Origin of the sequence: Xanthomonas sp. WCS2018Noco2-27, from assembly GCF_031843525.1 — a bacterium.
Classification (GTDB): Bacteria; Pseudomonadota; Gammaproteobacteria; order Xanthomonadales; family Xanthomonadaceae; genus Xanthomonas.
Genome location: NZ_JAVTIK010000004.1, coordinates 173,015 through 288,357 on the forward strand (window position 1 = coordinate 173,015; position 115,343 = coordinate 288,357).

The 115,343-nt window shown below is 64.8% G+C and carries 83 protein-coding genes, 1 tRNA gene and 7 other RNA genes (2 of these 91 running past the window's edge); 54 read left to right on the forward strand and 37 right to left on the reverse strand.

All coding sequences use genetic code 11. The features are described from left to right. Both RQH86_RS09820 and RQH86_RS09825 read left to right on the forward strand, forming a co-directional pair. A protein-coding gene (locus RQH86_RS09820; RefSeq protein ID WP_311239619.1) for a DUF6792 domain-containing protein crosses the window boundary here: on the forward strand, positions 1 to 158 show its 3' portion. The gene continues 1,153 nt to the left of window position 1, outside the view; only the last 158 of its 1,311 coding nucleotides appear in the window; the start codon falls outside the window, past its left edge; its stop codon occupies positions 156 to 158. A gap of 29 nt (positions 159 to 187) precedes the next feature. Next, positions 188 to 757 (forward strand): relaxation protein, encoded by a 570-nt coding sequence (locus RQH86_RS09825; protein ID WP_311239620.1) that lies wholly within the window; start codon positions 188 to 190, stop codon positions 755 to 757. A 249-nt stretch (positions 758 to 1,006) separates the two neighbouring features. Here RQH86_RS09825 and ybaL read toward each other — a convergent pair whose 3' ends face one another. Next, positions 1,007 to 2,701, reverse strand: a complete 1,695-nt coding sequence (gene ybaL, locus RQH86_RS09830; RefSeq protein WP_311239621.1) for a YbaL family putative K(+) efflux transporter — start codon at positions 2,699 to 2,701, stop codon at positions 1,007 to 1,009. A gap of 783 nt (positions 2,702 to 3,484) precedes the next feature. On the opposite strand from ybaL, the gene RQH86_RS09835 reads away from it, so the two are divergent. Continuing rightward, positions 3,485 to 4,678 (forward strand): cytochrome P450, encoded by a 1,194-nt coding sequence (locus RQH86_RS09835; protein ID WP_311239622.1) that lies wholly within the window; start codon positions 3,485 to 3,487, stop codon positions 4,676 to 4,678. A 166-nt stretch (positions 4,679 to 4,844) separates the two neighbouring features. On the opposite strand, the gene RQH86_RS09840 is transcribed toward RQH86_RS09835, so the two are convergent. From RQH86_RS09840 to RQH86_RS09855, 4 genes are all read right to left on the reverse strand, one after another. After that, a complete protein-coding gene (locus RQH86_RS09840) occupies positions 4,845 to 7,244 on the reverse strand; it encodes a TonB-dependent receptor (RefSeq protein ID WP_055849028.1) in 2,400 nt (799 codons plus the stop codon). A gap of 325 nt (positions 7,245 to 7,569) precedes the next feature. After that, entirely contained in the window at positions 7,570 to 9,957 is a 2,388-nt protein-coding gene (locus tag RQH86_RS09845; protein WP_115528687.1) for a TonB-dependent receptor, read from the reverse strand. Between the two features lie 275 nt (positions 9,958 to 10,232). Beyond that, a complete protein-coding gene (locus tag RQH86_RS09850; protein WP_311240538.1) occupies positions 10,233 to 10,658 on the reverse strand; it encodes a VOC family protein in 426 nt (141 codons plus the stop codon). Between the two features lie 365 nt (positions 10,659 to 11,023). Next, entirely contained in the window at positions 11,024 to 13,402 is a 2,379-nt protein-coding gene (locus tag RQH86_RS09855; protein ID WP_311240539.1) for a TonB-dependent receptor, read from the reverse strand. A gap of 181 nt (positions 13,403 to 13,583) precedes the next feature. Between RQH86_RS09855 and RQH86_RS09860 the strand changes: the two genes are divergently transcribed. Then, on the forward strand, positions 13,584 to 15,443 hold the full coding sequence (locus RQH86_RS09860) for an ABC-F family ATP-binding cassette domain-containing protein (RefSeq protein WP_311240540.1): 1,860 nt from the start codon (positions 13,584 to 13,586) through the stop codon (positions 15,441 to 15,443). Between the two features lie 51 nt (positions 15,444 to 15,494). Then, positions 15,495 to 15,992, forward strand: coding sequence for a YcxB family protein (locus RQH86_RS09865; protein WP_311240541.1), 498 nt, complete (start codon positions 15,495 to 15,497; stop codon positions 15,990 to 15,992). Between the two features lie 18 nt (positions 15,993 to 16,010). On the opposite strand, the gene ampR is transcribed toward RQH86_RS09865, so the two are convergent. Further along, positions 16,011 to 16,886: a LysR family transcriptional regulator AmpR gene (gene ampR, locus RQH86_RS09870; RefSeq protein ID WP_311240542.1), complete on the reverse strand. Its 876-nt coding sequence runs from the start codon at positions 16,884 to 16,886 to the stop codon at positions 16,011 to 16,013. A 100-nt stretch (positions 16,887 to 16,986) separates the two neighbouring features. Between ampR and bla the strand changes: the two genes are divergently transcribed. Continuing rightward, positions 16,987 to 17,898 carry a class A beta-lactamase gene (gene bla / locus RQH86_RS09875; protein ID WP_311240543.1) on the forward strand — a complete coding sequence of 304 codons (912 nt, stop codon included), beginning with the start codon at positions 16,987 to 16,989 and terminating at the stop codon, positions 17,896 to 17,898. Between the two features lie 143 nt (positions 17,899 to 18,041). Further along, on the forward strand, positions 18,042 to 18,989 hold the full coding sequence (locus RQH86_RS09880; RefSeq protein WP_311240545.1) for an alpha/beta hydrolase: 948 nt from the start codon (positions 18,042 to 18,044) through the stop codon (positions 18,987 to 18,989). Positions 18,990 to 19,081: 92 nt separating this feature from the next. Here the strand turns inward: RQH86_RS09880 and RQH86_RS09885 are convergent, their stop codons facing one another. From RQH86_RS09885 to RQH86_RS09900, 4 genes are all read right to left on the reverse strand, one after another. Further along, positions 19,082 to 21,229, reverse strand: a complete 2,148-nt coding sequence (locus tag RQH86_RS09885; protein WP_311240546.1) for a phospholipase C, phosphocholine-specific — start codon at positions 21,227 to 21,229, stop codon at positions 19,082 to 19,084. Between the two features lie 360 nt (positions 21,230 to 21,589). Continuing rightward, positions 21,590 to 24,001, reverse strand: a complete 2,412-nt coding sequence (locus RQH86_RS09890; protein WP_311240547.1) for a TonB-dependent receptor — start codon at positions 23,999 to 24,001, stop codon at positions 21,590 to 21,592. A gap of 761 nt (positions 24,002 to 24,762) precedes the next feature. Continuing rightward, the gene (locus RQH86_RS09895) at positions 24,763 to 26,007 is read right to left on the reverse strand and encodes an MFS transporter (protein WP_055849059.1); all 1,245 of its coding nucleotides are present in this window, start codon (positions 26,005 to 26,007) and stop codon (positions 24,763 to 24,765) included. Positions 26,008 to 26,198: 191 nt separating this feature from the next. Beyond that, a non-coding RNA gene (locus tag RQH86_RS09900) (sX9 sRNA) lies at positions 26,199 to 26,274 on the reverse strand. Positions 26,275 to 26,808: 534 nt separating this feature from the next. Between RQH86_RS09900 and RQH86_RS09905 the strand changes: the two genes are divergently transcribed. The 3 genes from RQH86_RS09905 to RQH86_RS09915 all read left to right on the forward strand — a co-directional run bounded on the left by RQH86_RS09905 (position 26,809) and on the right by RQH86_RS09915 (position 27,915). Then, positions 26,809 to 27,126 (forward strand): zinc ribbon domain-containing protein, encoded by a 318-nt coding sequence (locus tag RQH86_RS09905; protein ID WP_055849062.1) that lies wholly within the window; start codon positions 26,809 to 26,811, stop codon positions 27,124 to 27,126. Between the two features lie 8 nt (positions 27,127 to 27,134). Beyond that, on the forward strand, positions 27,135 to 27,767 hold the full coding sequence (locus RQH86_RS09910) for a hypothetical protein (RefSeq protein WP_311240213.1): 633 nt from the start codon (positions 27,135 to 27,137) through the stop codon (positions 27,765 to 27,767). A gap of 73 nt (positions 27,768 to 27,840) precedes the next feature. Continuing rightward, positions 27,841 to 27,915, forward strand: a non-coding RNA gene (locus RQH86_RS09915) — sX9 sRNA. A 212-nt stretch (positions 27,916 to 28,127) separates the two neighbouring features. On the opposite strand, the gene RQH86_RS09920 is transcribed toward RQH86_RS09915, so the two are convergent. Then, positions 28,128 to 28,907, reverse strand: a complete 780-nt coding sequence (locus RQH86_RS09920) for a DUF3011 domain-containing protein (RefSeq protein WP_311240212.1) — start codon at positions 28,905 to 28,907, stop codon at positions 28,128 to 28,130. Between the two features lie 156 nt (positions 28,908 to 29,063). On the opposite strand from RQH86_RS09920, the gene aspS reads away from it, so the two are divergent. The 22 genes from aspS (at position 29,064) to RQH86_RS10030 (ending at position 50,412) form a co-directional block, all read left to right on the forward strand. Beyond that, the gene (gene aspS, locus RQH86_RS09925) at positions 29,064 to 30,815 is read left to right on the forward strand and encodes an aspartate--tRNA ligase (RefSeq protein WP_311240211.1); all 1,752 of its coding nucleotides are present in this window, start codon (positions 29,064 to 29,066) and stop codon (positions 30,813 to 30,815) included. 427 nt (positions 30,816 to 31,242) lie between these two features. Beyond that, positions 31,243 to 31,770, forward strand: coding sequence for a GNAT family N-acetyltransferase (locus RQH86_RS09930; RefSeq protein WP_311240210.1), 528 nt, complete (start codon positions 31,243 to 31,245; stop codon positions 31,768 to 31,770). Positions 31,771 to 31,833: 63 nt separating this feature from the next. Then, positions 31,834 to 31,909: non-coding RNA, sX9 sRNA (locus RQH86_RS09935), on the forward strand. Positions 31,910 to 32,093: 184 nt separating this feature from the next. Then, positions 32,094 to 32,771: an alpha/beta hydrolase gene (locus RQH86_RS09940; RefSeq protein WP_311240209.1), complete on the forward strand. Its 678-nt coding sequence runs from the start codon at positions 32,094 to 32,096 to the stop codon at positions 32,769 to 32,771. An 89-nt stretch (positions 32,772 to 32,860) separates the two neighbouring features. Continuing rightward, positions 32,861 to 33,589, forward strand: coding sequence for a YebC/PmpR family DNA-binding transcriptional regulator (locus RQH86_RS09945; protein WP_311240208.1), 729 nt, complete (start codon positions 32,861 to 32,863; stop codon positions 33,587 to 33,589). 129 nt (positions 33,590 to 33,718) lie between these two features. After that, on the forward strand, positions 33,719 to 34,243 hold the full coding sequence (ruvC, locus tag RQH86_RS09950) for a crossover junction endodeoxyribonuclease RuvC (RefSeq protein WP_311240207.1): 525 nt from the start codon (positions 33,719 to 33,721) through the stop codon (positions 34,241 to 34,243). 157 nt (positions 34,244 to 34,400) lie between these two features. Then, positions 34,401 to 34,985 (forward strand): Holliday junction branch migration protein RuvA, encoded by a 585-nt coding sequence (gene ruvA, locus RQH86_RS09955; RefSeq protein WP_055849084.1) that lies wholly within the window; start codon positions 34,401 to 34,403, stop codon positions 34,983 to 34,985. A 54-nt stretch (positions 34,986 to 35,039) separates the two neighbouring features. Continuing rightward, positions 35,040 to 36,947: a potassium transporter Kup gene (locus RQH86_RS09960; RefSeq protein WP_055849087.1), complete on the forward strand. Its 1,908-nt coding sequence runs from the start codon at positions 35,040 to 35,042 to the stop codon at positions 36,945 to 36,947. A gap of 2 nt (positions 36,948 to 36,949) precedes the next feature. After that, entirely contained in the window at positions 36,950 to 38,071 is a 1,122-nt protein-coding gene (locus RQH86_RS09965) for an SMI1/KNR4 family protein (protein ID WP_311240206.1), read from the forward strand. A gap of 39 nt (positions 38,072 to 38,110) precedes the next feature. After that, positions 38,111 to 39,151 carry a Holliday junction branch migration DNA helicase RuvB gene (gene ruvB / locus RQH86_RS09970; protein WP_104616847.1) on the forward strand — a complete coding sequence of 347 codons (1,041 nt, stop codon included), beginning with the start codon at positions 38,111 to 38,113 and terminating at the stop codon, positions 39,149 to 39,151. 52 nt (positions 39,152 to 39,203) lie between these two features. Beyond that, complete coding sequence (gene ybgC, locus RQH86_RS09975) at positions 39,204 to 39,662, forward strand: tol-pal system-associated acyl-CoA thioesterase (protein ID WP_115513622.1); 459 nt, start codon at positions 39,204 to 39,206, stop codon at positions 39,660 to 39,662. 11 nt (positions 39,663 to 39,673) lie between these two features. Next, entirely contained in the window at positions 39,674 to 40,453 is a 780-nt protein-coding gene (gene tolQ / locus RQH86_RS09980; RefSeq protein WP_005996093.1) for a protein TolQ, read from the forward strand. Positions 40,454 to 40,631: 178 nt separating this feature from the next. Continuing rightward, positions 40,632 to 41,081, forward strand: a complete 450-nt coding sequence (gene tolR, locus RQH86_RS09985) for a protein TolR (RefSeq protein WP_005996094.1) — start codon at positions 40,632 to 40,634, stop codon at positions 41,079 to 41,081. Further along, positions 41,071 to 42,108, forward strand: a complete 1,038-nt coding sequence (tolA, locus tag RQH86_RS09990; RefSeq protein WP_115513620.1) for a cell envelope integrity protein TolA — start codon at positions 41,071 to 41,073, stop codon at positions 42,106 to 42,108. Before tolR ends, tolA begins: the two co-directional genes overlap by 11 nt. A gap of 268 nt (positions 42,109 to 42,376) precedes the next feature. Beyond that, positions 42,377 to 43,696, forward strand: coding sequence for a Tol-Pal system beta propeller repeat protein TolB (tolB, locus tag RQH86_RS09995; protein ID WP_311240205.1), 1,320 nt, complete (start codon positions 42,377 to 42,379; stop codon positions 43,694 to 43,696). Between the two features lie 57 nt (positions 43,697 to 43,753). Further along, positions 43,754 to 44,272, forward strand: a complete 519-nt coding sequence (gene pal, locus RQH86_RS10000) for a peptidoglycan-associated lipoprotein Pal (RefSeq protein WP_039423449.1) — start codon at positions 43,754 to 43,756, stop codon at positions 44,270 to 44,272. A 6-nt stretch (positions 44,273 to 44,278) separates the two neighbouring features. Beyond that, positions 44,279 to 45,097, forward strand: coding sequence for a tol-pal system protein YbgF (gene ybgF, locus RQH86_RS10005; protein ID WP_311240204.1), 819 nt, complete (start codon positions 44,279 to 44,281; stop codon positions 45,095 to 45,097). A gap of 42 nt (positions 45,098 to 45,139) precedes the next feature. Next, positions 45,140 to 45,823, forward strand: a complete 684-nt coding sequence (gene queE, locus RQH86_RS10010; RefSeq protein WP_311240203.1) for a 7-carboxy-7-deazaguanine synthase QueE — start codon at positions 45,140 to 45,142, stop codon at positions 45,821 to 45,823. Between the two features lie 629 nt (positions 45,824 to 46,452). Further along, positions 46,453 to 47,127: a 7-cyano-7-deazaguanine synthase QueC gene (queC, locus tag RQH86_RS10015; protein WP_311240202.1), complete on the forward strand. Its 675-nt coding sequence runs from the start codon at positions 46,453 to 46,455 to the stop codon at positions 47,125 to 47,127. Between the two features lie 47 nt (positions 47,128 to 47,174). Then, a tRNA-Lys gene (locus RQH86_RS10020) sits at positions 47,175 to 47,250 on the forward strand. A 759-nt stretch (positions 47,251 to 48,009) separates the two neighbouring features. Then, positions 48,010 to 48,867: a GAF domain-containing protein gene (locus tag RQH86_RS10025; protein ID WP_115528668.1), complete on the forward strand. Its 858-nt coding sequence runs from the start codon at positions 48,010 to 48,012 to the stop codon at positions 48,865 to 48,867. A gap of 36 nt (positions 48,868 to 48,903) precedes the next feature. Further along, on the forward strand, positions 48,904 to 50,412 hold the full coding sequence (locus RQH86_RS10030; RefSeq protein ID WP_115528667.1) for a sensor domain-containing diguanylate cyclase: 1,509 nt from the start codon (positions 48,904 to 48,906) through the stop codon (positions 50,410 to 50,412). A 483-nt stretch (positions 50,413 to 50,895) separates the two neighbouring features. On the opposite strand, the gene RQH86_RS10035 is transcribed toward RQH86_RS10030, so the two are convergent. Then, a complete protein-coding gene (locus RQH86_RS10035; protein ID WP_238692167.1) occupies positions 50,896 to 51,207 on the reverse strand; it encodes a hypothetical protein in 312 nt (103 codons plus the stop codon). 448 nt (positions 51,208 to 51,655) lie between these two features. Between RQH86_RS10035 and RQH86_RS10040 the strand changes: the two genes are divergently transcribed. Continuing rightward, entirely contained in the window at positions 51,656 to 52,663 is a 1,008-nt protein-coding gene (locus RQH86_RS10040) for an HWE histidine kinase domain-containing protein (RefSeq protein WP_311240201.1), read from the forward strand. Continuing rightward, positions 52,660 to 53,010 (forward strand): response regulator, encoded by a 351-nt coding sequence (locus tag RQH86_RS10045; RefSeq protein WP_311240200.1) that lies wholly within the window; start codon positions 52,660 to 52,662, stop codon positions 53,008 to 53,010. The genes RQH86_RS10040 and RQH86_RS10045 overlap by 4 nt, the downstream gene beginning before the upstream one ends. Before the next feature lie 72 nt (positions 53,011 to 53,082). Here RQH86_RS10045 and RQH86_RS10050 read toward each other — a convergent pair whose 3' ends face one another. The 3 genes from RQH86_RS10050 to RQH86_RS10060 form a co-directional block, all read right to left on the reverse strand. Next, positions 53,083 to 54,339, reverse strand: coding sequence for a lipase family protein (locus tag RQH86_RS10050; protein WP_311240199.1), 1,257 nt, complete (start codon positions 54,337 to 54,339; stop codon positions 53,083 to 53,085). A 665-nt stretch (positions 54,340 to 55,004) separates the two neighbouring features. Further along, positions 55,005 to 57,173 carry a methyl-accepting chemotaxis protein gene (locus RQH86_RS10055; RefSeq protein WP_311240198.1) on the reverse strand — a complete coding sequence of 723 codons (2,169 nt, stop codon included), beginning with the start codon at positions 57,171 to 57,173 and terminating at the stop codon, positions 55,005 to 55,007. Positions 57,174 to 57,797: 624 nt separating this feature from the next. Then, positions 57,798 to 58,004, reverse strand: a complete 207-nt coding sequence (locus RQH86_RS10060; protein ID WP_311240197.1) for a hypothetical protein — start codon at positions 58,002 to 58,004, stop codon at positions 57,798 to 57,800. Positions 58,005 to 58,227: 223 nt separating this feature from the next. On the opposite strand from RQH86_RS10060, the gene RQH86_RS10065 reads away from it, so the two are divergent. After that, positions 58,228 to 58,938 (forward strand): rRNA pseudouridine synthase, encoded by a 711-nt coding sequence (locus tag RQH86_RS10065; RefSeq protein ID WP_055849133.1) that lies wholly within the window; start codon positions 58,228 to 58,230, stop codon positions 58,936 to 58,938. 1,218 nt (positions 58,939 to 60,156) lie between these two features. Here the strand turns inward: RQH86_RS10065 and RQH86_RS10070 are convergent. From RQH86_RS10070 to RQH86_RS10090, 5 genes are all read right to left on the reverse strand, one after another. Beyond that, positions 60,157 to 60,915, reverse strand: coding sequence for a hypothetical protein (locus RQH86_RS10070; RefSeq protein ID WP_311260635.1), 759 nt, complete (start codon positions 60,913 to 60,915; stop codon positions 60,157 to 60,159). Positions 60,916 to 61,072: 157 nt separating this feature from the next. Beyond that, positions 61,073 to 61,477 (reverse strand): response regulator, encoded by a 405-nt coding sequence (locus RQH86_RS10075; RefSeq protein ID WP_115554369.1) that lies wholly within the window; start codon positions 61,475 to 61,477, stop codon positions 61,073 to 61,075. 78 nt (positions 61,478 to 61,555) lie between these two features. Further along, entirely contained in the window at positions 61,556 to 62,038 is a 483-nt protein-coding gene (locus RQH86_RS10080) for a hypothetical protein (protein ID WP_055849139.1), read from the reverse strand. Between the two features lie 137 nt (positions 62,039 to 62,175). Beyond that, on the reverse strand, positions 62,176 to 63,972 hold the full coding sequence (recQ, locus tag RQH86_RS10085) for a DNA helicase RecQ (RefSeq protein ID WP_055849142.1): 1,797 nt from the start codon (positions 63,970 to 63,972) through the stop codon (positions 62,176 to 62,178). A 325-nt stretch (positions 63,973 to 64,297) separates the two neighbouring features. Further along, positions 64,298 to 64,846 (reverse strand): Dps family protein, encoded by a 549-nt coding sequence (locus RQH86_RS10090; protein WP_055849144.1) that lies wholly within the window; start codon positions 64,844 to 64,846, stop codon positions 64,298 to 64,300. A gap of 105 nt (positions 64,847 to 64,951) precedes the next feature. On the opposite strand from RQH86_RS10090, the gene hrpA reads away from it, so the two are divergent. Then, on the forward strand, positions 64,952 to 69,064 hold the full coding sequence (gene hrpA / locus RQH86_RS10095) for an ATP-dependent RNA helicase HrpA (protein WP_311240131.1): 4,113 nt from the start codon (positions 64,952 to 64,954) through the stop codon (positions 69,062 to 69,064). A 298-nt stretch (positions 69,065 to 69,362) separates the two neighbouring features. Here the strand turns inward: hrpA and RQH86_RS10100 are convergent, their stop codons facing one another. Beyond that, positions 69,363 to 71,999, reverse strand: coding sequence for a TonB-dependent receptor (locus RQH86_RS10100; protein WP_311240130.1), 2,637 nt, complete (start codon positions 71,997 to 71,999; stop codon positions 69,363 to 69,365). A gap of 126 nt (positions 72,000 to 72,125) precedes the next feature. Here RQH86_RS10100 and RQH86_RS10105 point away from each other — a divergent pair. Then, positions 72,126 to 72,202, forward strand: a non-coding RNA gene (locus RQH86_RS10105) — sX9 sRNA. 43 nt (positions 72,203 to 72,245) lie between these two features. On the opposite strand, the gene RQH86_RS10110 is transcribed toward RQH86_RS10105, so the two are convergent. The 9 genes from RQH86_RS10110 to pqqA all read right to left on the reverse strand — a co-directional run bounded on the left by RQH86_RS10110 (position 72,246) and on the right by pqqA (position 79,503). Further along, entirely contained in the window at positions 72,246 to 73,280 is a 1,035-nt protein-coding gene (locus RQH86_RS10110; RefSeq protein WP_311240129.1) for a glucokinase family protein, read from the reverse strand. A 463-nt stretch (positions 73,281 to 73,743) separates the two neighbouring features. After that, positions 73,744 to 75,234, reverse strand: coding sequence for a PhoPQ-activated protein PqaA family protein (locus RQH86_RS10115; protein WP_311240128.1), 1,491 nt, complete (start codon positions 75,232 to 75,234; stop codon positions 73,744 to 73,746). Between the two features lie 346 nt (positions 75,235 to 75,580). Next, a non-coding RNA gene (locus tag RQH86_RS10120) (sX9 sRNA) lies at positions 75,581 to 75,656 on the reverse strand. 61 nt (positions 75,657 to 75,717) lie between these two features. Then, positions 75,718 to 76,230 (reverse strand): hypothetical protein, encoded by a 513-nt coding sequence (locus RQH86_RS10125; protein WP_055849156.1) that lies wholly within the window; start codon positions 76,228 to 76,230, stop codon positions 75,718 to 75,720. 63 nt (positions 76,231 to 76,293) lie between these two features. Then, positions 76,294 to 77,421, reverse strand: a complete 1,128-nt coding sequence (gene pqqE / locus RQH86_RS10130) for a pyrroloquinoline quinone biosynthesis protein PqqE (protein WP_311240127.1) — start codon at positions 77,419 to 77,421, stop codon at positions 76,294 to 76,296. Then, the gene (pqqD, locus tag RQH86_RS10135; protein WP_311240126.1) at positions 77,418 to 77,696 is read right to left on the reverse strand and encodes a pyrroloquinoline quinone biosynthesis peptide chaperone PqqD; all 279 of its coding nucleotides are present in this window, start codon (positions 77,694 to 77,696) and stop codon (positions 77,418 to 77,420) included. The genes pqqE and pqqD overlap by 4 nt, the downstream gene beginning before the upstream one ends. After that, on the reverse strand, positions 77,693 to 78,445 hold the full coding sequence (pqqC, locus tag RQH86_RS10140) for a pyrroloquinoline-quinone synthase PqqC (protein ID WP_311240125.1): 753 nt from the start codon (positions 78,443 to 78,445) through the stop codon (positions 77,693 to 77,695). The genes pqqD and pqqC overlap by 4 nt, the downstream gene beginning before the upstream one ends. Beyond that, the gene (gene pqqB / locus RQH86_RS10145) at positions 78,442 to 79,341 is read right to left on the reverse strand and encodes a pyrroloquinoline quinone biosynthesis protein PqqB (RefSeq protein ID WP_311240124.1); all 900 of its coding nucleotides are present in this window, start codon (positions 79,339 to 79,341) and stop codon (positions 78,442 to 78,444) included. The genes pqqC and pqqB overlap by 4 nt, the downstream gene beginning before the upstream one ends. A gap of 81 nt (positions 79,342 to 79,422) precedes the next feature. Further along, on the reverse strand, positions 79,423 to 79,503 hold the full coding sequence (pqqA, locus tag RQH86_RS10150) for a pyrroloquinoline quinone precursor peptide PqqA (protein WP_002812057.1): 81 nt from the start codon (positions 79,501 to 79,503) through the stop codon (positions 79,423 to 79,425). 304 nt (positions 79,504 to 79,807) lie between these two features. Between pqqA and RQH86_RS10155 the strand changes: the two genes are divergently transcribed. Both RQH86_RS10155 and RQH86_RS10160 read left to right on the forward strand, forming a co-directional pair. After that, on the forward strand, positions 79,808 to 81,979 hold the full coding sequence (locus tag RQH86_RS10155; RefSeq protein WP_311240123.1) for a bifunctional (p)ppGpp synthetase/guanosine-3',5'-bis(diphosphate) 3'-pyrophosphohydrolase: 2,172 nt from the start codon (positions 79,808 to 79,810) through the stop codon (positions 81,977 to 81,979). Between the two features lie 365 nt (positions 81,980 to 82,344). Next, positions 82,345 to 83,877, forward strand: a complete 1,533-nt coding sequence (locus RQH86_RS10160; protein ID WP_311240122.1) for a hypothetical protein — start codon at positions 82,345 to 82,347, stop codon at positions 83,875 to 83,877. 213 nt (positions 83,878 to 84,090) lie between these two features. Here RQH86_RS10160 and RQH86_RS10165 read toward each other — a convergent pair. Then, a non-coding RNA gene (locus RQH86_RS10165) (sX9 sRNA) lies at positions 84,091 to 84,167 on the reverse strand. Positions 84,168 to 84,461: 294 nt separating this feature from the next. Then, complete coding sequence (locus RQH86_RS10170; RefSeq protein ID WP_311260636.1) at positions 84,462 to 86,567, reverse strand: glycosyltransferase; 2,106 nt, start codon at positions 86,565 to 86,567, stop codon at positions 84,462 to 84,464. 237 nt (positions 86,568 to 86,804) lie between these two features. Here RQH86_RS10170 and mrcB point away from each other — a divergent pair, with 237 nt between their 5' ends. The 5 genes from mrcB to RQH86_RS10195 all read left to right on the forward strand — a co-directional run bounded on the left by mrcB (position 86,805) and on the right by RQH86_RS10195 (position 94,069). After that, positions 86,805 to 89,249 (forward strand): penicillin-binding protein 1B, encoded by a 2,445-nt coding sequence (gene mrcB / locus RQH86_RS10175; RefSeq protein WP_311240120.1) that lies wholly within the window; start codon positions 86,805 to 86,807, stop codon positions 89,247 to 89,249. 13 nt (positions 89,250 to 89,262) lie between these two features. Then, positions 89,263 to 89,787: a hypothetical protein gene (locus RQH86_RS10180; RefSeq protein WP_055849184.1), complete on the forward strand. Its 525-nt coding sequence runs from the start codon at positions 89,263 to 89,265 to the stop codon at positions 89,785 to 89,787. 606 nt (positions 89,788 to 90,393) lie between these two features. Further along, a complete protein-coding gene (locus tag RQH86_RS10185) occupies positions 90,394 to 92,403 on the forward strand; it encodes an ATP-dependent DNA helicase (protein WP_055849187.1) in 2,010 nt (669 codons plus the stop codon). Between the two features lie 32 nt (positions 92,404 to 92,435). After that, entirely contained in the window at positions 92,436 to 93,155 is a 720-nt protein-coding gene (gene tsaB / locus RQH86_RS10190) for a tRNA (adenosine(37)-N6)-threonylcarbamoyltransferase complex dimerization subunit type 1 TsaB (RefSeq protein ID WP_311240119.1), read from the forward strand. Then, positions 93,152 to 94,069, forward strand: coding sequence for an ADP-ribosylglycohydrolase family protein (locus RQH86_RS10195; protein ID WP_311240118.1), 918 nt, complete (start codon positions 93,152 to 93,154; stop codon positions 94,067 to 94,069). The genes tsaB and RQH86_RS10195 overlap by 4 nt, the downstream gene beginning before the upstream one ends. A 221-nt stretch (positions 94,070 to 94,290) precedes the next feature. On the opposite strand, the gene RQH86_RS10200 is transcribed toward RQH86_RS10195, so the two are convergent. Together RQH86_RS10200 and gshB are read right to left on the reverse strand one after the other, a co-directional pair. After that, positions 94,291 to 95,166, reverse strand: coding sequence for an energy transducer TonB (locus tag RQH86_RS10200; protein ID WP_311240117.1), 876 nt, complete (start codon positions 95,164 to 95,166; stop codon positions 94,291 to 94,293). Further along, a complete protein-coding gene (gshB, locus tag RQH86_RS10205; protein ID WP_055849199.1) occupies positions 95,163 to 96,113 on the reverse strand; it encodes a glutathione synthase in 951 nt (316 codons plus the stop codon). The genes RQH86_RS10200 and gshB overlap by 4 nt, the downstream gene beginning before the upstream one ends. Before the next feature lie 237 nt (positions 96,114 to 96,350). On the opposite strand from gshB, the gene pilG reads away from it, so the two are divergent. The 9 genes from pilG to RQH86_RS10250 all read left to right on the forward strand — a co-directional run bounded on the left by pilG (position 96,351) and on the right by RQH86_RS10250 (position 109,684). Beyond that, positions 96,351 to 96,752, forward strand: a complete 402-nt coding sequence (gene pilG / locus RQH86_RS10210; protein WP_005913706.1) for a twitching motility response regulator PilG — start codon at positions 96,351 to 96,353, stop codon at positions 96,750 to 96,752. Between the two features lie 17 nt (positions 96,753 to 96,769). Then, positions 96,770 to 97,132 carry a response regulator gene (locus RQH86_RS10215; RefSeq protein WP_006450735.1) on the forward strand — a complete coding sequence of 121 codons (363 nt, stop codon included), beginning with the start codon at positions 96,770 to 96,772 and terminating at the stop codon, positions 97,130 to 97,132. Beyond that, positions 97,132 to 97,662: a chemotaxis protein CheW gene (locus RQH86_RS10220; protein ID WP_046962985.1), complete on the forward strand. Its 531-nt coding sequence runs from the start codon at positions 97,132 to 97,134 to the stop codon at positions 97,660 to 97,662. The genes RQH86_RS10215 and RQH86_RS10220 overlap by 1 nt, the downstream gene beginning before the upstream one ends. A 39-nt stretch (positions 97,663 to 97,701) precedes the next feature. Beyond that, the gene (locus RQH86_RS10225; RefSeq protein ID WP_055849207.1) at positions 97,702 to 99,738 is read left to right on the forward strand and encodes a methyl-accepting chemotaxis protein; all 2,037 of its coding nucleotides are present in this window, start codon (positions 97,702 to 97,704) and stop codon (positions 99,736 to 99,738) included. 113 nt (positions 99,739 to 99,851) lie between these two features. Continuing rightward, the gene (locus tag RQH86_RS10230) at positions 99,852 to 106,946 is read left to right on the forward strand and encodes an Hpt domain-containing protein (protein WP_311238654.1); all 7,095 of its coding nucleotides are present in this window, start codon (positions 99,852 to 99,854) and stop codon (positions 106,944 to 106,946) included. Positions 106,947 to 106,953: 7 nt separating this feature from the next. Next, positions 106,954 to 108,141 (forward strand): chemotaxis protein CheB, encoded by a 1,188-nt coding sequence (locus RQH86_RS10235; protein WP_311238709.1) that lies wholly within the window; start codon positions 106,954 to 106,956, stop codon positions 108,139 to 108,141. Positions 108,142 to 108,175: 34 nt separating this feature from the next. After that, positions 108,176 to 108,655 carry a chemotaxis protein CheW gene (locus tag RQH86_RS10240; RefSeq protein ID WP_055849215.1) on the forward strand — a complete coding sequence of 160 codons (480 nt, stop codon included), beginning with the start codon at positions 108,176 to 108,178 and terminating at the stop codon, positions 108,653 to 108,655. A gap of 300 nt (positions 108,656 to 108,955) precedes the next feature. Continuing rightward, positions 108,956 to 109,528, forward strand: coding sequence for a GNAT family N-acetyltransferase (locus tag RQH86_RS10245; RefSeq protein ID WP_311238655.1), 573 nt, complete (start codon positions 108,956 to 108,958; stop codon positions 109,526 to 109,528). Positions 109,529 to 109,608: 80 nt separating this feature from the next. Continuing rightward, positions 109,609 to 109,684, forward strand: a non-coding RNA gene (locus RQH86_RS10250) — sX9 sRNA. 4 nt (positions 109,685 to 109,688) lie between these two features. On the opposite strand, the gene RQH86_RS10255 is transcribed toward RQH86_RS10250, so the two are convergent. The 3 genes from RQH86_RS10255 to RQH86_RS10265 are packed head-to-tail and all read right to left on the reverse strand — an operon-like array spanning position 109,689 to position 113,901. Beyond that, entirely contained in the window at positions 109,689 to 111,494 is a 1,806-nt protein-coding gene (locus RQH86_RS10255) for a hypothetical protein (protein ID WP_311238656.1), read from the reverse strand. Then, positions 111,491 to 112,063 (reverse strand): sigma-70 family RNA polymerase sigma factor, encoded by a 573-nt coding sequence (locus tag RQH86_RS10260; protein WP_311238710.1) that lies wholly within the window; start codon positions 112,061 to 112,063, stop codon positions 111,491 to 111,493. Before RQH86_RS10260 ends, RQH86_RS10255 begins: the two co-directional genes overlap by 4 nt. A 29-nt stretch (positions 112,064 to 112,092) precedes the next feature. Then, positions 112,093 to 113,901 (reverse strand): von Willebrand factor type A domain-containing protein, encoded by a 1,809-nt coding sequence (locus RQH86_RS10265; RefSeq protein ID WP_311238657.1) that lies wholly within the window; start codon positions 113,899 to 113,901, stop codon positions 112,093 to 112,095. 629 nt (positions 113,902 to 114,530) lie between these two features. On the opposite strand from RQH86_RS10265, the gene RQH86_RS10270 reads away from it, so the two are divergent. Beyond that, positions 114,531 to 115,343: the 5' portion of a N(4)-(beta-N-acetylglucosaminyl)-L-asparaginase gene (locus RQH86_RS10270; RefSeq protein WP_311238658.1), read on the forward strand. Its footprint extends 252 nt past the window's final position; only the first 813 of its 1,065 coding nucleotides appear in the window; it begins with the start codon at positions 114,531 to 114,533; the stop codon falls past the right edge of the window.

Genomic DNA, 115,343 nt, shown 5'->3' on the forward strand with positions numbered 1-115,343 from the left:
TGGCCAGCGAGCCGCCAGGCCGTGCGCTACGCGCCGAAGCCGTCGAGGCGGTGAACCAGCACGAACAGCAGGCCGCGCAGCAAGCGATGCAGGCGCAGCGGCAGCAGGCAGAGACACAACAGCAGGAAACGATGCGCGTCGGCGCGCGCAGCCTGTAGTCGTCATCAGGAGAAAGGCAGGACGCACGATGAACGCACAAGATCCGCTTGCGCTGGTTAGCAAGGCAGCCTCGCTCATGGAGCAGTTCGAGCGCCGATGCATCGAATTGGAACAGCAGCAGAACCGCCTCGCGCAACAGCTGGAGCAAGTTGCACAGTCGCTGCCTGGCGTGATGACCCGTTCGACGGAACAGACGCTGCAGCGTGTGCCCGATACATTGATTCGGAGCATGCAGCAAGGAATGGAGCAACCCGTCGCCGGTTTCGAGAAGCGGCTGCAGCAGGCTGGTAACTTGATCGGCGAAGGCGCGCACTCCTTGTCCGATCAACTTAAGCGCATCGAGCGCGGGCAGCGCGTGTTGTTGTGGAAGGGTGCGGCCGTCGTTATCGGGAGTCTGCTGCTCTTACTGGCTGGTGGCGCATGGTTGCTGACCCAGTATCGCGATGAGATTCGTGACAATCAGTTGCGTGCCGAATTACTGCGCGCCTACAACGCCGCCGATGTCACCCTATGTGAGGGCAGGCTCTGCGCCAATGTAGAGACAAAGGGCGCAACCTATGGCGACCGACGACAATATCGGCCAGTGAGGCCACGCTGATATTCTGCGTCACTCACCAGTTCACCGGCCGCACCGCTCATCCTGCAAATTCGGCGGATGCAGCGAGCGCAGGTCTGTCAGACATCTACTCCTGCAGTGGGCCGGCGCAGCGGCTGGAGTTTCGGTCGGGGTAGTTGCCGCAGGAATCTAGCGCCCGGTGCGCATCGCACCGGTGGTACTGCGGCGCGATGTCTACGTTTGCCCAATGGCTTTATCTGCAGTGTCGTCGGCTTCGCCGCCAGGCGGCGATTACGACGCCGGCACGTTCAACGCACGGTACGGTGGCGTGGACATCACCATTTCGGCCAGCGAGTAGGCCAGTTCGCGTTCGGCCAGCACTGCGCCGTCGGCGCCGTGTTCGAGCAGATGCTTGACCTCGGCATCGCTATGCGCGCGCGCCAGCAAGGTCAACGACGGGTTGATCGCGCGCAGCTTGGCCAGCGCTTCGCCGGCTTCCAGCGGTTGCGGGATCGCCAGAATCGCGATTTTTGCGTTCTCCGGGCGCGCTTCGGCCAGGACCCGGTCTGCTGCTGCGCTGCCACGGATGCCGGGGATACCGGCCGCATGCGCCTTGGCCACATGGTCGCCGTTGTCGTCGATCACCAGTACCGGCACGCCACGGCTGCGCAGCAGCTGCGCCAGCGCGCTGCCCACGCGGCCATAGCCGATGACAATGGCATGCCCGTCGGCCGGCAATGGCGGGCCGGGCGGCAGTTCCGGCTCTACCGTGGCTGGTGCGTCCTGTGCCTGTTTGGCCTGCCAACGGTCCAGCCACGAGAATAGGAACGGGTTGGCCACGATCGACAACAACGCGCCGGCCAGGATCAGATCGCGCCCGGTCTCCGGCAGGATCGCCAGTTGCACGCCGAGCCCGGCCAGGATGAAAGAAAACTCGCCGATCTGCGCCAGGCTGGTGGAAATGGTCAGTGCTGTGCCGGTGGGATGGCCGAACGCGCGCACGATCACAAACGCCGCCAGCGACTTGCCCACGGTGATGGTCAGGAAGGTAGCCAGCACCTGCCACGGGTGCGCGATCAGAATCATCGGGTCGAACAACATGCCTACCGACACGAAGAACAGCACCGCAAACGCGTCGCGTAACGGCAGCGAGTCGCTGGCGGCCTTATGGCTGAGCTCGGATTCCTTGAGCAGCATGCCGGCGAAGAACGCGCCCAGCGCAAACGACACGCCGAACAACGTGGCCGACACGAACGCCACTCCCAGCGCGATACCGAGCACGGCCAGAGTAAACAGCTCGCGCGAGCCGGTCGCAGCCACTTTTTCCAGCGACCACGGAATCACCCGCCGGCCGATCACCAGCATCGCGGCGACAAACGCCACCATCTTGAGCAAGGTCAGTCCGAGCGCGGCCAGCAGCGAGCTGGACGCGCCGTCGTGCGCAGCTGGCGTACCGGTCCCGAGCGCATCCGCCAGCGCCGGCAACAACACCAGGGCCAGCACCATCACCAGGTCTTCGACGATCAGCCAGCCCACCGCGATGCGGCCGCGCTGGGTGTCCAGCAGGCGGCGTTCTTCCAGCGCGCGCAACAGCACCACGGTACTGGCCACCGACAGCGCCAGGCCGAACACCAGGCCATGAATCAACGGCCAGCCCATGCTCCAGGCCAGCGCCCAGCCGAGCAGCGTGGCCACCACGATCTGCGCCAGCGCACCGGGCACCGCGATCCACTTCACTTCCATCAGGTCTTCGAGCGAGAAGTGCAGGCCCACCCCGAACATCAGCAACATCACACCCAGCTCGGACAGCTGGTTGGCCATGGTCTGATCGGCCACGAATCCCGGTGTAAACGGCCCAACGCAGACGCCAGCCAACAAGTAGCCGACCAGCGGCGAGAGCTTCATCTTCTGCGCGAGCGTGCCCAGGATGAAGGCGACCGCGAGGCCGACGGCGATGATGTCGATGAGGCTGGTGTCGTGGTGCATTCCAATCCGTTGTGAGAGTGTCCGAAGTGATGAAACGGCGTGACCAGCCAAACGAACTGCGCCGGGCAGCGCCTGCGGGCATCGCGAATGAAGTGCTGGAATCCGGCGCGGGGGACCAGAGCCGCAGAGCGGTCCGGTTGGCCGGACGCTCATAGTACACAGCGCATGATTAACGCGATGCGACACGTAGCGCATGCGGCCGCGAGGGGCGATCCGTTGGTGACGGTGATGCGGGTCGCTCGAACCGATGCCAGCACTGCCAACCGACGGACCGCTGCGGCCGCGGCGTCGCCGGACAGCACATCAATCGATAGCACATTCATCGACACCGGCCACCATCGACAGCGCACTGCGACTGTGCCGCAGCGCTGAATAGCGTCGTGACGACGCGCCGCGTAACCATGGCCGATTGCACGTCCCCAGGTGACCGGCACAGGCAGTGGTTTGCGTGTGCACGCCATCGCTGGCCCTCGGCTGCAACAGGCGCGATTGATCGCTACGCGGCTACGCGCGTGCCTCGCAATGCGCAACGCGTGCGACGTTGCGCATGCAACGCGGCAATCGTGGAGACGGTCGCGCGCTGTCATCGATGCGCACGCGCGATGAGGCAACGGCGCCGCCGCACAGGGTTTGAAGTTTGACGACACGGCTTCGCGCCTGTGTCAGGCAGATGCGCAACGACGGCTGACAATCCAGGCGTCGCTTCGCGCAAGCGGTCTGCACTCCCTCCCCATGCCACGCCTCAATCGCTTCCCCCGCGATCAGGCTTCACGAGCCCAGGTCATGCATCTCAGCGACTTCGCAACAGAACAGTTTCGTCAGGACCCGTATCCGACCTATGCACGCCTGCGCGCCGAAGGGCCGCTGGTGGGGGTGGCAGAACGCCGCCTGATGACCGGCCACTACGCGGTGGTCGACAGCCTGCTCAGCGACCGACGCGTCGGCCGCGATTATCTGCAGAGTATCCGTCTGCGCTATGGCGAGGCCGCCGTTGAGATGCCGCTGTTTCAGGGCATGAGCCGCATGTTCTTGATGGTCAATCCACCGGTGCACACGCGTCTGCGCGGGCTGATGACCCAGGCATTCAATGCGCGGCAGATGGAGTCGATGCGTCAGGTGGCCAGCGATACCGCTGCGGCGTTGATTGCCGGCTTTCGCGCACAGGGCCAGTGCGATGTGTTGCGCGACTTCGCGTTTCCGCTGCCCATCAGCATCATCTGCCGCATGCTCGACATCGATCCTGCCGACGCCATCACGGTCGGGCAGGCCACCAGCGCACTGGCCAAGGTGTTCGACCCGTTGATGACGCCCAAAGAGCTGGAAGCCACCAGCGCGGCGTATCTGCAGTTGGAAAGCTACTTTCATGCGGTGATCGAAGCGCGTCGAAGCAGCGATGGCGACGATCTGATCTCACGCTTCATTCGTGCAGAGGATCAGGGTCACCGGCTGAGCAGCGACGAGATCGTCTCCAATGTGATCCTGCTATTTTTCGCCGGCCACGAAACCACGTCCAACATGATCTGCAATGCACTGGTCGCCCTGCATCGGCATCCCGAGCAGTTGGCGCTGCTGCAGCAGAACCCGGCCTTGCTGCCCAATGCTGTACTCGAATGCCTGCGTTACGACAGCTCGGTACAGATGGCCACGCGCACGGTATTGCAGGACTTCGAGATCGCTGGGAGCGCGTTGCGCGAAGGTGAGATGGTGTATCTGATGCTGGGCGCGGCCAATCACGACCCGGTGCAATTCAGCGACCCGCAGGTGCTGGATATCCGCCGACAGCAAGGGCGTGCGCTGTCGTTCGGCGGCGGTATTCACCACTGCCTGGGCAACCGGCTGGCCTTGATCGAAATGGAGGCAGCGCTTGCTGCACTGCTGGAGCAGTTGCCGGCGTTGCGCCTGGAGCAACCTGAGACGCTGACATGGAATGACCGCGCCAATCTGCGCGGCGTGGATGCCTTGCCGGCGTCGTGGTGAGGCAACGCGTGCTGCCTTGCACGAGCCACGCGTTGGGAACTGGCACACGCGTGGATGCGATGACAGCGACAGGCATCGCCAAGCGATCGGCGATGCCTGTGCCACGCCCGCGCTGATCGCGGTCTGCGATCAGCGCGGGCGCTAAACAGCCAATACACGTCCCCAATCAGAACCGATAGGTGACCCGGCCATACCAGTAGCGGCCGTTGAAGCCGAACGGCGACAGCGACGAATACTGCAGGCCGCCGGCACGGTCGTCGTAGGCGGTGGTGAGCTGCGCCTTGGTCGGGTACTGGTTGGTGATGTTGTCCGCACCCACGGTGAAGGTGAACGCGTCCCAGGTCTGGCTGGCGGCCAGATTCAGCAGCCAGCGCGCGTCATAGGTCTGGTCCTGGCTGCCATCGGCCGGGTCGCTGATGCGCTTGATCGATCCGTAGCGGGTAGCGTTGAAGTTCAGCGCGAATCCGCCGATCGACCAGTCCGCGGCGGCCATGTACTTGGTGCGCGGCGTGGCATCGGTGAGCAGGCCCTGGCTGGCGCGGCCGAAGTTGGGGTTGGACAGCTCCAGGATGGTGGTCTTGTTGTAGTTGGCGCTGGCGCTGAGATTGAGCTTGCCGTAGTTGCCCAGATCGGCGAGGTAGCTGTTGATCCAGTCCACACCGCGGGTGCGGCTGGTGGCGCCGTTGACGAAGAACTGCACCGCCGCCACCTGGCCGATCGGCTGCGCAAGCTGCAGCTGATCCGAATACAGGATCTGGTCCCAGATGCGGATCTGGTAGACGTCCAGGCTGGAGGTGAAGTTGGCGGTGGGCTGCCACACGCCGCCCAGGCCGTAGTTGGTGGATTTTTCCGGGCTCAGCGGGCGGGCGCCCAAAGCGACAGCCACCGGGTCGGAGGTGCGATAGGTACCGACCTGCACCAGCTCGCCGTTCTGGATCAGCGTGACCACCGAAGCGTAGTTCTGTTGCGCCAGCGACGGGGCGCGGAAGCCGTTGGAGATGGTGCCGCGCAACGAGAACGTATCGCTGAAGGCGTAGCGCGCCGACAGCTTGCCCGAGCGCGTGGAGCCGGCGTCGCTGTAGTTTTCGAAGCGCCCGGCAATGCCGCCGGAGAGCTTGTCGGTGATGTCCGCTTCCAGGTTGGCGTAGACCGCATTGCTATGACGACCGAAGCGGCCGGCTACCGAGGGCTCCAGACCGGAGAACACCTGCGCGCCACCGGGGTAGGGCGCGCCGGTGTCGGGATTGATGGTGTTGGGATCGAAGAAGTACGAAGCCGGCGAGCCAGCGGTGATCTCATAGCGGTCCTGACGGTGCTCGGCACCGAAGGCCACATTGACCGGATACGCCAGGCCCCAGTCGAAGGACTTGTTGACGTCGACATTGACCGTGCCCTGCTCGGTTTCGAAGCCGCCGGAGTTGAAGTTGGTCGGCGAGGCGCCGGTGGTGTAGTACAGATTGGTGTTGATGCTGTTGAGGATGTTGAAGGTCATGTCGTTCTTGCCGTAGGTGGCCGACACGTCCCAATTCCATTCGTTCTCGGTGCTGCCCTTCAGGCCCAACACGGCCGAGCGGTCGTTGGTGGGGTTGTAGATCTGCGGCAGAAAGCCGTTGGGATAGATCGCCTGCACATTACGCGCGGTGTTGTCGGCGGCGCGGTAATAGCCGTTGGAAGTGACTTCGCGACGGCTCATGCTCAGATGGCCGTACAGCTCCACATTGGGCGAGAACTCATAACCGAATGCGGCCAGGCCCTGATAGAAGTTGGACGCCGGGTCGCCATGGCGTTGATACGGCACACCGCCAGGATTGGGCGTCCCCGGCACGGTTGTGGCGCGGTTGGTGTTTTCGCCGCGATTGGTGCTCATGGTGTTCTGGTAGTTCCACGACAGCCGCACCCAGCCCGGCGCGGTGTCGCCGCCGCTGCCGCCGAAGGCCAGGCCCACCGAACCGTCGATGCCGTTCTGCTCGCCATCGCCCTTGTCCATGATGCCGCCGTTGACCGAGATGCTGTTGCTGCCCGCAGCGGCGCCGTGTTTGAGCACGATGTTGACCACGCCGGCGATGGCATCGGAGCCGTATTGCGCCGATGCGCCATCGCGCAGCACTTCGATCCGCGCAATCGCCGACATCGGCAGCGAGTTCAGATCGGCCGGCGCCGAGCCGCGACCGACATACGGGTTGTAGTTGATCAGCGAAGAGGTGTGATAACGCTTGCCATCGACCAGCACCAGCACCGCATCCGGCGACAGCCCGCGCAGGGTGGCCGGGCGCGAGGCGTCATTGCCATCGGAGATCGCCGGGCGCGGGAAGTTCAGCGACGGCAGCAGTTTGCCCAGCGCCGTGGCGATGTCGGTGGCGCCGGTGGCCTGCAGCGATTGCTCGGTGATGATGTCGATGGGCGATTCGGATTCGGCCACGGTGCGGTCGCTGACGCGGGTACCGGTGACGATCAGAGTGTCCAGGGTTTTCTGCGGCGGGGTCGATTGCGACTGCGCACTGGCAGCGAACGAACAGACGGTGAGTGCGACTGAAATCGCCAGCGAGAGTGCGTTGGAGGTGTGCATGGGAATCAAGGCTCAAAGGGGATGAAGGACGCAGCGGTGAAGTGCGTGTAACCGGGAGAAAACAACTGCGTGGGGTGATCGGGCATGCACGCTGGGTCTTTGCAGATGCAAAGCGGCAGGCGCGGCAATACCGGCGATCTGCAACGCGCCATGCAGTGCGTTGTGCATCCTTGCGGGGCGTCCTTGCGAAAGCGGCGAAACGAAGATTCGATTGCCCGCACTCCCCGTTGCGAGAGTGCGGGCGCAAGACCGCTGCAGTCGGCAACGCGCTGTACTGCGCTGCCGTGCAAGGGAAGCATCGGTCGCTAGCGACCGACGCCTGCGATTACCACTTGTAGTTCACGTTGGCGTACACCAACGCACCGTTGAAACCGAACGGCGAGGCGCTGCTGTAGGGCAGGTAGGTGCGCGTGCCTAGCCCGGCTTCCTGGCGGTCGGGATACTCGTTGAGCACGTTGTCGCCACCGACGGTGAAGTTCCAGGCGCCCAGCTTGTAGGAGGCGGCCAGATCCAGCGTCCACTTGGCCGCGTAGGTCTGATCGCTGCCGGCGTTGGTGCCGAAGGTGCTGAACTCGCCCCAGCGCGTGGCAGTACCGGTGAACGACCAGTTGCCTGGCGCCCAGGTGCCGCCCAGGAAGAACTTGTCGCGCGGCGTGCCTTCGGTGATACGGCCCAGTTCCGCGCGGCCGATGCGCACCGCATTCGGGTCGATCGCCACCAGCGCTGCCGGGTTGTCGGCGATCTTCTCTACTTCGGTCTTGTTGTAGTTGTAGCCGCTGGTCAGCTCTGCGCTGCCGCCATCCAGGTTCCAACGGTAGGTGCCGACCGCATCCACGCCCTGGGTCTTGGTGTCCACCGCGTTGGTGAAATAGCGCCCGCCACCGATGCCCGGGAAGCCATTGGCCTGCAGATAGTTACGCGCGGCGATGGAGGTCAGGTTCTCCGATAGCACGACGCGGTCATCGATATCGATGCGGTACGCATCGACGGTGATGTACAGGTTTTCGACCGGTTGCAACACCACGCCCAGGCCGTAGTTCTTGGATTCCTCGGCCTTCAGCGGTTCGGCGCCGAGCGCGATGGCGGCCGGGTTGTCGGTGCGGAAGGTGCCGATCTCGAACGGAATCGCCGTCACCGAGCCGTTGGGCTGGGCCACGTTGAGAAACTGCGTGGCGATCGACTGGAAATTCTGCTGCTGCAGCGACGGCGCACGGAAGCCGGTGGAGGCAGTAGCACGCAGCGCCACCTTGTCGGTAAACGCATAGCGCAGCGACAGCTTGCCGGTAGCGGTGTCGCCGAAGTCGCTGTACTTCTCGTAGCGCCCGGCCAGGCCGGCCGAGAATTTCTCGGTCAGATCCGCTTCCAGATCCACATACGCCGAATGGCTGTTGCGGTTGTAGTAACCGGCATCGGAGAGTTTGAAGCCCGGAAACACCTGCGCGCCAGGAATCAACGCGCCGTTTGCAGACGGAATACCGCCGTTGGCCGACGAAGCCGCATCGCCAGGCGACTGGTTGAACTTCTCGCCGCGCCATTCCGCACCGAAGGCCAGCGTGACCGGGTAGGCCAGACCCCAATCGAGGGTCTTGGTGAAGTCGGCGTTGAGCACGTTCTGGGTGACTTCCAACGTACCGGCATGGAAGTCGGTCGGGCTGGTCACGCCCAGGCTGTTGTTCAAGCTGTTGCGCACATCGAAGGTGAGATTGTTCTGGCCGTAGTTGTAGCTCAGATCGATGTTCAAGCCGCCTTCGGTGGAGGTCTTCAAGCCGCCGACCCACGACACGTCCTTGCTGACGTTGTAGATCTGCGGCAGGAAGCCGTCCGGATAGATTTCCGGGCGATTGCGGTTGTCGCCGGCAAAACGGAAATAACCGTTGGACAGCACTTCGCGCCGGCTGACCATGCCGAACGAGTAGAAGGTGAGGTAATCGGTGGGGCTGTATTGGCCATTGAACGAGATGGCGCCCTGGTCGATTTCCGGGTCGCCGTAGCGCTGCTCCACGCGGCCGCCGAACGGCAGCGCGCGGTTGGTCTGATCCGAATGCCCGGCCTGTGCGGCCAGATGCACCTTGCCGGTGCCGGCGAAGCTGAAACCGGCGTCGCCGGACAGCTGATACTGCTCGCCGTCGCCAGCGCTGTACTTGCCGTAGCGGCCATTGACGCTGCCGCCTTCACCGCTGCCCTTGAGCACGATGTTGATCACGCCGGCAATCGCATCGGAGCCGTATTGCGCCGACGCACCGTCGCGCAGCACTTCGATGCGCTCCACCGCAGCGATCGGGATGGTGTTGAGATCGGCCGGCGACGAGCCACGGCCCTGGGTGTCGTTGAGATTGATCAGCGCAGTGCTGTGATGGCGCTTGCCGTTGACCAGCACCAGCACCTGATCGGGCGACAGGCCGCGCAGCTGTGCCGGGCGCACCGCATCCGAGCCATCGGAGATGGCGGGCCGGGGGAAATTGAGCGAGGGGATCGCGCGTGACAGCGCGGTAGCCAACTCGGTGGTACCGGTCGATTCCAGGGCCTGTGGCGAGATGATGTCGATCGGCGATGCCGATTCGGCCACGGTGCGGTCGGCCACGCGCGTGCCGGTCACGATCAGCGTGTCGAGGGTTTTCTGGGTGGGAGCTTGCGACTGCGCAACTGCGGTTGAAGCGGAAAACGACAAGGCAACAACGACAGCGACTGCGAGTGGACTGGACTTGCAATTCATGCGGTAACAACTCCGAGTGGGGAACGGATGCAGCGCAGTGGGCCCCCTCCCAAGCCGCGTCCGTTGCGGCAGCTGCGGTACGTTCTCAACCATTAACCACGCGTAACCACATGTCAAATTTTGGTTACGTTCCGCATGCAACTGTCATCGAACGTATGCTTATGCCAACGTTGTCATCGTGCACCAAAGTGAGGCGTCGATTGCATTTCCCTACGCTGGGCAACGGATTGCGTTGCCCCATTTTGGGCATCGATACCAGTTATGAAACTTGTGCATCAAAACGTGATCTGCACCGCATCGGCACTGCGTTGCGCAGGACCGTGGAAGACCGCCTCGATGTTGTTGCCATCCGGGTCGAGCACAAACGCCGCGTAATAACTCGGATGATAAGGGCGCAAACCCGGCGCGCCGTTGTCGCGCCCACCGTTGGCCAGCGCGGCGTCATGGAAGGCCTGCACCATCGCAACGTCGCGCGCCTGGAAGGCCAGATGATGGCGACCGGTCAACACGCCTTGCGCCACCGTGTCGCGGTTGGAAACGAATAGTTCGTCGGCCCAGAAGTAGCCATCGCCGTCGCCGCCGATGGGAATGCCCAGGACCTCGAGTACGGCCTGGTAGAAGTGGCGGCTTGCCGGCAGGTCGTGCACCACCAGATGCAGGTGATCGATCAAGCGGCCGCGACAAAGCTGCGATGCTTCCATTGGCGTGCTCCGGCAATGACAGGAGCACCGGTCTTAGCACGCACCGGGCGTACGCATCGTCATCGAGGTGCGTGAGCTGTGTGGACGCATGGCAGCCAGCCAGCGCACCGCAGCTTGATGGCAAGCCTGTGGTGCGCGTGCTGTGCACATGCCATGCAGCGCAGAGCGGCATTCGGCGAGCGGTTGCGCCTGCTTGTGCATCTGTCACAAGCGCATAACCGCATAACCGCATAACCGCAAAAACGCACACGCCCCGGGCTGGCCGGGGCGTGTGGTCAAACATCGATGTCGGTACTGCAGCGCTGCACAACATCAGCGTGCAGCCGCGTTCCATCGCCAGCCGTCGCTAGCGGCGTTGGCCGTGTTTACCACCGGTAGTTGATCCGCCCGTAGACATAGGCACCGTTGAAGCCGAACGGCGACAGATTGCTGTACGCAAACTGCCCGCTGGTGGAGTTGGCGAAGTTGTTCTCGTCCGGATACTCATCCAGCAGGTTGTCTGCGCCCAGCGTGAGCGTCCAGCGATCGACCTTGTAGCTGGCCGAGGCATCCACCACCCACTTGGCACCGAAGGTCTGGTCGTTGATCGCCGCCGCCGGGCGCGTGCTGTATTCGCCGTAGCGGGTGGCGCCCAGCGCCAGCGTCCAGTGCTCGGAATTCCAGCTGCCGTTGACCAGGAACTTGTCGCGCGGGAAGCCTTCTTCGATGCGCCCACGCTCGGTGCGGTCGATGCGCTCCAGGCTCAGCCCATTGGCCGACAACGCCGCCGGGTTGGCCGCCACATTGCGCACGTCCGTTTCGGAGTAGTTGTAACCGGCGGTCAGGTCCACGCTGCTGGCGGCCAGCTGCCAGCGGTAGCTGCCGACAACGTCCACACCACGGGTGCGCGTATCCACCGCGTTGGTGAAGTAGCGCCCACCGTTGATGCCGAAGATGCCCTGCGCTTCCAGCAGGCTGCGCACGCCGGCACCGGTGAGGTTGGACGACAGCACGATGCGGTCGTCCACGTCGATCTGGTAGGCATCGATGGTGAGGTAGAGCGCATCGGTTGGCTGCAACACCAGTCCCAGGCTGTAGGACAGCGAGGTTTCTGCATCCAGCGGTTCTGCACCGAAGGCGCGCGCGACATTGCTGTCGGCCGGAAAGGTGCGGATTTCGAACGGATTGGGGTTGCCGGCCAGGAAGGTGGTGCTGGTGGACTGGAAATACTGCTGCGCCAGCGACGGTGCGCGGAAGCCCGAGGCCACCGTGCCGCGCAACGCGATCTTGTCGGTGAACGCATAGCGCCCCGACAACTTGCCCGAGGCCTGGCTGCCGAAGTCGTCATAGTCTTCGTAGCGGCCGGCCAGCCCGGCGGAGAACTTGTCGGTGAAGTCGGCTTCCAGGTCGGCGTACAGCGCATAGCTGTTGCGCGAATACTGGCCCGACACGCTGGGGGCGAATCCGCCGAAGCCCTGCGCGCCACCAGCCAAGGTGCCGTTCTGCAGATACGAACCCACTTCGCCCGGCGACTGGTTCCACTTTTCGTTGCGGTATTCGGCGCCGAAGGCCACTGTCACCGGATACGCCAGGCCCCAGTCGAAACCGCGCTTGACGTCCAGGTTGACGATGTTCTGCGTGGTCTCCAACGCGCCGTCGTAGAACGACGTCGGCGAGGTCGGCCCCAGGCTCACGTTGAGCGTGTTGCGGGTGTGGAAATCGATGCGGTTGTAGCCGTAGTTGTAGCTGGCGTCCCAGTCCCACCCGCTGGCGGTGGAGCCGCGGACGCCGGCCACCAGCGAGCGGTCCTTGGCGTAGCTCTGGATCTCCGGCAAAAAGCCTTGCGGGTAGATCGACAGGATGTTCTGGCTGCTGCCCGGCGCGCGGAAGAACGCGAACGAGGTGATATCGCGGTTGCTGGCGGTGGCGAACGCGTAGCCGGTGATGCTGTCGCTGAACTGGTATTCGGTATTGAGCGAGGCGGCCTGCGCATTGACGTCGGGGTCGCCGATCTTGAATGCCTTCTGGCCCACGGCCGGCTGCGACACGCTGGGCGCGCCGGCATAGGCGCGGGCGCGGTCGGTGGGGTCCTGCTGATTGAGCTGGGCGGCCACATGCAGCCAGCCGCGGTCGCCGCCGTAGGCCACGCCGGTGTCGCCGGACAGCTCGTAGTTGTTGCCGTCGCCGGCCGAATACTGGCCGAACCCGGCCTGCAGGCTACCGCCCTTTTCCGCGCCCTTGAGCACGATGTTGACCACGCCGGCGATGGCATCGGAGCCGTACTGCGCCGACGCGCCGTCGCGCAGCACTTCCACCCGCGCGATCGCCGCCACCGGGATGGTGTTCAGATCCACCGCCGCCGCGCCGCGGCCGATGGTGCCGTTGAGATTGAGCAGCGACGAGGTATGGCGGCGCTTGCCATTGACCAGCACCAGCACCTGGTCGGGCGACAGACCGCGCAGCTGGGCCGGGCGGATCGCGCTGGTGCCGTCGCTCAGCGCCGGGCGCGGGAAGTTCAGCGACGGCAGCGCGCGCGCCAGCGCGGTGGCCAGTTCCGGGGTGCCGGTGGCCTGCAGTGACTCGGCGCTGATGATGTCGATCGGCGATTGCGACTCGGCCACGGTGCGGTCGGCCACGCGGGTGCCGGTGACGATCACCGTATCCAGGGTATTGGCGGTGGCCGGCGCGGCGTCCTGCGCCAGGGCGGGAGAAGCAAGCAGTGCAGCGACCACGGCGGTCGCAAGCAAGGACAGGGGGTGGTTCATGACAACTCCGAAAACGGCAGCCCAAGCGGGGCCAACTAGACTGGGCGGGTGGCGATCACGGCCGTGCGAAGCGCGCGTGTCGTTCAACCTGAAGGCGCTAATTATTCGTTAACGCTAGAATGGCGTCGCAGGAATGCTGCTCATCTGCTCATTCCTTTTCGTTCTATCGGACTGTCCATCAATGATTTCCCTGCGCAACTTCTCCATGCGACGCGGCGAGCGTCTGCTGTTGTCCAACGTCGACCTGACCATGCATGCCGGCTACCGCGTCGGCGTAGTGGGGCGGAACGGTACTGGTAAGTCGAGCCTGTTCGCCGCGGTGAAGGGCGAGCTGGAGGCCGACAAGGGCGATGTGGATCTGCCCGGCAAGGTGCGCACCGCCAGCGTCTCGCAGGAAACCCCGTCGTTGCCGGACCCGGCGCTGTCGTTCGTACTTGGCGGCGATATCGAGGTATCCGCGGTGCTGCAGGAAGAAGCGGCAGCCACCGCCCGCGAAGACTGGGAGGCGGTCGCCAATGCGCACCAGAAGATGGCCGAACTCGGCGCTTACGATGCCGAAGCGCGTGCCGGCAAGCTGCTGCACGGCCTGGGCTTCCCGGCCGACACGCACCACCGCGCGGTGTCGTCGTTCTCCGGCGGCTGGCGGGTGCGGTTGAACCTGGCGCGCGCGTTGATGATGCCCAGCGACCTGCTGCTGCTGGACGAGCCAACCAACCACTTGGACATGGACGCGGTGCTGTGGCTGGAGCAATGGCTGCTCAAGTACCCGGGCACCTTGCTGTTGATCAGCCATGACCGCGAGTTTCTGGACAACGTGGCCACCCACACGCTGCATCTGCATGGCGGCACCGCCAAGCTGTACGTCGGCGGCTACACCGATTTCGAGCGCCAGCGCATCGAACACCTGCGCCAGCAGCAGATCGCGCACGACAAGGAACAGACCGAGCGCGCGCATTTGCAGAGCTTCATCGACCGCTTCAAGGCGCAGGCCAGCAAGGCGACGCAGGCGCAGAGCCGCATGAAGCGCCTGGCCAAGATGGCCGGCACCGAGGCGGTGCGCGCCGAGCGCGAATTCCGAATCCAGTTCGCGCAGCCCAATCGGCTGCCGTTTTCGCTGATTCGGTTGAACCATATCGAAGCCGGCTACGGCGCCGATTCGGTGATTCTGCACGACGTCGGATTCGGCCTGGAGGCCGGCGACCGCATCGGTCTGCTCGGTCCCAACGGTGCGGGCAAGTCCACGCTGGTCAAGACCCTGGTCGGCGAGCTGGCGCCGCTGGCGGGCGAGCGCAACGCGCATCCGGACCTGCGCATCGGCTACTTCGCCCAGCACACGGTGGAGTCGCTGCACGAAGGTCAGTCGCCGATGGATCACTTCCGCGATCTGTCGCCGGATGGTTCCAATCAGGCGTTCCGCGATTTCCTGGGTAAATGGAATTTCGCCGGCGACCGCGCGTTCGAAGTAGTGGATGGCTTCTCCGGTGGCGAGCGTGCGCGTCTGGCATTGGCCTTGATCGCCTGGCAACAGCCCAACGTGCTGCTGCTCGACGAACCCACCAACCATTTGGACCTGGAAATGCGCGAGGCCCTGGCCGAGGCGCTGAGCGACTTCGAAGGCGCCATCGTGATGGTCTCGCACGACCGCCATCTGATCGGCCTGGTCTGCGACAGTTTCTGGCGGGTGGCCGATGGCGTGGTCGAGCCGTTCGATGGCGATCTGGACGAATACGCCGCCTGGCTGCGCAGCCGCCCGGCCGCGCAAGGCACCAAGCAGAAGATGGCCGAAGTGGCACCGACCCCGCCGCCGCCGACCAAGCCACTGCCGCCGAAAAAAGCCGTCAACCCGCACAAGCTGGCCAGTGCCGAAAAGCGCGTGGGCGAGCTGGAAGCGCTGCTGGCGGAGCTCGACCGCGAACTGGCCAACCCGCGTAACTACGCCGACACCGACAAGATGGCGGTGCTGGGCCGCGACCGTGAGGCGACGGCGCAGCAGCTGGCCGCAGCGGAAGCGGCGTGGATGGAGTTGATCGAGGGCGCGTGACGCGCAGGCGTTACGATGCGCGTCGGGCCAAGCACTAAGGAAGGAGCGAACATGATCAGCGCCACCATCAGTCTGGAAGACCACCTGGCCGCACAGCGCCTGCATGCGCGGCAGACGGGCAAGCTGTTGATCGTGATCCTGGTGGTCCTGCTGCTGATCGGGGCGGGTTTGCTGCAACTGATCGGGGTCAGCGAAATCATCGGGTCGGTGCTGCTCGGCGGCGGTGGCGGCGGCTTGATCGGCCTGGCCGTGTTGCACGCGTGGGGCTTGCCGCGAAAGATCAAACGCCTGCACGCCCAGCAGGCCTCGCTGCGGTATGCCTACACGTTTGCGTGGGACGAGACCGGGCTGGAGATCACCTGGGTGGACGGGCGGCTGCGCCGGCCCTGGTCCGATTACATCCGCTACCGCGAGAACGAGCGCGTGCTGCTGCTGTATCACAACGACCGCTTGTTCGAGCTGTTCGCCCCGCACTGGTTCGCCGACCAGGCGCACTACGAGGCATTTCGCCGCGTGGCGGTGCAGGGGATCGAGGCGGCGCGCCGCTGAGCGGCACCTTGAGCTCGCTTAACCGGAGCGCTGTTGCTCTGCCATCAGCCAATCGCGCAATCGCGCATCGGCATCGCTCTCCGGGCGCGAGCGCAGCCGGGTGAGCCAGTAGCGCCCGGCGTCGATCTGGATCGGGAATGGGCATACCAGGCGCCCCGCGTCGAGATCCTGGCGAAACATCGGCAACGGCAGCAACGCCACGCCGCTCCCGGCCGCCGCCGCGCTGGCCAGGGTCAACGACGAATCGAACATCGCCCCGCGTGCAGGGACATCGGCCACGCCCGCCGCGCGGAACCACTGCGGCCATTCGTCCAGACGATACGAGCGCAATAACGGCAGCTGCGCCAGATCGGCCGGCGTGCGCAAGCAACGCGCCATGCTGGGCGCACAGACTGGCGCAAACGGTGCCTCCATCAGCGCCTGCGCGATCTGGCCCTGCCAGTCGCCGTCGCCGAAACGGATTGCCAGATCCAGTCCTTCGCCGGCCAGATCGACCCGGTTGTTGTGGGTGGACAGGCGCAATTCGATATCCGGATGCGCGGCATGAAACGCCGGCAATCGCGGCAGCAGCCAGCCGGTGGCGAAGGTGCCCACCACGCCCACGCTGAGCACTTCGCGATAGCGCCCATCGGCAAAGCGCTCCAGGGTGGCGGCGATGCGGTCGAAGGCCTCGCCGAGCACCGGTGCCAGCGCCGCACCTTCGTCGGTGAGCGCCACGCCGCGTGGCAGGCGGTGAAACAGGCTGGTGCCCAGCTGCTGTTCCAATGCCTTGATCTGGTGGCTGAGCGCGGCCTGGCTCACGCACAACTCGCCGGCTGCGCGGGTCAGGTTCTGATGGCGTGCGGCCGCCTCGAAGGCGCGCAGAGCATTGAGTGGAAGGCGAGGGCGGGGCATGCGCAGAGATTAGTTCAATTCATGCCAGGGATCGAAACATCGCAATAGTCCGGTGGCCGGCATACGTCGATACTGCGGGCTCTCCCGAGGAGGCTGGCCCATGTTGAACCGTCGACAATTCTTGTGCGCAACCGGCGCGAGCGTGCTGTTAGCAGCGTCCAGGCCCAGTCAGGCGGTCAGTCTGGTGGCGACCCCGGTCGCTGAGTTGCGGGACGAATGGGCCCGGATCGAACGCCGCAGTGGCGGCCGCCTGGGCATCGGCCTGCTCGACAGCGCCACCGGAAAACGCATCGGCCAGCGGGAGGACGGGCGCTTCCCAATGTGCAGTACCTTCAAATTTGTATTGGCTGCGGCGGTGCTGCAGCGGGTGGACAAGGGGGAACTGACGCTGGCGCAGCGGGTGAAGATCCGCGCCTCCGACATGCTTTCGCATGCGCCGGTCACCGAGCGCCATGTCGGCGGGTCGCTGAGCGTGGGCGAGCTGTGCCGGGCCACCATGATCTACAGCGACAACCCGGCCGCCAATCTACTGTTTCCGCTGATTGGCGAGCCGGCCGGGCTGACTGCGTTTTTGCGTGGCATCGGCGATGCGCACACCCGCAGCGACCGCCACGAGCCGGAAATGAACCGCTATGCCGAAGGCGACCCGCGTGACACCACCACGCCTGCGGCAATGGCCGCCACGCTGCGCACGCTGCTGCTCGGCGATGCGCTGCAGCCTGCCTCGCGCAAGCAGCTGACCGACTGGATGATCGACAACCGCACCGGCGACGATTGCCTGCGTGCAGGGCTCACGCGCGACTGGAAGATCGGCGACAAGACCGGCAGCAACGGCACCGACACCCGCAACGACATCGCGATCCTGTGGCCGCCAAAGGGCAGGGCGCCGCTGTTGCTGACGACGTATTTGAACGCCGCCAAGGTCGACGACGCTGGGCGCGATGCGGCGTTGAAGGCGGTCGCAGCCGCCGTCGCGGACGCTGTCACTGCGGTGGACCTGTTCGCGCGATGACGGCCGGCGTGGCGGTGCTCGCCATCGGATCGCAACGCCCCCGCGTTTACCGGCTTTATTTCGCGTGTCAGTCCGCAATGTTCTTCCTATTCCGCTTCCACTCTTGAGGTTCGACGGTGCAAACAAAGTTGAGTCATTGGTGTATGGCAGTTGCGCTTCTACTTGTTCATGGGTCTGTGCCGGCACGTGCCTGGCAACCGGCGCCTGGCCAGATAGAGATACCGCTCTGGCCGCAGGCGGTGCCTGATGCCTTGCGCAATCCAAAGCCCGAAACGGTGGGCACCGGTGAAGGGCGATTTCCGTGGACCAAGGTGAGCGATGTCAGCCGCCCAACGATGACGGTGTATCTGCCAAAAAATCGCAACACCGGTGCGGCGGTGCTGGTGTTCCCCGGTGGTGGCTATCAAGTCCTGGCCATGGATCTGGAAGGGACGGAGATCTGTGATTGGCTGACCGGGCGCGGCATTACCTGTGTGCTGTTGAAATACCGCGTACCCAACTCGGGGCCGACCTGGGTCAACGGCGGCCGCTACTATCCGAAGGTGCAGACCGCGCTGCAGGACGCGCAGCGCACGCTGGGACTGGTGCGCCTGCATGCGGTGGAGTGGCGGATCGATCCGCACAAGGTCGGGGTGATCGGGTTTTCCGCCGGCGGGCATCTGGTCGCCGCGGCCAGCACGCATTTCGCAAAGCGCACCTATCAGCCGGTGGACGCGGCGGATGCGGAAAGTTGCCGTCCCGATTTTGCCATCGCGGTCTATCCGGGCCATCTGTGGGCGCACGAAGATGAGGATCATGCCAAGCGCGATCCAACCCACCTACAGCTGCGTCCAGACATCACCGTGAGCGCCGATACCCCGCCGACCTTTCTGCTGCAGGCCGAGGACGACCAGGTGGATGGGGTGACGCAGTCGCTGGCCTACTACGTTGCGCTGAAGCAGGCCGGCGTGCCGACGGAAATGCATCTCTACGCGCAGGGCGGGCATGCCTTCGGTCTGCGCGCCAAGGGGCTGCCGATCGCGCACTGGCCAAGTCTGGTGGAGACGTGGCTGGGGACTATCGGCGTGTTGGCCCCGGCCGCAGGGCACTGACCGCCGCTGCGCTGCTTGCACGGAGTGACCTTCGCTCGCGATCTCGCACTGCGCGCAGCCTTCGCACGGCGCACGGCGCAAGGCCGCACGGCTCAGCCCAGTGGGCCGATCACGATAGGCCTGTCCTGCTGCAGCCGCGCCGGCCCACCCATCGCCGGGTCGCTGACGCTGTCTGCGCCGGTTTCGATGCGACCGGCCAAGCGTTGGCTTGCGCCGTCGTGTTCGATCCACAGGTCGTACCAACCGCCGCTGGCTGCCGCCTTCCAGCTGCGTTGCCAGGTCTGGCCGCCCGCAAGCTGCAGCTGCTCGCGCGGTTGCGCCTGCGCATACGCGGCCGGTTGCAGCGCGATCTGGATCGGCGTGGTGCCGGTGTTGTGCAACGACAACGACAGCGCCGCCGGGTCGTCCGCTGCCTGGGTGATGTCGGCTACCAGCAATGCAGCGCTCAGGTCGCCGCGATAGTGGCGATGGAATCCGTTGGGGCCAATCAGCCACAGATCGTAGCGGCCATCGTAGGTGGTCCAGTCGCCGTCCAGCATGGCACCGTTGCCCACCGTGTAGCGGCGCGGGATCGCCGCCAGGTCGTAGCGGTCGTAGACATGCAGCACCGCCGCCGCGCCGTTGTTGCGCAGGCGTAGCTGCACCTCGCCGCGCGCTTGCGCATGCGCCAGTTGCACGCTCGGGCGATACGGCACGGCGCGCGAACGGCGCACGCCAAACGGTTGCTCGGGCGCTTGCAACGTGGCCGGCAGCGGCGGCAACGTGTGCTCGCGCAAGGCTGCTGCGCGCGCTGCCGCATCGCCCACATCGGGTAGCGATGCGACGAATGGGCGTGCATCGGCGTTGCGGAAATCGAACGCATTGGTCAGGTCGCCACACACCGCACGCCGCCATGGCGTGATCTCCGACGCCTGTACGCCAAATCGTCGTTCCAGCAGGCGCAGCACCGAGGTGTGGTCGTATACCTGCGAATCCACCCAGCCACCGCGACTCCACGGCGAAATCACATACAGCGGCACGCGCGGACCAAGCCCGTAGGGGCGGCCGTGCAGTGCGGGCAGATCCACTTTCTGCTCACCGGGTGCAGGCTGGCGATGGTAGTCGTCGTCGGTGGCGACGCTGGAAGCGCCGGCAAACCCGCCGGTTGCGCGCGGGTCCGGCGATGGCGGTGCCGGCGGAGGCATGTGATCGAAAAATCCATCGTTCTCATCGAACATCAGCAGCAATGCAGTGCGGCTCCACACCGCCGGATTGGCGGTGAGCGCATCCAGCACGCGTGCGGTGTAGGCCGCGCCTTGCGCCGGGCTGGACGGGTCCGGATGTTCGCTGCCGGCCGCATCGGCAATGACAAAACTCACCGACGGCAGCCGACCGGCCATCACGTCCGCGCGCAGCTGCTCCACGCCCCGCGTGCTGATGCCACGCGCACGCAGCTGCGCATCGTGACCGGGCGCGTTGCTGTAAGCCTGCCGAAACGCCTCGAACCCGGCCAGCGGGTTGTCGGTGAAGTTGTCGGCCATGTCCTGATAGATCTGCCAGCTCACACCCGCGCGCTGCAGCTGTTCCACATAGGTGGTCCATCGATACGGCTCGGCAAACCCGCCCAGCTCCGGAAAGTTGTCGTGCGAGTTACCGATCACCGGCCCGCCATGGCGCCCGTGCGGATCGTTGCCGCCTGTCCACAGGAACACGCGATTGGAATTGGTGCCGGTCTGGATTGAGGCGTGGTAGGCATCGCAAATGGTGAACGCATCGGCGAGCGCGTATTGGAAGGGAATATCCGCCCGGCCGTAGTAGCCCAGCGCATGATTGTGTTTGGCTACCGCCCACTGCCCAAGCCGGCCGTGGTCCCAGGCCTGTTGTGCATCCGGCCAGCTATGCGGCGTGCCCTTGACGCGCATGAAGCCGAATTGCGCTGCGGTATCCAATGCAAACGGCGTGAGCCATTGCATGGCGTCTTCGCTGGGCTGCAGCCACACCGTGCGCGAGGGCGCGCCGGGCAGCGGTGGGGCCGGGATCGGAAAGCGATCGCCGAACCCGCGCACGCCGGGCAGCGCACCGAAGTAATGATCGAACGCGCGGTTTTCCTGCATCAGGATCACCACGTGCTGCAGGTCGTCCAGTGTGCCGCTGCGGCGGTCCGGCGCGATGGCGGCGGCACGCGCGATGGTGGGCAACAGTGCGGCCGCACCGCTGGTCAGGCCGGCTTGCAGCAAACGGCGGCGGGGCAGGTCGATCATCGTGTCACCTCTGAGTGGCTGAACCCGTCCGAGTCCCTTCCCCCGCCTGCGGGGGAAGGTGCCCGAAGGGCGGATGGGGGCGCTGTGCTCTCACCCCAGCCCTCTCCCGCAAAGCGGGAGAGGAAGACAGTCCCGGCGTGCACGTCAGCATGGCAGGTGGCCGTTACAGATCCAGCGTCAGCGTCAGCCCCAGCGTGCGCGGCGCGGTTGAGTGGCTGAACCCGTTCGAGTCCCTTCCCCCGCCTGCGGGGGAAGGTGCCCGAAGGGCGGATGGGGGAGCTGTGCTCTCATCCCAGCCCTCTCCCGCAAAGCGGGAGAGGAAAACAGTCCCGGCGTGCACGTCAGCATGGCAGGTGGCCGTTACAGATCCAGCGTCAGCGTCAGCCCCAACGTGCGCGGCGCGGCGATGAAGGCGCTATCGCTGCCGTCCACGCCTTCCAGATAGCGCTTGTCGGTGAGGTTACTGACATTGAGCGCCAGTTGCAGGCCCTTGAGTTGCGCCGACAGCTGCGACAGCTCCACGCCCAGATTCGCATTGAAGGTGGTCACCCCATCGAGCGCGGCGCGGTTGGATGCATCCAGATAGCGCTTGCCCAGATACCGACCGGACACGCCGAAGCGCCATGCTTCCCCACGCCAATCAGCCGAGACCACCAAGGTGTTGCGCGGCTGGCCGATCACCTGCGCGCCGGGTGTGATATCCAGGGCGGTGTCGCGCGCGGCATCGCCGCTGCCCAGGTAATCGGCCTTGTTGTAGGTGTAGGCGCCATTGAGGCGCCAGCCGTTGTCCCAGCCGTAGCCCAGCGCCGCTTCCACGCCGCGCGCATGCACGCCGCCGAAGTTTTCATACACGCCGTCGGTCTCGCCCAGATAGTCGATGCCGCTGACGAAGTTGGCAGGCACATACACGATGCGATTGTCGAAGCGGATGTCGTACAAGGTCACGCTGCCGGTCAACGGCCAGCGGCTGATGCGCAGGCCAAGCTCGATATTGTCGGCAGTTTCCGGTTGCACGCGGCTCAGTGCGACCGGGTCGGTTTCGCCCAGCACGCCGGACGGAATCGCGGCAAAATTCTGCGAATACCCGGCGAAGGCTTCCAGCCCCTGCACCGGCGTGGTCCAGGTCAGGCCCGCCGAGAGCAGCGGGTCGGAGTGCGCATCCGACTCCACATGCTGCGCATCGCCGATGCGGCGGTCGCGGGTCTGGTCCAGAAAGAACTGCTTCACACCCACGCGCCAGGCGAAAGCGCCGTAACGCATCACATCTTCGACGTAATACATCTGCTCGTCGGTCTGGTAGTTGTCCTTGAACTGCACCCAGTACGGCTGATGGTCGAAGCTGATGTTGGTGCCGACGTTGAGCAGGCGATGCCAGTCGCGGGTGACGCTGCGGTCGTAACGTTCCAGCCACGCGCCGGCACGCACCGTGTTGTCGATCGGGCCCAGGTCGTGGCGCCATTCCACATCGGCCATCGCACCGGCGCGGTGATTGTCGTAATGGCTGTGGCGATACGACTGCACCGGCACCGAACCTGCCGGATAGCAGGCCGGATTGGATTCGGCCGGCACCGCCGCACTGCCGGCGCAACCGGCCAGCAGCGTTGCCGCCGCACCGCCTGGGGTCAGGTAATACAGCTTGCCCAGGTCGCTGCCGGCATACACGGTGTTGCCGCCGCGCGCCTCCGATTCCGGCGCGCCGGCACCATCGTTGGTGACGTCCACCAGATACGGCGGAATCCAGTCGCCGCGGCCTTGCATGCGATGAGCGTAGCCCGTGAGCGTGGCCTTGAACCCATTGCCGCCATCGAAGGCGCCGCGCAGATAACCGAAGGTGTTCTTGCGCAGCGCGCGCGAGCCGGAGCGGTAGTTCTGATCCAGATACGGAATGCCGGTGAGCGTGCCGGTCAACAAATCGTGTTCCGGGTCGCGCGCGAACTGCTCAGGCGTCACGCTGGTGTATTCGGATTCGTCGGCATCGTCGTAGGACGCGTAGCCGCTGAGCGTCCACTTGTTCAACGCGCTGACGAACTTGCCGGCCAGGTGGTCGCGGCTCGTGTGGCCGCTGCCGTCGATCCAGTCGTCGTTGCGCGCCGACGAACCGCTGATCCAGGCACGCGTGTTGCCGCCGAGCAGGCCGGTGTCGTAGCGCGCGTAATACTTGCGCGCCTGGTTGTCGCCAATGCTACCGATCACGCGCACACGCTGTTCCTCGAGCGGCTCGCCGGTGAGGTAATTCAGTGTGCCGCCCAGCGCTTCGTTCGAGCGCGATGCGATATCGGCGGTGCCCTGGCTCACTTCCACCGTTTCCAGGTCCGGCATGTCGATGAAGCGGTTGGCCTTGGAGCCGCCGCCATACGCCGAGCCACCGTTGGGCACGCCGTCGACGGTGGTGCCGATCTGCTGCGTGTCGCGGTTGCTGACAAAGCCACGCATGCTGATCTGCGTGCCCCAATCGGACGAGCCGAATGCATCGGCTTCGGTCACCACCACGCCGGGGAGTTCGTTGAGCGCGTCGTTTACGCTGCCCAGCACGAACTGGCGGTCGAGCATTTCCTTGCTCACGGTGGTCTTGGAATACGTCATTGCCTGCCCGACCACCTGTACCTGATCGAGCGTGGACACCTGCTCGCCGCTGGCAAGCACTTCTGAACTCGGCGCTGCCGGCGTGGCGCCATCCGGTGCCTGCTGCGCGTAAGCGGGCAGGGTGAATGGAACCAGCAGCAGGGCAAGCGTGGCCGGATGTCGCACGCGCGGGCAGGTGATCGAATCCATTGCAATCCAACGAGCGGGGGAGGTGGCCGCAGACTGCCGTGCTTGCATTGCGTGATGATGACCGCGCTACAGATGGGCTGCGATCACTGGGTGGATGTGCGCAGCTTCTTTGCCTCTAGGCCGCGTGTGATTCAGCGCTATTTGCAGTGCGTAAGCAGCGTGGTCGATTGGTCGATTGGTCGATTGGTCGGGGGGCGGTGTCTTCACCTCGCGCGATTCAACGCTGTTGGGGGGGGGCGCAAGTTGCTTGGTCGCTTGGTCGAGGGTGCGATGTCCTCACCGCTTGCGGGACACGCTGTGAATCCATCCATGGACGCTCCGTGGCGGCATCCATGCCGCCACAGGGTCCCGCAAGCGGTGAGGACACCGCGCCAGAAAGTGTGTGGGTTGTTTTGTTGAAAACCTACAAACCGACCATCTTGGATGGTCCTTGCCCGCCCACCATCGCGGGACCTTTGGCGGCATGGATGCCGCCAAAGAGCTTACATGGACGTACTTGCAGCGTGTCCTGCGATGGTGGGCGGGCAAGGGCCCTGCAGCAAAGCGCAGATCCACGCGCTGCACTCGACGCATTCAAAGCGTCCAGCCGCACCACAACGCGTGCTCCAAGTCTTGAAGCGGCTGAAAAAACGTCGCGAGCAACCGGCAGGGCGTGTGGGCATCTCACGCAGACCAGATCTGTGCGAAAGATACATGCCGCTGCGAGCTGTATCCCGCGTATCGCACCAGCGTCGGTAGCTTACGACCGAGACATCGCGTTCTCAGCGCTTCTTGGCGTTTGGCGCTGCTTCGATCTGTTGGGTTTCCGGCATCAATTCCAGTGCCGATGGCGTGGTGCGCAGCATCGGCCGGAACGCGATGGGATGCGTGCGACGACGCGCAAACCGCAGCAAGCGCGACAGCGTGAAACCGGCCAGCGCCAACAACATCACTGCGAAATAGACCGGGAGCGCCGCAGGGCCGAACTTCTGCATCGCCCCGCCCGCCAGCGCCGGGCCGATGGCCGCGCCCACGCCATGCACCAGCAACAGACTGCTGCAGCCCGATAGCAGGTCTTCGCGCGGCAGGTAATCGAGCATGTGCGCCACCGCAAACGGGTACAGCGAAAACGCCAGCCCGCCGTACACGAAAAACAGCATAAACAAGACGGTGGTCTGCGACTGCACCATCGGCACTGCGGCAGCGATAGCGATGGCGGCGGCCAGGACGCTCACCGTAACCAGGCCGATGCGTCGGTCGTGCCCGTCGCTGATGCGCCCGATCGGCCATTGCAGCACGGCACCGCCCACGATTGCGGTGAGCATGAACATTGCCACGCCATCGGCATCCAGTCCGATGCGGTTGGCATACACCGGAAGCAAGCCCCAGAACGCACCCATCGCCAAGCCCGACAACCCGGCGCCGACGGTGGCGACCGGCGCCAGCGCATACAGCGTTTTCAGGCGCAGGCGCGACACCTGCGGCACCTCCGGCGGAATCAAGCGCGTGGTGACGACCGGCATCACCGCCGCGCAGATCAGGATGGCGGTCAGCGTGAACATGGCCGGTGCTCGCGCGTCGCCGGCGGTCAGCAGAATCTGGCCCAGCGCCAGCGCCGACAGATTGATCGCCATGTATACCGAGAAAACCCGGCTGCGTCGGCGTGCATCCGGCTCGGCGTTGAGCCAGCTTTCGATCACCGTGTACAAGCCCACCAGGGCAGCGCCGGTGACCAGGCGCAACACACCCCAACCCCACGGATCCAGCCAGATCGGATGCAACAACACGGCAATGGCCGCCAGCGATGCGTAGAACGCGAATGCGCGGATATGCCCGATGCGTCGAATCAGCGGCGGGGCGAAAAACGTGCCTAGAAAAAAGCCGGCGAAATAACCAGACATGATCAGGCCCAGCGCACGCGCATCGAACCCGGCCTGACCGCCGCGCACGGCGAGCAACGTACCGAGCAGCCCGCTGCCGGTCAGCAGCAGGGCAACGCCCAGCAACAGGGCGGTCAGCCGCAACATGGATGCGGCCCTCGTGGGGGAAAAGGCGCGTCGATCACGCGATCGAGTGTAGCAGCCACGCTGCTGCGACTCGATCGATGTGGCTCGCATACGCGATCAGGTGGCGATGGCTGAGCGGCTCGCTGCCGATAGAGTGGGGTTGCGCTATCACCATGTGTGGGCGGAGACGCATGCCGGCGTGCATTTAGAGCGGCCAACAAGACGTGGCGAGCAGTCGTCAGGTGGTTGTGAACGGCACGCAGGAACCGGTGTGTACGAGTGGTAGATGAGAATTCCGCGGACAGGCCGCGCCCGCCTGGCGGTGAGCGAAGGAGTTTTGTTAGCTACTCTGAGGCCAGGTCCGCGCTGGTGAAGGAGAGCCGCCGGAAGTGCCGGATCAAAATGGCATGGCTAAGCCGCGCTCTATAGACGAGGAGAGCCTTTCAGGCCGTAACTGACGAGCTGGCCGAAAGCGTCTTCGTTGACGCAGCGAATCCGCTACTCGTCTCGATGTCGCCGTCAACCGCCAACCGCCAACAGCCAGAAGCCAACCGCCAACAGCCAACCGCCAACAGCCAACAGCCAACAGCCAACAGCCAACAGCCAACAGCCAACAGCCAGCAGCCTCAAGCGTCCAGCCTGCGAGACGCCCCAGCGTGCCAAGAGGCCCGACGCACCGCACGTGCATCCGCAATGCGTCGGTCACTGCCCAGCACTCTCCCGCCAGCCCGGCCATGCGCCAGCGCGCGATTCGATCATTGCGCCGACATGCCCGCATCCGTCTAGAATCGGCGCCCTTGCATCGTCTTCAGCGAATTTGTCATGCCCATCTACGCGTTCCAGTGCACCACCTGCGGCCACTCGTTCGACCGCCTGCAGAAGATGGCCGACCCCGATCCGCAGACCTGCCCGTCTTGCGCTGCGGCCACCATCAAGCGCCAGGTCACCGCGCCGTCGTTCCGCTTATCCGGCAGCGGCTGGTACGAGACCGATTTCAAGTCGGCTGGCGAAAAGAAGAAGAACCTTACCGAGAGCAGCAGCGCAGGCGGCGGCGATGCCAAGCCGGCGGCGGCCAGCGACAGCAAGCCCGCAGCCGCACCGGCCGCGCCCGCCGCAAAGCCGGCATCCGGCGCGGCGTGATGGTCGACATGCGCGGCAGCGTCGTCAGCACGATGTCGCGCTTGGCGCCGTGGCTGCTGGCCATCGCGATCAGCGGCTGCGCCAGCGCCGCACCGCCGCCCAGCACCGCCGTCGTGCCAGCCGACCGCTTTCTCTCCGCGCTTGCGGCGCACTGCGGGCAGGCGTTTGCCGGTCGTGTCCTGGTCGACACGCCCGCATCGACAACGCCGAGTCCGTTCGCTGGCAAGGCGCTGGTGATGCATGTGCGCGGTTGCGCCGACCCGCGCCGCGAGCTGCGGGTGCCGTTCCATGTGGGTGACGACCACTCGCGCACCTGGGTGCTGACCCGCACGCAGGCCGGTTTACGCCTCAAACACGATCATCGGCATGCTGATGGCAGTGCGGATGCATTGACTCAGTACGGCGGTGACAGCCGTGGCGCGGGCAGTGCCACGCGTCAGGAATTCCCGGTGGATGCCGAATCGATTGCCTTGTTCAAGCGATTGGGTGCCACCGCCTCGTTGCAGAACACCTGGGCGATGGAGGTCCAGCCCGGCCGCAGCGTGGTGTACGAGCTGAGTCGCCCGGGCGGGCGGTTGTTTCGGGTGGAGTTCGATCTCACCCGGCCGGTGCCCTTGCCTCCGGCGCCGTGGGGAAGTTGAGAGCCGGCCAACAGCGGCTGACAAAACGACGGCGCTGACCGCTATGCGGGCGCGGCCGGTGCCCGGCATCCTCCTTGCCACGCGCAGACTCTGGCTCCTGTAAGCCGTCCAGGCACACCTGACAACTGCGCGCTACGTTTGGTCGGCCGATTGCAAGAGTTGATAGCGACGCTTGGTTGCGCGTGACTGAGCCGCCCGGCCGGCAGCAAATAGGTCCTCGGTCCTGTCACCGCCAACCTGTCGCTCAGATAGCGCGGCCGCTCACCTTGTTGCAAAACCACAAAGCGCCAACGCAAACAGGCCGGCTCATCACGAACCGGCCTGTTGCGACAAACACAAAAGACGCCAAGCCCGGAAACCTCAGCGCGCGTCGAACCGCGCGCGGCAGCCATCGTTGACCCAGACCGCCGAGCGGCGCGGGTCGAAGCCCCAGGTGCGGCCTTCTTCGCAACGGGTGTTCGACAACTGGCGGGTCAGCACCGGGCGACCGGCGCGCACGTCCCAGTCGCAGCTGCGCAGGCGACGGTCGTCGCTGCTGCAGGTCACCGAGTAGTCGCCACGCGGGCGATCGTCACGGCCGCCATAGCCGTCATCGCGATCCCAGCCGCCACCGCCACGGGCCTGCGCAAAGTCGGCGCGGCAGCCGTCATCCACCCAGATCCGGCCGTTTTCCTGGTGCCAGTTACGGCCCTCCACGCAGGGCGTGCCGGAGAGCTGACGCACGATCGTCGCGCGCCGCCAGCCGGTGTTGCAGATCGCCTGGCGCTGGTCGCGGCTTTCGCAACGCACGGTGCCGGCGGCTGCATTGCCGGGGCGGTCGTCGCTGCCATTCCAGCCACCACCGCCCCAGCCACCGCGGGCCTCGACGAAGCGGCCGCGGCAGCCGTTGTCCACCCAGACGCGGCCGCGGTCGCTGCCCCAGTTGCGGCCTTCGATGCAGCGGGTGCCGGAGATGTTTTCCACCAGCGCGGCGCGCCCACGGAACGGGGTGTCGCACTCGCGGCGGCGGTTATCGTTGCTGGAGCAGGTGATGCTGGGGCCATTGAAGCCGCGGTCCTGCGCGGCGGCGGGGCGGCTGACCAGGGTGCCGGCGAGGGCGACAAGACTGAAGCCGGAGATCAGCAGGGCGGTGCGCAGCATCGTGACGTCCTTGGTACGGGAGGGGCGTGGCGCCTATTCAGCCGGGCGCTGACTTAAGCGCCGGTGACCGTCGCCGCATTTGCTCCTGCCGCCCGCCGGCCCCAGAATATCCGGCTTTCCGGCGCTGCCTGCGTCGGGTTTTCAGCGGAGCTTTCGATGCGTACCCACTTCTGCGGCCTGGTCGACGAGACCATGATCGGCCAAACCGTCACTCTCGCCGGCTGGACCGACGTGGCCCGCAACCTGGGCGGCGTGTGCTTTATCGACCTGCGCGACCACGAAGGCATCGTGCAGGTGACGGTGGAACCGGAGAACGCCGAGGTGTTCCCGGTGGCCGCCAGCCTGGGCTACGAAGACGTGTTGCAGGTCGAAGGCGTGGTGCGTGCGCGGCATGCGGTCAACGACAAGTTGCGCAGCGGCAAGGTCGAAGTGATCGCCACCCGCATCACCATCCTCAACAAGGCGGCGCCGCTACCGTTCCATGCGCACGAAAATCCGGGCGAAGAAACCCGCCTGAAGTACCGCTATCTCGATCTGCGCCGTCCGGAAATGCAGCGCATGCAGCGCACCCGCATCAAGCTGGTGCAGGCGCTGCGCCGTCATCTGGACGCGCGCGATTTCCTGGATATCGAAACCCCGATCCTGACCAAGGCCACCCCGGAAGGCGCACGCGACTTCCTGGTGCCGGCGCGCATGCATCCGGGCGAGTTCTACGCCTTGCCGCAGAGCCCGCAGCTGTTCAAGCAGATTTTGATGGTGGCCGGCTTCGACCGTTACTACCAGATCGCGCGCTGCTTCCGCGACGAAGCGCTGCGCGCCGATCGCCAGCTGGAATTCACCCAGCTCGATATGGAATTCGCTTTCGTGCGCGAGCGCGACGTGCAGGATTTCGTCGAAGACATGATCCGCGCCATCTTCAAGGAAGTGGTGGACGTCGAGTTGGCCGCGCAGTTCCCGCGCATGACCTGGGCCGAGGCGATGCGTCGCTATGGCTCGGACAAGCCGGACCTGCGTATCGCGCTGGAACTGATCGATGTGGCCGAGCTGGTCAAATCCAGCGAATTCCCGGTGTTCACCGCCGCCGCCAACGATGCCGACGGCCGCGTGGCCGCGCTGCGTATTCCCGGTGGCGCAGCGCTGTCGCGCAAGCAGATCGACGAATATGCCGCGCATGCCGCCAAATACGGCGCCAAGGGGCTGGCCTACATCAAGCTGTCGGAAACTGGCGAAGTCAGCTCGCCCATCGCCAAGTTCTTTTCCGAAGAAGCGTTCGCCGCGCTGCTCAAGCACGTGGGTGCAAGCAACGGCGATATCGTGTTCTTCGGTGCCGGCGGCTACAACAAGGTGTCCGATTTCATGGGCGCGCTGCGCCTGAAAGCCGGCAAGGACTTCAAGCTGGTCGCCGATACCTGGGCGCCGCTGTGGGTCACCGATTTCCCAATGTTCGAGTGGGACGACGAAGCACAGCGGTACGTCGCCCTGCATCATCCCTTCACCGCATCGGCGGTGGACGATATCGCCGACCTGCGCGCCAACGCCCGCACTGCGGTGTCGCGCAGTTACGACATGGTGCTCAACGGCAATGAAATCGGCGGCGGCTCGATCCGTATCCACCGCCCGGACATGCAGAGCGCGGTGTTCGAATTGCTCGGCATCGGCGCGGAAGAAGCGCGCGCCAAGTTCGGCTTCCTGCTGGATGCGTTGAACTACGGCGCCCCGCCGCACGGCGGCATCGCCTTCGGTATCGACCGCATCGCCGCGCTGATGGCCGGCACCGAATCGATCCGCGACGTGATCCCGTTCCCCAAGACCACCGGCGCGCAGGATCTGATGACCGACGCCCCATCGCCGATCGCCGCCGAGCAGCTGGCCGAAGTGCACGTGCAGGTGCGCCCCAAGCAGGCCTGACCTGCGCGAGCAGATGGCCGCGCTATGCGTGGTCATCTGTACAAGTCGCCCAGCGCAGCCAGCGCTGCGCACTTTGGCGGAACCGTCAGCGCCAAGGCCGGAGGCTGTGCATGTATCACGGCCCTCCAATCGCCGCCGATCGACCGGCGGCGGTGCGCCTGCAGGCCCGTTTCAAACCGGCCCGATTTGCGCTAGTACATGGCCGCGACTCGCACGTCGTGGTTATCTTTCCGACGCGCTGCGGTGCGCAGCCAGCGTCGCGCGCTTTGCCAAAACCATCAGCGCCCATACCGAATCCTGCGCACGGGTAATCCACGCACCGCAGATGCTTGCCCGATTCCCGATTCCCGATTCCCCCAATCCCCAACTTGCAGAACCGCCGCCGCATGCGAGAAGCTGCCACGTCCACCCGGCACGAGAGGCCCGCATGACCCGCATCCGCCGCGCCACGCCGGACGATGCCGAAGCGCTGTCGCTTCTGGCTGCGCAGACGTTTACCGAAACCTTCGGACATCTGTATCCGGAAGAAGACCTGCGCGGTTTTCTGGAAGAGACCTATGCGGTGGAGCGTGCGCGCATCGTGCTGGCCCATCCGGACTACGCGATCTGGTTGCTGGAGCTGGACAACCTGCTGGTCGGCCACGCCGCCGCCGGCCCATGCGGCTTGCCGCACGACGAGGTGCGCCCCGGCGACAGGGAACTCAAGCGCCTGTATCTATTGAAGGACTACCAGAGCAGCGGCTGGGGCAGCCGGTTGTTCGAAACCGCCTTGGAATGGCTCGAACGCGACGGCCCACACACCTTGTGGATCGGTGTGTGGTCGGAGAATTTCGGTGCGCAGCGCTTCTACGCCCGCTACGGTTTCGAAAAAATCGGCGAATACGATTTCCCGGTGGGCAAGATCGTCGACCGCGAGTTCATCCTGCGCCGCAAGCCGGTGCTGGTGGCGGACTAAGCGCGACGACCAAACGACTGCACGCGCATCGGACCAGCGCGGCCGGTACCGCGCGGAATCGGCATGTGTCGCTCGTACACGCCGTCTCCCGTGCGCCGTGCACACCCGCCTGTCAGCCGCTCGCTACGGTGTATTCGCCGCTCCAAGCCAGGCCTGCCTAACCGTGGCAGCGCGGCAAGCCATTCTGTCCTGCCCAGGCGCGGCTGCGCTTGCCGCAAGATCGGCGCAGCAAACCTGCGATCGCAATCGCGCAGTCGGTGCTGCAGACCCCATGCGCGTCAGACATCGCCTGATGCTCACCTTCCCTTACGGTAACCACGTCCTTGTCCAACGCATCGTCGGCCATCCCTGTCATCCCTCGGCGCAGTCCGCGCAAGCACGTGGCCACCGCCACCGCCGATGTGCTGCTGGTGCACGGCATCTGGAATACCGCGCACTGGCTGTTGCCGCTTGCGCGCCGGATGCGCGCCGATGGGCTGGCGCCTGCGTTGTTCGGCTATGCCAGCGTGCTCGGCGGGCCGACCCAGGCGGTGCCGCGCTTGATCGAACGCCTGCGCACCAGTCGCGCGCAATTGCTGGTCTGCCACAGCCTGGGTGGGCTGATGGCCCTGCAGGCCTTGTGCGATGCCCCCGACCTACCGGTGCGCCGCGTGGTCTGCCTGGGCTCGCCCCTGTGTGGCAGTGCCGCTGCGCGCGGGCTGGCCCGGCGCGGGGGCGTCTGGGCGATGGGGCGCAGCGCCGCCCTGCTGCAGCAAGGGTTTGCGCGCTGGGACGGGCCGGTCGAGATCGGCCAGGTCGCCGGGTGCGTGCCGCGCGGGGTCGGCCGCTGGCTGGCGCCGCTGGCCGAGGGCTCGGACGGTACCGTGGCGCTGTCCGAAACCCGTCTGCCCGGGCTGCGCGACCACTGCGTGGTGCACGCCAGCCACAGCGGGCTGTTGCGCTCGCCCGAGGCCGCCCGGCAGGCGCTGGCCTTCCTGCGCAGCGGCCGCTTTTCGTCTTGAACATCCGCTGGCGGATGTCGCGGCCCCGGTGAGTGCAAGCAATCAGGTAAAATCCGCGCCCTGTCATCCAAGCCAGTCTGGAATCACCCATGGGTAGAGGCCCCTCGATCGAAGGCCGCAAGAACGCCTCCGACGCCAAACGCGGCAAGATGTTCACCAAGATCATCCGCGAGATCAGCGTCGCTGCGCGCGCCGGCGGCGGCGATGTGTCCAACAATCCGCGCCTGCGCACCGCCATGGACAAGGGCCTGTCGGCGAACATGTCCAAGGACGTGATCGAACGCGCCATCAAGAAGTCCACCGGCGAGTTGGAAGGCGTGGAATACGAAGAAGTGCGCTATGAGGGCTACGCGCCCGGCGGCGTGGCGGTGATCGTGGACTGCCTGACCGACAACCGCGTGCGCACCGTGGCCGACGTGCGCCATGCCTTCAGCAAATGCGGCGGCAACATGGGCACCGATGGCTCGGTGGCCTTCATGTTCAAGCGCTTGGGCGTGCTCAGTTTTGCCGCCGGCATCGATGAAGACACCCTCACCGACGCGGCGATCGAAGCCGGCGCCGACGACGTGGTGGTGTACCCGGAAGACGGCGCCATCGACGTGCTGACCGCCCCGGATGCCTTCGCCCAGGTCAAGGACGCCCTGGCCGTGGCCGGCCTGGAACCGGCCCACGCCGAAGTCACCTTCCGCGCCGAAAACGACATCGCTGTCGACGGCGACACCGCGCTGCAGGTCCGCAAGCTGCTCGACTTGCTCGAAGACCTGGACGACGTTCAGGACGTGTATTCGAACGTCGATCAATCGAGTTTCGGCGCGTAGGCGCCGGGAATTGAGAATGGAGAATCGGGAATCGAAACGACTGCATCCTGCGGTGCTCGGCGACGTCGAGCACGCCAGTAGGCCGCTTTACCCATTCCCGATTCCCGACTCCGGATTCCCGGCCCCTCGATGACCCGCATCCTGGGCATCGATCCTGGCTCCCAGCGCACCGGGGTCGGCATCATCGACATCGACGAGGGCGGTCGCAGCCGGCATGTGCATCACGCGCCGCTGGTGCTGCTGGGAGAGGGCGACTTTGCGCAGCGGCTCAAGCGCCTGCTGCACGGGTTGGGCGAGTTGATCGAGACCTACCGGCCGGATGAAGTGGCGATCGAAAAGGTCTTCATGGGCAAAAGTGCCGATTCGGCGCTCAAGCTCGGCCATGCACGTGGCGCGGCGATCTGCGCGGTCGTCATGCGCGATCTGCCGGTGCACGAGTACGCTGCCACTGAAATCAAGCTCGCGCTAGTTGGCAAGGGCGGCGCGGACAAGGTGCAGGTGCAGCACATGGTCGGCATCATGCTCAACCTGAAAGGCAAGCTGCAGGCCGACGCCGCCGATGCACTGGCGGTTGCCATCACCCACGCCCACGTCCGCGCCACCGCGCAGCGTCTGGGCGTCAATACCCAACAGGCCTGGAGCCGGAAGAAATGAGAGCAGGGATTTGGGAGTCGGGATTGGGGATTCGCAAAGGCGGGTCCGCGCGTGCTGTGCCGATGCGGCGGTGCGCGGCCGTGGTTAACGGCAGCGAGGGATCCAGCCAATCCCAAATCCCCAATGCCCAATCCCGGCACCGCAGCGGCGGTGCCGCGTGATCGGCCGTCTGCGCGGAATCCTGGCCTACAAGCAGCCGCCGTGGCTGGTGATCGACGTGGGCGGGGTGGGGTACGAGCTGGAGGCGCCGATGAGCACCTTCTACGATCTGCCCGATGTCGGTCGCGACGTCATCCTGTTCACCCATTACGCGCAAAAGGAAGACAGCGTCGCGCTGTACGGCTTCCTGCGCGAGGGAGAGCGGCGGCTGTTCCGCGACGTGCAAAAAGTCACCGGGATCGGCGCCAAGATCGCGCTGGCGGTGCTCTCCGGCGTCAGCGTGGACGAGTTTGCCCGCCTGGTCACCGGCGGCGACATCACCGCGCTGACGCGCATTCCGGGCATCGGCAAGAAGACCGCCGAGCGCATGGTGGTCGAGCTGCGCGACCGCGCCGCCGACTTCAGCAGCGGCGCGCCGATCACCGGCCAGTTGGGTCCGGATGCGGTGTCCGAAGCCACGGTCGCCTTGCAGCAACTGGGTTACAAGCCGGCCGAGGCTGCACGCATGGCACGCGAGGCCGGGGCAGAAGGCGACGAAGTCGCCACGGTCATTCGCAAGGCACTCCAGGCCGCGCTGCGTTAAGCGAGCTCGGCCTTTCTCATTCTTCACGCCCTTCAGCGATAACCTGCCCACTCAATGTCACAGACCTCCACTCCCGCAGCTGGCCACGGCCACGCGCCTGCCAACAGCCATATGGCCTTGGTCGTCGGCGCCATCGGCGTCGTCTTCGGCGATATCGGCACCAGTCCGCTGTACACCCTCAAGGAGGCGTTTTCGCCGCACTACGGGTTGACCAGCGATCACGACACCGTGCTGGGCGTGCTGTCACTGGCGTTCTGGGCGCTGATGATCACCGTCACGCTCAAGTACGTCACCATCATCATGCGTGCCGACAACGAGGGCGAGGGCGGCATCATGGCGCTGATGGCGCTGACCCAGCGCACCCTCAAACAGGGCTCGCGCTCGGCGTACGTGGTCGGCATCCTCGGGATCTTCGGCGCCTCGCTGTTCTTCGGCGACGGCGTGATCACGCCGGCCATCTCGGTGATGGGCGCGGTGGAAGGCCTGGAAATCGCCGCGCCCAGCCTGCATCCCTTCATCGTGCCGATCACCGTGGTGGTGCTGCTGATCGTGTTCATGGTGCAGCGCTTCGGCACCGAAACGGTCGGCAAGGTGTTCGGCCCGATCACCTGTCTGTGGTTTCTGTCGCTGGGCGCGATCGGCATCTGGAACATCGTCGATGCGCCGGAAGTGATGAAAGCCTTCAATCCGTGGTGGGCGATTCGCTTCTTCATGGAGCACGGCTGGCACGGGGTGTTCATCCTCGGCGCGGTGGTGCTGGCGGTGACCGGCGGTGAAGCGCTGTATGCGGACATGGGCCACTTCGGCGCGCGCCCGATCCGGCATGGCTGGTACTTCTTCGTACTGCCGATGCTGCTGCTCAATTACCTGGGCCAGGGCGCACTGGTGCTCAATCACCCTGCCGCACTGAAAAACCCGTTCTTCGAAGCGGTGCCCAGCTGGGCGCTGTACCCGATGATCATCCTGGCCACGCTGGCAGCGGTGATCGCCTCGCAGGCGGTGATCACCGGTGCGTATTCGGTGGCCCGCCAGGCCATGCAGCTGGGCTACATCCCGCGCATGCAGATCAAGCACACCTCGCGCACCACCATCGGCCAGATCTACGTGCCCGGCATCAACTGGCTGTTGATGGTGATGGTGATCGCGCTGGTGCTGATCTTCCGCAGCTCCACCAATCTGGCCGTGGCGTACGGCATCTCGGTCTCGATGACGATGCTGATCGACACCTTGCTGCTGGCCCTGGTGGCGCGGTCGTTGTGGCCGCGCTGGCGCAACTGGGTGCTGCCGCTGTGCGTGGTGTTCTTCATCATCGAGCTGGCGTTTGTCATCGCCAACGGCGCCAAGCTGCTGCAGGGCGCGTGGTTCCCGCTGGCGCTGGGCATCGTGGTGTTTACCTTGATGCGCACCTGGCGCCGTGGTCGCGCGTTGCTGCGCGAAGAGATCCGCAAGGACGGCATCCGCATCGACAGCTTCCTGCCGGGCCTGATGCTGGCCCCGCCGGCGCGCGTGCCGGGCATGGCGGTGTTCTTGACCGCCGACCCGATGGTCGTGCCGCATGCGCTGATGCACAACCTCAAGCACAACAAGGTGCTGCACGAACGCAACATCTTCCTCAACGTCGACACCTTGCCGATCCCGTATGCGCCGGTAGATAAGCGCCTGCAGATCGAATCGATCGGCGACGAGTTCTACCGCGTCTACGTGCGCTTCGGCTTCATGGAAACGCCCGACGTGCCGCTGGCGCTGATGCGCTCCTGCGACCAGGGCGGCATCCATTTCGACCCGATGGACACCACCTTTTTCGCCAGCCGCGAAACCATCGTGGCCAGCGCCAACCGCGGCATGCCGATCTGGCGCGACAAGCTGTTCGCGTTGATGCATCGCAATGCTGCCCCGGCCACCGGCTTCTTCCGTATTCCCGGTAACCGCCTGGTCGAGTTGGGCGCGCAAGTGGAGATCTGAGCGTGGCTGGTCTGCAGTGGATGGTCTACGGCCGCTCGCCTAGCCTGGACACCTTCTGGGACGAAGCGCTGAATCTCGGGCGTGCACCAGCGAGCGAGGCTGCCATCGCCGCCGCGCAAGCGCGGCTCGAGGTGCATCTGCCGACGTGGCTACGCACGTTGTATGCGCGCTATGACGGCGGCGCGGTGCAGATGGCGCGTGGTCAGTCGCTCGATGAGCCGGACAACTGGCTCACCGCCGAATGGCTGATCCCGCGTGCACGCCTGCTTGGCAGCGCGGAGCTGTTTTCCTTCGCGCAGGTACGTGCCCGCGAGGACTACCGCGACGACGCATTTGCCGGTCTGGCCGCCGGTGGCGACGATCGCCGCCTGATCGTCCTCGCCGCCGACCACCGCTCACCCAGCCGGGCCTTGTGCCTGGATTATTCCGTGCCCGGCGCCGAGCCCACCCTGGTTTATGTCGATGCCGGCGGGAACCGTCGGTTGATCGTATTCGAGAACGTGGACGCTCTGCTGTCGCAGCTGGTCGATGTCGTGTACTGGTCGCCTGCATTGCAGGCCAAGCACGATGAGAACGAGCTGGTGCACTGGCAGCCTCAGCCACCGGCATTGCGCACCTTCTGGAGCGGCCCCGGGCATTGGAACGACACCGCAGCGGCCGCAGATGCCGGTGCGCTGGCCGCTGCCGAAGCGCGGCTGGGCGTGCGCTTGCCGGCGTTGTTCAAGCGGCTGTATAGCGTCCAGGACGGCGGCGACACGGTCTGGTGCTGGGTGCCGCGCACGCGCTTTGCTTCCGCGCATTCCGTGGATTGGGAATGCGTGCTGGTGGATCGGTATCTATCGCCGCTTGCGCAGATCGGCAGCCTGCTGGACCTGGCCGCGGCCTTCGAAGACCCGGACGACTTCAGTGCGGCGGCGTGCCTGCATGCCGGCCTGGACCAGGTGCTGGTGCTGTCGTGCCACAACATCGATTGCCTGCTGTGCCTGGACTATCGCGCGCGCGGCCCGCAGGGCGAGCCGGAAGTCGTCTATTTCGAGAAATGGGAGGGGCTGGTCCCAACCTGGCGCGCGCCCAGCTTCGATGCGTTCTTCAGCGCGCTGCGGCAGGCCGATCTTGATTTCTAGAGGCTGCGCCGCCCGCGCGCGGCATGCGAAGATGGCGGGATGACCGAACAGCGCATCATCGCCAGCAGCGCCACCCGCGAAGACGATGCCGCCGATGCGAGCATCCGCCCCAAACGCCTGGCCGATTACCTCGGCCAGCAGCCGGTGCGCGAGCAGATGGACATCTACATCCAGGCCGCCAAGGCGCGCGGCGAGGCGATGGATCATGTGCTGATCTTCGGCCCGCCCGGCCTGGGCAAGACCACGCTCAGTCACGTCATTGCCAATGAGCTGGGCGTCAACCTGCGCTCCACCTCCGGGCCGGTGATCGAAAAGGCCGGCGATCTGGCCGCGCTGCTGACCAACCTGCAGCCGCACGACGTGTTGTTCATCGACGAAATCCATCGGCTGTCGCCCGTGGTGGAAGAAGTGCTGTACCCGGCGATGGAAGATTTCCAGATCGACATCATGATCGGCGACGGCCCGGCCGCACGCTCGATCAAGATCGATCTGCCGCCGTTCACGCTGATTGGCGCCACCACCCGCGCCGGCCTGCTGACCGCGCCGTTGCGCGACCGCTTCGGCATCGTGCAGCGGCTGGAGTTCTATTCGCCGGCAGAGCTCACCCGCATCGTGATCCGCTCGGCCGCGATTCTGGGCATCGACTGCACGCCCGACGGCGCCGCCGAAATCGCGCGTCGCGCACGTGGCACCCCGCGTATCGCCAACCGGCTGCTGCGCCGCGTGCGTGATTTCGCCCAGGTCAAGGCCGCCGGTCATATCGATCTGCCGGTGGCGCAGGCCGCCATGCAGATGCTCAAGGTCGACCCGGAAGGCTTCGACGAGCTGGATCGCCGCATGTTGCGCACCATCGTCGAACATTTCGACGGCGGCCCGGTGGGCGTGGAATCCTTGGCCGCCTCGTTGTCGGAAGAGCGCGGCACGCTGGAAGACGTGATCGAGCCCTACCTGATCCAGCAGGGTTTTCTGATCCGCACCGCGCGCGGCCGCATGGTCACCACCAAGGCCTATCTGCACCTGGGCCTGAAGCCGCCGCGCGACCGCGCACCCGCCATCGGCGAGCCGGGAGACCTGTTCTGATGACGCTTCGCTTGTCGCTTGCTCAGGCCGTCTCGACCAACAATCCGTCCCCATGACCACCGATTCCCGATTCCCGTCTCCCGATTCCCCGCCTGTATTCAGTTGGCCGACACGCGTCTACTGGGAAGATACCGACGCCGGCGGAGTGGTCTACCACGCGCGCTACGTTGCTTTCATGGAGCGCGCGCGCACCGAGTGGATGCGCGCGGTCGGTTACGGGCAGGATCTGATGCGCCAGGAGCACGGTCTGGTGTTTGCGGTCCGCTCGATGCAACTGGATTTCCTCAAGCCGGCCCGGCTCGACGATGCGCTGTCTGTGTCGGCGGTATTGCTGAAATGCAAACGGGCCAGCCTGCTGTTTGCGCAGTCGGTCCGTCGCGAAGGCGAGGTGCTGTTGACTGCCGAGGTGCGCATCGCCGCACTCGGCACCAGCGACTTCCGCCCGCGCGGCATGGACGATGCGCTGTATGACGTGTTGAAAGCTTTAGAAACCCCAGAATCAGATTACTGAGGAACGAACGGATGTCGATTGCATTGCTCCTGGCCCTGCAGGACACGGTAGTGGAAGCACTACCGCAGGAAGTCACCGCGGCCGCGGCGCAAACCGCCACGGCGGCGCATAACAGCAGCATCAACTATGTTGATCTGATCCTGCGCGCCAGCATCCCGGTGAAGATCATCGTGCTGTTGCTGTTGATCGGCTCGTTCATCAGTTGGGTGATCATTTTCCGCAAGGCGCGTGCGTTCAAGCAGGCCAACCGCGAGGCGGACGAGTTCGAAAACCGCTTCTGGTCCGGTGCCGATCTTGCCAAGCTCTACGCTTCGGCAACCGACCGCAACCGCACCGTCGGTGGTCTGGAATCGATGTTCGAAAGCGGGTTCCGCGAATTTTCGCGGCTGCGCGATCGCCGCCGCCTGGATGCGCGCGTGCAGCTCGAAGGCGCACAGCGTGCCATGCGGACCGCCTTCACCCGTGAGGTCGATCAACTGGAGCGCAACCTCGAACTGCTGGCCAACATCGGCTCCACCGCGCCGTACGTCGGCCTGGTCGGTACCGTGTTCGGCATCATGGTGACCATGCACGACATGGTCAGCAGCGGCGAGCAGGCCGGTATCGCGGCCGTGGCACCGGGTATTTCCGAAGCCTTGTTCGCCACCGCCATCGGCCTGTTCGTGGCGATCCCGGCGGTGTGGGCCTACAACCGCTTCACCACCCGCGTGGAACGGCTGTCGGTGCGCTACGAAACCTTCGCCGACGAGTTCAGCTCCATCCTGCAGCGCCAGGCTGGCGCTGACGAGTAATGCGCCTCTCTCGCAAGCTCTCTGGCCTGTGCGCGCGCGTTGCAGGAACCTGCACCGCGCGGCGGCTGGATACGTCCAGCGCCAATGCGCACGCACTGGTCTGCAGCACCTGGACAGGCGAGCCACTGGCGACAGATCGCACACGTCTGTGCGAGGGATTAATTAGGAACGTTTCGCGATGATTTCCGGTATTTCCCGCCGTAAGAAGCGCAAGCTCAAATCCGACATCAACGTCGTGCCATACATCGACGTGATGCTGGTGCTGCTGATCATCTTCATGGTGACCGCGCCGCTGTTGACCCTGAGCACCGACGTCAGCCTGCCGAGCTCGCGCGCCAAGGCGCTGGAAAGCAAGCAGGACCCGATCGTGGTAGTGGTTGCCGCCGATGGACAACTGGCATTGCAGCTGCCCAAGGGCAAGCCGCAGGCCATGGACGTCAATGCGCTGCAGGCGCAGCTGGCCGCCATCGTGGCGCAGGACAAGGATGCACGCGTGGTGGTGGCTGGCGATCGCGCCGCGCCGTATCAAAAGATCATGGACGCCATCGACGTGCTCAAGCAGGCCAAGGTCGAGAAAGTCGGCCTGATCTCCGACTCCGGCGGCACTGCAGGCAGCGATGCACGCTGACGCACTCCCCACCCAGGGCGCGCGCGAGGATGGCTGGCTGCGACCGGTCATGCTGGCCTTGGTCGTGCATATTCTGGTCGCGCTGGTGTTCATCGCCGGCTGGCTGTGGTCGCCCGAACGCTCGGTCGAACCGGCTGCGGGCGACCCCAGCATGGAAGCCTCGCTGGATGTCTCCGCCGCCGAGGCACGCGTCGCGCGTCAGGCGCTGAAGGCCACGCCGGTGGAAGCACCCCCGCCGCCGGCGCCATTGCCCGAGCCCGCGCCGGAAGAAAGTGTGCCGCCGCCGCAGCCGATCCCGGAGCTGCGCCCGCAGGATGCGCCTACGCAGCAGCAGGCACAGGCGCAGGAACGCGTTGCCCAGCCGGACAAGGTCGACCAGGACAAGGTCGATGCGTTGGCCATTTCAGAAGAGAAGGCCAAGCAGGAACAGGAAGCCAAGCGCCGCCAGGAGCAGATCGACCTGACCGAGCGCAAGCGTCAGGACGAGGCTGAGCAGAAACTGCGCCTGGCCAAGCAGCAGGAAGAGGCCGACGCCAAGAAGAAGCAGGCCGCTGCCGAGCAGGCTGCCGATGCCGAGCGCCAGAAGAAGATCGCCGACATCCGCCGCCAGCGTGAGCAGGCCACCAAGGAGGCTACGCTGGCCGAGCAGAAGCTGCGCCAGGTTGCGGCTGCGCGCGCGCAGCAGGCCTCTGCCGCGGCAGCGACCAGTGCGCAGCCAACTGCAGGGCAGGGCGGCACCAGTACCGACCTGTCGGCCAAGTACGCCGCTGCAATCCAGCAGAAGGTGCTTGCCCAGTGGGTGCGCCCGCCATCGGTGCCGCCGGGGCAGAAGTGCACCATCAACATCCGTCAGTTGCCCGGTGGCAGCGTGATGGAGGCCAAGGTCGCGCCGGGTTGCCCGTACGACGAGGCCGGCCAGCGCTCGATCGAGGCTGCCGTGTTGAGCGCACAGCCGCTGCCGTATCGCGGGTTCGAGTCGGTGTTCCAGCGCAATTTGACCTTCGTATTCACCGCGCAGGATCAGTAATCGTTGGGTGGATCGCGGTGCGGCAGCTTGCGAGCGCTGCACCGGGGGACGAGGCGCCGGGTGACAACCGGGTCAATGCGTTGTCGTCTTAATGTCTTGCCGGCGTCGATTGCGGCCTGGTAGCGCCCGACCAGAATCAGGCCTGACGAAGTTGCTTCGCCGCTCGACCGCTCGCTCCATTTTCACGTTGTCTCGTTCATGATTGCGAGTATGTTCACTCGCTGATTGGTATCCCTTGCACACTTTTCCTGCCCGATCCGAGCCGTCCATGAAAAAACCGCTGCGTTGGCTAGCTGCCTTGACCGCCCTGTTGTTGCCGCTGAGCGCACTCGCGCAACAGCAAGGGCTCACCATCGACATCGTGGGCGGTAGCGCCTCAGCGACGCCGATCACTGTCATCCCCATGCCCTACCAGGGCTCCGGCACCGCACCGCAGACCGATGTGTCTGCCGTCGTCGGCGCCGACCTGGATCGTTCCGGCCAGTTCCGCACGTTGCCGGTAGCGCAGATCGTCGAAAAGCCGACCCGCGGCACCGAGGTGCAGTTCCAGACCTGGCGCACCCTCAAGCAGAACTACATCGTCGTCGGTCGCGTGATGGATGCGGGCGAGGGCGCGTATCGCGTCGAGTACGAACTGTTCGACGTAGCCAAGGGCGAGCGCATGCTCGGCTTGGCGATGACCGCGCGTGCCAATGCGATGCGTGATGTGTCGCACCAGATGGCCGATGCGATCTACGAAAAAATCACCGGCGTGCGCGGCGCGTTCTGGACCCGTATCGCCTACGTGACCGCCAGCGGCAAGGGTGGCGCCATGCGCTACGCGCTGATGGTGGCCGATTCGGATGGCTACAACCCGCAGACCATCGTGCGCTCGGCCGAGCCGCTGCTGTCGCCGAACTGGAGCCCGGATGGCAAGAAGTTGGCCTACGTGAGCTTCGAGCGTGGCAATTCCTCGATCTACCTGCAGGACATCGCCACCGGCGCACGTGAGCTGGTCTCCAGCTTCCGCGGCATCAATGGTGCACCGTCGTTCTCGCCGGACGGCCGTCGCCTGGCGCTGGCGCTGTCGCGCAGCGGCAACCCGGAGATCTACGTGATGGATCTGGGCAGCAAGCAGCTGACCCAGCTGACCAACCACTTCGGCATCGATACCGAGCCGACCTGGGCGCCGGATGGCAGCAGCATCTATTTCACCTCCGATCGCGGCGGCCGTCCGCAGATCTACCAGGTGGCTGCCAGCGGCGGCAGCGCCAATCGCGTGACCTTCCAGGGCAATTACAACGCGACCGCCAGCGTGTCGTTCGACGGCAAGAAGATTGCCGTGGCGCAGGGCAGTGGCAACAGCTACCGCATCGCCATGATGGATCGCAGCCTGGGTTCGCCCAGCTGGAGCACGCTCTCGCCGGGTTCGCTGGACGAATCGCCGAGCTTTGCGCCCAACGCCAGCATGGTGTTGTACGCCGCACGTGAGGGTGGCCGGGGCGTGCTTTACGCCGTATCCGCCGACGCTCGGGTTCGCCAGCGTCTGGTTCTGGCCGATGGTGATGTGAGAGAACCCGCTTGGGGGCCTTACCGAACCGCGCATTAATGTTAATATTTCGCTGCGTTAAACCACTCATTGGCCCAGAGCCTCCATAGGTATCCCATGAACAAGTCCACCCGCGTCTTGCTTGTCTCCCTGTTGTCCGTTGCCGTGCTGGCTGGTTGCTCGAAGAAGGTGAAGGAAACTCCGCCTCCTGCAACCGACACCACCGCCGGTTCCTCCGTTCCCACCGGCCCGGCCACCTCTGGCCTGTACGGCCCGGGCGACCTGGATACCGATGCTTGCCTGCGCCAGCGCGTTGTCTACTTCGATCTGGATCAGGACTCCCTGAAGCCGGAATTCCAGGCCATCATGGCGTGCCACGCCAAGTACCTGCGCGACCGTCCGTCCTCGCGCATCACCCTGCAGGGCAATGCTGACGAGCGCGGTTCGCGCGAGTACAACATGGGCCTTGGCGAGCGCCGCGGCAACGCAGTGTCGTCGTCGCTGCAGGCTGCCGGTGGTTCGGCCAGCCAGCTGACCGTCGTCAGCTACGGTGAAGAGCGTCCGGTCTGCACCGAAACCAGCGAAAGCTGCTGGTCGCAGAACCGTCGCGTCGAAATCGTGTACACGGCTCAGTAAGAAACGATGCGCTTTCGAGTGACATCTCTGTTCGTCGCGGCGGCCCTTGTGGTCGCCGCGCCGGCATACGCCCAGCGAGCCAGTCTCGCTGATCGTGTGGCGGTGCTTGAGCAGCAGCAGGCCAATAGTCAGGCCAACAACGATCTTCTCAACCAGTTGCAGCAGGCGCGTTCGGACCTGCAGGGCTTGCGAGCGACCGTTGAACAGCTGCAGCACGACAACGAGCAACTCAAGCAACAGTCCAAGGACCAGTATCTGGACCTGGACGGACGTCTGAACCGGTTGGAAGGTGCAGGTGGCGCAACGCCTCCGCTGCCTTCTGCCACCGGCAGCGTCACCCCAGCCCCGGCTCCGGCCGCGCGGCCTGCAGCGGCGGCCACTTCCGAGAAGCCGCCGTCCGTTCATGGCGACGCAGGCACCCTGGCTGTCAGTAACGATGAGCGCACTGCCTACAACGTCGCGTTCGATGCATTGAAGAACGGCAAATACGACGACGCGTCGCAGCTGTTCCTGAGCTTTCTCGAGCTGTATCCCAATGGTGTCTACACCCCCAATGCGCTGTATTGGCTGGGTGAGAGTTATTACGCCACCCGCAATTTCCAGCTTGCCGAGGCGCAGTTCCGCGATCTCGTCAGCCGCTATCCCACGCATGACAAGGCCGCTGGCGGTCTGTTGAAGCTCGGCCTGTCGCAGTACGGCGAAGGCAAGAACAACGAAGCCCAGCAGACCTTGCAGCAGGTCGTCTCGCAGTACCAGGGCTCGGACGCAGCACGTGTCGCCCAGGAACGCCTGCAGTCCATCCGTCTTGGCCAGCAACTGCGCTGAGCCCGCGTGTCGTCGCCTGTTGGCGCGGCGCATACTTTGCCCATGAACGCCGCCGCCGTCCCCAGCGAGATCGTCCAGTCGCCGTTGCCGCGATTGAAGATCACCGAAATCTTCCTGTCCCTGCAAGGCGAAGCGGAAGCGGCTGGCTGGCCGACCGTGTTCGTGCGCCTGACCGGCTGCCCGTTACGGTGCAACTACTGCGATACCGCCTACGCCTTCCACGGCGGCCAGTGGCATGACATCGACGCGATCGTGGCCGAGGTCGCCAGTCATGGTGTGCGGCATGTCTGCGTGACCGGCGGTGAGCCGCTGGCGCAAAAGCGCTGCCTGGTACTGCTGCAGAAGCTCTGCGATGCCGGTTTCGATGTGTCGCTGGAAACCTCCGGTGCACTGGAGGTTTCCGAGGTCGATGCCCGCGTCTCGCGTGTGGTCGACATCAAGACGCCTGCCTCGGGCGAAGAGCCGCGCAATCGCTGGGACAACCTGGCATTGCTGACCGCACGCGACCAGATCAAGTTCGTGATCTGCAGCCGCGCCGATTACGAATGGTCGCGCGAGATCGTGGCGACGCATGCGCTCGACCGCCGTTGCACGGTGTGGTTTTCACCCAGCAAAAGCGAAGTCACGCCGCGCCAGCTCGCCGACTGGATCGTGGCCGATCGCCTGCCGGTCCGCTTCCAGATGCAGCTGCACAAAATTCTCTGGGACGACGAGCCGGGCCGCTAAGAGCGGCTAGTAAAACGACTGCGCGCACCGCCAGGCGGGCGCGGCCGGCGGTCGGCGCGGCATCGACCACGCTTCCATGCCTGTTCTGAGTGCGTCGCCCACACCCAGCTGAGACGACTGCTCGCTACGTTTTGTCCGCCCTCCTGAGCACGCCGGTTGCGTTGCAGGCGCGTTAGCGCAGATATGGCCGGAAGGAGGCTGTCTCCACAGCGGCGGCAACGCCCGACGTTTGCCGTGCTCGCGCGGCACCAACCAGCTTGTGTGCCTTCAGAAGCAATGGCGAGGTGGTGCTTTGAGTCGTATCGGTAGCTGACAGTGGTCCTCACAGACGCCCTGCAATCTGCCTGGAAAACGGCATGCCGGATGGACGCGCGCGCATGGTCGTCGTGACGGATGGCGCTGGTCGATCAACGCGATGGCGCTGGAAGTAGGCGAGGCGCGATTGGTCATCGCCAGCGGCGCGCTGTTGATGCACTAGCGCCCGCATTCTGACCTCGGCTACCAAGCAGTCTCCAGCGCCTGCGCCATGTCGTCTCGGCGGATGCGTGTGCCGAACAGGCCGCTCGCCATCGCGGCCCGGCGCCGACCCTGCTAGCCTTTGCGTCTTCCGTTGTCGATGTCGTTCTGAAATGAAAAAAGCTGTCGTTCTGTTGTCCGGAGGCATGGACTCCGCCGCTGTCATTGCGCTCGTGCAGGAGCAGGGCTTTGCCGTGTACGCGCTGAGCGTGCGCTACGGTCAACGTCACACCTCCGAACTGGATGCGGCCGTCCGCGTTGCCGCGGCGCAGGGCGTCGTCGCGCACAAGGTGGTCGACGTGGATCTGCGCAGCATCGGCGGCTCTGCGCTCACCGACGACATCGAGGTGCCGGACGCCGGCGGCGACGGTATCCCGGTCACCTACGTGCCCGCGCGCAACACGATCATGCTGTCGCTGGCGCTCGGCTGGGCCGAGGTGGTCGGCGCCAAAGACCTGTTCTGCGGCGTCAATGCGGTGGACTACTCCGGTTATCCGGACTGCCGCCCCGAATTCGTGCGCGCCTTCGAAGTGCTGGCCAACCTGGCCACCAAGGCCGGCGTGGAAGGCGCCGGCTTGCGCGTCCACGCACCGCTGCAGTTCCTCAGCAAGGCCGACATCGTGCGCGAAGGCGTACGCCTGGGCGTGGACTTCGGCCTCACTGTGTCCTGCTACCGCGCCGACCCCGACGGACGCGCCTGCGGCCACTGCGACGCCTGCCGGCTGCGCGCCGCCGGCTTTGCCGACGCCGGCGTTCAGGACCCCACGCATTACGCGATTTCGTCTTGACGCCTGTGTAGGGTAGAATGCGCACCCCGACGCAAAGTCGGGTCAGTGGGCCGTTAGCTCAGTCGGTAGAGCAGAAGACTTTTAATCTTTTGGTCGATGGTTCGAATCCATCACGGCCCACCACTTAATTCAGCAGGTCAGATGGCGCCGACGGCGCCTTTTTTTGTGCGGCCGGGAAATTGCCGGCGCCTTGATCTATTGCGACTCAATGCAGATGTCCGATGGGCGCGGCGTGCTGGACTATCTGCAGTGCCGGCACAACGCACCGTGCCGATCACTGACCAACTCTAGGCGAACGGTGGTCTCATGGCCGCCGCTACGGCAAAGCCTTCGCCGCGGCACAAGTGGGTTTGGGAGCGCGCGCTCAATTACATGCCGATGTCATTGGCGACAAGCGTGAGCAAAGCTCGCACTTCAAGTGGATGCACCTGTGATTGTCCAAGTGCGTACGCTTGTTGAGGGACGGAGTGCCGGTTCCGTTGTTCACCGAAAGTCAGATCGTTGCCACGCTGAAGCGGGTGGAGTGCTGCCGCAAGGTTAAAGATCCTGCCGCAATGCCAGAGCAGTCGATGTGGCAAGCCATGCAATCAGCCAAGCAGAGCCTTCACGTAGCACGATGTCTCGGCAATCACGAGATGGCCCTACACGGGCGGGGCCTGGGCGAGGGAAGCTCTCCAGCGCTTTGAGAAAAGCGTAACCGCTGTTGGAGCGACCAGAAGAGCTGTTGAGGCCGCTAGCGATATCGAGTGCAGGGGCGGTCTGTTCTTGGCGCCCCAGAAGCAAAACCGGCCGAGCTAGCGCTGGTTCGCCTTGAGAAGCGAGCACGGACGGTAAAATTTGGAAGCGGGGGTATGATGGAGCAGCCTTCTTCGGTGTTTGACTATGCTTATTGCACCGTACCCCCAAAACGAACAAGCGCGGCTTCGCTTCCTTCGTCAACTCGATATATTAGATACCCCGGCCGAAAGCGCGCTTGACGAAATTACCAGCGAGCTGGCGCAGGGTCTGGATGTCGCTATTGCGTTGATTTCTCTTGTTGACGGAGATCGACAGTGGTTCAAATCTAAAGTAGGTCTTGATGCTTGCCAGACTTTACGGGATGTCTCGTTCTGTGCTCATGCCCTGGATGCTGAAGAGCCGCTTGTTGTCAGTGATGCTTTGATGGATGAAAGATTTGCCGGCAATCCTCTCGTGCTAGGTCCGCCTTATATCCGTTTTTATGCAGGTGTTCCGTTACGTGGCGATAACGGTTTGACTATTGGAACCCTGTGCGCCATTGATGCCAAGCCCAAAGAAATCAACGCCGAGGAAATTAAGTTGCTTAGGCAGCTGGCCTTGAAGGTGAGTGGACTTATATTCAGTCGTTTAAATGATGGCGCGCTGCTAGCGCGATCAAAGCAAAAAGGGTTTGAAATATCGCCGGTAGCGATGGCCGTCTTTGATGGTGGCGGAAGAGTGACTGCTGCTAATTCGGCCTTTTGCAGATTGTTGGAAAAGCCTGCGAATACACTGGAATCTTGCAATGCAAGCGCACTTTGGTCAAATGACTCTGGTGATTTTTTGAGTTTGCAACACTGTGCTGGCAGTGGGGCCGCATTTCCAGTGCGTGTGCTCAGCGAGGAGAATGTCACTGGTCGTCGAGCCTGGCTTCGCGTCGTCGAGGATGAAGATTATTCAGCGAGCTTCGTAGCGCTCCTATTCGTCGAAGAGGATATCAGTCAGTGGGGTGGATATGAATAATAGCGTCTCGGGAATCTGCTGTGGAATAAGGCCGTGATGGCATCCATCAAGCAGCAACGGCTGATTATTAGGTCTGTTCCCTATTTTGCTGTGGCAATGATTGTTTTGCTGCTTGGTACTAACGCGTATCAAGCTTGGATCGGGTATGACTATGCTTTAAAAAAAGCACGGGAGACTACGGAGAATCTCTCTCACTCGATTGCGCAGCACGCAGAAGATGCGATTAAAGGTGCTGAGATACTTTCTCTTGGGGTAGTGGAGCGCATTGAAGGGGACGGCCTTGAGAATATTGACAAAAACCGGTTGCAACAACTCTTCCGGCGTCAGTTGAGTGGTTTGCCCGAGTTGCACGGTATCTTTGTTTATGATGAAAACGGAAAATGGGTCGTTACTGATAAGGATGTTATTCCCGCATCAGCTAATAATTCAGATAGGGAATACTTTATTTATCACAAAGAGCACGCGGATGAGGCGATACATGTTGGGGATGTGATCACCAGCCGTTCTACCGGAGAACTCATCATCCCGGTATCGAGAAGAATAAATAAGCGGGATGGGAGCTTCGGTGGGGTTTTTCTCGTCACCCTGCGTGTGAAATATTTCAGTGATTTTTACGCGCAATTTCAATTGGAAGAGCAAGGTGTCGTGGTCCTCTCCTCCAGCGCGGGAAAGATCATGGTGCGCCAACCGTTTGACCCTGCCAATATAGGAAAAAGTATTGCACAAGGGGATATCTTTAGGATGTATTTGCCGCACTCTCCGAGTGGAGTGGCAATGGTTGTGTCAATTACAGATAAAGTTGAGCGGATGTATGGCTATGAACGCCTCGGACGCTATCCGTTAGTGGTCCTGGCGGGTAAATCGAAGCAGGCAATCTTGGCGGCTTGGTACGCAAGCCTCTACAGATCGCTGCTTATGTTGTGCTTGATATTATTTATTCCAGCGCTTTTTGTGGTTCTTATTTCGCGCCAAGTACGGCAGACACTGCGAATTGAGGATGAACTACGTCTGGCTTATGCCGCTGTTGAAGCCATCGCAATGCAAGATAGTTTGACCGGTCTAGCGAATAGGAGGCAACTGGATGCGGTTCTGCCCGCAGAGATTGGCCGTGCGCGACGCACCGCATTGCCACTCGGGGTCATTATGGTGGACATAGATCAGTTCAAGCTTTACAACGATCGCTATGGGCACCCAGCAGGCGATCTTTGCATTAAAGCGGTGGCCAACGTCCTCAAAAATCAGACGCGCCGCGCTGGAAATCTTGCAGCTCGCTATGGTGGCGAGGAGCTGACGGTGCTCCTACCGTCCAGCGATTGGGCTGCTCTGAAGATGACAGCTGAGCGAATGGTGCAGCGTGTTGCTGAACTTTCCATCGAACATCTCGATAGTCCGTATGGGCATTTAACAATAAGCGTAGGCGCATGTCTTTTCGATTCCTATAACGAAGAAGTGAGCGCGGACGAATTGTTGAGACAAGCCGACGAAGCGCTTTACGCGGCAAAGCAGGCAGGCCGCAACTGTGTCCGCCTGGCTCAAAGACTCTGACCATGAGAGTCGCATGCATGCATGCGTCAAGGAATTCGAATAGCCATGTGGCCAAGCAAGTAGGTTCACGCCAAAGCCTATGCAACGGCATTACATCGGGCACGCCGTTCGCGCTGATGGCATAGGGGTGCCGCACAGACGTCTGGAAACGTGAGGGTAATGCCTTGCGAAGCGAGGGCGCCGGGTCAATCCTCCGGGAAACTTGCGGTTATAAGTTACAGATAGATCTGCGAAACAACGCTTTCTTCTAATCTTTTTGGTCGATGGTTCGAATCCATCGTGGCCCACCATCTAGATCAAGGCTTCATGCCAACCCCACGCTCCGCAATCCGGGATCTGCTCCGCAATTATCGTGCTGCGCGCATCCGCATCGCGTTGCAGTTACGCTTGGGTTTCTCAGTCGCCACGATGTTCGTTCTCACCTGGCGATTGCGCCTGAAGCAGGCCGACTCTTAAATCAGCACTGCTCGCCGGCCGCGGCGATCAGCCCCTGCAGATCCATTTGCCGGTGACCTTGAAGGTCTTTGCGTTGATCGCACGCGTATTGACCTGGCCGAGTTGCACCGAGGTGGTCTGCGGAAACGTGTCGCGGCATTGCGCGGCGCTGTCCGCCCATTGCTGATTGAACACCTCGGTCCTGCTCGGCCCGGTGTGGGTGAACGATGTCATCTGCTCGGTGCGGGAGACGACATGCAGCGATGTTGCGGCGGCAGTCGTGGCCACGCTGGAGCAGAGGATGATTGCGAACGCCAGCATCGAGGTGTGACGGGAGTTTTTGCGCGAGAACGAAGACATGGTCTGGCCGATTCGAGTGATGGAAGGGTGGGGATGTTGGTCACTTTCGGCGGGAGGCTACGGTGCACATAAGACGCCCCGGTGACCGTGGGTTTGCGAATCGAATGGGTTATTCCGGGGTTCATCGCCCGACGGCGATCGCAGCGCAAGCCGCCGCGCCCGGGCGTCCAGGTGCTGATCCGTCAGACCTTTCAACTACCTGGATGGCAGGGCGAAGGTGGCGTGGAGGTCGCGCCAAACCTCAGTGCGGGCAACCTCTGGCACAGCGGCGCCGGCGCATGCATTGGTCGGGGCCGCTTCGCAGCAGTTGGCGTGTCTGTCTGATTCGCCGGGCATAAGGCGCGCGGCAGGTATGCATTTCTAGGCGGTCAAGATCCCGGTGCCGGCATGATCGAGCGTTCACGGCAATCGTTCTATTGTGCGACCCAACTTCAGGACCATGACGGGAATGGCCGAGTATCAGGAAGACGCCGCAAAGTCGCGTATTTACGAGGCTTTGCTACAGGCCACGCCGGACCTTCTATACGTGTTCGACACCCAGCATCGCTTCGTCTACGCCAACCATGCGCTATTGACGATGTGGGGCATGCGCTGGGAAGACGCGTGCGGCAAGACGTGCCTGGAGCTGGGCTATGAGCCGTGGCATGCCGCGATGCATGACGAGGAGATCGAGCGCGTTATTGCCACGCGTCAGCCGATTCGGGGCGAGGTGCCGTTTCCGCATGCGGTCAAGGGATTGCGGGTCTACGATTACATCTTTACGCCGGTGTTCGGGCCGGATGGCAACGTCGAGGCAATCGCCGGCGCCACGCGCGACATTACCGAGCACAAACAGCACGAGCAGCATCTGCAGTTGTTGATCAACGAGCTCAACCATCGGGTCAAGAATTCGTTGGTGATGGTGCAGTCGTTGGCGCGTCAGTCGTTCAACAATGCCGATAGCCTTGCCGATGCGCAGGAAAAAATCGATGCGCGCTTGCTCGCGCTGTCGCGTGCGCACGACACGCTGACCCGGGAGAACTGGGTCAGTGCAGATATTCTGGAGCTGACCCGCGATGCGGCGGCGCTGCACGCACCGCGCGACAGTGAGCGCTTTACGCTGCTGGGCGATTCCTGCCGTCTCGATCCGCGGCGCGCGTTGGCGCTCTCGATGGCGCTACATGAGCTGTGCACCAATGCTCTCAAATATGGCGCGCTGTCGTCGGCCGAGGGGGCTGTGCAAATTGCGTGGAAACGCCACACCCAAGACGGCCAAGAGATGCTTGAGCTGATCTGGCAGGAGTCCGGTGGCCCCGCTGTGCAACCGCCCACGCGCAAGGGCTTTGGGTCGCGTATGTTGGAACGCGGTTTGAAGCACGACCTCAAGGGCGATGTAGAGCTTTCGTTCGAGCCGACGGGCGTGCGTTTTTGCGTTTCCATTCCGCTGCCGATCGAGCTCGCCGAGGTGCGTCCGTGACCATGCGTGTATTGTTGGTCGAGGACGAATCGCTGGTCGCCATGCTGCTGGAAGATTGTCTGTCCGAGCTGGGGTACGAAATCGCTGCGACGGTAGGCGATGTCGATACCGCGCTTGCGGTGGTACAGCAGGGCAACCTGGATCTGGCCGTGCTCGACGTCAACCTGGGTGGAAGGTTGTCCTTTCCGATCGCCGAAGAACTCGATGCGCGCGGAGTGCCTTACATCTTCGTCACCGGATATGCGAAAAGCGGAATTCCGGAGAAGTTCCGCCATCGGCATGGGTTGCAAAAACCCTTTCAGTTTCGCGACCTGAAGGATGCGCTGGCGCAGCTGCGGCCTGAGTAAAGAATTATGATCGACCATCCCGCAGCTGCCTGCGGGATGGTGGCAAGGCGCAGGCGCGCGTATTTGCAACGGTCAGCGGCTGTGGTCCAGCAATTGCTGACGCACGGCCACGATGCAGCTTTCCTCGACTGCCAGATGCACGAAGGCGCTGTTGTCTTCTCGCTTGCCGGTGCCCAGATCGAGCGTTGTCACCTGGTTGCTGCCATTGCGCTTGAACGTGTCGATCGCCCTGGTGGCGTTCTTGAACGGCACGCTCGCATCGTTGGATGAGCCGCACAGCAAGGTGCGGGTGCGCGGGCGCCAGTCGAGCAGGTCGTTGCGTTGCAAGTCTTGCCGCAATGGGTTGAACGGATTGCTTGCGACGTCCTGAAGAAAAGCCGCTGTGAAGTAGTCCTTGATCTTGCCGACCGGCGGCAACGTGGTGACCAGATCGCCCACGCTGTGCGTGCCGGGGAAAAACGCTTCCACCTGTGCGGCCCAGGGGTCTTGATACGTTTGCGAGGGCGCCAGATAGACGTTGTGGTAAGTGCGCTGCATGGAGGTGATTGCGTAGCTCAAAAAGACCAAGGCAAAGGTGCTTTCGGCCACGGTGTTACGCCCGGTCAGATCGTCCAATACCGATTCGCTTAGCGCATAAGGTCCGGAGATCCCCGAGCTGGCCGCGAGGTTGAATTCCTGCGACAGGTGCGCCTCGATCTCGCGTTGTGTTGCCAGTGCGGCGTGGGCGCCGGCCGAGTTGCCGGAGAGCATCACCTTGCCCGACAGCGGCGTGTTCAAGCGGCGCAGGACGCTGCGCGCGGCGCGCATCGCATCGACCATGGCGCTGGCTTGCGAGGCGCTGTGCATGTAGGGGTGATATGGGTAATTCGATTTGCCAAGGCCGAGATAATCGGTGGCGACGACGACGTAGCCCTGGCTGGCAAGTCTGGTGACCAACGGGTCGTTCCCGCGCGCGTCGCGGATGTCCTTGGCCTGTTCCGTACTACGCAACGTTTGGGTGCCTTCGCCCCATGCCAGCAGGGGATAGGGGCCTTGGCACTGTGGCCCGCCCGGCACCAGCAGCGCGGCCGACGCGGTGGCCGGTTCGCCTTCGACGCCGATGGTGGCATAGGTGAATTCCGCTACGCGAACGTTGCAGCTGGGCTGCTCATGCGATGGGTCGTCGCGCAGCATGTTCGCAATGGCATCGCGGGTGTAGCTGGTCAAAACCTTGCTCGACAAGACCGTGCCACGGGACGGATGGGTGCCGAAGGGGGACGCCTGCGAAGCGCCGGCGGTGGCCAGCAGGGCGATGCCCAATGCCGTGCCGATGTTGACTCGAAATTCCATGTAAAGACCTCGCTACATGACGCCCTGGGCAAGCGGCAGGGGGATGACGGTCGGGGCCGTCGGAATGAGCATGGGTGGGAACGTCGCGCGCGCAGCACTGCCAGCCGGTCGTCGGGCAGGGTGTGCAGCCATCGGCGGAGCGCGCCGGAGCCTGCAATCCAGCGGCTTCTGCTGCACGGCATTCGTCCCAGTCATGCGTGTTAGGTAATACCTATCTGTAATGCAATGACTGTTCACAGTGATAGGAAATAAATAACCACTTCTCGAAGGTCAAATGATGAAGTAATGATGATGGGTCACATCTGTACCGCAGACGCACCAGAGTGCGAAATGTTGAAGTCATAAGCGAAGCGCGATACGACGTGCAGGTGACGCACGCTGGGGTGAGGGCGATGCCATGTGTCGCCAGCGGGAGTAGGCGTTGCGTCGACGGTTGCCGCACTGCGAAGTTGTTAGGCAGTGCCTATCGCGCGCGTGCTTGGTCGAGCAGATGCGCCATAGCGAAGGTTCGCTCGCGCTCGCGCATTCGTGTCACGCGCAAGCGCTTGCCGATGGCGTGATGCGTGAATAGCCAAAGCAAAAGAGCGCCAGGCGGCGCTCTTTTGCTGACATGTTGCACGCGGCGGTGCTGGAGATATCGCGGTGAACTTGCCGCCGTGGATCGATCAGGCGTTGGCGACTTTGTGGAGCAGCCGTGCGACCGGAGCGGCCGTGCGCATGTTGGTGTCTTGCGCCTGTCGTGCATCGATTCTGAAGATGGCCACCGCATCGGTGAGCTGCGCTGCCTGCTCTTCCATCGAGCGTGCGGCGGCGGTGGCTTCTTCCACCAGCGCTGCATTTTGTTGCGTGGTTTCGTCCATGTGGGTGATGGTCTGGTTGACCTGTTCGATGCCGGCCGATTGCTCCTGCGATGCGGCGGAGATCTCGCCCATGATGTCGGTGACGCGTTGCACACTCGCGACCACTTCGCTCATGGTCTTGCCGGCGCTGTGGACCAGCGCCGAACCATCGGCCACGCGCTGCACCGAGTCGTCGATGAGATCCTTGATCTGCTTGGCCGCACCGGAGGAACGTTGTGCGAGCGTCCGCACTTCGGAGGCGACCACGGCGAAACCACGGCCTTGTTCGCCTGCACGTGCGGCTTCCACCGCTGCGTTCAGCGCGAGGATGTTGGTCTGGAACGCGATGCCATCGATGACGCTGATGATGTCGGCGATCTTCTTGGACGACGCTTCGATACCGCTCATGGTGTCGACGACCTTGCCCACAACTTCGCCACCTTGCGAGGCAACGCGGGCGGCACCGATCGCCAGCTGATTGGCCTGGCGTGCACCCTCGGCATTCTGTTTGACGGTGGACGTCAGTTCTTCCATCGACGCTGCGGTCTCTTCGAGATTGGCCGCTTGTTGCTCGGTGCGTTGCGACAGATCCTGGTTGCCGGCCGCGATCTCGCTGGCAGCCGCGTTGATCGAGACGGCCGACTGCTGGATGTTGCCGACGATCTGCGCCAACTGACTGGCGGTGGCATTGGCGTCGTCGCGCATTTGCGCAAACACGCCACGGAAGTCGCCGCTCATGCGCGCGGTGAGATCCCCGGCAGCGATCGATTGCAGCAACGACGACAACGACTGCAGATTGCCGTCGGCGGTGGACATCAGATGATTGAGGCTTTCGACCATGATGCGGAAGTCGAATTGAAAGCGCTCGACATCGCCGCGCGCGCTGAAGTCGCCGTTGGCGGCCGACTGCGCCAGATGCTTGATCTCGTGATTCATCGCCGAGAGGTTGAGCTTGACCTGCGACATGGTGTCGCTGAACACCGCTTTTTCACCGGGCAACGGCTGCATGTCTTCGGATAGTTCGCCAACGGCATAGCGGCCCATGATGCGTGCCAGATCGGTCTGTACGGCAACGTGCGAGGCCACCAGCAGATTGGTGTCATTGGCCATGCGGCCGTAGTCGCCGGGGAATGCCGAAGCATCGATGCGGAAGCTGATCGTGCCGGCGTCGTGATGCCTGGCCATATCGGTCTGTGCAGCGATCAAATTGCGCACCTGCAGTTGCATCTTGTCCATGGCCTGCAACAGACGGCCGGTTTCGTCGGTGGCGGTGGTGTGGACGTCGTTGTGCAGGTTGCCGGCGGCGATGGCTTCGGCGGTGCGTGTGGCCTGGCTCAATGGTGTGGTCAGGCTACGCGTGATCAACCACGCCAGCAAGGTGCTGATCACCAATGCCGCGATGCCGCCACTTGCCAGGATGACCTTGCCGCGATGCATGGATTGCACGGCCGCGGCATATGCTTCCTTGCTGAGGCGCCGCTCCAACGCGGCGTTGTCGCGAATGGCGGCCTGCTGCTCATTCATCGCAGTGGCGGCCGCACCTTGCAACAAGCCCAGAGCCTCCTGGTTCTGGTCGTGGATGCCGTAGTCGAGAATCTGGTTGTTGAACTTGACCGAGATGTCGCGTTTTTCCTGCACCAGCTTGAGCGCAGCCTTTTCTACGTCGCTGCTGGGCATGGCCGCCAGTGCAGCGTGAGATTCCTTGTAACGCGCGCGATTGTTTTGGACCATCTCCATCGCGCGGCGGTTGGCTGCATCGCCCGACACCATCACGATGTCGCGCAAGCCGATCGCCACGTTGGTATTGGCGTCGAGCATGTCGCTCGAGAGGCGAATCCGCTCCATGTTGTTGTTGACGATGGTATCCAGCTCGTAACGGGCGTTGGACATGGTGATCAGTCCGGTTGCTACAAGCAGACCCGACAAGAGAATCAAAATGCCGAAGGCCATCCCCAAGCGACGGCCGACATTGAGGCGTTGCAAATAATCGTTCATAACCGCATCCAGTTAGCGCAGCTGAAGGGCCCAGTGGATGCGGGGTGCATCCACTCAAGCCTCTTGCCCAGCTAGCGGCTGGAGAGGGGCGTGCTTAAGCCTTCCGTTCTGTAATAGTTACAGCGGATTCATTGCGCGGAAGAGATTCCCCGACAGCTGTCCATCGGCGCCTGACATCTTGATGGCGTCAGAGGCATGGAGCGCAGCTAACGCTGCTTTTGCGTGCACGTTAAATAGATGTTGCCGATGCTGGAAATAACGCACGCAATACGCACGTCGTCGCAGCGTATGTGCAGGAATCCGCATCGATCACTGATCGCGCGCGCCATTTGTTAGTCGCGCTTGTAACGTCTGGCTGGATCGATGCGTGTCACCTGCAGAACGCTCGTTATGCCGTGCGTGACACGCTGGTACGCGCGTCGGACTACCTGCAATAGACCTTGCGCAGATTCGCTGGAGCGACAGCGAGAGATGCGCTCAACCTGCGTCGATCGATGTTGCGCCAGTGCCCCCCAGTGCAGGGCACTACGTGCGAGCGTGAAGCAGTGTCGGCAGCGTGCACTGCATCTGGTGACGAGGCGGACCTCAGCAGCCGAGCACGCGCGCCGCGCTACCAACCCTGCATCAGCCTTCCAGCGCAGCCAGCACGTCGGCGTGCAACTGTCGTGCATCGGACTCGCTGTTGAAACGCGCGAAGACCTCTTCGCCAGAGATCATGCCGGCCCGGACCGAGTGGCAGTAAGAGCCGAAGCTTTCGCCGGCGTTGAACGGATCGCTGATGACGGAGATATGGGTAACGCGGACCCGGGTAGTGCCGAACTTGATGAACATCTGCGAGCTCCTGTGTGAGCGCTGAGTTTCCCACTTTGTGCTGCTGGGCAGAAGCATGCACGGATGAAAGTGAGTCGGTGAGGTGACCCCAGGCAGTGCCACAGCGTCCTTGCGGTTTTTGTGGGGTGGCCCGTCTGTGGAGCGGGTGACTGGAAAGGCGCTCGCCTCACGCATTCGGCGACCCAGCACGTACACTGCCGTGCCCTGATGCTGAGCTTGCCCGATGTCCGATCCCATTCGTCTCGATAAATGCGTTGCCGCGCAGTTCGGCTGCTCGCGTGGCGAGGCGCAGCAGTACATCGAGGGTGGCTGGGTCAGCGTGGATGGGGTCGTTGTCGAAGAACCGCAGGCCCTGGCAACCGCCGTGCAGGTGACGCTTGCACCGGATGCAGTGCTTGAACCTGCCGAGCCTGCCACCTTGCTCTTGCACAAGCCGGCAGGCATGACCGCCGACGCTGCGCTGGCGCTGGCTAACCCGGCAAGCCGGAGCGAGCTGGACAACGCCGAGTTGCGCGTGCTCAAGCGGCATTTTCTGCGCCTCAGCGCGCCGCTGCCGCTGGAAGACGACGCCAGCGGCTTGCTGGTGTTGAGCCAGGACGGCCGCGTACTGCGCAGGCTGACGGCCGACGCCAGCTCGATCGAACAGGAATTTTTGGTGGAAGTGCGCGGCGAGCTACGCCCGTATGGCATGGCGCGTCTCGCGCACGGTCTGGTGTATCAGCAGCGCAGCTTGCCGCCGTGCAAGGTGAGTTGGCAGAACGAAGAGCGGCTGCGCTTTGCGATCAAGCATGTGCAGCCCGGCCAACTGCGTTACATGTGCGGCGAGGTGGGGCTGGACGTGGTGAGCATCCGCCGGCTGCGCGTAGGCCGCGTGTCGCTGGGCAAGCTGGCCATCGGCCAGTGGCGCTATCTGCCGTCGGGCGAACGTTTCTAAGAGACGTGTTGACCAGTGCGCGTACGGTGTCTGCACATAGCGCACTTGACTACAGTGGCCGCATCGACGTGGCTATGCGCTTCGGCAAACGCGGATTGCTGTAAGGCAACCAAGCGTCTTTGCTTCGGCCTCCGCGATGTCGACATCTGAAATCATGAGGCGTGTACCAAGCACGCGCCGACTCACGTCGGCTGACGCCCGATCGGCCGCATCGCACGGAGCGATGCGCACCGCGCAATGACGTCGCAGGCTGACGCTTGGTTCGCTTACTTCTTGTTGCGCCTTTTCTTGGCGCGGGTCACCAGCCAGAACACCACGGCGATGATCCCGATGACCAAGATGGCGAATGCCGGTGTCAGAAACGCGTTGTCGCCCATGAAAATCTCCTGAAAGTCATTGCAGCGAAGCGCTGCACTGACGTTAGCCTAGCGAGCGGTCTGCGTGATCGCGTGAAATGCGCACGCATGCATGCATCGACGCAAGTACGTAGCAAGCACGCATGCATCGACGCACACTTACTTCGCTCGAAGGCCAGGAGCACTGTCGTGCGGCTAGGAGTGCATTGCTGCAGTGGAGGCGCTTGCTCTGCGGCGTTTGGTGCAACTAGCACGGAGGCCGCGCGCGCAGTCAGAGCCATCGCAGGTCAACCAACTTCAGACAGACGTGTCAGCAACTGCGGTACTGCGGCCAGCAGCCAGCGATATTCGCACCGTGCGACGCAGGCGCGAGCAGGATGCGTACTGCACCAATGAGATCGGCCAGCAGACGAGATCGATTGGATCAGCCAGCAGACCAGCGATGGTCGCCACGTGTGCCGACTGCTGCAATGATGCGTTCGCATCGCTGGACGCGCTTCGCTACATCCAGTGAAGTGCAGGTTTCCATCAGCAGACGCAACTGTTGGCACACGGAAACACCGAGCGCAGGCACACAGATGAAAAGCCGACGGGGCGCGCTCATCGCGTCGCAACGTTCTGACGAACGCGTTGGCCGATGCAAGACAGCACTGCGCCACGGCAGGTCTGCATCAGCAATGTCCCGGCAGGGGCGTGCTCAACGCCCCGCGAGTTGAGCGGCCCAACAGGCCTCGCGTCCGGTGGTTGCAGTTTAAATGAGACGTGCATCACGTAAATCGGGGGCGCGCCTACAGGCTGTCGGGGCGTTCCCGACAACCATGCTGGTGCGACTGCGCTCGCAGCGGAGCGCAGTCGCCGGAGATCACTGAAAGGCGGGCGTGCAGCGGAAGCCGGCGCAATCGATCTGCACCGTGCTGCCACTCTGGCAGGTCGCAGTGAAGCGGGTGGGGCCAGCGGCCTGCACCGGGCCGCAGTTCAAACCGCTGCTGATGCTTTGGGCGCGTGCCATGGACGATTCGCTCGACATCGCCGGGCCTGCAGGCGTCGTCGAAGCCGCAGCGACGCCGGGCGATGCCGCAACGCGGGCAGGCGCGACGGTGGGGGCATCGCTTGCCAGCGGCGTTGTCACCGCTTCGTTGTGCGTGCGGCCGCTTGCCGCCACCACACCGCCTTGCGCGGTCTCGCCTTGCAGTGGCTGCCCACGTTCCTCGCGACGGCGGTCGAAGCTCAGCGTCTGCCCGAACACCAGCTGGATCCAGCTGGGGTACGTGTAGCCGGTGCCCTTGTTGTGGTCGACGATGGCGCCGATCGCGCCGCCGATCAGGATGTTGCCCCAGATGCCCATGTTGGCACGCGAGATGGAGCGGCCCGCTGCATCGCGCTGACCGGGCAGCACGCAGGTGACCTCCAGATCGTGCGCGGACCGGCGCACCTGTGCGGTCTGGCCGGACTTCAGGGTGACGCGCCCTTTGTCGTTGCCGATGGCGCAGTCGGCGCCGGTAATGGTTTGGCCGTCTGCGGTCTTGGTATCGACGCGTATCGGCTGGGTCGCGTCGTTCATCACCGTTGCGCAACCACTCAACGCAGCCATGGCAATGGCTGCGGTCACTAGCTGTCTCATGTTGTCCCCTGGCGTAAAGCACAGCGGCGCCAGGCGGGCATTGCACCGCGGCCTTGGCACAGCTATGTCGTGATCAATCCCCGTTGCCGCCGCATCGCGCGACGGCTGGCATTTCATACCGGGATTGTGGGCCGCCGTCCAGCTGCGGCCGTCGGCGTTACACGCCGGGGGTGGCGAGCACGCGGCGTTTCGCCATCACGCTGCGGATCGCGGTGAGCAGTTGTTCGGGGGTGTAGGGCTTTTCCAGGAAGGCCACGCCGTCAGGCAGGATCTCTTCCACGTACTCGACCGCCAGACCGGAGGTCAGCAGCACGGGCAGGTTGTATGGCGCATACGCGGTCTTCAACGCAAGATCCACGCCGGTCAGGCCGCCGGGGAAATGGATATCGGAAAACAACACATCGACGCGCGGGTCGCTTTCGATCAGGGTCAGGGCTTCTTCGACCGATCCGGCGCTGCGGCAGGTAAAGCCGTAACTTTCCAGGACAAGGCAGCTGAGTTGTCGGGTGCCGTCGCCGTCTTCAACGACGAATACAACTGGCCGTTCCTTGTTCTGTGACATGAGCACGTCTCGTAAGGCAAGCCACATTTTCAGCGATGCGGCAGTGAACCCCCCGTCAACGCAGACGGAGCCGTATGGTTACCAGCCGAACGGGCCGGGGCCATAACCGCCGGGTGCGTAGCGTGGGCCGAACACCGGGCCTTCGCCGCGGCCGACGCTGATGCTGACGCCGATCTGATGCGCCTTGCCGTCGTCGTCGTAATAGGTCTTGCAGGAGTTCAAATTGACCGCCTGCCAGTTGCTGTTGCCGCCGCGGTTGGAATAGCCCATGCCGGTCTCGACCGCACCATGCAGCTTGCCCTGGCATTGCTCGGCGCGTTCGGCCGCGATCGATGCGGCGCTGGGGCGTGCCAGCGCCGGGCGGGGGCCGCTCTTGTCGCCGTAAAACGTGCCGGGCGGGTCGGTGCTGTACTCCGGGTCGGAGCGGTATTGCAGCGGTGCCTGGGGGACGCTCAGGTCCAGCGAGCGGGCGGTGGCCGGTTCGGCGCTGACATCGCCGGTCTGGGCGAGCGCGCCACCGGCGGCAAATAGAGTGGCCAGGAGAAGCAGGCTGCGTTTCATCGGTTGGACTCTATAGGAATGACTGGCAGCGCGTGCCAGCTCGCCTTGTGAAACTAGCAACGGCTGATTGAATGCGCGCTGTCGATTCGGCCGATTGTTGTGTCGAGACAGGCATGGCGCTGACACACGCTGTTGCATCAGCCTTGCTCGCGCACGATCTCGATCAGCTGCGCACCATAGCGGGCCAGTTTGCCGCCACCGATGCCGCCGACCCGCGATAACGCATCGATGCTGGTGGGCCGTTGCTCGGCGATGTTACGCAGCGTGCTGTCGTGGAAGATCACGAAGGCCGGCACGTTCTGTTCCTTGGCCAGTTCTGCGCGCAAACCGCGCAGCGCGTTGAACAACACCAGATCCTGGGGCTGCACCGGCAAGCCGGTGCGCTGCGCACCGCGATCCCGTCCGGCGGCCGGATTCTCGCGGCGCATCATCACCTGGCGCTCGCCCTTGAGCACCTGGCGGCTGGCGTCGGTCAGGCGCAGGCCGCCGTGGCCTTCGCTGTCGACTTCCAGCAGGCTGGCGGCCACCAGCTGGCGGAACACGCCGCGCCAGGTGCGCTCGTCCAGGTCGCGGCCGATGCCGTAGGTGCTCAGTTGATCGTGGCCAAGCTGTTTGATGCGCTCGTTCTCGCTGCCGCGCAGGATGTCGAGCAGGTGACCGACACCGAAGCGCTGCCCGCTGCGGTACACGCAGCTCAGCGCTTTCTGCGAGGCCACCGTGGCATCCCACGCCGCTGCCGGGGTCAGGCAGTTGTCGCAGTTGCCGCAGGGTTTGGGATAGGTCTCGCCGAAACCGGCCAGCAGTACCTGGCGGCGGCACTGCATGGATTCGCAGTAGCCAAGGAGGTGATCGAGCTTGGCGCGTTCCAGACGCTTGCGCTCCTCGGCCGCTTCGCCCTGTTCGATCATCTGCTTGAGCAGCACCACATCGCCCAGGCCGTAGCAGAGCCAGGCTTCGGCCGGGTCGCCATCGCGGCCGGCGCGGCCGGTTTCCTGGTAGTAGCCCTCCAGCGATTTGGGCAGGTCCACATGCGCCACGAAGCGCACGTCCGGCTTGTCGATCCCCATGCCAAAAGCAATCGTGGCGGTCATGATGATGCCGTCCTCGCGCAGGAAACGGCGCTGATTCTGCGCACGCACTTCGGCGGGCAGGCCGGCGTGATAGGGCAGGGCGTTGAAGCCTTGCGCGCACAGCTGCTGGGCGGTTTCTTCGACCTTGCGCCGCGACATCGCATAGACGATGCCGGCCGAGCCGCGATGGCGGGTGAGGAACTCCTGCAGCTGTTTGCGCGCGTTGTCCTTCTGCACCACGGTGTAGCGGATGTTGGGGCGGTCGAAGGAGCTGACGAAGTGGCGTGCGTCCACCAGATCCAGACGCTCGGCGATCTCGCGCTGGGTGGGCGGGTCGGCGGTGGCGGTCAAGGCCATGCGCGGGATGTGCGGCCAGCGCTCGTGCAGCACGGTGAGCTGGCGATATTCGGGGCGGAAGTCGTGGCCCCATTGCGACACGCAATGCGCTTCGTCGATGGCGAACAACGCGATGCGGCTGCGTTCCAGCAACGACAGGAAGCGCTGGGTCAACAGGCGCTCCGGTGCGACGTAGAGCAGATCCAGATCGCCTGACAGCAGGGCGCGTTCGACCCGTTGCGCGTTTTCCGCATCCAGCGTGGAATTGAGGAATTCGGCGCGCACGCCCAGCTGGCGCAGGGCTTCGACCTGGTCCTGCATCAGCGCGATCAATGGCGACACCACAATGCCGATGCCGTCGCGCAACAGCGCTGGCACCTGATAGCACAGCGACTTGCCGCCACCGGTGGGCATCAGTACCAGGGCGTCGTTGCCGGCAGCGACGTGTTCGACAATGGCTTGTTGCGGGCCGCGGAAGTCGTCGTAACCGAAGACGCGGCTGAGCAGTTCGTGGGCGGGGGAAGACATCCGCCTAGGATACCGTGCGGGTCAAGCCCTGGTCGGTGTCATGCCGGCAGTGTTGCGTACTGGCTGGTCGGGGAACGCCGCGAGGTGAGGGCGGTTGATCAGCGGTGTGTGAGGTCTTGTGAGGTTGAGCTGGATGAAGCTTCGCACCGTACCCTCACCCCAACCCCTCTCCCGGAGGGAGAGGGGCTCAACAACTGACAGCACAAAGCACCCCCTGAGTCAGGGGGCGCGTCGAAGGCGCTGGGTGCGGCAGGCAGTGAGCAGGCGCCCAAGGCTTCGGCGCAGCGAAACCTTGGGCAAACCCGCAGGGGCCCAGCCCAAGGGGTTACTGCAGCAGCGAGCGCAGCATCCAGGCGTACTTTTCGTGGGTCTGCAGACGCTGGGTCAGCAGGTCCACGGTCGGGTCGTCTCCGGCGTCGTCGGCGGTGCCCAGTACCTTGCGCGCGGTGCGGCAGAGCGCTTCGTTGCCGCTGACCAGCTGGCGCACCATCTCCCGCCAGTCGGCGCTGTCGCTCAGGCCCGGCTCTTCCGGAATCGAGGTCAATGCGACGAACTCGCTGTAGGAGCCCGGCGCGTTATAGCCCAGGGCGCGGATGCGCTCGGCCACTTCGTCCAGCGCGGCCCACTGCTCGGTGTATTGGGTTTCGAACATGGTGTGCAGCGAGTTGAACATCGACCCGGTGACGTTCCAATGGAAGTTGTGGGTCTTCAGATACAACGTGAAGGCGTCAGCCATGTAGCGGGCCAGGCCGTCGGAGATCTTCTTGCGATCGCCGTCCTTGATCCCGATATCGATATGCGGCGCCGACGCGGCAGCGACCGGCAGGGCATCGTTGATGACGACGGGCTTGTTGGCGTTCTTTTTCTTGGACATGGGATGGCCCTTCTGAGGAAGTGGATGTCTGATGGAACAGATATGGCGTCACAATAGACAGGCTAAAGGATCAAACGTCATTCAATCTTTCACATTTTTCCATCAATGAGCGCTATCGACACCGACCTTGCCACGCTGCTGCGTGAGCGCCGCCACGCCGTGGATGGCGCAATGAGCCGAGACCGGGGCCGCCTGCTTGGCCTATGGTCGCGCTGGCAGGGCAAACCCGGCAACCCGCAGCTGCGCGACGCGTTCGAGCAGGCGCTGGCGGCGTCGCTGACGCAGCGGCGGGCGCGTGCCGAGCAGCAGCCGGCAATCACGCTCGACACGCAACTGCCGATCGCACGCGAAGCCGAGCACATCATCGGATTGATCCGCGACCACCAGGTGGTGGTCATCGCTGGCGAAACCGGCTCCGGCAAGACCACCCAGCTGCCCAAGCTGTGTCTGGCCGCCGGGCGCGGTGCCGCAGGCATGATCGGCTGCACCCAGCCGCGCCGGATCGCCGCGCGTGCGGTGGCCGCGCGGGTGGCCGACGAGCTGAAGACGCCGTTGGGCACCGTGGTGGGCTTCCAGGTGCGCTTCACCGACCGGGTGAGCGAGCAGTCGCGCATCAAGTTCATGACCGACGGCATCCTGCTGGCGGAGATCGCCAGCGACCGCTGGTTGTCGGCCTACGACACCATCATCGTGGACGAGGCGCACGAGCGCAGCCTCAACATCGACTTCCTGCTCGGCTACCTCAAGCAGCTGCTGAAAAAACGCCCTGATCTCAAGTTGATCGTGACCTCGGCGACCATCGATACCGAGCGCTTTGCACAGCATTTCGACAATGCGCCGGTGATCAATGTGGAAGGGCGGACCTTTCCGGTCGAAGTGCGCTATCGCCCGCTCGAAGGCGAAAGCGGCGGCGACGATGCGCAGGATGCCGGCCGCGACGGCGAGCGCAGCGTCAACGATGCGATCGTGGCGGCAATTGACGAGATCACCCGCATCGATCCACGTGGCGATGTGCTGATGTTCCTGCCGGGCGAGCGCGAGATCCGCGATGCGCATCATTCGCTGGAAAGGCGCAAATACCGCGAGACCGAAGTGGTGCCGCTATATGCGCGGCTGTCGGCGGCCGACCAGGACCGCGTGTTCAATCCAGGTCCGCGCCGGCGTCTGGTGCTGGCCACCAACGTGGCCGAAACCTCGTTGACGGTGCCACGCATCCGCTATGTGGTGGATCCGGGCTTTGCGCGCGTCAAGCGCTACAGCCCGCGGCAGAAGCTGGACCGCCTGCATATCGAGCCGATCTCGCAGGCCAGCGCCAATCAGCGCATGGGCCGTTGCGGGCGGATCGCCGAAGGCATTTGCTACCGGCTGTATGCCGAAGCGGACTTTGCCGCGCGGCCGGCGTTTACCGATCCGGAAATCCGGCGCGCGTCGTTGTCGGGCGTGATTCTGCGCATGCTGCAACTGGGGCTGGGGCGGATCGAAGACTTTCCGTTTCTGGAAGCGCCCGACGAGCGCGCGGTGGCCGATGGGTGGCAGCAGCTGCTGGAGCTGGGGGCGATCGACGCCGAGCGCCGTCTGACCGCCATCGGTCGGCAGATGGCGCGCCTGCCGGTGGACGTCAAGCTGGCGCGCATGCTGGTGGCCGCGCAGCAGCACGGCTGCCTGCGCGAGATGATCATCATCGCCGCGTTCCTGGGCATCCAGGACCCGCGCGAACGCCCGCCGGAAGCGCGCGAGGCGGCCGACAACGCGCATGCATTGTTTGCCGATGCGCGCTCGGAATTCGTCGGCATCCTGCGCCTGTGGGACGCGTACCGTCAGGTGCACGAAGACCTCACACAGTCCAAGTTGCGCGATTGGTGCAACCGGCATTTTCTGGGCTTTTTGCGCATGCGCGAGTGGCGCGAGCTGCATCGGCAGTTGCGCCTGTTGTGCGAAGAACTCGGCTGGAGCGAAGAGCCGGCCAACGTGATGCTGGTGCCGTTGCTGGCGGGCGCCAGCGCGCCAGCGCGCGAGGATGGACATAACGCCAACCGGCCGACGCGTGGGCAGCTGCATCGCGCTGCGCGTCTTGCGCGCGAAGGCAAACCCGATCCGACTGCGCCACCAACGCAATCCGCTGCGACGGCGTCGAACAAACAGGCTGAGGCCGCTGAAGGCTCGGCGCGTGCGAGCGAGCGCGAACGCGCTGCCGCGTACCAATCGCTGCACCGCGCGCTGCTGGCGGGCCTGCCCACGCAGATCGGCCATCGCACCGAAAAGGGCGACTTTCTGGCGGCGCGGCAACGCCGGTTCGTGCCGTTCCCGGGTTCCGCACTGGCGCGCAAGCCACCGCCGTGGATTCTTGCGGCCACCTTGCTGGACACGCAAAAAGTGTGGGGCATGACCAACGCCGCGATCGAGCCGGATTGGGCCATCGCCGAGTTGCCGCACCTGCTGGCACGCAAGCATTTCGACCCGCATTGGTCGCGCGCACAAGGGCAGGTGGTGGCCTCGGAGCAGATCAGCCTGTTCGGGCTGGTGCTGGCGCCGAAGAAGCCGGTGCATTTCGGCAAGATCGACCCGGCGGCCGCGCACGATCTGTTCGTGCGGCAAGCCCTGGTGACCGGCGAAATCAACACGCGCGCTGCGTTTGTGGCTGACAACCTCAAGGTGCTGGAGCAGGCGCGCGAGGAAGAAGCCAAGCTGCGCCGTGCCGGTATCGTGGCCGACGAAGGCTGGCAGGCGCGCTGGTATCTGGACCGCATTCCGGCCGAGCTGCATTCGGCCAGCGGCCTGGATGCATGGTGGAAAACCTTGCCGCCAGACAAGCGCCGCGGCCTGCACTGGACCTTGAACGATCTGCTGCCTGGCGAAGGCAGCGAAGCCGATCGTTTCCCGAAGTATTTCCCACTCGGCGATGCGCGGCTGCCGTTGCAGTACCGCTTCGAGCCGGGTGCGATCGATGACGGCGTCACCCTGGACGTGCCGCTGCACCTGCTCAATGCGCTGGACCCGGCGCGCCTGTCATGGCTGGCGCCTGGCTTTGTCGCCGACAAGGCATCGGCGCTGATCCGCAGCCTGCCCAAGGTGCAGCGGCGCAATTTTGTGCCAGCGCCGGATTTCGGGCGTGCGTTCTACGAGGCCTACAGCCTGCCGTCGGCCGACGATATCCGTGGCGAGCTGGCGCGCTTTCTGTCCAAGGCCACCGGTGTGCAGGTCGCGGCGCTGGATTTCGAAGAAGAATCGCTGGACACGCATCTGCTGATGAACCTGCGTCTGCGCGACGACGATGGCAAGGTGCTGGCCGAATCGCGCGATCTGGACGGGCTGCGTGCGCGCTTCGGCGAACGCGCTGGGCAGGCGTTTGCTGCGCGTGCCGGGCGCGCGTTGGCTGCGGAAGGATTGCGCGATTTCCCCGCCACGCCGATTCCCGAACAGGTCGCCGGCGAGGCCGGTGTGCCGGCGTACCCGGCCCTGGTGGATCAGGGCGACGATGCTGCCTTGCGTATCTTTGCCGATCGCAACGACGCCGCGCAGGCGCATCCACACGGCGTGCGTCGCCTGCTGGAAATCGCGTTGGCCGACAAGATCAAACACGCGCGCAAACAGTTGCCGGTCTCGCCCAAAACCGGTCTGCTGTACGCAGCGATCGAATCGCAAGAGCGCCTGCGTGGCGATCTGGTCGATGCCGCGCTCAATGCGGTGCTGGCCGATGGGCTGGGCGCGATCCGCGACCCGGGTGCGTTTGCACAACGCCGCGACGACGCGATCAAGCGCCTGTTCGGCGAAGCGATGGAACGGCTCAAATTGGCCGAGAGCATCCTGGGCGCCGTGGCCGAGCTCAAACCGCTGCTGGAAGCGCCATTGATGGGCTGGGCACGCGGCAATCTGGACGATATGGAGCAGCAGTTGCGCGCGCTGGTGCATGCCGGCTTTCTGCGCGACACACCGGCCGAGGCGCTGGCCAGTTATCCGCGCTATCTCAAGGCGATGATCCTGCGGACCGAGCGTGCCAAGCGCGACCCGGCGCGCGATCAGTCGCGCATGCTCGAGCTCAAGCCGTTTGTGGATGCGTTGGGCGATGCGGCTGCGCGTGGCTTGCAGCAACGTGCCGACTGGCAGGCGCTGCGCTGGGATCTGGAAGAGTTGCGAGTGTCGGTGTTCGCGCAGGAGCTCGGCGCCAGATCCGGCGTGTCGGCGAAGAAATTGTCGCAGCGGGTGGCGGCGTTGCGCTGATGAGTTGTCGGCGGATTGCGTACGGCTGCTTGCAGTCCGCTGCAGCGTGATCCGTTCGCGCTTACCTGGCGAGTGATGGGCCAGGTGTTTGGCCGCCGCAATGGCATGTCGGTCGCGTGCCTTGCCATGCGTGACGTGACGTGACGTGTAGATCATGTTGCGTGGACTAGCCATGCGTGGCGTCCGCCACGTATGGCCAAGCGGTACTAGTCGATGCAGGTTTCCAACGCACCCCGCGCGTGCGGCCACATGGCAGTGGCCGCACCCACGAAGACGCCAGCGTCAGAACGTCACAGCCTCAGAACTTCACGTGCAAGCTCGCCATATAGCGTCGCCCGCTTTTGTAGCGGCCAGCCAGATGGTCCTTGTCGCCGAGATACTGCAGATACTCTTCATCCAGCAGGTTCTGCCCATCGATCTGCAGCGACCAGTTCGGGCTGAATGCATAGCCGATGCTGGCGCCGAGTTCGGCGTAGTCGTCCACGCTGGCCGGTGCCGCACCGGCCACATAGCCGCCGGCGAGATAGCTGTCGCGCCAGTTGTAGGTCAGTCGCGCGTTGAGCGGGCCTTTCTCAAAGTACGGGCTGAAGGCCACGCTGTTGCGTGACTGGTACGGCAGCGCATCGCCGGTGTTGTTTTCGCCGTTGGCGTAGGTGTAGTTGGCGGTCAGGCCAAAGCCGCTGTCGCCAAAGGGTTGCTGGAACGAGAGGTTGAAGCCCTTGACCTTGCCGTCGCCGGCATTGCGCGGCCGCTGCACGCTGTAGTCGCAGTAGCCGTCGGCGGTACAGCCGTTGCTGCCGAGTAATTGCGCCCAGCTCTGCGGTGCGGTATCGCGCAGCGCGTTGTATTGACGTTCCACGCTGGCACTGGTGTCGATGTAGTTGTCGATCTTTTTGTAGAACACCGACCACGCCACCACCGATTGCTGTGCGAAGTAATACTCGGCCGATAAATTGAAATTCCACGATTCATATGGCGACAGCTCGGCGTTGCCGCCGCTGCCGGTCAGCGTGGTGTCGTTGAGGAAGGTGTTGTTGACCATCTGGTTGTAAGGCGCCCAGGCGATCACCTTGGCAGCGGCAAAGCGGAACACCCAGTCCTCGCTGGCGTCGTAGGACACGGTCAGCGACGGCAGCAGAAAGTCCTCTTTGCGGGTGCGCGTCTGCCACAGGCTGTCGGCGTTGGCCAGCGACGGTGTGCCGCTATAGACAAAGCCGCTGCCCTCGGTCTTGGAGTCCACATAGCGCACGCCCAGATTGCCGCGCAGACCGCCAGCGGAGAAATTCAACTGCGCGTAGGCGGCGTTATTGGTCTGCTCCAGCGCCCAGCTGTTGTTGAGATAACTTGCCGGATCCGGCGCGTTGTAATCGACCGGGCTGTTGCGGATCCAGTTCAGCACATTGTTGCGCCCGGCCTGCACGTGCTGGCCGTGGTCGGGATAGAAATCCTGCAGGTCGGTCAGACCGATCGTGCCAACATCGGCCAATGTGCCAGGGGTCACTCCGCCGTAGACGTTGAGCTCGAAACGTTCCTCATGTTTGCCATGACGCACGCCCAGCAGCAGCTGGTTGAACACGCCATCGAACTGCACATCCAGATCCAGTTGGCCGTAAGTGTCCTTGCTCTCGGTGGAGAAGATGCCGTTGTTGCCGAACCAGCCGCCGGCCGAGCCCCAATTGGCCGGGTCGCGTGCGCGCGCAGGGTCGTCGAACTGGATGCCACGGCGCGTGTCCCAACGGAAGCCGCCGTTGTAGAACGGCTCGATGAAGTATTGCGACAGATCCTTGTTTTCGGATTTGCTTTGTCCCACCTGTCCCTTCACACCCCAGCCATCGCCGCGGAACGCGCCGCGCAGATCCAGGCCTTTGGTGGTGACTTCCGATTCGCGCACGTTGTTGTCGTAGATCACCGTGCCGCCAAGTGGATCGGCATTGGCGCTGGAATGACCGCTGGTCACCACGCCGTTGCGCACATCGCCGAGCTGGTCCACCGCGGCCACCGTGCCGGCATTCCAGGTCAAAAAGCTGTACATCGACTGGTTGTAGTTGTCGAACTTCTCGTTGATGTACACGCCGCTCAGATTGAATTCCAACGCGTCGCTGGGCTTGAGTTGCAGGTTGACCACTGCGCTGTCGCGCTCGCGGTCCTGCTGAAACCACGCAGCGTTGATCGAGTTGGGTACGTCTGCATCGGCCGGAACCGTGCCTGCGGCGTTGGCGAAGGTGCTGGCAGGCGCATAGCCAAATACTTCCATGCCGCGGCGGTCCACGCGTTCTTCATAGTGCTGCGCGGACACGGCAATGCCGAAGGTTTCTGCGGGATTTTTCCAGCTATAGAGCAGGGCCGCATTGGGATTGCCCTTGCTGGCCTGGTCGCTGTAGCTGTAGCCGATGGAGCCGGCGATCTCGTTGGCTTTCAGATCCAGCGGTTGGCGCGTGTGCATCAGCACCGTGCCGCCGAGGCTGCCTTCGGTCAGCCGCGCTTCGGAAGACTTGAGGATCTCCACGCGGCCCAGGATCTGCGGCGCCAGCAAGGTGTAATCGAATCCGCGGCTGGGCTGCTCGCCGTACAACCAGATCGCCTGCGCCACCGGGTGGCCATCCAGGAACGACAGATTCAAGCTGGGGTCGGTGCCGTCGATGCTGACGCGCTCGCCCTGGCCGAAGCGTCGGTCCAAGGTGACGCCGGGAATCTGCGACAGCGCTTCGGCCACATTGGTGCTGGGAAACTTGCCGATGTCCTCGGCAGTGATCGCTTCGGAAATGCCGGTGTTGTTACGCTTGGTATCCAGCGATTTTTCCAGGCTGGCACGGATGCCGACCACCTGGACGGCGTCCAGCTCGGTGGCTTGCTGGCCAGGGCTGTCCTGGGCTTGCGCGGTGACCGCCAACGACAACGCAATCGCACTGCACAGCAGGGTGGTGCTGTATTTCATGATGTCTCTCCTCATCACGCACAGGGATGGATGGCGGGCCGTGGCTCGCCGGATGCGGGGGCTGAAAGTAGCTAGCAAAACTACTGTGCAGCCGCCAGGCGGGCGCGGCCGGTGCTCGGAATCCTCATGTACCCCTCGTACACGCCGGTTCTGAGCGCGCCGTCCACACCCACCTGACGACTGCTCGCTACGTTTTGTTAGCCACTTTTAGTAACCGCACGTTCGGGAAAACGCGCGGTGAAACGCTTACGACACGTCAGCGTGGTGTTGCAGATACCAATTGGCGGCACCGAGCACGCCCAGCTGCCCGTGCTCGACCAGCTTGACCGGGATGCGTTCGAGCACCGCGCGCATGTTGCCCTTGTCGAGAAAGCGCGCGCCGAACGTGCTGGACGCCAGAAAGTGTCCGATCGTCGGCAGGATGCCGCCGGCCAGATAGATGCCGCCGGCAGCGCCGTAGGCCAATGCCATGTCGCCGACGGCGTGGCCGAGCAGGGCGCAGAACACGTGCAGGGTTTCGTGCGCCAGTGCGTCGTCTTCATGCAATGCCGCATGCGTGATTGCCGCAGGCTGCTGATGACGTTGCGGCGAACCGTGCAGCGCACACACCGCGGCATACAGCCGCAACAGTCCAGGGCCGGACAACACGTGCTCGAGCGGCAGATAGTGTTGGTCGCGCAGCAGGATGCGCAGCAACTGCTGTTCGTGCGCGTGCGTGCTGGCCAATGCGACCTGGCCTGCTTCGGTCGCCAGCACGATGGGGCGCGGCTTGGCATCGATCCACACCGCCGCGCCCAATCCGGTACCGGGGCCGACCACCAGCATTGGCCCGGCGCTGCGTGCATGCCGCGGCGTGGGGCCGCTCAGTTGCAGCACCGCACGCGCTTCCATCTGCGGCGCCGCATAGGCGACCGCTTCGAAGTCGTTGACCAGATGCACGTTGCGCAGTTCCAACGCGGCGCGCAGGCGGTTGGGCGAGATGCTCCATGGCAGGTTGTTGCTGATGAAGCTGCCGTCGTCCAGCGCAACGCCAGCGCTGGCGATCACGACTGTCTCGACACGGCTCACCTGCGGCAGGAAGTCGGCCAGGATGGCGTCCAGGCTGGCGTAGTCGCCGCAGCGATAGGTGCGGTAGTGGGCAAGCGCAATCGCTGCGCCCTCTGCCTGCAGCACGTGGCCAAGACGCACATGCGTGCCGCCGACATCGGCCGCGATAAAGCCGGTGGCCGCAGGAGCAGCAGGCGTGGCAGAAGCGTGAGCAGAACGCGAAGTCGCAGCCACATGCAGTCCTTAGTCCGTCTGATCAGCCGATGCCATCAGCGCGTAGCGGCCTGTTTAGAAGTTGGTGACAACGATGTCAATGGTCCAGTCGGGTTGGATCGATCTTGTTGGCAGGCTCAAGTGCAAAAACCGTGCTTTGGACCGGTTCTATGCGGACTTCATTGCGCAAAGTGGACAAGACGGTGCAGTCGGTACGTTTGCAGTTGGCGCGGTGACGGTGTGCAGGCGTGCTCAGCTGGTTCGCATGCATGCGGTGGCCGTGAGGTGCGAGTCCACCGACCACCTGTCTTATTTGGGGGTGCTACACGACATCGCGAACTACTGTCTGGTGAAGCCGAAGCCATTGGCATGCCCAACGTCACGCAGCATCACTGCCGTTTGCGGATCAAGGTTGGCTATGGACGATGCTGAACGGCGCGCCGCGCGATGCGTTGCCCGCGCTCCCTGCAACAGCAATCACCGTTCAACCCGCAGCAGCGCGACTCGCAATGCCGGGCAACGTGCTGCACGCGGCATTGTCGGTGGGCGGTGCTGTAGAGGGATATTGCTGCTTGCCAAGCACATAGGTCTGGCTGGTGGCGACGAATCCGTCTGCATAGGTGGCTTCGACGAAATAGGCGCTCCAACCGGCATCTGGAATCTGCACCGGCACCGAGACGGTGTTGCCGCGTGCAAGCGCAATCGGGGTGGCGTGGTAGCGGATGCCGCAGGCATAGCGGAAGTCGCGCGCCTGCGGATTGGTGGCCGCCCACAGCCGCACTTGCGTCGGTCGTTCCGACGAGCGGAAGCGAATGTGCGGTGCGTCGCCTGCGCGCAACGTGTCGCTCACATTGGGGAGCGAGCGCTGCTGCTGCAGCCGCGCAAGAAACGGCACCAAGCTATCGACGATCGATGTGCGGATGCCGTTGTGCGCGCTGTTGGGCACCATGCGCAAGGCCTTGCTGCCAGGCAGCGCGTCATAGAAAAACTGCGTGTTGTCTGGCAGAAAAAAATCATCGCCGCTGGCGTTGACGATGTACTTGGGCACCCTCAAGCGCTTGCGATAGGGCGTGTGCAGATAACTCAGCGGGTCCTGCAGTTGCACCAGTTGCGCGAACGCCGGGGTCTGCAATTGCGCGGTGATTCCCTGCTTCGCATAGGCGTTGAATGCAATCGGCCAGTTGCCGCCGTATGCCCGATACATGTGGTCCAGCACGGCCGGCATGTTGAGGATGTCGATCACGAACGGCACCACAGCGTCCACGCGTGGGTCGGCGATGGTGGCGTGCCAGCTGGCCCAGCCGCGCTTGGAGGCACCGGCAAGAATGAAGCGATGGATCTGCAGCGGTGCCAACTCGCGCTCGGCCAGACTCATGGTGCGCGCGATCGCCGCGGCCATCGGTACATGCAGCGGCATGGTCTTGCGCTGCTGTGGCGATTGCAGAAACAGCGACCAACTGTAGGCGACGCTGTCGTCCTCGCGGCGCGGGGCGGCATCGCCCTGATACTGCAGCGCCTGATTGGGGATGTCGCTCAGCGCGATGACCACGGTGCGGCTGCGTTGCGCCAGCGCCGCCAGCGCTTCCGGCGGCAACTCGCTGGCCGGCTGCGCCGCACTGCCGGCGACCGGGTGACGCGTGCCATTGGTGGAGATCAATAACGCGCGCGTCGGCAGCGCATCGGCGGGCACATACATCGCCACGTCATGCTGCCAGGTGGCCGGGGTGACGAGCCCTTCAGGCGACCACGTCTGCGAGGTCAACAGGTAGTCGCGCCGCTCGACACCGGCGATGCGGCTGGTGGCCCCTCGCGTGTAGACCAGCGGCTGCTGTTCTACTGCATCGCGATAGCAGATCAGGGCCTGATCAAACCCGACCTGGGGCGCGGTGGCGCAGCGTTCGGTAGCAGTGGACGCCAGTGCTGGCCCTGCGATCAAGGCCAGCAATGCAATCCCGCAGCGTGTCATCAGGCGCATCGGCATTCTCCGTCAGCGGCGCTGGGGGGCAGCGCGATCAAGGGCCCGGCCCGCGCCAGATGCGCAGATCAAGCCTGTTGTCGGTGGCCAGTCTGGCACGTAGGACGCATCCATCCTTTGCAGTGCCCACACCAGATGCCGGCGAAAACGAAGTCAAGCTTGTCGGCGAACAGAGGCCGCTGCATTGATTTACCAGCTTCTCGCAGAAGCGCGCTTACAAGCGATCGGACAGTGCCGGCCAGTCTTCATCGCACATCCGCGCGCGCCGACGAGGGCGGCTGCGTTTCTCTGCTTCTGCAGCACCTTTCCGCCATCCGCACTGCTTGTACGGGCTAACCCTTGCAAGGGCTAAAAAACGCGGCGAGCGGTCGTCAGGGATGCATTGACGGCGTACTCAGCACCGAAGCGTACGACTGGCCCATGCCGCACCGAGCACCGGCTACGCCCGCCTGACGGCGAGCGCAGTCGTTTTGTTGGCCGCGCTTACTTGATCCGCCGCACCTTGGCCGGGGTGTTGTACCCCTCGATCTGCAGATACCACACGCCGACCAGGCCGGGCTTGATCTTGACCTTGGGAGCCTCCTTGCGCACGCCGGAGAGGCTGGCCACATCGGTCTGTTCCCATTCCTGACCATTGGCCAGCGTATAGACACGGCCTTTGGAGAAGCCCTTGAACTCGCCGACGATGTTGCTCTCGATCGGCTCCTTGCTGCCGAAGTCGAAGAAACCACGGTTCTTGACGATGATTTCCTGGCGGCCGGCTTCCTTGGCCTGTTCGACCACGACGGCGGCTTCCTTGGCGACCTTGCCCTGCAGCCAGTCGTTGAGCGCGGCCAGTTCGCTGGCATCGAGCTTGTCCAGGCCAGCAGCCTTGAACTGTTCGGCGCTCATCTGCGACTGCAGATCGCCGTGGACTGCGCGCTGCGCCAGGGCCGGGGTGGCGGTCAATGCAAGAGACAGGCAGACCAGCAGGGGAATGCGGCGCACGAGCGACATGGAAGCCATCCGACAGGGAAGAGGTGGCTAGTGTAGACGCTGTGCCGTGCCAGCCGACGCCGGTCAGTCCACGCGGTCGGCAGTGGCCGATGGTGCCTGCGCGGAGCGGGCGGGGCGGCGATAGATGAATTCCGGCGCCGACGCAGCCGCCTCGGTGTCGGCAATCGCGCGCACCTGCGCATGGTCGGGCGAGCGTTCGCAGACCGGGTCCAGCGTGGCGGCATCGCCGCTGAGCGCCAGCGCCTGGCAGCGGCAACCGCCCCAATCGATCTCGCGTTTAGGACACTCCTGGCAGACCTCGGGCATCCAGGCGGTACCGCGAAACCGCACGAACGCCTCGCCGTTGTTCCAGATATCGGCCAGCGAGCGCTCGCGCAGGTTGTCGAAGCGCATGCCGTCGATGGTTTCGGCCGCGTGGCAGGGCAGCACGTCGCCGCGCGGAGAAATATTGACGAAGCGCTGGCCCCAGCCCCCCATGCAGGGCTTTGGCAGGCGCGCGTAGTAGTCGGGGGTGACGAAGTCGATCGCCAGACGGTCGCCGAGCTCGCGCCGCGCGGTTTCCACTGCGGTAATGGTGTCCATCAGCTGCTCGCGGCTGGGCATCAGCGCAGCACGATTGCGCAGGCCCCAGCCGTAGTACTGGGTGTGCGCCACTTCGATGCGCTCGGCCTGCCATTCCAGCGCCAGCGCAATCATGCCGGGCACGCGGTCGGCGTTGTGCCGGTGCAGCACTGCGTTGAGCGTGAGCGGCAGGCCGCGTGCACGCACAGCGGCGGCAAAATCGCGCTTTTTCGACAGGCTATTGCGATACCCGGCGATGCGGTCGGCGCCGGCCGGGTCGACGTCTTGCACGCTCAGCTGCACATGCTCCAGTCCGGCGGCTTGCAGTTGGTCCAGCATCGGTTCGCCGCCGGCCACGCCGGAGGTGATCAGGTTGCTGTACAGCCCGAGCTCACGCGCATGCGCCACCAGCTCGGGCAGATCCTTGCGCAACATCGGTTCGCCGCCGGAAAAATGCGCCTGCAGCACCCCCATGTCGGCGGCCTGCTGCAGCAGCGAGCGCCAGCCGGCGGTATCCATTTCTTCGCGTAGTGCCGCCAGTGCAATCGGGTTGGAGCAATACGGGCATGCCAACGGGCAGCGATGGGTTAGCTCCAGCAGGACCGACAGCGGTGGCGGTGCAGTGTTCATAGCCGCAACAGGCGTTTCTGATGCAGGGTGGTGGTGAGTTCGATCACATCCACTTCGATCTCGGCGGCGTCGGCATCGAACTCTGCGGCCAATTCCTGCGCAATTTGCGCCAACGAGCGCGCGCCATCGAAGCGCTGCGCCACCACCTGGGCGATCTCGTCGAGTTCGACCACGCGTTCGGGCGCAAGCAGCACCCACTGGTCGCGTGTGCGGTCGTGCTGCAGACGCACGCCTGCGCGCAGTGCCGGCTGACTCTCGCGGTTAATGTCGCTCACGCAGCGGCCCGGCGGGCGTCGCGGTCGGGCACGAACGCGTCCGGCCATACGATGCCTGGCGTGACATACGCCACGTGCAAGGCATCCAGCTGCGCCCACAACACCGAACATTTGAAATGCAGCGCGGCCTTGACCAGCTGCTGTTTCTCGACCGTATCGGCGTGCTGCTTGACGTAATCGAGCGCGAAATCCGAATCGCGCGGTGCCTCGGTCAGGCGATGCTCGAAGTACGCCAGCGCCTCGGACGAGACGAAGTCGTAGTGCTTGAGCATGCCGGCCACGCGCTGGCCGATGATGTTGGGCGCGAACAGTTCGGTGAGCGAGGAGGCAATCGCTTCGAGCAGGCTTTTTTCGCGGACGAAGTGCAGATAGGCCTGCACCGCAAACCGCGTGCCGGGCAGCAAGGCGCGACCGGATTCGACCAGGCCGCGATCCAGGCCCAGCGCGTCGGTCAGATGCAGCCAACGTGCGATGCCGCCATCGGTGGCGCTATTGCCGTCGTGGTCGAGGATGCGCTGGCGCCAGATTCGCCGCAGCGCCGGGTCTTCCATGCGCGCCAGGATTGCCGCATCTTTCAGCGGAATGCAGCGCTGGTATTCGAAGCGATTCAGCGCCCAGGCCTGCACCTGGCCGCGATCGAGCTTGCCATGGTGCAGCAGCGCATGAAACGGGTGCTGGTCGTGATACAGGCGTGCGCCGATAGCGCGCAGGTCCGCTTCCAGTTGGTCGGGAGTGAGCAGGGCGGTCACAGCGTGATCTCCAGGCCGTCGTGGGCAACGTCCCAGCCGCTGGCACGCGCACTGGCGTATTCCGGCGAGTGGATGTCGAGCACGGGATTGGTGGTGTTGAGATGGATGAAAATCTTGCGCGCTACATTTAACGGGGCGAACGCAGCGATGGTGCCGTCGGCGCCATCGATACTCATGTGGCCCATGCGCTGGCCGGTCTTCTGGCTGATGCCAAGTTGCACCATCTCGTCGTCTCGCCACAGTGTGCCGTCGAAAAAGACCAATTCGGCTCCTTGCAGGAGCGCACGCAGTGCATCGGTCATCGCCGCGCAGCCGGGGATGTAGTGCACGCGGTGCTGGCCATCGTCGATGGTGAGCCCGAGGGTTTCTTCGTTGGAGCCGGCCAGATCGCCGCCGCTGCGCGATTCCATGAACAGCGGCACCTTGCCTGGCACCGAGAATGGCGTCAGCTGCAGGCCGAGCAGCGACACCGGCGTGTCCAGCGCAAATGGCTGGCGCGTCACGTATTTTGGATTCACCGCGTCGAAGATGGGGTTTTGCGCCAGCAGGTCCAGCACGCGACTGCTGGCATGCAGCGAGAAGGCCTGGCTTTCGCGCATCGACAACAATCCGGCGATATGGTCGATCTCGCCGCTGGTCAGCAGCACCGCTTCGATCGGCGAATGGCGCAGGCCGTGCTGCGGCCATAGCGCAGGTGTAGCAAGAATCTGCTGACGGAAATCGGGGGACGCATTGATCAGAACCCAACGCTCGCCGTCGGCACTGACCGCGATGCTGGCTTGGGTACGACGTTGGGCACCGTCTGCTTGTTGCCAGGCCCGCTGACTTGCGGGTGTATGGCAATTCCACTGCGGGTGCCCACCGCCGGCCGCCGATCCCAAAACGATGATGCGCATGGAAACTGTTACCTACTCTGCCGGCAGTTGCCGGTCATGCATCAAAAGGAAGGGCGGCTGGTGCGATTGAGACGTGCCGGATCAAAACTCGCCAGAGACGTAGCAGTTGATTTCGGCGCCACAGTTGACTTCACGAACGACAGGCTTCTTCCAGGTCTTCATCGGCTACCTCGCAGTGGGTGGAAAAACGCCGTCGCGGCGTAATGCAGCGATGACGTGAGCCGAGCATAGGCAGCCGATTTATTCCAATTGTAAAGAGCTTGTAAAAAGCCGGCATTGCGTCGCAATTGGCACGCCGCGCGAGCGCCTATCCATCGCAGAGCGGTTGCGAATCAAGACCTTGGCGGGTGAACCGACCATAAGCGCAAACATGCCGCCGGCCGGCATTTGCGCCGAAATTGCGCGTTGTAGAGAAGGTGACGCGCACGTTACCGTAGCTGTCAGACCCCAGTGATCGCCGGCCGCCGTGTCCACCGTTGTGACCAGTTCCTCATTCGAACGCCTGCATGCCTTGCTGCAGCGCCCGGCCGTTGCGTCGATCGCACCGGCATTACGCGATGCATTGGCGCAGGCCTGGCAGGAGGCGCCGCCCGCGCAGGCAGACAGCGTGCCGTGGGCGCTGCTGGCCGACACGTTAGACGTGCTGGCGTCGCTGGCAGCCGACGAGGCCACGCTGATTGCGGCCTTGCTGTTCGATCTGCCGGCATTACGCGGTGCGGTGGCCGGCTTGCCCTGGCAACCGGCGGAGCGGCGCGTGGTCGTGGAAGGATTGCTGGATGGCCTGGATGCGGCCGATCAGGTCTGGGCGCTGCATGCCGGACGCGAGGCCGGGCGCAACAGCGAGGGCTTGCGGCGCCTGCTGTTGTCCATCATCCACGACCTGCGCGTGGTGCCAATCCTGCTGGCGCGGCAGCTGACGCGCATGCGCGTGGGCGACCGCCTCAGCGAGGAGCAGCGCCGCGCGCTGGCCCAGCTCACCCGCGACATCCATGCGCCGCTGGCCAACCGTCTGGGCATCTGGCAGGTGAAGTGGGAGCTGGAAGACCTGGCCTTCCGGCACCTGGAACCTGATACCTATCGCCGCATCGCGCGCGAAGTGGACGAAACCCGGGTGGCGCGCGAGCGTTACATCGAGGCGGTCAAGCGCACCTTGTCGAGCGCATTGGCAGAGCAGGGCCTGCGCGCAGAGGTGAGTGGGCGGCCGAAGCACATCTACAGCATCTGGCGGAAGATGCAGAAAAAGCGGCTGTCGTTCGACCAGCTCTACGACGTGCGCGCGGTGCGCGTCATGGTCGACGACGTAGCGGCCTGCTACGCGGCGTTGGGCGCGGTGCATTCGCTGTGGGCACCGGTGCCCAGCGAGTTCGACGATTACATCGCCCGGCCCAAGGCCAACGACTACCGTTCGCTGCATACCGCGGTGGTCGGGCCGGAAGGGCGCACGATCGAGATCCAGATCCGCACCCACGAGATGCATGCCCAGGCCGAGCTCGGCGTGGCCGCGCACTGGAAGTACAAGGAAGGCGGCAAGGGCGCCGAAAAGGCGTTCGACCGCAAGATCCTGTGGATGCGCCAGTTGCTGGAACAGGTGCAGGAAGGCGACCACGGCGAGTTGGCCGGTGCGCTGGATGCCGAGCTGATCGAAGACCGCGTGTATGCGCTGACGCCCAAGGGCGAGGTCATCGATCTGCCGCAAGGCGCCACCCCGCTGGATTTTGCGTACCACGTGCACACCATGGTGGGGCACCGCTGCCGCGGCGCGCGGGTCAACGACCGCATCGTGCCGCTGACCTATCGGCTGCGCAGCGGCGACCGCGTGGAGATCATGACCGCCAAGGAAGCCGACCCGCGTCGCGACTGGCTGCTGGCGTCCAACGGCTTTCTGGCCAGCGGGCGTTCGCGCGACAAGGTGCGCGCCTGGTTCCACAAGCTCGACCGCGCGCGCAATGTGCAGGCGGGCAAGGAGTTGCTCGATCGCGAGCTCAAGCGTCTGGGTCTGCAGCATGCCGATCTAAGCGTGGCGACGCGCAAGTTCCATGCTGAAAATGTCGACGATTTGTATATCCAGGTGGCGCTGGGCGATACCGGGCCAAACCAGGTCAGCCGTGCGCTGCTGGAAGCCGAGCGCGCGGCCTCGCAACCTGCGGTGCCGGCGCCACCGCGACCGACTGCGCGCCGCGAGAGCTTGGGGAAATCCAAATTCACCGTGCAGGGCGTGGGGAATCTGCTGGTGCAACTGGCGCGGTGCTGCCAACCGGTGGCCGGCGAACCGATTGCCGGGTATCTCACCCGCGGCCGCGGCATTACCGTGCACCGCACCGACTGCGCGGCATTGGCACGGCTGGCGGCTGCCCACCCGCAACGCGTGTTGCCGGTGGAATGGGGCAAGGCCGGCAGCGGGTACGAAGTGGATGTGCAGGTACGCGCGGTGGACCGCCGCTGGCTGCTCAAGGACATCACCAACCTGATCGCGCAGGAAGATGCCCACGTGCTGGAAATCAACAGCGACAACGTGCGCGACACCGGCAGGGCGCAGTTGCGGTTGCGGCTCAAGGTGAGCGACTACGACCAGCTGTCCGCGCTGCTTGGCAAACTGGATGCCTTGCCCGGCGTGAACGAGGTGCGGCGACTGGGCTGAGCGCGATCGAGCGGCGTTGCGTGTTCCTGGCGAATGCTGCTGGTGGTTGAGGTGGCGCAGATCATCTTGGGGTGGCGCAGAGCATCGGCTGACTCTCGGTGTGCTGCGCTTCGGGAGTCGCTTGCGCGGTCGCTGTGCTGCGGCACCCATGTGTCAGCCACCCCAGGCGTCGTGCAACTGCCTTGACGATGCATCGATGCACTAGAGCAGTCCGGACAGCGCACCCGCACCCGCAGCGCTTGCCTTGACCAATCCCGAATCCGAATCCGCTAATCCCGCCCCTACACCGTCTTCGCAACACGGCCAGCTACCATACGCACGTGAACGCGCCCCCGTCAGGTCGCGCCAAGGATGGACGCTACCGTATGTTCCCGCTGCCGCGCTGGGTCAGGTCGCCGCGCCTGTGGGCGCCGTTGCGCAGCCGTGCGCTGTGGCGCGTGGTGCTGGCGCTGGCCGCCTGTCTGCTGTTGAGCGTCATCGCGCTGCGCAAGCCGCTGGGCGATGTGCTGTGGCCGGATACCCGGATCCAGCAACTGCTGCAACGTGGCGATGTTGCGCTGTCGCGCGGCAAGCTCAGTGCCGCCGACGGCAGCGGTGCGCGCGAGCTGTTCACCGCGGCGCTTGCGCTGGACAACGATCGTAGCGAGGCGCGGGTCGGGTTGGCCCGGACCGGCGTGGCTGCCGTGGTGCAGGCGCGCGCCGCCATCGCGGCCGGCGATGCGGACGCCGCGCAGCGCACGCTGGCACTGGCAACTGCACTGGAGGTGCCGCAGGCACAGGTGGCGCCGGTTGCGCTGCGGCTGCGTCAACTGCAGGCGCGCCGCGCCGGGCTGGATGCCTTGCTGGCGCAGGCCGTTGCCGCTCAGCAGCAAGGTCGCCTGGATGGCACGCCCGACAGCGCGCTGCCGCTGTATCAGCGCATTTTGACCCTGGCGCCCGACCGCACCGACGCACTGGAAGGGCGCGAAGATGCCTTGACCGATCTCTTGGCGCAGGCGCATCACGCGCTGGCGCGCGACGCACTCGGCGAGGCGGCGCGCCTGCTGGCAGCGGCCAAACGTTACGACGCCGGGCATGCCGATGTGCCGTCGACCGAAGGGCATTATCACCGTGTGCTGGACCAGCGCCGGCAACGTGCCGAGGCATTGCTGCGCCGCGGTCGATTGGCCCCCGCTGCACGCGATTTCAACGCCGTGCTGGCGGCCGAGCCGGCCGATGTCGGCGCGCAGCGCGGGCTGGAACGGGTGGCCAGCGAATACGCCGCGCAGGCAGGCCGGCAGGCCGCAGATTTTCAGTTCGACGCGGCGATGCAGTCGCTGCAACAGGCGCAGTCGCTGCAACAGGCGCAGTCGCTGGTGCCGGGCGCCGCATCCATCGCCCAGGCCGAGCAGGCTATTGCCCGCGCACGCGACGCCCAGCGCAGCCCGGAAACCGGGTTGTCGCGTGGCGTGCGCGAGCGCCGTTTGCGCCTGCTGTTGCAACGCGTCGCCGATGCCGAAGCGCGGCAGCAATGGATGACGCCGCCCGGCGCCAGCGCCTACGACGCGGTGCGCGCGGCGCAAGCGCTGGCACCGCGCGATCCACGCGTGCTGCAGGCCGCCGCACGCGTGGTGCCGGCCAGCCAGCGTTGTTTCGAAGACGAGCTGCGCAATAACCGTCTGCGTGCGGCACGCGGCTGCCTGGATGCCTGGCAGGCGCTGACGCCGAATGGCGATGCGCTGCCCGGCGCGCGTCGACGCTTGGCCCAGCGCTGGGTCGCGGTCGGCAGCGAGCGCCTGGGCCAGGAGGATGCAGTGTTCGCGCGCCGTGCCCAGGACGAAGCCCATCAACTAGATCCCGGCTTGCCGGAGCTGGCCGAATTCACCCGCCGGGTCAGAGCGGTGGCAGAGCAGCGCTGAGGCGTGCGCTGTTTTTGTCGGCGTTTGGCCTGTACATGCCGGTAGTGGATGGTGATCAGACCGGAGACATCCAGGAGCGCTTCGACGTCATCTTCGCCGCAGGCACTGACCGACCAGCTTGGGTGCATCAGGCGATTGCTCAGGGCGAGATAACCATGGCGGCTGGCCGCACCCGCAGCACTGCCCCTGTCGCGCAGAAGATGACCGCAGAGCGGCTAGCAAGACGTAGTGCGCGGTTGGCGGGTGGGTGTGGACGGCGCGCTCAGAACCGGAGCGTACGCGTGGTACATGAGTATTCCGAGTACCGGACGCGCTCGCCTGGTGCAGCAAAGTAGTTTTGTTAGTTGCTCGCAGTCCGTACCGGTTGCTGCTCCCTTCTCCCATCGGGAGAAGGTGCCCAAACGGCGGATGAGGGGACGAGCGAAGCGTCGCAATCCATGTGCGCGTTCGTCGTCGCGGTGAGCGAACTCTGCGAAGTCCCGCGTCCTGCGCGCCAAGACATCCATGCAGCCCGCAATGATCTGCGTGGTACGACGACAACTACTCGATCCGCAACGCACCCGTGAGTCACCAGGGGCGCCACCTCAGTCCGCGATAAACAGCTCGCGGACCGTCGCGCGCGCTGCGTCCAGCGAGAAGTGCTCGGCCACGTTGCGCAGCCCGTTGTCGGCCAGCTTCTGCCATAGCGCTGCATCCTGATACAGCCGCACGATGGCGCTGGCAAAGGCATCGGCTTGGTCAGCCACGCAGACATCGACGCCATCGCGCAGATGCATGCCTTCCACCGCGCAAGTGGTGCCGACCACCGGTTGACCATGCGCCATGCTCAGATTGATCTTGCCTTTGACGCCGGCGCCGAAGCGCAGCGGGGCGACTGCGATGCGGACGCTGTCCATGAACGGCACCAGATCCGGCACGTGGCCATGCAATCGCACGCCGGGGCATTCGTCTGCAAGCAGCTTCAGCGCCGCCGGCAGATCCGCACCGATGCAATGAAATTCCACGTCGGGCAGTTGCGCGCGCACCTGCGGGAAGATCGCGCTGATGAACCACTGCACCGCATCCACATTGGGCGGATGGCGGAAGCCGCCCACGAACACCAGATCACGGCGTTGCACGAAGCTGTGGCCGCTGCCGGCGACTTCGTGCAGGTTGGAGAGCAGGGCAGTGCGGATCTGCGGCGCGTCCGCGCGCAATTGCGCCTGTTCGGCGGCAGACACCAGCAGGGTGACGTCGGTGGCCGCCATGATTTCCAGTTCGCGTACGCGGGTGCGTTCGGCGCTGCGCAGCAGATTGGCATCGCCGGCAAGCTCGGCGCCGCGGCGCTCGCGCAGGTAATGCAGGTCGACGGTGTCGAACAAAGTGCGTGCCTGCGGCGCGCACTGTTTCAACAATGGCAGGCAGGCGTGGGCAACGTGGTGCCGCACCAGCAGCACCACCGCAAAGCGCGGGCCGTGTGCGCGCAACCAGCTGCCGATGCCGTCCAGGAACGGCGCATACCACACCTCTACGCCTAGTTGCTGCAGCGCCTGGGTGTGGCGTCCGGCATGTTCGCGCCGGGTTGGCACGAACACCACATGGGCGCCTTCTTCGCGCAATAGCCGGATCAGATTGAACTGCCGCAATGAGCCGGAATCGCGATCCGGGTGCGGCACGCCTTCGTCCAGGATCAGCACCTGGCGTTGCCTGCGATGCAGTTGCGCCGGACCGGGCACCGTGCCGACCGGCAACTGCGTCGCCAGCGCCTGCTGCCATTTTTCCGCGAAAACGGCTTGATTGCGCACCTGATAGGCCTTTACTCCGGTGCGCGTGTCGGTGCCGTTGCTGGTGCCTTCGTCATGCACCACCACACTGGCCGGCTGCACCAGGACCTGATGCCCGGCGGCGCGCACTGCAAAGGCCAGGTCGGTGTCTTCGTAATAGGCCGGCATGTAGCGGCGATCCAGCCCACCCAGGGTCTGCAGCAACAGCGCCCGTGGCAGCGCGATGGCCGCACCCGAGCAGTAGTCCATCGCGCGCACATAGGCATAGCGCGGGTCGTCGGCCGACTCGAAGCGGCCGTAGCTCCAGGCGCTGCCGTCGCCGAAGACCACACCACCGGATTCCTGCAGGCGCCCGTCCGGATACACCAATTGCGCGCCGACCAGGCCGGCGTTCGGATGCGCTGTGAAGGTGCCGATCAGTCGATCCAGCCAGCCGGGTTGCGGAATGGTGTCGTTGTTGAGCAACACCACGTATTCGCCAAGCGCCAGCGCAATCCCGTCGTTGCAGGCAGCAATGAAGCCGCCGTTGCTGGTGCGTAGGTGGTAGTGCAGGCCGGCAATCTGCGGCAACTGCACTCTGGTGGCATCGCTACTGCCGTCGTCCACCACGACGATCTCCACCTCCAGCGTTGGTGGATGCGCAGCCAGCGCACGCAGACAGGCCAGCGTATGGGCGATGTGGTTGTAGACCGGGATCACCACCGTCACGCGCGGCACGGCGCTGTGCGGTACTGCGAATGCAGCAAATGGTGCGGCATCGGGAAGCCATAGCGGTGTGCCGAGCGCCACCGGCGGTGCCTGCGTGTGTACGCGAATGCGCTGCCAGGTGGCCCGCCACCCGCGTGTACGCATGCTGGCCACGCTGCGGTGGATCAGGCCGAGCACGCGATTGAACAGATAGCGCGCATCGGCCAGGGACATCGACATTGCGTTGAAACTCCAGCGGAGAGACGGGTGAATGGAGTCAGCAGGGAGTGCGATGGCGCAGCCGGCAGACAACCGCCGCCAGTGTACCGAGGAGCACAGGCCGCGCCGAGCACAGGCTGCAGCGGCGGCGCGGTGAGTACGGGGGTTTGTTAGCCGCGCTTAAGTCGGCGGGCCCAGCGGGCCGCAACCATGACAGCGCTGCGCTAGACTCGCCCGACTCTACATTCTCGCATCCCTGTGCCCCGACGCTACGACCACGACGATTCCGACGACTTTCAGGACGACTCCAACGCGCAAGGCTCCCGCTGGCAACGCAGACTGATTGTCTGGGGATTTGCCGCGATCGCGCTGGCGCTCGGTTTCCTGATTCCTTACACGGTGTATCTGAACAAGCAGGTCACGCAACGCTTCGGCGAGCTGCGTTGGCAGATCCCGACCCGTGTGTACGGGCGCCCGTTGGTGCTGGTGCCCGGCAATGCGTTGGATGCGGCCACGCTGAAGACCGAGCTGGATGCGGCGTCCTACCGCGACGACGGTCAGGCCAAGCTGGCCGGCACCTATCAGCAGGATGGCAGCCGCTTCACCATCGCCAGCCGTGGCTATAACGATGTGGACGGGCGCGTGCCTGCCCGACGTATCGAGGTCAGCCTGGCTGGCGGCCGGGTGGCGAGCCTGCGCGATGCTGCCGACCGCAAGACGCTCAAGAGCGCGCGCCTGGATCCGGCGCGTATCGCCACGCTGTATGGCCAGAAGCAGGAAGAGCGCCGACTGGTGCGCATGGAAGAAGTGCCGGAACTGCTGGTCACCGGCTTGCAGGCCGTAGAAGACCGCGATTTCAATAGCCACCACGGCATCGATCTGAGCGGCATGGTGCGTGCGGCGTGGATCATGGTGCGCTCCGGCGGCCAGGTCCGTCAGGGCGCCAGCACCTTGACCCAGCAGCTGGCGCGCAGCGGGCTGCTCGGCATCGGCAAGGAACAGACGGTCACGCGCAAATTCAACGAAATTCTGTACGCGGTGATCATGGAGGCGCGCTACGACAAGCGCACCATCCTGGAGGCTTACCTCAACCAGGTCTATCTGGGTCAGCGCGGCGGGCAGGCCATCCACGGCGTGTCATCGGGTGCGGAGCTGTGGTTCGGTCGCGAGCTCAATTCGATGACCACCGAGCAGATCGCACTGCTGATCGGGTTGGTCAAGGGGCCGTCTTATTACGACCCGCGGCGCAATCCGGAGCGCGCGCTGGATCGGCGCAACTTTGTGCTGGGCAAGCTGCACGAGAACCAGCTGATCGACGACGCCGAATACAAGCGCGCGCTGGCTGCGCCGCTGGGCGTGCCCACCGAGCCGGGTCTGGTCGCGGCCAACCGCTTCCCGGCGTATGTGGATCTGGTGCGCCGGCAGCTGGCCCACGATTACCCCGAAGGCGTGCTGCAAGGCGCCGGCATGAGCGTGCTCACCGGCATGTCGCCGTCCGCGCAGGCCTATGCCGAAGGCGCGGTGACCGGCACCATCAAGCGGCTGGACAACAAAAAGCGCCCGCCGCTGCAGGCTGGCCTGGTGATGACCGACGTGCACAACGGCGATGTGCTGGCAGTGGTCGGCAGCCGCGATGTGGCCAAGCCGGGCTTCAATCGCGCAGTCGAAGCGCAGCGGCAGGTGGGCTCGTTGCTCAAGCCGTTCGTCTATCTGCTGGCGCTGGCCTCGCCGGATCGCTGGGCGTTGTCCAGCTGGGTCGACGATGCACCGGTGACGGTGCAGCTCAGCCGGGGCAAGACCTGGTCGCCGGGCAATTCCGACAACCGCAGCCACGGCACGGTACGGCTGGTCGATGCGTTGGCGCATTCCTATAACCAGGCCACGGTGCGCGTGGGCATGCAGGTCGGCGCCGACCGCGTGGCGCAATTGATCCAGGTGCTGGCCGGCATCAAGGCCGACCCGAACCCATCGCTGATCCTGGGCGCCACCGATCAGAGTCCGTACGGCATGGCGCAGCTGTACCAGTTCCTGGCCGCCGGTGGCGAGATCCAGCCACTGCATGCGGTGCGTGGCGTGCTCGACCCGCAGGGCAAGTTGCTCAAGCGCTACGACAAGACCCCGGCGCCGGCGCAGGAAGGCGATTCGGTGGCGGCCAACCTGATCAGCGTCGCTCTGCAGCAGGTGGTCAGTGGCGGTACTGCGCGTCAGCTGCTGGGCGATGGCCTCGGGCGCCTGTCGCCGGCCGGCAAGACCGGCACCTCCAACGACGGCCGCGACAGTTGGTATGCCGGCTACACCGGCGACCATCTGGCGGTGATCTGGATGGGTAACGATCAAAACGAAGAGACCGGCCTGTACGGCGCGACCGGCGCGATGCGCGTGTGGTCGAGCATTTTCGCGCGCCTGCCCAGCGCACCATTGAAGGTCAGTGGCAAGGGCCTGGACTGGCAGTCGGTAGATGCGGCCGGCACAGGCGTCACCGATGCTGGCTGCCCGGGCGCACGCCAGTTCCCGTTCGTTGTCGGCTTCACGCCGGCCTATGCGCCGTGTGCCGGTAATGCGCCCTCCATCGAAGACGTGCCGGACGATGGATCCGCACCCGCCGAGCAATCCAGCGGTGGCGGCTGGCGGCGTTTCTTCGGATTGGAAAAGAAGCCGGAAGAACCCGCCCCGGCGCCTGCGTCGGCGCCCCCTGCACATTGATTGGAGTGACCCCATGATCCGATTGCACCGCCTTGTTGTCCTGATCGGCGTGCTCGCCGCAGTCACTGCCTGCGTCAGCGCGCCGCCCGCGCCGCCGCCGACCCCGGTGGACCCGACCACGCCCACACAACGGCTGTTGCTGATCGAGCGCGAAGCCGGCGTGGACGACACCGAGTTGTCGGTGCAGCCGCTGCGCGACCCGCAGGTGGACGACCTGCGTGAGAGCGCCAAGGCCAAGCGCCAGGCCGGCGACCTGCCCGGCGCTGCGGCGGCGCTGGATCAGGCGCTGGGGCTGGTGTCCGGCGACCCGGCGATCCTGCAGGAGCGTGCCGAAGTGGCCGTGCTGCAGGCCGATTGGCCGGCCGCCGAACGCTTTGCCAACCAGGCGGTGGAGCTTGGCTCCAAGACCGGCCCGCTGTGCCGGCGCCATTGGGCCACCATCGAACAATCGCGGCTGGCGCGCGGCGAAAAGGAAAATGCCGCCTCGGCCAAGTCGCAGATCGCCGGCTGCACCGTGCCGGGTGTGAAGCGGTACTGAGTGCGTGGAAGACCGGTTGCGCTGCCAGCAGCGCGGCCGGTTCGGCTGGCTGCGTCATGCGCGGTTGGGCGAGTAGTTTCGTAAGCGGGCCTCTTATAGGTCACTCGATAACAGTACCCTCCGCCTCGTCCGCAGCAGGTCTGGTGTTCGAGTGGTATGCGTTCGTGGTTGCGTGCCTTTGGCCGCTTATGGGTGATGTGTGACCACGCGCGTGGCATGGGCAATCTGCCTTGTTGTCTGCAAGTCGCCGATGCATGCCAACCAAACCGCTGGGTGACGACGTTTGCATCGCCGATCGGGATGCAATCTGTGTCCGGATGGAGCAGGGCATCTGTAGCGAGAAGAACGCAACAACGTGTTGGAGTCCACGGATGACGCAGCGATCAGCGCGCGCCAACTGTATCGAAGGCGCTTGATCCTCGCTGGCAATCGGCATCAGCCGCGCATGGCACAACGCAGCTGTAAAATTGATGCATCCCTCTCTCACGTCTGCCGCAGTCGCCTTACCGCGATCAAGTGTTTACTGACTGCTGCAGACCCGATCCAGGCAGCATCACCGCGCACGCGCTAGGCTGTCGTGCTCCTTCTTCCGCATCCGTCGGTCTCATGTCCCAACTTGCCACTGCCAGCATCGAGGCGCTCAGCGAGGGCGGGGCGCTTGCGCGTCAGCTCGATGCGTTTGCGCCGCGCGATGCGCAGTTGCGCCTGACCGGCGCCATCGCCGAGGCGTTCGAACAGCGCGACGTGCTGCTGGCCGAGGCTGGCACCGGCACCGGCAAGACCTATGCGTATCTGGTGCCGGCATTGCTGTCCGGGCTCAAGACCATCGTCTCGACCGGCACGCGTGCGCTGCAGGATCAGCTATTCCATCGCGATCTGCCGCGCGTGCGTGCCGCGTTGGGTATCGGGTTGCGCAGTGCGTTGTTGAAAGGCCGCGCCAATTACCTCTGCAAGTACCGCACCCAGCAGGCACGCGGCGAGCCGCGCTTCGCCACGCCCGAGCAGGTGTCGCAATTCCAGCGCATCGTGGCCTGGAGCGGACGCACCCAGTACGGCGACATGGCCGAGATGGAAGCCTTGCCGGACGATTCGCCGCTGCTGCCGATGGTGACCTCCACCGTCGACAACTGCCTGGGCACCGAGTGCCCGTTCTACAGCGAGTGCTTCGTGGTGCAGGCACGCCAGCGTGCGCAGGCCGCCGATCTGGTGGTGGTCAATCACCATCTGCTGTTGGCCGATCTGGCGCTCAAGCAGGAAGGCTTCGGTGAGATCCTGCCGGGCGCGCAGGCCTTTGTCATCGACGAAGCGCACCAGCTGCCGGAGCTTGCAGCCAATTTCTTCGGCGAAAGTTTCGGCATGCGGCCGTGGCAGGAGCTGGCGCGCGATTGCATGGTCGAAGCGCGTCTGGTCGCGGGTGCGCAGGCCAGTCTGCAAGAGCCGATCCTCGCCCTGGACGAGGCCTTGCGCGGCCTGCGCGCCGGCATGGAAGGCCTGCCGCCGCGCGGCACGCAATGGCGTGCACTGGCCAAACCGCAGGTGCGCGAAGGGTTCGATGCGGTGCTGTCGGCATTGGCGCGCTTGGGCGAATCGCTGCTGCCGTTGCGCGAGGCCTCACCGGGATTCGATGGCTGCACCGCACGTGCGCAGGAAGCGCTGAACCGCTTGTCGCGCTGGCTGGGCGAAGACGTGCCCGTGGCGGATTTTGCCCAGGATCTGCCGGAACAGGCCGTCGACAACGATGTGCTCTGGTATGAGCTCAGCCCGCGTGGATTCCGCTGCCAGCGCACGCCGCTGGACGTGTCCGGGCCGCTACGCGAGCACCGCGAAAAATCGCAGGCAGCCTGGGTGTTCACCTCGGCCACGCTGGCGGTGGGTGGCGAGTTCGACCACATCGCGCTGCGATTGGGCTTGAGCGACCCGGTGACCTTGCTGCAGCCGAGTCCCTTCGACTGGGAACGTCAGGCGTTGTGCTACCTTCCACCCAATCTGCCCGATCCGGCCGCGCGCGGTTTCGGTACCGCCTTGATCGCGGCGTTGACCCCGGTGCTGGACGCCTCCAACGGCCGTGCGTTCTTGTTGTTTGCCTCGCACCGCGCTCTGCGCGAAGCGGCCGAAGCATTGCGTGGTGCGCCATGGCCGTTGTTCGTACAGGGCGAAGCGCCGCGCGCCACGCTGCTGCAGCGCTTTCGCGATTCCGGCAACGGCGTGCTGCTGGGGTCGGCCAGTTTCCGCGAGGGCGTGGACGTGGTCGGCGATGCATTGAGCGTGGTGGTGATCGACAAACTGCCGTTTGCCGCGCCCGACGACCCGGTGTTCGAAGCGCGCCTGGATGCGATCCGCCGCGAGGGCGGCAACCCCTTTCGCGACGAGCAATTGCCGCAGGCGGTCATCGCGCTCAAGCAGGGTGTTGGGCGGCTGATTCGCAGCGAGACCGACCGCGGCGTGCTGGTGCTGTGCGACCCGCGATTGGTGAACAAGAGCTACGGACGCACTTTCATGAAGTCGCTGCCACCGTTTGCGCGCACGCGTGAAATCGCCGATGTGCGGGCGTTTTTTGGCGTCTCCGCGCCGCTGGGCGACAATGCCGGATTGACGTTGCCGTTCGGCGACGGCTGATCTTTCTCCTTACTTCCTGCTGCGGTCCTGCCATGAACGTTCTCGCATTCGAAACCTCTACCGAAGCCTGTTCCGTCGCGCTGTCCGTAGGCGGGCGCGTCATCGAGCGTTTCGAACTGGCGCCACGTCGCCACGCGGAACTGGCGTTGCCGTGGGCCGAGCAGTTGCTGGCCGAAGCCGGCATCACGCGGCGTCAGCTCGATGCGATTGCGGTCAGTCGTGGGCCCGGCGCGTTTACCGGCGTGCGCCTGTCCATCGGCATCGCGCAGGGCATTGCATTGGGTCTGGATCGACCTGTGCTGGCGGTCTCCACGCTGCAGGTACTGGCGCTGCGTGCGCCTGCCGATGCCACGCATGTGCTGGCCTGCATCGATGCGCGCATGGGCGAGGTGTATGCCGGCGTCTTCGCGCGTCATGGCAATGGGTTTTTGGAACTGGCGCCGGAAGTGGTTTGCACGCCCGATACGCTGGTCGTGCCTGAAACACTGCACCGCTTCGCCGGAGTGGGCACCGGCTTCGCTGCCGCCGATGGTCTCCTGCAGCAGCGTTTTGCAACGCAGTTGAGCAGCGTCGATGCCAGCGCCTTGCCGCACGCCGCCGACCTGCTCACGCTGGCGGTACCGGCGTTGCAGCGCGGCGAAGGCGTGGCGCCGGAACGCGTGGAACCTGCCTATCTGCGCGATAACGTCGCGCTGACGCTGGTCGAGCAACAGGCCGCACGCGCAGCGAAGGCGGCCGCAGCCGCGCCATGACACGCGGCGATAGCGAGCGTGCGCGGTTTCGCGGCTGTCTGCTGGGTCTGGCGGTCGGCGATGCGCTTGGCACCACGCTGGAATTTTGCGCACCCGGCAGCTTTACCCCGATCGACGACATGCGCGGCGGTGGCCCGTTTGCACTGCGTGCCGGGCAATGGACCGACGACACCTCGATGGCCCTGTGCCTGGCGCACAGCCTGCTGTATCGGCACGGATTCGATGCCGCCGATCAGATGAATCGCTACTGCAACTGGTACCAGCACGGTTACCTCAGCAGCACCGGCATCTGTTTCGATATTGGCGGCACCGTGCGGCAGGCGCTGGAGCGGTATCTGGATGGCGGACCGGCCTTCAGCGGCAGCGAGGACCCGCGCACGGCCGGTAACGGCGCGTTGATGCGGCTGGCGCCGGTGCCGATGTATTACGCGCATCGCCCCGACGAATTGGGCGCGCGTGCCGCGGACAGTTCGCGCACCACGCATGCCGCCGCCGAAGCGCTGGATGCCTGCCGGCTGTTCGCGTTGCAGCTGCGCGCTGCGCTGCTCGGTGGCGAGCGTCATGCGGTGCTGCAGACGCAGTGCGACACCCTGGTCACGCCGGCAGTGCGCGCATTGGCCACGCGCGACCACGCGTCCGTGCCCGCGGCGCAGATCCGTGGCACCGGCTATGTGGTCGATTCGCTGTCGGCTGCGCTCTGGTGCTTCGCCACCACCGAGACGTTCGCCGATGCGGTGCTACGCGCGGCCAACCTGGGCGACGATGCCGACACCACCGCTGCGATCTGCGGCCAGCTGGCCGGCGCGTTCTACGGCGTCGACGGCATTCCGGCGGCCTGGCGCGAGCGGGTCCAGGATGCTGCCGAGATTGTGGCATTGGCCGACCAGTTGCATGCCGCGGCGCAGGTGGCCTGACTTACGCGGGCGACCGCTTGGCTGAACACACTGGCGGCCGCCGCCGGCTGCGATCGTTGTCAATGCTCCGCTCAATCAACGCGGGCAACGCGATCGCGCCGGCCTGCAGGTCGCACCCGCCTGAAGGCACGCCGCACCATCCAAGGGTACAAAATCCGCATCGTGTCCGAACCGCAACACCTCGCATGGCCCGCGCAGATCGGTAGGGTTCCACCGCACCTTCAGCGGTCGTCGTGCAGCTCGCCGCCGGGCAGGAACAACCAGGTGCGCGTGACTTCCAGAATGTCCACGTCGTCTTTGGTCCTGGGCAGGGGCGGGAACGGCTGGGCCAGCTGCACCACGCGCAGCGCGGCATCGTCCAGCGCCGGCACGCCGCTGGAGATCAGGACGCGGCTGCTTTCCACGCTGCCGTCGCGGCGTACGCCCACGCTGATGACCACCTTGCCGCCCAGTCGGCGCCGACGCGCGTCGTCCGGATAATTCAGGTTGCCCACGCGCTCGGCGCGATCCACCCAGGCGCGCAGATAGTTGGCGTAAGCGTATTCGCGGGTACTGGCTGACACGAACTTGCGGTTTGGGCGCTTGGCGTATTGCTCCGAGCGCAGATGCACTTCGGCCGCAAGCCGGGCCATTTCCGCATCGCGCTGCACGCGTTGCGCATCGGCCGGGGTGAGCGGATCGGTCTGCGGATTGGGTTGTGGCGTCGGCACCGCCTGCTCGCCGCGACGGCTGCTCACCACGCGGGTCTGGGTCGGCTCCGGGGCCTGCACGCTGGTTGCGCGCTGCGCCTGTGGGGCAAGCCCGGTGCGGTTCTGCGGCACCACGCCAGGCTGGCTGTCGCGCGGGCGCTGGGCGGTGTCGTGGTTGCCGCCGCCCTGCTGGTTGGCCTGGGCCAGGAAGTCGGCCTGCTTGGGCGTCAACGGCGTGCTGGTCTGGCTGAAGATCACATCCAGCGTCGGTACCAGCGGCGCGTCTTCGCTGATCGTAAAACCCACGCCCAGGATCAGCGCGGCGTGCAGCAACAGCGAGATCACCAGCATCGCACTCAGGCGCTGGCGCTCGTCCATCGCAGCAGGCTGCGCCGCGGCCGTGCTCATTGCGCGGCGCCGGCCTCGATCGCGTCGAACAGCAACCCGGCGATGTTCAGGCCGAACTGCGCGTCCAACTCGCGCACGCAGGTGGGGCTGGTGACGTTGACCTCGGTCAGGTAATCGCCGATCACGTCCAGGCCGACAAAGCGCATGCCGCGCCGGCGCATTTCCGGGCCCACCTGCGCGGCGATCCAGCGGTCGCGCTCGGACAAGGGCCGGCCTTCGCCACGCCCGCCGGCGGCCAGATTGCCGCGGAATTCATCGCCCTGCGGAATCCGCGCCAGGCAGTAGTCCACCGGCTCGCCATCCACCAGCAGGATGCGCTTGTCGCCAGCGGTGATGTCGGGGATGAAGCGCTGCGCCAGGGTCAGCTTGCGGTTGCCGTCGGTCAGCGTCTCAAGGATTACATTGAGATTGGGGTCGCCGGTGCCGCTGCGGAAGATCGAACGCCCGCCCATGCCGTCCAGCGGTTTGAGCACCGCCTGTCCATGTTCCAGCACGAAGGCTTTCAGCGCCGCCGCATCGCGGCTGACCAGGGTCGGCGGGCAGCACTGCGGAAACAGCAGCGCCGCCAGCTTCTCGTTGTAGTCGCGCAGGCCCTGCGGGTCGTTGACGATCTGCGCGCCGGCGCGCTGCGCCACGCTCAACACCTGGGTGTCGTAGACGAACTCGGCATCCACCGGCGGATCCTTGCGCATCAGCACCACCTGGCCGGGGCCGAATGCCAGTTCGGCGAACTCGCCCAGGGTGAACCAGCCTGCCTTGTCCTCACGCACGCTCAGTGGCGCGACCTGCGCCACCGCGCGGCCCTCGCGCAGGCTGAGCCCGCCCGGGCGCACGTAATGCAAGCGATGACCACGGCGCTGGGCTTCCAGCAGCATGGCGAAGGTGGTGTCTTTGGCGATCTTGATGGAGGCGATGGGATCCATCACCACAACGACGTCGAGCAACATGGGGCTAAACCTTTCGAACAAGCTGCCGATGGTAACTTCAAGCGGTGGGCGATGGCGTGTCTGGCGGGTCGCAAATGCGCGACTTGCCGGTCCGGACGCACCCAGACGCGGTCGGAACGTCCGCCTGGCGGGGGCCCGGCAATGCGCCCTTGACAGTCAATGCGGGTCTTGGGATATACATGCAGTTTCGTAGCGACGTCGGAAGGGATGAAGCGTTGCGCGTCCGGGGATATTTGCATGAGTGAAAACATTGCTGCGGGTGGGGAACTCGCAGGACTGAAGGTGATGGTGATCGATGATTCGAAGACCATTCGCCGCACCGCCGAAACGCTGCTGAAGCGGGAAGGTTGTGAAGTAGTGACAGCGACGGATGGTTTCGAGGCACTGGCCAAAATTGCGGACCAGCAACCTCAGATCATTTTCGTCGACATCATGATGCCGCGCCTGGATGGGTACCAGACGTGTGCGTTGATCAAGGGCAACCAGCTCTTCAAGTCGACGCCGGTGATCATGTTGTCTTCCAAGGATGGCCTGTTCGACAAGGCACGCGGCCGCATCGTCGGCTCCGAGCAATATCTGACCAAGCCATTCACCCGTGAAGAACTACTGAGCGCGATCCGCACGTACGTCCACGCCTGACCAGGGGGAAAGGCAACATGGCTCGAATTATATTGATCGAGGACTCGCCCACCGATCGGGCAGTCTTCAGTCAATGGCTGGAAAAAGCTGGCCATACGGTTGTCGCCACCGACAACGCCGAAGCGGGACTTGAGCTGATTCGCAGCCAGGCGCCCGATTTGGTGTTGATGGATGTGGTGCTGCCCGGCATGAGCGGCTTCCAGGCAACGCGTGCACTTGCACGCGACCAGGCTACCAAGGACATCCCCGTGCTGCTGGTCAGCACCAAGGGCATGGAAACCGACAAGGCCTGGGGTTTGCGACAAGGTGCCAGCGACTACATTGTCAAGCCGCCGCGCGAAGACGATTTGATCGCACGCATCAAACAACTGGTGCGTTGATGCGTTCTCCATTCGATATTCTTGAAGACTACGAGCGTCGTAGTCTTGCGCATGCCACGCCACTGCCGGAACGCCAGTTCTCGGTCGATATCTGGCGTGGTGTCGGCTACCGGGTCGGTACCCGGCGACTGGTGTCGGATTTCCGCGAAGTGGCGGAAATCGTGCCGATGCCGCCGGTGACGCCGGTGCCCGGCGGGCAGCCTTGGTTGTTGGGCGTGGGCAACCTGCGCGGCAATCTGTTTCCGGTGATCGATCTGAAGCAGTTCCTGGAGGGCCGTCGCACGGTGCTGCAGGAAGGCCAGCGTGTGCTGATCATGCGTCAGAGCGGCGGCGACGTCGCGCTGACCATCGATGAGCTGTACGGCCAACGCAGCTTCGAACAGTCACAGGCGGTCGAGCCCGGCGAGTTGGCCCAGGGCCGCTACGCGCACTTTATCGACCGTGCCTTCCGCAACGAGACGCAGGACTGGGGTGTGTTCTCCCTGGCGTTGCTGTCGCGCACTCCTGAATTCCGGCAGGCCGCGGCCTAAGCCGCGACCCCGCCACGTCATACAGATCGAGGTCGAACCATGAGTACCGCCCCGGACGCCCGCAAGACCAACAAGCTCGGCAGCGTCAGCACCAGCTTCTGGCTTGGCTTGCTGGTGTTGTCGATGATCGTGTTTGGCGCCAATACCGGCGTCGCGACCTGGCAAGGCAGTCGTCTTGCCGGTGCCGGCACCGGCGCGGCCGACTTGCAGGTGCTCTCGCAGCAGCTGGCCAACCAGGGCCGCGAAGCGGTGTCCGGCGATGCCAAGGCGTTTGCGGCCTTCAAGGAAACCAAGGGCCGCATCGACAGCACGGTGAGCGAACTGGATGGCCGTTACGGCCAGGAAGGCTCGGTGGCCAGTTCGATGGCGCAGCTCAAGGCAACCTGGGTGCCGCTCAGCAAGAACGCCGACCAGGTCATCGCCAGCGAACCGGCGGTGCTCGGTCTGGCCGGCAACGCCGAACGCTTTTCCGGCAACGTGCCGCAGCTGCAGGCGCAGTTGAATGAAGTGGTGCGCGCGATGACGGTCAGCGGCGCACCCGCATCGCAGATCTACAACACGCTGCAGCAGGTCGTGGTTGCCGGCACCATGGCGCGCCGGGTCACCGAAATGCGCGCCGGTGGCGCCAATGCCGCCGCCTCGGGCGACGCGCTGGCACGCGACTCGGTGGTGTTCACGCAGATGCTGGAAGGCCTGCGCGCAGGTAACGAAGAAATGGGCATCGCCGCGGTGCGCAACCCGGCCGCGTTGTCGGCGCTGGAGCAGTCGCAGGCGCAGTGGACGACGATGAAGAAGGACATCGACGCCATCCTCGCCAGCTCGCGCAACCTGTTCGCCGCGCAGTCGTCGGCCGCAGCGCTGACCGCCGGTTCGAGCAAGATGCTCGACGACAGCAAGAAGCTGTTCGATGCGTTCTCCGCCTTCGGTTCGGTGCGCGATACGCGCCTGTTTCCGAACTTCTGGCTGGGTGTGGTCTCCGGCCTGATCGCGTTGCTGGCCATCGTCGGTTTCGTGTGGAGCTCGGTGCGCGTACGGACCCGCGAGCAGGACGTGCGCTACCAGGCACAGGTGGAATTCAACAGCCGCAACCAGCAGGCGATTATGCGGTTGCTGGACGAAATCAGCTCGCTCGGTGAAGGCGATCTGACCGTCAAGGCCTCGGTGACCGAAGACATGACCGGCGCCATCGCAGACGCCATCAACTACGCCGTGGACGAGCTGCGTCACCTGGTGACCACCATCAACGACACCTCCGCCAAGGTGGCTGTGTCGACCCAGGAAACCCAGGCCACTGCGATGCAGCTGGCCGAAGCCGCCGGCCAGCAGGCCAACCAGATCACCACCGCGTCCGAGCGCATCAGCGAAATCGCTGCCAGCATCGAACAGGTGTCGCGCAACTCCACCGAGTCGGCCGAAGTGGCGCAGCGCTCGGTGGTCATCGCCGCCGAAGGTGCCGGCGTGGTGCGCGAAACGATTCAGGGCATGGACCAGATTCGCGACCAGATCCAGGAAACCTCCAAGCGCATCAAGCGCCTGGGCGAATCGACCCAGGAAATCGGCTCGATCGTGGAACTGATCAACGACATTTCCGAGCAGACCAACATCCTGGCGCTCAACGCCGCGGTGCAGGCGGCCTCGGCAGGCGAGGCCGGTCGCGGTTTCGCTGTGGTGGCCGACGAAGTGCAACGCCTGGCCGAACGCACCTCCGGTGCGACGCGCCGGATCGAAGGCCTGGTGCAGACCATTCAGGCCGATACCAACGAGGCGGTCAGCTCGATGGAGCAGACCACCTCCGAAGTGGTGTCCGGTGCACGCCTGGCCGAAGACGCCGGCACCGCGCTGACCGAAATCGAGCGCGTGTCCAACGCACTGAACAACCTCATTAAGAACATCTCCATCGCCGCACACCAGCAGTCGGCGGCGGCGACCGATATCACACAGACCATGGGCGTGATCCGTCAGATCACCAGCCAGACATCGCAGGGTGCGGAACAGACGGCCGACTCGATCGGCAACCTGGCTCAGCTCGCTGCCGATCTGCGCCGTTCGGTCGCCGACTTCAAACTGCCGGCGTGACCACGACGCGGAACGGGAAAGGATCAGCAGATGGCGCGTAGTCGCATTACGTCGATGCAGGAAGTGACCGGTGACCGCGCAAGCGGTGAGCCGGCCGTTGTCAGGGGGCTGCAATGAGTGCGCTTCGCGATGCGATGAGCCACGCCGCACTGGGCTGGGTCAAGCCGGAGCTGGACGAAACGTTGCGCCAGGCGCGCAACGAGATCGAATACTTCGCCGAAGAACCGTCCGATACCAGTCGGATGCGCCTGTGCGCGGGTTACCTGCACCAGGTGCAGGGCACCTTGCGCATGGTCGAGCTGTACGCGCCGGCGATGGTGGCCGAGGAGCTCGAGCTGCTCGCCCAGGCCGTGCAGGCCGGCGAAGTGGCCGACCGCGACGAAGCCTGCGCCATGCTGATGCGTGGCACCGTGCTGCTGCCCGATTATCTGGAGCGTCTGCAGAACGGCCACCGCGATATTCCGATTGTGCTGCTGCCGCTGCTCAATGAAATCCGCGCCACCCGTGGCCAGCCGGGTCTCAACGAGAGCGTGCTCTTCGCATTCGACCCGCAGGCCGGTGTTGCCACCGAAGCCGAGCTGGATCACGCGCGCGGCAGCCTGTCTGGCCGCAACCGCGAACTGCTCGACACTGTCGGCAGTGCGGTCAAGGAAGAATTGCTGCGCGTGAAAGACGCGCTGGACCTGCACCTGCGCACCGGCGGCGACATCGCCGAGCTGCAGACCCAGGTCAAGGACCTCGGCAGCGTTGCCGACACCCTGGGCATGATGGGTCTGGGCGTGGCACGCAACGTCGTCGTGCAGCAGCGCGATGCACTGGCACGCGTGGTCGATGGCCAGGTGCAGATGGACGAAGGCGTGCTGCTGGATATCGCCGGCGCGCTGTTGTACGTGGATGCGTCGCTGGACGATCAGGTCGCCAGTCTTGGTGCCGACATCGGCGACGGCAATGAGGCCGGCAACAGCGCCACCTCGGCGGAAGTGCGCCGCACCGTGGATGTGCTGGCGCAGGAAGCGATCGCCAATTTCGGTGCGGCGCGCGAGCATTTCGTCGCCTTCATCGAAACCAATTGGGATCACGCGCGTCTGACCGATGTGCCGCATTTGCTCGGCGAAGTCGGTGGTGCCTTGCGCATCCTCGAACTGCCGCAGGCCGCCGATTATCTGGAAGGTGTGCGTCGCTACGTCGATCTGGAGTTGATCGGCAAGCAGCGCGTGCCCAGCGGCCGCCAGCTGGATACGCTGGCCGACGCGATGGCCAGCCTGGAGTACTACCTGGAAGCCCTGCGCGAGCGCCGTCCCGGCCGCGAAGAGATTCTGGACATCACCCGCAACAGCCTGGAAACGCTGCGGTATTGGCCGCTGCCGTCGGGCCAGCCGTCCGAATTGCCGGTCGGTGCCGACCAGCCGGGCAGCGTGGCCGAGTCGCAGCCGGTCGCTGCGTCGCTTACCCAGCACGCCGGCACGCCGGAAGCGGCGGCCAACGATGCGGCACCTGTCGCGTCGCTGGAATGGGCCAACGAAACCGTGGTCGAAACGCCGTTCGCGGCCAGCGTGGTGCATGACACCGGCGCTGCGGCCACCGATACGGTGTTCTCGTTCGACCCGGTGGCCGCGGAAGAAACCCTCTCCGGGCAGGCGCACGTGCCGTTTACGGTTGCGCCGCTGGATCTGTCCGACGACGGTGCGCACGCGCCGGGTGATTGGCAGCTGCAAACTACCGAACAGGCCACACCGATCGCCACGTCCGCGTTCGACCCGGTGTCGGCCGAGCAGGACAGCCACGCGCCGAGCGAGGCCGCACAGGTCAGCTACACCGTGGATCTGAGCGCGCTGGAACAGGAGCAGGCCGCTGCGCCTGCGGTGGTCGAGACGACGCCGCTGCACATCGAGCAGATCGATCTGCCGGGCGATGCGGATCAGGCCGACGCGCCGCTGGACTTCATTGCCGAGAACGAAGCGCGCCGCGCGCAGGTCAGCATCGACGATGCGTTCTCGCCGCCGCCGGCTCCGCCGCAGGAACTGGACGATCCGTTCGTCGAGTCCGCGCCCGATGACGCACAGGATGCGCCGAGCGACGCCACTGCCGAGCAGACCGCTGCGCGTGTGCAGCAGGCGACCGTCAGCGAGTTCGAACTGGACGATGCATCGTCTGCCTTCCTGGCACAGCTCGACGCTGCCGCCGCGCAATTCGACGTGGAGCGTCCGCAGGATGCGTCGGCACGCAGCGACGCAGCGTCCGACGCCACGCTGGTGCAGGCCGCGAGCGAACCGGCTCCGGCCGTTGCTGCCGATGCCGATGCCGGCATTTTCGGCGGCTTTGGCGACAGCGATATCGACGACGATATCCGCGATGTCTTCCTCGAAGAATTCGACGAAGAGCTGGTCAACCTCGGGCAGTTGCTGCCGGTCTGGCGCGCTGCGCCGAATAGCCCGGAACATCTGCGCCCGATCCGCCGCGTCTTCCACACCTTGAAGGGCAGTGGGCGTCTGGTGGGTGCCAATGTGCTTGGCGAGTTCAGCTGGAAGGTCGAGAGCATGCTCAACCGCGTGCTCGACAACTCGCGCCCGGCCAGCCCGGCGGTCGTGGCGATGGTCGAGCTGGCCTACGAGGTGCTGCCGCAATTCAATGCAGCACTGCGCGACCAGGGCCGCATCAGTGCCGATCTGCCGGAAATTCAGGCAATCGCCGAGCGGGTTGCCGCTGGTGAAGAGATCTATTACGTGCCCGCCCCGGTCACGCCGGTGGCGGCCGAGACTGCTGTGATTCCTGCGGTTGCCGGTGCGTTTGTCGCCAGCGGCGGGACCCCCGCATCGGTGGACAGCGTGCTGCGCGAGATCCTCGAAGCCGAAGTCGCCACGCATCTGGAAACGGTCAACGCCTGGTTGCAGGCCACCCAGGCCGAGCCGCAACTGGCAACCGAAGAATTGTTGCGCGCCGTGCACACCATGAGTGGCGCGTTCGCGATGACCGATGTGCCGGAAATCACCTTGGTGACCTCGCCGGCCGAAAGTTATGTCAAGCGTCTGCTGGGGGCGTCGCAAACGCCATCGCAGGACGGGGTCGATGCGATCACAGCCACGGCCGCAGCGATCGCCACCACGGTCACCGCACTGCGCGCCGATGCGCCGTTGATTCCATCGTTTGCGCCCCTGACCGAGCGCTTGCGCGCGTTGGTGGATACGCTGCCCGAAGCGCAGTGGCCGCCGCAGGCGTTCCTGGACGAGCTGGACGACCTCGACGCTGCCAGCGATGAAGTTGCCGCCAGCGAAGCGGTCGAACTCACCGGCGTGGAAGATCTGTCGCAGTATCTGGACTCCAGCGCACTGCCGGCCGATACCGCCGCACCGACGCATCCGTCCGACGAGCCGCAAGACGCCGACGCACACGCCGAGGCACCGATTGCGGTGGACGAGCTGGCCGAGGCCGAGGCAGACGAATCGCTGCAAGCACCTGCAGCGAGCGATGCACACGTCGCAGCGCTGGAGCAGGACACTGCAGGTGTCGCGTCCGATGCCGCGTCCAGCGATGGCGCCGCAGCGGTGACGCACACAGAGCAGTCCGAACAGCTGCATGGCGATGCCGCGCAGCACGACGAAGCGGCATCGCAGGCCGCCGAGACGCACGACACCTCCGATGAGCCGGCGGTCGAAGCCGACGCCTGGGATGCCACCGAACTGCAGCACGCCGAGACAGCGGAAACGGCGTTGCAGGCTGCAGACCATGCCGAAGCTGCAGCGACCGAAGCGGACGTCGCTTCCGATGCAACGCCTTCCGCTGCGTCCGACGCGGCAGAACACGGCACGCACGCAGACGATGCCGTTGCGGTAGACGAGCTGGCCGAGGCAGAAGCCACTCTGGGCGAATCGCAGACGCTTGCGCCAGTGGCCGATACCGACACGGTTGCAGACGAAGCGACTGTCGAAACCATCGACGCATTGGAAGCAGTGCACGCCGATGCCCCGGTCGCCGACGAAGCGCCTGCCGCAATCGCCGAAGACTGGACCCCGGAAACCGCGGCGCTGGACAGCGTCTCGACCGATCAGGAGGGTCAGTACGCCGATCAGGGCCATGTCGACCACGTTGCTGCGTCGTCCGAGCATGACGCCGGTGCGCAGGATCAGCACGCCGAGCACGTCGCAGACCAGGGCTCAGAGCACGCCGAGTCGCTGCAGGCGCACGACGCCGATGCACAGGTCAGCGAACAGGAACAGCACGCCGCGCAAGCGGACGAGCACGCAGGGTCGCAAGACCATGCGGGCGCCGATCAGCTTGCGCATTCCGAAGCACAGACGGCGTACGACGCACCGTCGCAGTCGGACGCGCAGAGCGAATCGAGCGAGCAGCTGGATGCGATCGAACAGGCGCAGCCGGACCAGCTGTCGCACGACGATGCGTTGACTGCCGACGAAGCCGCGCAGGCGGACGTCGCGCATTTGGACGCAGCGCACGCAGAGGCCGAGCACGCCGACGCGCAGCAGGCCGAGACGCTGCACGCCGATGAGGCAGTGTCGGAGCAGACCATCGAGTCGGTGCAGGCGTTCGAAATGGCGCATGCGGCCGATCAGGTCGAGGAATCGGGTGATCCGCAGTCCGAGATTGCGCCCGAGTTGCATGACCAGATCGCGACGGCCGACGCCGATGCGCAGCATGACGAGGCGACCGCAACGCGCGATCAGCTCGAACACCTGGAGCATGCAGAGCACGTCGACGCCGGCGAGCATGCAGACCACAGCGCACCCGCTACCGAGCACGCAGACACCGAGCACGCAGACGCCGAGCATGAAACCACCGCAGCCGCGGCCTTCAGCGCACCGGTGGAAGACGCTGCGCCGGTCGAGACGGCCAGCAACGAGGTGGGCGCCGCGTTCGATATCGGCCCGCTCAACTTCGATCGCCTCGATGGCGAGCTGATCGACATCTTTGTCGAAGAAGGCCGCGACCTGCTGGACCATTGCGATGGTCTGATCGCCCGCATGCGCGAAGTGCCGGAAGACCGCGAGGTCCTCAACGGACTGCAGCGCGATCTGCACACGCTCAAGGGCGGTGCGCGCATGGCCGGCATCAACGCCATCGGCGACCTCGGTCATGCGATCGAATCGCTGCTCGAAGCAGTGGCGGCCAACCGTACCGACATCGATCGCGACGACGTGCGCTTGTTCGAACGCGGCTTCGACCGGTTGCATCAGTTGTTGACCCGCACCGGCATGCACCGCGCGGTGTCGATGCCGACCGACCTGGTGGAAGCATTCGAAACCCGTACCCGTGGCCGCGATGCCGCCCCGCCCAGCGACGCCGATGTCCGCGCGATCGCCAAGGCGTCGGTGGAGCAGGCACCGTTGTCGGCGCCGATCCCGGTCGAAGGCCAGGTCGAAGAAGAGTTGATGCCGCGTGCACAGCAGGAACAGGTGCGCGTGCGTGCCGACCTGCTGGACCGCCTGGTCAACCATGCCGGCGAAGTGGCGATCTATCGTTCGCGCCTGGAACAGCAGTTGGGTGCATTCCGTGGCGCCATGGGCGAACTGGATCGCACCAACGCCCGTCTGCGCGACCAGTTGCGGCGTCTGGATCTGGAAACCGAAGCGCAAATCGTGGCGCGCTATCAGCGTGAGCAGGACCAGGGCGATCGTACTTTCGATCCGCTGGAACTGGACCGCTTCTCCACCCTGCAGCAGCTCAGCCGCGCGCTGAACGAATCGGCGGCCGACTTGGGCGGTCTGCAAGGTGTACTGGAAGACCTCTCGCGTCAGTACGACGGCTTGCTGCAACAGCAGTCGCGCGTCAGTTCCGAGCTGCAGGACGGCCTGATGCGTGCGCGCATGGTGCCGTTCGACGGCCTGGTGCCGCGTCTGCGCCGTGTGGTGCGCCAGGCGGCCAGCGAGACCGGCAAGCAAGTGCATTTGCTGCTGGAAGGCACCCAGGGCGAACTGGACCGCAACGTGCTCGACCGCATGGTCGCGCCGTTGGAACACATGCTGCGCAACTCGGTTGCGCACGGGCTGGAAACGCCGGAACAGCGGCGCGACGCAGGCAAGCCGGAAGAAGGCAATATCGCGATCCGGCTGCGCCGCGAAGGCTCGGAAATCGTGCTGGAAGTGGCCGACGACGGCGCCGGGCTGGACCGCGAGGCGATCCGTCGCCGCGGCGAGCAGCGCGGCCTGATCGAACCGGGCCAGGAGCTCAGCGAGGCCGAACTCGATGGTCTGATCTTCGCCTCCGGTTTCAGCACCTCCGAACAGGTCAGTCAGTTGTCCGGCCGTGGTGTGGGCATGGACGTGGTACGCAACGAAGTGCGTCAGCTCGGCGGCTCGGTGGACATCCACTCGGTACGCGGGCAGGGCGTCACCTTCACCCTGCGCCTGCCGCAGACGTTGGCGGTCACCCAGGCGGTGTTCGTGCGCATCGGCGAGACGACGTTCGCGGTGCCGGTGGGCTCGGTCAGCGGTATCGGCCGCATCTCGCGCACCCGTTACGAGTCGGGCGAGGGCGGTTACCACTACGCCGGCGAAGAGTATGTGCTGCACGATCTGGGCTCGCTGGTCGGCCAGCCCGTTGCACGTGCCGATGGTCAGGCGCAGGTGCCGTTGCTGCTGGTGCGTGCGGGCGATCTGCGCGCGGCAGTGGCGATCGATCAGGTGCTGGGCAACCGCGAAATCGTGGTCAAGCCGGTGGGCCTGCAGATCGCGTCGGTGCCGGGTATCTACGGCGCCACCATCACCGGCGATGGCCGCGTGGTAGTGATTCTGGACGTGGCGCCGCTGGTACGTCGTTACCTCAGCCAGCCGGCGCGTCCGACGCTGGAAACCCCAGCCGAAGCGCAGCGCCAGGTGCCGTTGGTGATGGTGGTCGACGACTCGCTGACCATGCGCAAGGTCACCAGCCGCGTGCTGGAACGTCACAACCTGGATGTCACCACCGCCCGCGACGGCGTCGAGGCCCTGGAACTGCTCGAAGAGCGCGTTCCGGATCTGATGCTGCTGGATATCGAAATGCCGCGCATGGACGGCTACGAGCTGGCCACCGCGATGCGTGCCGACCCACGCTTCAAGGCGGTGCCGATCGTGATGATCACCTCGCGCAGTGGCGAGAAGCATCGCCAGCGCGCCTTCGAGATCGGCGTGCAGCGCTACCTGGGCAAGCCTTACCAAGAGTTGGATCTGATGCGCAACGTGTATGACCTGCTGGGGATCGCTCGTGTCCGAGACTAATGGCGCAATGGGAACTCCGGTCGCCCTGCTGGGCCGGCCGGGTGAGGCGCGCGAGCGTCTGCGCGAAGCGCTCGGCCTGGCCGGTGCGCAGGTCGTGCTGGAAGACGAACCGTCGGCGGTAGACGTGCAGATGCTGCGCGATGCCGAGCCGGTGGCGGTGCTGGTCGCGCTGGAACCGTCGATCGAAGACGCGCTGGAAGCGTTGGAGCCGGCCTTCAACATGCCTGGCGTGACGGTGATCTTCGACGAAGCCGAACTCACGGTGCGCCGCGAGGGCTGGGAAGCGCAGCGTTGGGTACGCCATCTGGCCGCCAAGCTGCACGGCCATGCCGATGTGTTGCCGCCGGGCACCGAAAGCGAACCCTCGCTGCAACCCGAGCCGGGTCTGACGCTCGCCCCGCGCCAGCATTCGGACCTGCAACTCGATCAACATCTGGAAGCGGCCGCGCATGCCTTCGAAAGCATGCCGGGCGATGCCATGTTTACGCGCGCTGTCGATCACGCGCAGACGCCTGCCGCTGCCGACAAGCCGAGCACGACGCTGGGCGATTCCAGTACCTGGGGTCTGGTCGACGAGGTTGCCGTGGTGGTGCGCCCGCGTACCGAAGTGGACGTGGCAGCGCTGTCGACCGGCGGCTTGTCGCTGGTGGATCTGGAACACAGCGGCGAAGTGACCGGTGCGGTGCTGGTGATGGCCGGTATCGGTGGGCCTGATGCGATCCGCCGGCTGCTGGCGGCGCTGCCGCCTAATTTCCCGCGCGCGGTGCTGGTGCGCATGACCCTCGATGGCGGCCAGTACGGCAACCTGGTGCGGCAGATGGGGCGCGTCTCCGCGTTGCCGGTCGAGCTGGGTGAGCCGGGACAGGTGGTCGCGCCGGGCAAGGTCTACGTGTTGTCCGACGAGATTGGCCTGCAGCAACACGCAGGTGCACTGGCTTTCGTGGCGCATAGCGATCCTGCGGCGCTGATCGCGGCGCTGCCGGCCACCGACAGTGCAGTGCTGATGCTCAGCGGCGCCAACGAGGCGCTGGTGGATGCATCGCTGGCATTGGCCGAGCAGGGTGGTTGGTTGGCCGGTCAGTCCGCCGACGGTTGCTACGACCCGGCCGCTGCGGCGCGCCTGGCACGACAAGGCATTTTGACCGGCGATCCCGCGCAGTTGGCGCAGGCGTTGGCACAGCGTTGGCCGGCGTAAGCCGGGCGCTCCCTCTCAGATTCGGAATGGTGCGATGAGCTACGCCAACAATGACGAAATCCGCGGCGTCCTGATTCAGGCCGGCACCGAGCGTGTGCTGCTGCCGAACGCCACGGTGGCCGAGGTGATGTCGCGCGTGGCAGTCGAAGCGCTGCCGGACATGCCGCGCTGGGTGGTTGGGCGCATCGACTGGTACGGCTGGAAGGTGCCGCTGCTGTCGTTCGCACGCCTCAGCGGCTTGGGCGACGAACCCACGGCCGTCAACAACAAGGTGATCGTGCTGAAGGCGCTGGGCGGCAATCCCGTGCTGCCGTACTTCGCGTTGCTCACTGCCTCGTTCCCGCAACTGATCTCGGTGCCGCGCGACGGTTTGCTGGCCGACGCCTCGGAAGACGCGCTGCCGGACGGCGTGCACATGCGCGTGTTGCTCGGTGAGCAGAGCGCGCTGCTGCCGAATCTGGACGCCATCGAGTCGCAGGTGGCGCAGGCGCTTGCCTCGGCTGCTGCCGCCTAGAGCAGCCGGCACAGCGGCACCGCAGCCGTCGGACCGACGTGTGCGGTGCTCTCCTTCGGCAGGGCGTGTGCGCAGAGTGCAGTCCCTGTGGTGTGATCTCCCGATCCAAGCGGGGCATGCACCCAGCGTGTGGATCGCCGCGCTTGAAACGACTGGTATCCAGGCGATGCGTCTGCGGTCACGTGCATGCGTGAGCCCGGCGGGTGGACGGTTCGGCGTCAGCGTTGTGGATTTCGCATCGCGCTGCGCAGCTGGCGCTGATCGATACGATGCGCGATATCGCGATTGTAGGGTGACGTCATGAGCCTGCCCGCCTTCAAGCCCGTGTGCCATGCGGACGGTGTGGTGTTGTCCGATCTGGCCAACGCCGACCCCGCCGCAGTGGCCGACTATCACGCGCGCAACCGCGGCCATCTGATCGAGGCGATGCCGCTGCGGCCGCCTGCGTTCTACACCGTCGAAGGCTGGCGCCGGTTGTGCATCGCCTACCGCGCGTCGGTACCCGGTGAGCGCGAACTGCAACTGGTGCTGTGTGCCGGGCCAGACGTGATCGGCACGGTGGGCTTCACCCAGATTCAGCGCGGGGCGTTTCAGGGCTGTCATCTCGGCTACGGGCTGGATGCATCCCACCAGGGGCGCGGGTTGATGCAGTGGGCCGCCACGCAGGGCATCGCGTTCGTGTTCGGGCCGCTCGGGTTGCATCGGGTCATGGCGCAATACGTGCCGGACAATGTGCGCAGCGCGCAGGTGCTGGCGCGGTTGGGCTTCCAGATCGAGGGCCGCGCGCGACGCTATCTGCAGTTGAACGGCGTCTGGCGCGATCATGTGCTGACCAGCCTGCTGCGCGAAGACGGGGAGTTCGGCGCGGAGTGAGGTGCGCCGCGTTCTGCTGGCGATAGCGGATGCTTGCGATAGCGCGGCGTCGGCCGATGCGAACGGTGGTCGTAGTCGACATGGACCACGTTGACACTCCGATTCCTGTGCGCCGTCCACAGCCGGCTGACGTCTGTTCGCTACGTTTTGTTGGCTGCACTCACTTCGGTTGCGTTGGGCTCACCGTTTCGACGCGCACGCGGTCTGTTGGTAGCCGTGGGTCGCGGGCGATGTCCAGTTGCGCAGATACATTGCGCTTGCTGTATGCCTTGCGCAGTTGATCGAGCCACTGTCGGAACGCGTTCGCCGCGGGATCTGCCGTCCAGATACGCAGCTGCACCGGCCCACGTTGTCCGGCAGGCAGCGCGTGGTCGAGCCACATATCCGGCGAGGTCGTCAACGCAAGCAAGTGCACCGGCTTGGAAGATCTTGCGGCATTGTCTGCGGCGCTGGCTTGCGGAGCAGCCACTGTCGATACCGGCCCGGGAGACTGCGCTGCGGTGTGTTCTTGCACGCGTTGTTGCGCGGCAGCGTCTTTCTGCAACGGCGCGCGTTTGATCAAGTCGCGCGACAGCTGCGTATCCTGAGGCGCCCGGGAGACCACTGCAGCGGCTGGCGTGGAGTGCGCAGAGTTCCCCGCGTCCAATTGCCCGAATGGCTGCATGTCGTTTGCCGGTGTCGCAGCGGCAAACGCAGGCGCAGCTGCCGGCTTCGGTTTGCTGCGTACGCGTGCCTGCGCGGCAATGGCGGTATGCGGCACAGCGGCGTTGCGATTTGCGGACGGAGACGGCATCTCGGCGACTGATGCGCTAACGGACGGCGAAACCGGTGCAGGTAGCGCCGGCAGCGCAAGGTCAGCGGCAGGGGCTGCTGCGATTGGCGCGGGTTCGGAAGGTGCCGCGGGCGGCGCCGGGGGAGCCGGAACGACAACCAACGACTCCACAGGCTGCGCGGGCGCGGGCATCGACGGTGGCGCAAACGCTGGCGGCGGCGGGGCAGAAGCGGGTTGACGTATGCGTTCTTCGACCGTGCTATCAAAATCTGCTGACGCTGACGCTGACGCTGACGCTGACGCTGACGCTGATGCGGGCGCGGGCTCTGGCTGCGGGATCTGAGACAGCGGTGCCTGATTGTCCGGGGCCGATCTTGTTTGCGTTTCTGCTTCGGCCTGGGCCTGGGCTTGATCGGCTGGCACAGCCGCAGCCGGCGCAGCCTGCATCGATGGTGTCGGCGGCGCAGTTGCTTGCCATTGCAGGCCGACGCCGACTGCCAAGGTGACCGAGGCCGCCAGCGCCAATGCCGGCATCCAGCGCTGGCGGCGCGCGCGACGCGTAGGAGGATGCGCACGCGTCGCATCGTTTGCTTGCGCCGTATCGCCGGTCTGCGCTGCATGCGAGGTGATCGGTGATGTCGCCGCTACCAGCACTGGAGACGGCGACGTATCACCTTGTGCAACGCTGGAGGACGAGCGACTCGCCGTCTGCGTCGCCTTCACTGGCGCAGTGCCATCACCCACAGGCGCATCGGCGCCATCGTTCTCTCGCAACGCAGGCGTGGCGGCATGCGTGGCTGTGGACGCAACGGGAAGCTGCTGCTGCAACCACGCACGCGTGCTGTCGCGTACCGGCGCACCCAGTGCCTGCGCCGCGTCGTCGCCGTCTGCCAGTCGTGCGTGGATGGCCGCGCGCTGTGCAGCCTGCGCTTGCTCCGCCTGCGCGGCAGCGGCAGCGGCAGCGAAGATGGCGCCCATCGTCGCCGGTGGTTCGAACTGCAAGGTGTCTGCTGCGTCTGCCGATATTGTCTGCGCCGATCCAGGTCCAGCGGTATTGCGCGTGCTGTCGGCCTGCGCAGCGGCCTGCGCAAACCACGCTTGCATGCGGTCGGGCGGCGCGTAGGCCGGCAATGCACGCAGCAACGCGGCCAGGCCATCTTCGCCAGCAATAAAGCGCTCGAATAGTGTGCTCACTGCGCGGCGTCCAGGCTCAGGCGCAACTTGGCAAACGCATAACGCAGCCGGCTTTTGACGGTCTCGAAGCCTTCGCCGACCACCTGTGCGATGTCTTCGATGGCCAAACCTGAGAAGAACCGCAGCACGACCACTTCGCGTTGTGCATCGGGCAAGGCCATCACCGCGCTGCGTACCCGATGTTGCTGCTGGCCCAGCATTGCCAGCTGCTCGGTGGACAGGTCGTCGTCGGTCAGGTGCAGATGGCTGTCGTCCAACGGCACCGAGGTGGCGACGTAAGCACTACGACGCGTGTCGATCCACGCATTGCGCGCAATCTGGAATAGAAAACTGCTGAAGGCGGCTTGCTCGGGGCGGTAGTCGCTGCAGCGGGTCATCAGCTTGAGCCAGGTCTTCTGTGCCAGGTCTTCGGCCTCGCCGACATTGCCCTCGCATTGCCACGCCAGAAAATTGAACAAGGCACGGTTATGCCGCTTGAACAGCTCGGTGGCCGGCTGTTCGACAAAGCCATTGGCGACGAGGAGCATGAGCTCCTCGTCGGGGAGATGCGCAAGATCGGCAGGATGCATGCGCGCAGTATAGGCAACCGCTGCGCGCATCAGTCGGTGGTGGCGACCGGCCGGCTGCTCAGCGTTTCGGCCTGCTGCACCATGCGCAGGAAGTCGGCGCGGTAGCCGAAGCGGTCCTTGCCGATGCTGCCTGCTGCCAATGCGCGCAGCTGCGGATAATCCCAGCCGTGCAATTGGTTGCCGCCGCGCAGACGTTGGCCGAAACCAGCGACCGCTGCCGCAAACCGGAACGCGTCGCTGGAGGCGTTCAGTGCAACCTGCTGGTCGCTGCGGATGACGGTGTCGAGCAGGCGGCTGCGGTGCGCGTCGGGCAATTTGTAGCGCAGCTTGAGATGGGCAAGTTCGTTGCCGTTGTCTGCGGCCGGGCGTTTGGCCTTAGTGGCATAACGTAGCGGGTCGACCGAGGCTTCACCGCGTGCGGGGGTGATCTCATACAGCGCGGTGACGCTGTGGCCTGCGCCGATGTCGCCAGCGTCGACCTGGTCGTTGTTGAAATCTTCGCGGCGCAGTGCGCGGTTTTCATAGCCGATCAGGCGGTATTCCTGCACCGTGGCCGGGTTGAACTCGACCTGGATCTTGACGTCGCGCGCGATGGTTTCCAGCGTGGCGCCCAGTTCGTGGGTCAATACCTTGCGCGCTTCCAGCGGCGAATCGATGTAGGCGTAGGCACCGTCGCCGGCGTCGGCCAATTGCTCCATCAAGGTGTCGTTGTAGTTGCCGGTGCCAAAGCCGAGCGTGGACAACGCCACACCGGACCGGCGCTTTTCGGCCACCATGCCCTTGAGCGTATCGAAGTCGGTGACGCCCACATTGAAGTCGCCATCGGTGGCCAGCAGGATGCGGTTGATGCCGCCACGCAGATAACTCTGCTGCGCTGCCTTGTAGGCCAGCTCGATGCCGCTGGCGCCGGCAGTGCCGCCGCCCGATTGCAGGCTGTCGATGGCTTCGACGATGCGTGCTTGCTGATTACCTGACGTGGGCGGCAACACCACGGCGGTGTTGCCGGCGTAGGTCACCAAGGTGATGCGGTCCTGCGCGCGCAGCTGGCGTGTCAGCAGCTTGAGCGATGACTGTAATAGCGGCAGCTTGTCGGGCGCATCCATCGAGCCGGAGACGTCGACCAGGAACACCAGATTGGCTGCCGGCATGGCAGACGCAGCGACATCGCGGCCGGTAATGCCGATGCGCAATAGCACGCTGTTCTTGTTCCAGGGCGTGGGCGCCAGTTCGGTACGCACGGCAAACGGTTGGCCGTCGCGGGGTGCGGGGTCGTCGTAGCGGAAGTAGTTGATCATCTCTTCCACACGCACTGCATCGACCGGCGGCAGGCTGCCACTGGTGAGATAGCGCCGCACATTGCTGTAGCTGCCGGTGTCGACATCGATGCTGAAGGTAGACACCGGATTGTCTGCGGCCTGCACGACCGGGTTGTCGCTGAGGGTCTGGTAGGTTTCGCGATTCTCGGCCGGTGTTATCGACGCAATGGGTGGTGCGGGCATGGACCGATCCGGCAGTGCACGCTTGGCCATCAGTGTGGCCGCAGGTGCTTGCCGCGCAAGTGCGCCATTGGCACTCTGCGGCGCCGCGGGTGCTGGCGGGCTGGGCGCATAGACCATGTCAGCCTGGCTTGGTTGTATCGGTGCGGGCCGTGCGTGCACGGGTGGGGGTGGCAGTGCGGGCGTGTACACAGGCGTATACGCGATCTCGGCGGTGCTGGGTGGCGATGCCATTGCATCGGGAAGGGGCGATGCGGGCGGGTCGCCAACGACGGGTGCGGTGGGCTCGTGCGAGCAGGCGCTCAGCAACAGGGCGAGCGCGAGAAGGCCGTGACGTGGCATGGGAATCCTTTGCGTGGCGATGACGAAGTGGGTAACAACCAGACAGCCCGAGGTCGCCGTGCACTGCGCCTCTGTAGGTAAAACGGGCCAGCGCGGGAAATGGGGTTAACTGAAGAAAGATTTTTTGCGATGGGCTTGCGATTGGGTTTGGCGATAGCTGGTGCTGCTTCGTGGCTACGGCCTGCGGACGCCTCGTCCGTCCACCGCAATCCCTTTCCCGTGGGCAGAGGTTCGTGCCTCTGCATGATTGCTGGGAGGTGAGGAGGTCTGCTGGGAGGCTGGGGTCTCTACCAGCCGGACGTCGGCGTACCGCACCGGAGAGGACGCGCAACAACTGCACGCCAGCCAGAGAGAAGAGCGGCTAACACAACCACTTCGCTCACCACCAGGCGGCCACGACCGGTGCCCGGTGCGGCTGCCACTCGTTCACTCCGGCTCTGAGCGCGCCATCTACGCCTACCTGACGACCACTCGCTACTTTTGGCTCGCCGCGCTAAGCCAGGCGCGGTTGTGCATGGATCCGCACCGGTTGCGCACGGCAATGCGGTTTATCCGCAGCCAGCGCTGTCGCATGATGGGAGGCTGCGGCGCAATGCGCGGCATCTGTTTCCGTCATGGAGTTCGCCTGGATGATTCAACGTCGTCATTTCCTCAAGAGCGCCACGCTGGGCGCCATTGCTTCCGGTCTGGCCGGGTGGGGCGCACGTGCGCAGGCCGCCGCGAAATCCACCGCAGCAGCACGCCCTGCGGCCTTGCCGGCGGGTGCGGCGCGAGTGATCTCGACCTGGGATTTCGGCGTGGCCGCCAATCAGGCCGCATGGCAAATCCTGAGTGCCGGCGGTATCGCGCTGGATGCAGTGGAAGCGGGTGTGCGCGTGCCAGAAGCGGACCCGACCAATCCCACCGTTGGCCTGGGCGGGTATCCGGATCGCGACGGTCGAGTGACGCTGGATGCCTGCATCATGGATCACCTGGGCAATTGTGGCGCGGTGGCATCGCTGGAAGATGTAGTGCATGCCATTTCGGTGGCGCGCGCGGTGATGGAAAAAACCCCGCACGTGATGCTGGTCGGCGATGGCGCGCGGCAGTTCGCGTTGGAACAGGGCTTTCCTAAGACCAAGCTGCTCACTCCAAGTTCGGAAGCGGCGTGGAAGCAGTGGTTGAAGACGTCCAGGTATTCGCCCGAAGCCAACGTGGAAAACCGCGCGTGGCGCGACGCCAAATTGCCCGGCGGTAAAGACAATCACGACACCATCGGCATGTTGGCGCTGGATGCGCACGGCAATCTGTCCGGTGCCTGCACCACCAGCGGCATGGCGTGGAAGATGCACGGCCGGGTTGGCGACAGCCCGATCATCGGTGCTGGCTTGTACGTGGATAACGAGGTGGGCGGCGCGACCTCCACTGGCGTGGGCGAAGAAGTGATTCGTAACGTGGGCAGT

Coding starts and splice junctions, on each gene's coding strand:
- RQH86_RS09825 (WP_311239620.1), top strand. CDS start 188: ATGAACGCACAAGATCCGCTTGCGCTGGTTAGCAAGGCAGCCTCGCTC.
- ybaL (WP_311239621.1), bottom strand. CDS start 2,701: ATGCACCACGACACCAGCCTCATCGACATCATCGCCGTCGGCCTCGCG.
- RQH86_RS09835 (WP_311239622.1), top strand. CDS start 3,485: ATGCATCTCAGCGACTTCGCAACAGAACAGTTTCGTCAGGACCCGTAT.
- RQH86_RS09840 (WP_055849028.1), bottom strand. CDS start 7,244: ATGCACACCTCCAACGCACTCTCGCTGGCGATTTCAGTCGCACTCACC.
- RQH86_RS09845 (WP_115528687.1), bottom strand. CDS start 9,957: ATGAATTGCAAGTCCAGTCCACTCGCAGTCGCTGTCGTTGTTGCCTTG.
- RQH86_RS09850 (WP_311240538.1), bottom strand. CDS start 10,658: ATGGAAGCATCGCAGCTTTGTCGCGGCCGCTTGATCGATCACCTGCAT.
- RQH86_RS09855 (WP_311240539.1), bottom strand. CDS start 13,402: ATGAACCACCCCCTGTCCTTGCTTGCGACCGCCGTGGTCGCTGCACTG.
- RQH86_RS09860 (WP_311240540.1), top strand. CDS start 13,584: ATGATTTCCCTGCGCAACTTCTCCATGCGACGCGGCGAGCGTCTGCTG.
- RQH86_RS09865 (WP_311240541.1), top strand. CDS start 15,495: ATGATCAGCGCCACCATCAGTCTGGAAGACCACCTGGCCGCACAGCGC.
- ampR (WP_311240542.1), bottom strand. CDS start 16,886: ATGCCCCGCCCTCGCCTTCCACTCAATGCTCTGCGCGCCTTCGAGGCG.
- bla (WP_311240543.1), top strand. CDS start 16,987: ATGTTGAACCGTCGACAATTCTTGTGCGCAACCGGCGCGAGCGTGCTG.
- RQH86_RS09880 (WP_311240545.1), top strand. CDS start 18,042: ATGGCAGTTGCGCTTCTACTTGTTCATGGGTCTGTGCCGGCACGTGCC.
- RQH86_RS09885 (WP_311240546.1), bottom strand. CDS start 21,229: ATGATCGACCTGCCCCGCCGCCGTTTGCTGCAAGCCGGCCTGACCAGC.
- RQH86_RS09890 (WP_311240547.1), bottom strand. CDS start 24,001: ATGGATTCGATCACCTGCCCGCGCGTGCGACATCCGGCCACGCTTGCC.
- RQH86_RS09895 (WP_055849059.1), bottom strand. CDS start 26,007: ATGTTGCGGCTGACCGCCCTGTTGCTGGGCGTTGCCCTGCTGCTGACC.
- RQH86_RS09905 (WP_055849062.1), top strand. CDS start 26,809: ATGCCCATCTACGCGTTCCAGTGCACCACCTGCGGCCACTCGTTCGAC.
- RQH86_RS09910 (WP_311240213.1), top strand. CDS start 27,135: ATGCGCGGCAGCGTCGTCAGCACGATGTCGCGCTTGGCGCCGTGGCTG.
- RQH86_RS09920 (WP_311240212.1), bottom strand. CDS start 28,907: ATGCTGCGCACCGCCCTGCTGATCTCCGGCTTCAGTCTTGTCGCCCTC.
- aspS (WP_311240211.1), top strand. CDS start 29,064: ATGCGTACCCACTTCTGCGGCCTGGTCGACGAGACCATGATCGGCCAA.
- RQH86_RS09930 (WP_311240210.1), top strand. CDS start 31,243: ATGACCCGCATCCGCCGCGCCACGCCGGACGATGCCGAAGCGCTGTCG.
- RQH86_RS09945 (WP_311240208.1), top strand. CDS start 32,861: ATGGGTAGAGGCCCCTCGATCGAAGGCCGCAAGAACGCCTCCGACGCC.
- ruvC (WP_311240207.1), top strand. CDS start 33,719: ATGACCCGCATCCTGGGCATCGATCCTGGCTCCCAGCGCACCGGGGTC.
- RQH86_RS09960 (WP_055849087.1), top strand. CDS start 35,040: ATGTCACAGACCTCCACTCCCGCAGCTGGCCACGGCCACGCGCCTGCC.
- ruvB (WP_104616847.1), top strand. CDS start 38,111: ATGACCGAACAGCGCATCATCGCCAGCAGCGCCACCCGCGAAGACGAT.
- ybgC (WP_115513622.1), top strand. CDS start 39,204: ATGACCACCGATTCCCGATTCCCGTCTCCCGATTCCCCGCCTGTATTC.
- tolQ (WP_005996093.1), top strand. CDS start 39,674: ATGTCGATTGCATTGCTCCTGGCCCTGCAGGACACGGTAGTGGAAGCA.
- tolR (WP_005996094.1), top strand. CDS start 40,632: ATGATTTCCGGTATTTCCCGCCGTAAGAAGCGCAAGCTCAAATCCGAC.
- tolA (WP_115513620.1), top strand. CDS start 41,071: ATGCACGCTGACGCACTCCCCACCCAGGGCGCGCGCGAGGATGGCTGG.
- tolB (WP_311240205.1), top strand. CDS start 42,377: ATGAAAAAACCGCTGCGTTGGCTAGCTGCCTTGACCGCCCTGTTGTTG.
- pal (WP_039423449.1), top strand. CDS start 43,754: ATGAACAAGTCCACCCGCGTCTTGCTTGTCTCCCTGTTGTCCGTTGCC.
- ybgF (WP_311240204.1), top strand. CDS start 44,279: ATGCGCTTTCGAGTGACATCTCTGTTCGTCGCGGCGGCCCTTGTGGTC.
- queE (WP_311240203.1), top strand. CDS start 45,140: ATGAACGCCGCCGCCGTCCCCAGCGAGATCGTCCAGTCGCCGTTGCCG.
- queC (WP_311240202.1), top strand. CDS start 46,453: ATGAAAAAAGCTGTCGTTCTGTTGTCCGGAGGCATGGACTCCGCCGCT.
- RQH86_RS10025 (WP_115528668.1), top strand. CDS start 48,010: ATGCTTATTGCACCGTACCCCCAAAACGAACAAGCGCGGCTTCGCTTC.
- RQH86_RS10030 (WP_115528667.1), top strand. CDS start 48,904: ATGGCATCCATCAAGCAGCAACGGCTGATTATTAGGTCTGTTCCCTAT.
- RQH86_RS10035 (WP_238692167.1), bottom strand. CDS start 51,207: ATGTCTTCGTTCTCGCGCAAAAACTCCCGTCACACCTCGATGCTGGCG.
- RQH86_RS10040 (WP_311240201.1), top strand. CDS start 51,656: ATGGCCGAGTATCAGGAAGACGCCGCAAAGTCGCGTATTTACGAGGCT.
- RQH86_RS10050 (WP_311240199.1), bottom strand. CDS start 54,339: ATGGAATTTCGAGTCAACATCGGCACGGCATTGGGCATCGCCCTGCTG.
- RQH86_RS10055 (WP_311240198.1), bottom strand. CDS start 57,173: ATGAACGATTATTTGCAACGCCTCAATGTCGGCCGTCGCTTGGGGATG.
- RQH86_RS10060 (WP_311240197.1), bottom strand. CDS start 58,004: ATGTTCATCAAGTTCGGCACTACCCGGGTCCGCGTTACCCATATCTCC.
- RQH86_RS10065 (WP_055849133.1), top strand. CDS start 58,228: ATGTCCGATCCCATTCGTCTCGATAAATGCGTTGCCGCGCAGTTCGGC.
- RQH86_RS10070 (WP_311260635.1), bottom strand. CDS start 60,915: ATGAGACAGCTAGTGACCGCAGCCATTGCCATGGCTGCGTTGAGTGGT.
- RQH86_RS10075 (WP_115554369.1), bottom strand. CDS start 61,477: ATGTCACAGAACAAGGAACGGCCAGTTGTATTCGTCGTTGAAGACGGC.
- RQH86_RS10080 (WP_055849139.1), bottom strand. CDS start 62,038: ATGAAACGCAGCCTGCTTCTCCTGGCCACTCTATTTGCCGCCGGTGGC.
- recQ (WP_055849142.1), bottom strand. CDS start 63,972: ATGTCTTCCCCCGCCCACGAACTGCTCAGCCGCGTCTTCGGTTACGAC.
- RQH86_RS10090 (WP_055849144.1), bottom strand. CDS start 64,846: ATGTCCAAGAAAAAGAACGCCAACAAGCCCGTCGTCATCAACGATGCC.
- hrpA (WP_311240131.1), top strand. CDS start 64,952: ATGAGCGCTATCGACACCGACCTTGCCACGCTGCTGCGTGAGCGCCGC.
- RQH86_RS10100 (WP_311240130.1), bottom strand. CDS start 71,999: ATGAAATACAGCACCACCCTGCTGTGCAGTGCGATTGCGTTGTCGTTG.
- RQH86_RS10115 (WP_311240128.1), bottom strand. CDS start 75,234: ATGCGCCTGATGACACGCTGCGGGATTGCATTGCTGGCCTTGATCGCA.
- RQH86_RS10125 (WP_055849156.1), bottom strand. CDS start 76,230: ATGTCGCTCGTGCGCCGCATTCCCCTGCTGGTCTGCCTGTCTCTTGCA.
- pqqE (WP_311240127.1), bottom strand. CDS start 77,421: ATGAACACTGCACCGCCACCGCTGTCGGTCCTGCTGGAGCTAACCCAT.
- pqqB (WP_311240124.1), bottom strand. CDS start 79,341: ATGCGCATCATCGTTTTGGGATCGGCGGCCGGCGGTGGGCACCCGCAG.
- pqqA (WP_002812057.1), bottom strand. CDS start 79,503: ATGAAGACCTGGAAGAAGCCTGTCGTTCGTGAAGTCAACTGTGGCGCC.
- RQH86_RS10160 (WP_311240122.1), top strand. CDS start 82,345: ATGTTCCCGCTGCCGCGCTGGGTCAGGTCGCCGCGCCTGTGGGCGCCG.
- RQH86_RS10170 (WP_311260636.1), bottom strand. CDS start 86,567: ATGTCGATGTCCCTGGCCGATGCGCGCTATCTGTTCAATCGCGTGCTC.
- RQH86_RS10180 (WP_055849184.1), top strand. CDS start 89,263: ATGATCCGATTGCACCGCCTTGTTGTCCTGATCGGCGTGCTCGCCGCA.
- RQH86_RS10185 (WP_055849187.1), top strand. CDS start 90,394: ATGTCCCAACTTGCCACTGCCAGCATCGAGGCGCTCAGCGAGGGCGGG.
- tsaB (WP_311240119.1), top strand. CDS start 92,436: ATGAACGTTCTCGCATTCGAAACCTCTACCGAAGCCTGTTCCGTCGCG.
- RQH86_RS10195 (WP_311240118.1), top strand. CDS start 93,152: ATGACACGCGGCGATAGCGAGCGTGCGCGGTTTCGCGGCTGTCTGCTG.
- RQH86_RS10200 (WP_311240117.1), bottom strand. CDS start 95,166: ATGAGCACGGCCGCGGCGCAGCCTGCTGCGATGGACGAGCGCCAGCGC.
- gshB (WP_055849199.1), bottom strand. CDS start 96,113: ATGTTGCTCGACGTCGTTGTGGTGATGGATCCCATCGCCTCCATCAAG.
- pilG (WP_005913706.1), top strand. CDS start 96,351: ATGAGTGAAAACATTGCTGCGGGTGGGGAACTCGCAGGACTGAAGGTG.
- RQH86_RS10215 (WP_006450735.1), top strand. CDS start 96,770: ATGGCTCGAATTATATTGATCGAGGACTCGCCCACCGATCGGGCAGTC.
- RQH86_RS10220 (WP_046962985.1), top strand. CDS start 97,132: ATGCGTTCTCCATTCGATATTCTTGAAGACTACGAGCGTCGTAGTCTT.
- RQH86_RS10225 (WP_055849207.1), top strand. CDS start 97,702: ATGAGTACCGCCCCGGACGCCCGCAAGACCAACAAGCTCGGCAGCGTC.
- RQH86_RS10230 (WP_311238654.1), top strand. CDS start 99,852: ATGAGTGCGCTTCGCGATGCGATGAGCCACGCCGCACTGGGCTGGGTC.
- RQH86_RS10235 (WP_311238709.1), top strand. CDS start 106,954: ATGGGAACTCCGGTCGCCCTGCTGGGCCGGCCGGGTGAGGCGCGCGAG.
- RQH86_RS10240 (WP_055849215.1), top strand. CDS start 108,176: ATGAGCTACGCCAACAATGACGAAATCCGCGGCGTCCTGATTCAGGCC.
- RQH86_RS10245 (WP_311238655.1), top strand. CDS start 108,956: ATGAGCCTGCCCGCCTTCAAGCCCGTGTGCCATGCGGACGGTGTGGTG.
- RQH86_RS10260 (WP_311238710.1), bottom strand. CDS start 112,063: ATGCATCCTGCCGATCTTGCGCATCTCCCCGACGAGGAGCTCATGCTC.
- RQH86_RS10265 (WP_311238657.1), bottom strand. CDS start 113,901: ATGCCACGTCACGGCCTTCTCGCGCTCGCCCTGTTGCTGAGCGCCTGC.